We start from the raw sequence: 113,708 nt of genomic DNA, 5'->3' as shown, positions 1-113,708 counted from the left end.
ACTGATGGCCAAGACCATCAAGCAGATGACCGGGATCGGCTTCGACGGCGCCGCGATCATCAACTTCGGCGGTTTCAAGAGCGTCATCGACGCCCTCGGCACCGTCCGGATCTGCGTGAGCCACGAGGTCGCGTCGAAGCACATGTCGCTGGTCGACGGCAAGCCGATGTGGAACGCGGACGCCAAGAAGACCGGCAAGCCCCGCACCAAGGTGGTGCACAAGAAGGGCTGCAAGGAGATGGAGGGCTGGGAGGCGCTCGACTACGCCCGCCAGCGCTACGGGCTGCCGGGCGGCGACTACGACCGCCAGCAGAACCAGCAGCAGCTGATCAAGGCGATGGCGAAGAAGGCCACCGAGAAGGGCGTGCTGACCAACCCGCTCAAGCTGAACCAGCTGATCAAGGCGGCCGGCAAGGCCCTCATCCTGGACACCGGCGGCGTACCGATCGCCGACCTCATCTTCACCCTCAAGGGCGTCACCGGCAACGACCTGGTCACCCTGCGGACCAACGGCGGCACGTTCGCCACCAACGCCAACAACCGGGAGACGCTGAACGAGCTGAGCCAGCAGATGTTCCGGGCGGTCAAGGACGACACGCTCGCCGATTTCGTGGTGTCCAACCCGGAAGTCCTCTCCACCAGAAAGTGAGCGTGACCCGGCGGTAGCTGCGGCGAAAGCGGCCACCTCCGGGCACGCCGGGCCGTAGCCTGACGTGAGGTGGTCTCACGACGGGACTGCGGGGGAGGGCATCACGTTCAGGCGAGCACGGACCAGACACGGGCGGGGACAAACCGCCCGCTGGACCCGGTTCCTGCTCGGTGGCGGACTCGCCCTGATCCTGCTCGCCACGCTCGGGCTGGCGGGGCTGCACTGGCTCACCCACCGGTACGACCGTACGGTGGCCAAGCAGGACCTGCTCGACTCGGCTGCGCGGCAGCGGAGGACCGACCTGTCCCGCGCGCTCAACTACCTGCTGGTCGGCTCGGACCACCGGCCCGGCGCCAACCCCGATGACCAGCGCTCCGACAGCATTCTGATCGTGCACGTGCCGGCCGGCGTGCGGCAGGCGTACCTGATCTCGATTCCGCGCGACCTGCTGGTCACCATCCCGCCGGCGGCCGGCTACGGCGGCGGCCAGGACAAGATCAACGCGGCAATCGAGCACGGCGGTGGCGGTGAGGCCGGGGCGCGGTTGCTCTCCGCCACCCTGACCCGGATCAGCGGGATCCGCTTCGACGGTGCCGCGCTGGTCGACTTCTCCGGCTTCAAGGAGGTCATCGACCTGCTCGGTGGCATCCGCATGTGCGTCGACACCGAGGTCCGGTCGGTCCACACCAAGACCCTGTTCACCCCCGGCTGCCAGCAGATGGACGGCGCCCGGGCCCTGGACTACGTCCGGCAGCGCTACGACCTGCCCGCCGGTGACTACGACCGGCAGCGCCACCAACAGCAGATGCTCCGCGCGGTGCTCGAGAAGGCCGGTGAGGCGCACGTGCGCGACGATCCGGTCAAGCTCGACCGGGTGCTCCGGGCGGTCGGCGGGGCGCTGACCGTGGACACCAACGGCGTGTCGCTGGACGACCTGCTCTTCGCGTTCCGCGGACTGTCGGCGGACGCGCTGCACGGGGTGCAGGTCCCCTCGTATCCGCAGGTCATCGACGAGGTCTCGTACGTGGTGCTGGACAACGGCGGCGGCGGGCTCTTCGACGCGCTGCGGGCCACCCGGATGCCCGAGTGGGCCGTGGCCAATCCCCGCTGGGTCAACCGGCTGTGACCGGGCCGGCGGTCTAGGCTTGGTAGCCGTGTTCGGACCCCGCGTTCCCAGCCTGCCCGCGTCGGCCTTGCCCGACGACACCTACCTGCTCGACGTCCGGGAGGACGACGAGTGGGCCGCCGGCCACGCGCCGGCCGCCCACCACCTGCCGATGACCGAGCTGCCCGGCCGGCTGTCCGAGGTGCCCGACGACCGCGCGGTGGCCGTGATCTGCCGCTCCGGCGGGCGGTCCGCGCAGGTCGTCGCGTACCTGCTGCGCAACGGCTGGGACCAGGTGCGCAACGTCGAGGGCGGGATGGGCGAGTGGGCCGCCGCCGGCCGCCCGGTGGTCACCGACAACGGGCAGCCGGGCCAGGTCATCTGAGGCGCGTCGACCGGCATGAGCACCCCCCTGGTCTTCGCGCACCGCGGCTCCTCGTACGACCTGCCCGAGCACACCCTGGCCGCGTACCTGCGAGCGCTCGACGAGGGCGCCGACGGACTGGAGTGCGACGTCCGGCTGACCCGGGACGGGCACCTGGTGTGCGTGCACGACCGCCGGCTGGACCGGACCAGCAACGGCCACGGGCTGGTCAGCGCGCGTACCCTCGCCGAGCTGGAGACGCTGGACTTCGGTTCGTGGCACCCCGGCGGGGTGGCTGCCGAGGGAGACGAACCGCTCGACGAGTCGCACACCCGGCTGCTCACCCTGGAACGGCTGCTCGAGGCCGTGCTGGCCGCCGGCCGGCCGGTCCGGCTGCTGATCGAGACCAAGCACCCCACCCGGTACGGCCGGGACGTGGAACGCCGCCTGGTCACCATGCTGCGCCGGTACGGCCTCGCCGAACCCCGCCCGGACGATCCGGTCCGGGTCACCGTGATGTCCTTCTCCCCACTCGCCGTACGCCGGATCCGCGACCTCGCGCCCGGCCTACCCACGGTGCTGCTGCTGGAGGTGCTGCCGCGCTGGCTGCGGCTGGGCCGGCTGCCGTTCGGCATCCGGATCGCCGGGCCGGGGGTCGCCCTGGTCCGGGCCCGGCCGCAGCTCGTCCCCGCGCTGCGGGCCGCCGGCAACCAGGTCTACATCTGGACGGTGAATGAGCCGGAAGACCTGGAGCTGGTGCTGGCCGCCGAGGTGGACGGCGTGATCACCGACCGACCCGCCCGGACGTTGGCCCGGCTGGGCCGTTGAGCCCGGTCGATCCGTCCGGCGGTCGGTCCCGCCCCGACCGGGGGTGTCCCCCGACCGGTTCGGCGGGGCAGACTCGGGACATGCCGGAGCGAACCGACTATCGCGCGCTCATCGCCGGCCACACCGGCGTGATCACGATGATCAACTCCGGGGACTCCGGGCTGCCGGTGCTCACCCGCCTGCTCCGGGTGGTCGAGTCCGCCGTGGGCGCTGCCGGCCTGGTGTTCGTCGAGTTCACCCCCGCCGGGGGCCGGGTGATCGCGGCGACCGGCAGCGCCGAGTTCGTCGTCGGCCGTCCCCTGCCACCGAACGACCCGGCCACCGTCTGCCTCCTCTCCGGTCCCGCCGTCCGCGAGGTCCGGGTGGACGCCATCCCGGGCGCGCTCGCCGACGAGGCGGCCGGCCGGGGGCAGCGCCGGATGATCGCGGCGCGGGCCGAGATCGGCGGCCTCAGGGTGGGCAGCCTGCACGCGCTCTTCCCCGAGGGGGAGCAGCTCGACGACTCCCAGCACGCCGTCATCGGGTACGTCGCCGCCTGCATAGCCCACCTGTACGGCGACCAGACCGGCCTACCGGTGCACGGCGACGTCCCGGTGGTGGCGGCTCTCGCCGACGGCCTCGCGGTGGTGGACCAGGGGCACCACGTACGGCTGTGGAACCCGGCCGCCGCGCAGGTGACCGGCCGCCCGGCCACCGAGGCGCTGAACCGCCCGCTGCCCTTCCCGCTGCCCCCGTCCGGACAGGTGCTCGACCACCGGTTGCCGGACGGCCGCTGGCTGCGGCTCACCGCCGCGGAGCTGCCCGGCCCGAACTCGCTGCGGGTGGTCACCTTCCGGGACATCACCGACCAGCAGCGCCGCGACCACGACCGGGACCTCTTCGTCGCGGTGACCAGCCACGAGCTGCGTACCCCGGTCACCGTGATCAAGGGGTACGCGGACACCCTCACCGACCACTGGGAGTCCCTCAGCGACGACGACCGGCGGCACGCCGCACGGATCATCGGGCAGCGGGCCAACGAGCTGGCCCGGTTGGTCGACCGGCTGCTCACCGCCGCCACCGAGAACCGGCCCGGGGAGCCGGCCGCTCCCTTCGACCTCGCCGCCGCGCTCCGGGCGGCGGTCACCGACCTGCCGGCCGACGTCCGGCACCGGATCGTCCTCGACCTGCCGGTCGACCTGCCCAAGGCGCTCGGTGACCGGCACGGCCTGGCCACCGTGCTCACCGAGCTGAGCACCAACGCCGAAAAGTACTCCCGGCCCGGCACCCCCATCGAGGTCACCGCCGCGGCGAACGAGCGGACCGTCTGCTTCCGCGTCGCCGACCGGGGCATCGGCATCCGACCGGAGCACGTGGAACGGGCGTTCGACCGGTTCTGGCAGGGCGAATCCGGTGACCGCCGGCGCTACCCGGGGGCCGGCCTGGGCCTCTATCTCGTCCGTCAGATTGTTGAACAACAGAATGGATGGGTATCCCTTCGACCGAGGACCGGTGGGGGTACGGTCGCAGAAGTGCGGCTGCCACGGGGATGACCAGGGTGCCCGCGGGGCGGAGAGGGACGACGGTGTCGACGGGTTCGGCCGAGCGCTCGTGGTGTGTGGTGGTGCCGCACCACGCGACCGGCGCGCGTCTGGCCCGGCACCGGCTCGCCGACGAACTGGCGGACGTCGTACCTCCGGCCCTGCTGGCCGATCTGGTCGCGGTCCTCGCAGAGCTGGTGGGCAACGCCGTACGCCATGCCGATCCGCTACCTGGCGGGGTGGTCCGGGTGGCCTGGCGGCTGCGCCCGGCGGCCGACGGGCAGCGCGTCCAGCTCCGGGTCACCGACGGCGGTTCCGCCGTGGGCCCACTGATGCGTCCGTCGACCCCGGACTCGGTCGACGGACGCGGGCTGCACATCGTCGCCGGCCTGGCCAGCCGCTGGGGAGTCGAGCGCGACGGCCTCGGCCAGAGCGTCTGGGCCGAGTTCGACCCGATCCGGTCGGTCCGGTCCGACCTGGTCGCCGCCGGCTGAGCGGGCCGGAAGGCGGGTCCTGCCCCCACCACTCCGGTCCGGCATCTAGGCTGTGCTGCCATGAGCGAGCGCAGCGAGCGAATCATCAGGCACGGTGCCGTGGAGCCTCATGCGGACGCCGAGCGGAGCGAGGCGGTCGCATGAGCAAGCGTCGAAAGAGCCAGCAGGCGGTCGCCGAAGTCAGCCCGAAGCGGCAGAAGGTGCGCGACGTCTTCGTGCCCCGACCGTTCGAGGGGCTGGTTGACGAGCCGGAGTGGATCGCGCTGCGCGAGCTGGTTCCGGCCGCCACCGCGCCGCTGAAGCTGACCCCCGAGCTGGCCGAGGAGTACGGCGACCGGCCGGTCGCCCTGGCCACCGTGCTGCCGATGGCCGCCCCGGCCATGACCAAGCCGGACGGGCGGGTCTTCATCGGTCTGCAGCGGCACCAGCAGTCCGGCGACGTCTCCCGGGACCTGGCCGACGCGCTGCTCTGCGCCCTGCGTACCGAGCCGGGCGGCCAGGTGTCGGTGCCGCCGCTGCCCGGCCCGGGGCCCCGCCTGCAGGACATCCTGGTCGACGGCCCGCTCGAGATCACCATGCATGACGGGTTCGGGTTCTGGCTCGACCCGGGCGCGACCGACGACCCGTCCGTGCAGGCGTCACTGGAGCGGGCCAACGCGGCGGTCTACCCGACCGTGAAGCTGGCGGCGGCGCGGGCGGCGTACTGGTGCCAGGTGCCCGAGAAGGCCCACGTGCGCTGGGTGCTGCCGGACGACGAGGACGTGGCGCTCGACGCGCTGTCCCGGCTGAGCGTGGCCGGCACGCTGACCCTCGGCGACAACACCCGCTTCGCCGGCATGTTCCGGGCGCACGGCCGCCTGGTGCCGGTCTGGGACCTGCCGGAGGACACCCCGGCCGCCGACTGGGAGGAGCCGGTGACCGAGTTCGCCAAGCGATACGCCGAGGCGCTCGCGGAGCAGGAGCCGCTGGACGTCGCCGGGCGCCGCGCCCGTCAAGGCCTCCTCGGCCGCCAGCTCACCCTGCGTTGAGGTGTAAGGAGGGGCCCCTTGTTAACAGACGTGTGTTAACAAGGGGCCCCTCCTTTCAGCGGTGCAGCGGTTCGCGGAGCAGTGGGCAGGACATGCAGCGCGGCCCGCCCCGCCCGGAGCCCAGCTCCGAGCCGGCGACGGCGATCACCTCGATGCCGGCCCGTTCCAGCTGGGCGTTGGTCTCCACGTTCCGCTCGTAGCCCACGCAGAGCCGGGGCGCGAGGGCGAGGGTGTTGTTGCCGTCGTCCCACTGCTCCCGTTCGGCGGTGACCGGGTCGAGGCCGGTGTCGATCACCCGGAGCTGGTCGAGGTCCATCGCGTCGGCGGCGGCGCGCAGGAACGGCGCCGGACCGTCGACCCGCGGCTCGTCGCCGTCCACCCCGGCGATGATCGTGTACGCCGACAGTTCGCTGGCGATGTTGGGGTACATCAGCACGGCGTCCACGTCGACCATGGTGCAGACCGTGTCCAGGTGCATCGTGGCCCGCTCCTGGGCGATCGGCACCACCAGGATGGTGTGCGCCAGGCCGGCGCCGAAGACCTGCCGGGCGAGCCGTTCCGCGCCGGCCGGCGTGGTCCGCTCGCCCACTCCCACGGCGAGCACCCCGGGCCCGAGCAACAGCACGTCGCCGCCCTCCAGGTGCTCCAGCTCCGGGTGGTAGACGAACTCCGTACCGGCGAAGCGCGGGTGGTGGCGGTAGATCGTGTCGGTCAGGGTGGTCTCCCGCCGCCGGGCCGGCATGGCCAGGCTGGTCACCCCGACCCGGTCGGAGATCCAGACCGAGGAGTCCCGGGTGAACAGCAGGTTGGGCAGCGGATCGATGACGAAGTCGTGCCGGTCCATCAGGGTCCAGACCAGGCCGCCCGGCCGGTCCCGGCCGACCCGCAGTTCCTCGTGGGCGAGTCCGGCGATGAACACGTCGGCCAGGGCGGCCGGGTCGAGGTACGCGAGGTGGTCGGCGACCCGCCGGCGCAGCGTGTCGCCCAGCCGGGGCGAGCGCAGCACGAGTTCGGTCAGCTCGGCCCGGGCGCCCGGCACGGCGAGCGCCTCGGCCAGCAGGGTGGCCAGGTAGAGCACCTCCACCCCGCGGGAACGCAGGGCCTCGGCGAAGGCGTCATGCTCCTCCTGCGCCCGGCCCACCCATGGGATAGCGTCGAAGAGCAAGGCGTCGTTGTTGCGTGGGGTGAGCCGGGCCAGTTCCGGCCCGGGGCGGTGCAGGAGCACCGTGCCGAGTCGGGCGACCTCGCTGTCCACATAGTGGGTCACCTTCGCAGCGTAGGACAGGCGTCCGCACCATCCGGGAAAAGATGTGTGGATGAATATGGCATTCATCCGCACTCATTCCGGCGCTCCAACTTGCCGACCACCCGGGTGCGCAACGTAGGGTAGTGAGGACATAACTTCGAGAGACCTTTTGCCGGAGGTCGCGATGACTGTCTTTCCCGCTCGCCGAGCTGTGCCGACCCGGGCCTTACCACCGGTCGCGGTGCCTCACCCCCGGGTCGAGTCCACCTCGGTGCTCGAACCCACCCGACCGACTCCGCTGCAGTGGGCCCGCCGCCGCCGGGCCGAGCGGGACGCCCGCCGGTTGGAGGCGGCCGGAGCCCGGGCGCTCGGCCAACTCGACCACCTCGGTCCCGCCTGGCACGTCATCGAGTGGCCCCGGACAGACGTCTCGGACGTCCTGCTCGAGCGCGGCCAGGACGATCGGGCCGGGTTCCTCGCCATCGGGCCGAGCGGGCTCTTCGCGGTCACCATCGCCGACAACGGCCGCGCCCGGGTGCTCGTCGCCGGCGACGTGGTGCAGATCAACGGCAAGCGCCCGCCCTATGTGGCCGAGGCGCGCCGGGACGCCAAGCGGGCCAGCAAGGCCCTCTCCGAGGCGGTCGGCCTGCCGATCCCGGTGACCCCGGTGCTGACCTTCGTCGGCTCCGGGGTCATCAGCGTGTACGGCCTGCCGAAGGACTGCCTCATGGCCACCCACCGGGAGCTGGACCGCCTGCTCGTGGCGGGCGGCAATCGGATCAGCCCGGCCACCGCCGAGAAGCTCTCCCGGGTCGCCCAGACCCCGTCCACCTGGCTCCACGGCACGTACCGTCCAGCAGCCGACTACCGGTGGTATGACGAGGGCCGAACGGCCGCTGACAAGCAGGCCGCACGCCGGTAACGTCTGCGGCGACGTCACGCGGTCCCCGGGCCCGCCTCCGGCGGTTCCGTCGGCCCGCGCCGTCCCCGGCCGCCCCGACACGGACACCCACCGCACCGACACCTGCCCCCACGGCCCGCCAGTGCTCCCTGAGGCACCCTGAGCAGCACCGACGGCCGGTGGTTCAGCACAGGCGCACGGGCGCCGTGCCGACCGGCTAGCGTGGACGAACCGTCGGTGTACATAGGAGGCGCGGTGGCCCACGTCGAACTCTCGCTCTCGGAAGTCTTCGTGCCCATGGCGGGGACACCGGCCGAGCAGGAGTCCGACAACGTCGGGCAGTGGTCCGGCGCGGTCTCCCGAGCCGCCGAGCCGTGCCTGCTGATCGACGCCGGCACCACCGTGGTGGCGATCTCTTTGTCGGGCTGCGAGCTGCTCCACCTCGGCGAGCCGGAGGACGTGATCGGACTGCCGCTGCTGGAGGGCGGCCTGCGCCTGGTCGACTTCACTGCCAAGCCGAGCGAGCTGACCGAGCTGGAGACCGACAAGATCCCGCCGCTGCTCGCCCTGCACTCCGGCCGGCTGGCCCGCGGCCTGCTCCGGGTCCAGGGGCCCGGCACCGGCGGCGGCACCACCGTCGACGCCATCTCCACCCCGGTGCTCGCCGACGGCGACGTGGCCGGCTCCCTGACCTTCTTCTCCCGGGTCTGACCTGCGAAAACGGGCGCTCCGCGGCGCACCGGCGATGCCGGGGCGGCCCCGCCCGCACGTCGCGGACCGGGCACCGGGTGCACAGGTGACCTTCACCTGGCCACGTGATCCTCTTACGATGGGCTCGGCCGCCCGGCCGCAAGGACATCCCTCGATTCCCGAGGATCGGACCCGTGCCACCCACCCCACTTAGCCCCACCGACCGCCGGAGACCGAGCCGCCCGGCGGCACCGCGCCCCCCGCGGGCCGTTCCGGCGGCACTGGTCGCGGTGCTGGCTCTCGCCGGCTGCGGCGTCCCGCCGGAGCTGCAACGGTCGGCCGCCCCAGCCGTCACCGCCACCCCCACGCCCACGGCCACGCCGAGCGCGACGCCGACCGCCCCGGCCACGCGGGGCGCGCCGACCCGTAGCCCCACCACAGCCCCGAGCGCCGCACCCTGTGGGTCCGGGCCGTCCGGGGAACGGGTGATCGCGCTGCTGCGCGGCGCGCGGGTGCTGCCCCGGAACGTCCGGGTCACGGCCCGAACGGGGCCCCTCTGCGCGGAGGACTGGCAGTACACCGTGTTGGCGGTGACCGGGCACGAGGAACTCCAGGTGGTCACGCAGGGCAAGCCGGCCGCCCTGGAACTGGTGACCGCCGGGACCGACGTCTGCTCCGCCGAGGTACGCGCCACCGGCCCGCCCGGCATCCGGACTCTGGCCTGCGACGGCACCCCCGGTGCGTAGGCTGGTCGTCATGCCCGGAACACCGCCGACCCGCTTCGTCTACCTCGGCCCCGAGGGCACCTTCGCCGAACAGGCGCTGCGTACCGTCCCCGCCGCCGAGCGAGGCAACCGGACGCCGGCCCGCAGCGTCGGCGAAGCACTGGACGTCGTACGGGCCGGGGAGGCGGACGCGGCCCTGGTGCCGCTGGAGAACTCGATCGGCGGCGCGGTCGGGGTGACCCTCGACGAGCTGGCCGAGGGCGAGCCGCTGGTGATCACCCGAGAGGTGATCCTGCCGGTGGAGTTCGTGCTGGCGGCCCGTCCGGGCAACTCCCTGGCCGAGGTGCGGAGCGTGGCCGCGCACCCGCAGGCGTCCACCCAGTGCCGGAGCTGGCTGCGCGACCACCTGGCCGACGCGACCGTGGTCGACGTGCTGTCGAACGGCGCAGCCGCGGCCGGCGCGGCGGCGGGCGAGTACGACGCCGCCATCTGCGCCCCGATCGGCGCGGCCCGGCACCGGCTGACCGTGCTCGCCGACAAGATCGCCGACCATCCGGACGCGGTGACCCGGTTCACGCTGCTGTCCCGACCCGCCCCGCCGCCGCCCCCCACCGGCGACGACGTCACGTCGTTGGCGGTCTACATCGCCCACGACCGGGTGGGCGCGCTGCTCTCCGTGCTGATGGAGCTGGCCGTACGCGGGGTGAACCTGACCCGGATCGAGTCCCGCCCGACCGGCGAGGCGCTCGGCCGGTACGTCTTCTTCCTCGACTGCACCGGGCACGTGGCCGACGCCCGGCTAGGCGAGGCGTTGCAGGGGCTGCGCCGGATCTGTGCGGACGTGCGCTTCCTCGGGTCGTACCCCCGGCACCGGTGGAGCCCGGCGGCGAGCGACCGGCCGGTCCCCGCTCCGGCCGGCCTCTCGGACGCCGACTACGCCGACGCGACGGCCTGGCTGGCCCGGCTGCGCACCGGTGAGCTGAGCTGACGGTACGCGGGGCGCCCGGGCCGGACGCCCCGCGCACCGCATGTCACTGCAGCAGGCCGCCGAGCATGCCGCCCTGTTGCTGCTGGGTGCCGCTGCCCTGCCCCGGCCGCTCCTCGGACGGCTGGACCACGACGAAGCCCTGACCGGCGAAGCTCATCGTGAACGCCTCACCGGTGGTCCGGCCAATCAGGGTGCCGAGGCCGAGCTGGTCGGCGCGGTGGTAACCGGTCTGGAGGTTGGCCGACCAGCAGACCGCCGCCTGCGGGTCGACGTACGTCGGGGCATCCACGTTGAGCACCACCGGGGTCCCCTCGGTGGTGACGGCGATCCGGCCGTGGCCGGTGAAGACGCAGTTGAACAGCCCGGAGGAGGCGAAGCCCATGCCGCTGACCATCTTGATCTCATAGGCCAGCGTGGAGTCGAAGGCGAGGACGCTCGAGCCATTGATCGACAGGGCGTCACCGGGCTCCAGGTCGATGATGTGCACGTCCTTGGCGAGGTCGGCGAGGAAGACGTCGCCGCGCCCGCTGACCTTCATCAGCGGGACGCCCTCGCCGGTGAGCCGCTGCTTGAGGTATTTGCCGATGCCGCCCGAGCCGAGCGCCTGGAAGTGCACCTGCCCCTGGTAGGCGACCATGGACCCGACCCGGGCCATCGCCTCGCCGTTCAGCTCGATCTTCAGCATCTTGGAGTTCTGCAGCCGCATGCCCGGCTGCTGGGACTCCTTTTCCAGGTTCTCCGCGGAGAACGGCGCGCTGCGCATGGGTTTCCTCCTGCATCGGGATGTGCCTGCACAGGAGGCTAGGGGACTCCCGCAACGCCGGGGACCGGCCGAGCGGGGCGGCGGACGGGCACCCGTCAGGCCCAGCCGAGGGCGTGCAGCCGCTCGTCGTCGATGCCGAAGTGGTGGGCGATCTCGTGCACCACGGTCACCGCGACCTCGTCGACGACGTCCTCCTCCGTGTCGCAGATCCGCAGGATCGGGCGGCGGTAGATGAGGATCCGGTCCGGCAGGACGCCGGAGTAGTCCCAGCCCCGCTCGGTGAGGGCGTGCCCCTCGTAGAGCCCGAGCAGGTCCTCGCCCGGCGGCGGGTCGTCCTCGACCAGGATGACCACGTTGCTCATCAGCCCGAGCAGTTCCTCGGGCACCTCGTCGAGCGCCTCGCCGACAAGTTCCTCGAACCGTTCCCCGCTCATCTCCACGGCCACGCCGCCCATCCTTCCCGACCCGCCGCCACCCGACCACCCGTGCGGGTTGGACGAGACGGCCGCCCCGCCAGGCGTACGTGGTCGCGTGGCGCGGGTCGGGGCGGGAACGGATCAGGCGAGGCGGGCGGTCAGCGCGATCTGCGCGCCCGGCGAGAGCAGCCGCGAGATGGGGCAGTTCTCCTTGGCCGCCTCGGCCAGCTTGGTGAACTGGGCCTCATCCATGCCCGGGACCTGGCCGACGGTCTCCAGGTCGATCCGGGTCACGGTCATGCCCGCGTCGGTCTTGTCGAAGTGCACCTTTGCGGTGGTCTCCACCGAGGTGTCGGTCGCGCCCGCGTCGGCGAGCTGCTTGGAGAGGGCCATCGAGAAGCAGCCGGCATGCGCGGCCCCGATCAGCTCCTCGGGGTTGGTCCCCTCACCCTCCTCGAAGCGCGACTTGAACGAGTAGTTGCCGGTCAGGCCGCCCTTGCCGGTACGGACCGTGCCGGCGCCCCCGGCGAGGTCGCCCTGCCAATGTGCGGAAGCGGTACGGATAGGCATGTCACCGACGCTAATCGAAACCGGGCGGCCACGCACCGGTCAGCGGCGAGCCGAATAGAAGCTCGGCCTGGCCGGCATGGTCGCGCTCGCCCTGCACGACGCCGGCCAGTTGGTCTCCGATTCGCCGGAAAGCCATGGTTGCGACCCCTTCCGCGAGATACGGTTGCTGCCCGCCGATCGTGGGCCGAGGCACCGACGATCTGGACGGCTGGCGCGACGGCGGCGGGCGAAGGAGGAACCATGACCCGCCCGGGGCTGCCCAAGCTGATCGCCACCGATCTCGACGGAACGCTCGTCCGCAGCGACGAGACCGTCTCGGCGTACACCCACCAGGTGCTCGACCGGGTGCGGGCCGCGGGGATTCCGGTGGTCGGCGCGACCGGCCGCGGACCGCGCCTGACCGAACTGACCCGCAACGACATCCGCGCCGCCGACTTCCTGGTGATGGCCGGCGGGGGACGGGTGGTCGACCAGAGCGACCCGGAGGGGCCACTGGTGCTGCGCGACGAGCGGCTCTCCGGCGAGGTGCTCGCCCGGCTGCTCGCCGACCTGGAAGCCGCGGTCGGCCCGCTGATCGTGATGGTGGAGGCGTCCGACGAGCACGACGCGCCGCTCTGGGGCGACTTCCACGCGAGCTGGCCGTACCAGGACCGGTTCGAGGCGCGCAGCCGCGCGGAGTGCCTCTCCCACGATGTGATCAAGGCGTTCGCCCGGACCGCCGACCACCACGTGGACGCACTACTGGCGGTGGCCCGGCGGCTCGTCCCGCCGGAGCTGGCCACGCTCACCCAGGCCGGCCAGGGCTTCATCGAGATCTGCCCGCCCGGGGTGGACAAGTCCACCGGGCTGAGCGTGGTGGCCGAGCGGCTCGGCGTCGACCCGGCGGAGGTGCTGGTCTTCGGGGACCAGCCGAACGACCTGCCGATGTTCGGGTGGGCCGGCTGGGGGCGGGTGGCGGTCGCCAACGCCCACCCGGAGGTCCGCGCGGCGGCCGACGAGATCACCCTGCGCAACGACGACGACGGAGTCGCGGTCTACCTGGACCGACTACTCTCCCGGTGATGGCAGAGACACCCCGGCTGGTCGCGACCGACATCGACGGCACGCTGCTCCGGGACGACCGGACGCTCAGCCCGCGTACCGCCGGGGTGCTCGCCCGGATCGCCGCGGCGGGCACGCCGGTCGTGCTGGTCACCGGCCGTCCCATCCGCTGGCTCCAACTCGTGTACGACCAGCTCGCCGCGCCGCTGCCGGCGGTCTGCGCCAACGGTGCGGTGGTGTACGACCCGGTCGCCGACGAGGTGCTCCGGGCCGACCCGCTCGCCCCCGAGCTGCTCGCCGAGGTGGCCCGGCGGCTGCGGGCCCAGGTGCCCGGGGTGAGCTTCGCGGTGGAGATCGTGGACAGCCGGCAGATGCGGCACGAGGCGCACTACCCGCTGCGCTGGGACGCCGACACGGACGCGATCCGGGCGGTCGAGTCACCTGAGGAACTGCTGGCGGTCCCGGCGGTGAAGCTGCTGGCCCGCGCCGGCGAGCAGGACCCGGACGTGTTCGTCCGGGTGGTGGCCGGGGCGCTGGAGGGGCTGGCCGAGGCGACCCACTCCTCGTACACCGGGCTCGTGGAGATCTCCGCCGCGGGGGTGACCAAGGCGGCTGGCCTGGCCTGGTACGCCGCCCGGCTCGGGTTCGACGAGCGGGAGGTGCTGGCCTTCGGGGACATGCCGAACGACGTGCCGATGCTGACCTGGGCCGGGCGGGCGGTGGCGGTCGCCAACGCGCACCCGGCCGTGCTGGAGATCGCCGACGAGGTGACCGGGTCGAACACCGAGGACGGCGTGGCGGCGTACCTGGAGCAGATCTTCGGGGTGGGCTGCGACGACTCCAGGTCGCGGCGCGGCGGCAGACGCGCCGAGCTGGAGTCGTCGTAGCGCGGACGCGCCCGCGCCGTCAGAGGTACTGGCCCGGCGCGTGCCCCTCGTTGGTCGGCGGCATGCCCGGCATGCCGGGGGCCATGCCACCGGGGCCGCTCGGCAGCGCGGCCCGGCCGGAGCGCATCTGCTCGAGCTGGACCCGGGCGGCCATCTGCTGGGCGACCAGGGCGGCCTGGATCCCGTGGAACAGCCCTTCCAGCCAGCCGACCAGCTGGGCGTGGGCGATCCGCAGCTCGCTCTCGCTGGGCGCCTTGTCCTCGGTGAAGGGCAGCGAGATCCGCTCCAGCTCCTCGCGCAGTTCGGGCGCGAGCCCCTCCTTCAGCTCGACGATCGACCGCTCGTGGATCTCCCGCATCCGGTGCCGGCTGGCGTCGTCGAGGGGGGCCGCCTTGACCTCCTCCAGCAGCTGCTTGATCATGCTGCCGATCCGCATCACCTTGGCCGGCTGCTCCACCAGGCGGGTCGGGTCCTCGCCCTGCCCCTCCTCGGTCTGCATGGTGCCGACCGGTCGACCGTCCGGCCCGACCACCACCACCGTGCCGGGGATGCCGTCGTTGTCGTGTTCGTCGTTCGGTCCGGCAGCGCGCGCTTCGGTCATGGCCCCATCTTCACCCAGCCGCAGCCGTCCGCGCGCGCCGGGATCGGCTAACGGACCGAAGCGATCCAGCGCTACGGTCGCCGTCATGTCCGCAGACCCACGCGCCGTACTGACCCGACCGGCCCCGCCGCCGGACGTCACGGTCGCCTACGGCGACCACCCGGAGCAGCTTGCCGATCTTCGCCGACCGCCCGCCGGCGGGCCGGCGCGGCGGCTGGTGGTCGTGGTGCACGGCGGCTTCTGGCGCGCCGACTACGACCGCACCCACACCGGCCCGATGGCCGCCGCGCTGGCCGCGCTCGGTCACCCGGTCGCCCAGGTCGAGTACCGGCGTACCGGCCAGCCCGACGGGGGGTGGCCGAACACCCTCACCGATGTGCTGGCCGGGGTCGCCGCGCTGCCCGAGCTGGCCGCTGCCGCGCTGCCCGGGCTGGTGGCGCCCGCCCCGCCGATCTTGATCGGGCACTCGGCGGGTGGGCACCTGGCGCTCCACGTGGCGGCGCACGCCCCGGCTGCGGTCGGCGGAGTGCTCGCGCTGGCGCCGGTCGCGGACCTGGCCGAGGCGTACCGGCTGGACCTGGACGGGGGCGCGGTGGCCGCGCTGCTCGGCGGCGGCCCGGCCGAGGTCCCCGAGCGGTACGCGGCCGCCGATCCATCGGCATCGGTGGCGACACCGGTGCGTACGGTAGTCATTCACGGTGCCCTCGACCGCCAGGTTCCGGTCGCGATGAGTCGCTCCTGGGTGGCCGCCGCCTGCGCCGCCGGCACCCCGGCCACCCTGATCGAGCTGCCCGAGTGCGAGCACTATGGGCTCATTGCCCCCGACTCGGCGGCATGGCCCCGGGTGGTCGGTGCGTTGCGGTCCCTGCACGATGATGTTCCGGGAATTGACGCAGCGTCGCCAAGCAGGTAGAACGCCGAGGGGGCGTGCGTCCCGTCAGCCTTTCGGGGAAGGAAATCGGTGTCGCAGATGAACCGCAGGCGGGCTCTTCAGCTGCTGGCCGCACTCGGTACCACCGGGCTGGCGGCGGGCTGCGGCTCCGACTCGCAGGGCACCACCACCCCGGGCAGCCCGATCAAGATCGGGCTCATCGTGCCGGGGAGCGGCCCGAACAAGGCCATCGGGGACGAGATCACCAACGGGTTCCAGCTCTTCCTCAGCCTCAACGACCAGCAGCTCGGCGGGCACCCGGTGACCCTGGTGACGGCCGAGGAGGGCGACAGCAAGAAAAGCGGCGAGGCCGCCGTCGACCAGCTCCTCAAGGAGGGCGTGCTCGCGCTCACCGGCGTGGTCAGTTCCACCGTCATGTTCGGCATCCGGGACGCCATCGAGCAGGCCCGGGTTCCGCTGGTCGGCTCCAACGCCTCCCCGATCAGCCTGCAGAGTGTCGTCTACATCTGGCGCACGTCGTACGTGCTCAGTGAGCCGGGCGACGCGCTCGGCCAGTACCTGCGGCAGGATCTGGACCCGTCCAGCAAGATCGCCGTGGTCGCGCCGCAGAGTGCGAGCAGCCGGGACGTCATCGAGGGCTTCCGGCGGGGCTACGAGCAGGGCGGTCGCCAGATCAGCGAACCGATCTACACCCCCGACCTGCCCAACCCGGGCAAGGGCACGTACACCACCGCGATCCGCAAGGCACTGCTTCGCAAGCCGGACGCGGTCTTCTGCCACTACACCGGCGCGGCCGCGGTGGCCTTCATCAAGCAGCTCTACGACGAGGGCTACCGGGGTCCGATCTACGCGCCCGGCTTCCTCACCGAGGGCACCGTGTTGAGCCAGCTCGACGACGGGGAGGGGGGCGAGATGCGGAAGCAGATCGAGGGCTCTGGCATCCACACCGCCCTGAACTACTCGGCCGACCTCAACAACAGCGCCAACCGGGTGTTCGCCGCGGCCTACCGGAAGACGCACAACGCCACCCCGACCACCTACGCGATGGCCTCGTACGACGCCGCGCAGGTGCTGGACAAGGCGATCCGGCTGGTCGGGGCGGATCCGACTCCGCAGCAGGTCAACCTGGCGCTCGGCAAGATCGGCCAAGTCGACAGCCCGCGCGGGGCCTGGCAGTTCAACCAGCCGCGTACCCCGCAGCAGAAGTGGTACCTGCGCCAGGTCCAGCTCGACGGCCGGATGCTGTCGAACGTGGTGGTCAGCGAGCTGGCAACCCTGGGCTGATCCCCCTCGTACGCCGAACGGGCGGTTCTCCCCGCGGGAAGGCCGCCCGTTTCCGTGCTCGGTGCCGGGGCGCGCGTCAGTGGCGCAGCTCGGCGATGCAGCACTTCACGCTGCCGCCGCCCTTCTTCAGCTCGGCCAGCTCGACCGGGACCGGGTGGTAGCCGACGGCCTTGAGCTTGCCGGCCAGCCGGGTCGCCTCGCTGTTCAGCACGACGTTGAGCCCGTCGCTGACCAGGTTCAGGCCGAAGGCCAGCGCGTCCTCGTCGTCGGCGATCAGCGCGTCCGGGAAGAGCTGGGCGAGGACCTTCCGGCTGGCCGCCGAGAAGGCGCCCGGGTAGTAGACGATGTTCTCGTCGTCGATCGCGGCGAGCGCCACGTCCAGGTGGTAGAAGCGCGGGTCGATCAGGCGCAGCGAGACCACCGGGCGGCCGAGCGCCTCCTGCGCCTCGGCGTGCGCCGCCAGCTCGGTGCGGAAGCCGTGGCCGGCGAGGATCAGGCCGCCGTGCGCGTCCGGCAGGTACGCGAAGTCGCCCTCGCCCTCGTTGGTCTCGCTCGGCGCGATGAACCGCCAGCCGTTCGCCTCGTAGAAGGCCCGATGCGCGGTGGCCTCGGCGGTCCGCTGCTCGTGCTTGAACTGGGCCCCGTAGACCGTGCCGTCCACCACGAAGGCGCCGTTGGCGGCGAAGACCATGTCGGGCAGCCCGTGCTCGGGGGTGAGCAGGTGCACCTCGTGGCCGAGGCCGACGAGGGCCTCCCGCAGGCGGTCCCACTGCTTGACCGCCAGGTCCGCGTCGACCGGCGCGGTCACGTCCATCCACGGGTTGATCGCGTACTCGACCGCAAAGTGTTCGGGCGAGCACATGACGTATGTCCGCTTTCGCGGGACTCGCTGCTGGTTCACGGTCACCAAGAGTAGGTACGGTACAACTTTGGTAACAGCCACAACCATTGCTTCCCAGAGGCGGAACATTGCAGATCGACGCAGTCGACCAGCGAATCATTGCGTTACTCGTGGCAGATGCCCGCGCCTCGTACGCGGACATCGGCGCCCGGGTGTCACTCTCCGCCCCCGCGGTCAAACGACGCGTCGACCGGCTCCGATCCGCCGGCGTCATCCGGGGCTTCACCGCGGTCGTCGACCCGGCCGCCGTCGGCTGGACCACGGAGGCGTTCGTCGAACTCTTCTGCGCCGGCCGGACCACCCCGGCGCAGATCGGGGCCGCCGTGCGCCGGCACCCGGAGGTGGTCGGCGCGTACACCGTCTCCGGGGAGGCGGACGCGCTGGTGCACCTGCGGGCCGCCGACATCGCCCACCTCGAGGAGGCGCTGGAGCGGCTACGCGCCGAGTCCTTCGTCACCTCGTCCCGCAGCACCATCGTCCTCTCCCGGCTGGTCGAGTCCCCCGGCGTCGGCCCGTCGGCCTCCTGAGAACGGGCCGGGCAGCGTCCGGTCGCCCTTGCTGGCGTGGCACGCTCGGCAGGCCGGGCGGGAACCGGTCCGGGAGGGCCGGCGTCGAAGCGGACATGAGATCGGTAACCGCCGCCGCCGGAGCGACCGGCCTGCTCGCGCTTGCCCTGCTGACCGGTAGCGCCGTCGCCCCGACAGCGTCTACGCCCGTGCCGCCGCCACCCGGCACGCTCCGGCTGATCGCGTACGACTCGTGCGCCGAGGCGCTGGCCGGGCTGCGGGCGGCTGCCACCGCCGTCGTCGGCCCATGGGGCTTCGGGCCGGGCTGGCGGCGTGCCATGGGCGCGAGTGGCGCCGTGCCGGCGCAGGGCGCAGCCGTCGCGGAGCGGGCGGACGTCACCGGCGCCACGCCGGCATACTCCACCACCAACAACCACGAGCCGGGTGCCGACGAGCCGGACCTGGTGAAGACCGACGGACGGCGGATCGTCACGGTCACCGGCGGGGTGCTGCGGGTGGTGGATCCCGCGACCCGGCGGGAGACCGGCCGGCTCGACCTCGCCGGGGCGGACCAGGACCGCTGGTGGCCCGACAACGACCTGCTCCTGCACGGCGACCAGGCGCTGGTGCTGGTCCGGTCGTCGGCGCCGGAGGTAGTCCCGATGACCGGGCGAGCCGAAGGCGACACCCGACCCCAGCCGCGCCCGGTCGACCCCCGACCCCGGCTGCTCCTGGTCGACCTGGCCGGGCCGCCGAGGATCATCGGGACGTACCGGATCGAGGGCAGCCTGCTCGACGCGCGGCTGACCGGGTCGACCGCCCGGGTGGTGGTCCGCTCGGAGCCGCGGCTCTCCTTCCCGTACCACGAGCGGAGCACCGACGCCGAGCAGACCGCGGCCAACCGTGCGGTGATCGCGAAGGCCGGCCTGGACGCCTGGCTGCCCCGGTACGAGTGGACCGCCGGCGACGAGCGGCACACCGGCCGGGTCGGCTGCGACCGGCTGAGCCGGCCGGCGGACTCCACCGGCACCTCGCTGCTGACCGTGCTCAGCTTCGATCTCGCCACCGGCCGGCTCGGCGACGGCGATCCGGTCAGCGTCGCGTCCGACGCCGACCTCGTGTACGGCACGCCGGGCAGCCTCTATCTGGCCGGCAGCGCCGGTCCCGGGCCGCGCACGTGGAATCGGCCGTGGCGGCCGGAGGCCGTGCGGACCGAGATCTACCAGTTCGACACCGGCGGTCCCGGGCGCCCCCGGTACGTCGCGGCCGGCAGCGTCCCCGGCACGCCCATCAACCAGTACGCCCTCTCCGAGTGGCAGGGCCACCTGCGGGTGGCCACGACCCGGGAGAGCGCTCGGGGTACGACCACCGAGTCGGCCGTCCACGTGCTCACCCGACGGGGCGGGCGGCTGGCCGAGACCGGGATGGTCGCCGGCCTGGGCCGGGGCGAGCGGATCTACTCCGTGCGCTACCTCGGCGGCACCGGCTACATGGTCACGTTCCGGCAGACCGACCCGCTCTACGCGCTCGACCTGACCGACCCGGCCGCGCCCCGGGTCACCGGAGAGCTGAAGATCACCGGCTGGTCGGCGTACCTGCACCCGGTGCCGGGGGACCGGCTGCTCGGGGTCGGGCAGGAGGCCGACACCCGGGGCCGGATACAGGGCCTCCAGGTCTCCCTCTTCGACGTCCACGACCCGGCCCGCCCCGCCCGGCTGGCCCGCTACCACGTACCCGGGGCCTTCTCGACGGTCGAGTACGACCCGCACGCCTTCCTGTTCGAGCCGGCGACCGGGCTGGTGGCGCTGCCGCTGGGCACCGGATCGATCCAGCTGCTCACCGTCACCGACCGCGACATCACCGAGGTGGGCACGGTCGGCCACGCGAGCGACCAGCCTCGGCGGTCCCTGCTGGTCGGCGGGGAACTCTGGACCGTCTCGGAGGCGGGGCTGCGGGTCACCGACCCGACCACCGCCCGCAGCCTCGGCTGGTTGCCCCTGACCTGACACCTCCCTCCCCGGCGGGTGGGGCGCTGCCGGCCCCACCCGCCGCCAAGCATCCGCCAGTTGACCTCAACCCGGGTTGAGGTTGTTGGCTGGAGGCCGGCCGTCGGAAGGGGGACGCGTGCGCGCGGTGTGGTTACGGGAGTTCGGCGATCCGGAGGTGCTGGTGCCAGGCCCGGCGCCCGATCCGGTGCCCGGGCCGGGGCAGGTGCTGATCGAGGTGGCACACACCAACCTCACCTTCGTGGAGACCATGTTCCGGGCCACCGGGTTCGGCCCGTTCCCGGCCGCACCGCCGTTGATCCCCGGCAACGGGGTCGGTGGCGTGATCGCCGCCGTCGGCGCCGACGTCGAGCCGGACCTGGTCGGGCGCCGGGTGGTGAGCAGCACCGGTGGCTCGGGCGGGTACGCCGAGCGGGTCGTCGTCGACCGGGGCGCACCGATCGAGGTGCCGGACGGGCTGCCGCTGGACGAGGCGGTCGCGGTGCTCGCCGACGGTCGTACCGCCACCATGCTGGTGCACGCGGCCCGGCTGCGCCGCGGCGAGCGGGTGCTGGTCGAGGCGGCGGCGGGCGGCGTGGGCAGCCTGCTGACGCAGCTCGCCACGGCCGCCGGGGCGCAGGTCGTGGCCGCCGCCGGGGGTGGCCGGAAGGTGGCGGTGCTTCGCGACCGGGGCCTCGACCCGGTGGTGGACTACCGACAGCCGGGCTGGACCGAGCGGGTGCGCGCGGCCACCGGCGGGGTGGACATGGTCTTCGACGGGGTGGGTGGCCAACTCGCCCGCGACGCGTTCGATCTGCTCGACCCGGGCGGGCGGATGCTCAGCTTCGGGCTGGCCAGCGGCGCCTGGGCGGACCTGCCCGGCGACCTCGCGGCGGCGCGCGGAGTGACCCTGCTCCGGCCGTCCGCCGGGCCGGCCGAGCTGCGGGCGTTCACCGAACAGGCGCTCGCCGAGGCGGCGGCCGGGCGGCTACGCCCGATGATCGGGCAGCGCTTCCCGCTGGAACAGGCCGCCGACGCGCATGCCGCCATCGAGTCCCGCGCCACCATCGGCAAGACCCTCCTCGACATCCACTGATTCCCCTCCCCCGCGTGGCCGAGGCGGCGGGGTGGGGTGGGGTGGGGTGGGGGGTGGTCAGAGGTACATGCCGGTGCGGTGTTCCTCGGCGCGGGACGGCTTGTCGCCCTCGCCGAAGAAGCGCTTGCCGCCGAACTCGCCGTGCAGCCGGTCGTCCAGTTCGTCGGCCAAGCCGGTCATCACCTGCACCGCGAGCATCAGGTGGGTCGGCTGGAAGTTGCGGCCGAAGACCGGGATCGAGGCCCAGACCGTGTCGTCCGCGCAGTAGAGGCGGCCGATCGGCATCCGGTTGGTCAACTCGGAGAGCTTGACGTAGAGGCGCTCGGTCGGCTCGACCTCGGTGAGCACCGGGGAGAAGACGTCGACCAGGGGCGGGTTGTCGCGTACCCGGACGAAGACCATCGCCGAGCCGGCCCGGATGTTGATGTCCCCGTCCGAGTCGACCTGCAGCTGGTCGGACTTGGATCGCAGCATGGTGGAAACGACCGTACGCACCCGCTCCTCCAGCACGAGCACGTCGCTGTCGCCGGTCCGGCCGGTTGCCGCCTCGGCCAGCGCCTCGTCGATGTCGGGCGCCACGTCCCGGTCCGGGCCGAACTCACTGCGGGCGGTACCCAGCGGCTCCAGCGGCAGCGGCTCCCCCTCGGCATCCTGCACCAGGTAGACCAGGAAGGCGGGGTGCGGGGCGCCGTAGACATCCCGGAGCGTCCGGGACAGCACGGCCGCCAGCCGGACGCTCTCATCCGCCGCGCAGTCCAGGCCGAACTGGTCGCCGGAGCCCTCCACCACGCCGGGCGGGGACCAGCTAAGCGCGATCATGTCGGCCACCGCGGCCCGGTCCAGCCGGTAGCCCGGCGGCAGCATGGCGTTGCCGACCGCCCGCGCCGACAGCCGCCCCTCCTTGCCGACGTCCACACCGATCGAATAGACGGCGTCCCCGGTGCCGGAGGCGGTGGGGTCGAGGGTCAGCTCCAGGTGCGCACCGGCGGGCAGGGCGCGGAGCCGGTCGGCCAGCGCGCGGGCGAACTCCCGCCAGGCCTCGGTCACCTTGGCCCGGAGGTCGGCCGTGGTCGGCTCGTCCAGCAGGATCGACTCGTACTGCTCCGGCGTCGCGCCGGCGGGCTCGTCAGCCAGCGCCGAGGGGTGGTCTGCCGTCATGATCGCCTCCGTCCGTCACCGTCACCCTACCCACGGGCGGTGGAGGCCGAATCACGCCGGACCGGGATCGGACAGCCGCCCGGAACGGGCAACTCGGTCGGTGCGGTCCCGTCCGGAACCGGCTACTCGGTGCGGTCCCGCCCGGAACGGGCTACTCGGTCGGTGCGGTCCCGTCCAGCTCGACCGGCCAGGAGCCGGCCAGCTCACTCAGCCGGGCGGCCGTCGCGGCCGGGTCGGCCCCCCGCCCCACGGCCACCCCCAACAGGTACGCGGTCACCGGCGCACCCGGACGCAGCACCTGGTGGGCCACGTCCTTCGCCAGGTCCAGCACGACCGGCACCGACACCTCGCCCGGGTCGAGCCCCAGCTCGGCGCAGGCCGCCGTGACCCAGTCGTCCATCACCGTCATCGCGTCCACTCCTCGGCCCGGCGTACGTCCTCGTCAGTGTCGCAGTCGAACCAGGGCGGCGGCCCGGAGCCGGACCAGGACACCTCCCGGACGACCGTGCCGGCCAACAGCCCGCGCACCGGAGCGCCGTCGAGCGTGCCGCCCCGCTCGGCGGCCAGCCGGTCGACGGCGGCCCGCAGCGCGGCGGCTCGCCACACCCCGCAGAGCTGCTGCCGGCGACCGTCCCCGTCGACATAGCAGGCGACGTCGGCGGCGAGTCGTACAGCACCGTCGGCCGGCCGGTGCCGACCGCTCGCCGGGTCGCCGGGAGCAAAGCCACCGCCCGATGCCTGGAGCGCGCGCCGCAGGTCGGCCACCGCCGTCGGGGTCAGCAGCGGCAGATCCGCAGCGAGCAGGGCGACGGTGGTCGTACCGGGGTCGAGCAGGGCCAGCCCGGCCGCGGTGGCGGCTACCGGTCCACCGCCGGGGGGCTGCTCACGGGTCACCCGCACTCCCTCGGGAAGCGGGCCGGCCGGGCCGACCACGATCCGCGGCGCGGCGTCGGCGACCGCGGCCAGCACCCGGTGCAGCATCGGCCGGCCGCCGACCGGGCGCGCCGGCTTGTCCACCCCGCCCATCCGCCGGCCCGCGCCACCCGAGAGCACCAGCGCCGCGTACGTCGTCACCGGGCCACGGTAACCGTGCCGGACGCCCTCCGAGCGGGGTGGGCCGGCGCGAGATGCGGCAGGTTGGGGCATTGCGGGCGTAGGACGCCGTGACATGCCGCAGTTTGAGTGGATCACGCGGCAGCGCGCCTGGCCGGGCGGGAGCGGCGTCGGCGTACGGAGGGCTGGCCTGGCGGGGCAGGATGGCGGGATGGGACGGGCTACTGACCGGCGCGGCGTGCTCCGGATCGACCTCGACGCGGCGGTTGACGGGCGCGCCCGGGTACGGCGGCAGGACACCCTGGCGGTGGAGGAGCCGCTGGAGATCCGGGTCGGTCCGGCCGGCCCGGGCCGGCGAAAGCCGCTGGCGGTGACCATGCGTACCCCCGGCGAAGACCTGGACCTGGCGATCGGGTTCCTGCTCACCGAGGGGCTGATCCGGTCGGCCGACGACGTGCACACCGCGCAGCTCTGCGCCGGTGCGGAAACGCCGAACACCTACAACGTGGTCGACGTGGTGCTGGCCCCGGGCGTACCCGAGCCCGCCACCGACCCGGCTCGCAACTTCTACACGACCAGCTCGTGCGGGGTGTGCGGCAAGGCCAGCATCGACGCCGTACGCACCCGGTCGCGGTTCGCCGTGCGGGACGACGCGCTCAACGTGAGCGCGGAAATGCTGGCCGCCCTGCCGGACCGGCTGCGCGCGGCGCAGCGCGCCTTCGACCGGACCGGCGGCCTGCATGCGGCCGGCCTCTTCACCGCCGACGGTGATCTGGTGGTGCTGCGCGAGGACGTCGGCCGGCACAACGCGGTGGACAAGGTGGTCGGCTGGGCGGTCCGGGAGCGCCGGCTGCCGCTCGCCGGGCACGTGCTGCTGGTCTCCGGCCGGGCGAGTTTCGAGCTGGCCCAGAAGGCGTGGATGGCGGGCGTGCCGCTACTGGCGGCGGTCTCCGCGCCCAGCACCCTCGCCGTCGAGCTGGCCGAGGAGGCCGGGATGACCCTGGTCGGCTTCCTGCGCGGCCGGACGATGAACGCCTACGCGGGCGCGGAGCGGATCAAGGAATAGCTTCCGCCCAGATCCCCTACTCCTCGTCGGCCAGCTCGGGCCGATGCTCGCGGATCCACCGTTCGACGGCGGTGTCAGAGCCTGTCCCCAGAAGTGATCACCTGGCGGGTTCGCGGAGCCAGAGGATCAACGAGAGCGGGAGAAGCTTGGCGATAGCCTGGCGATCATGGCGGACTGGGAGATCCGACCGGCTTCGGTGGCGGACGTCGAGGCGGTGGCCGAGTTGCGGGCCGTGGTGCTGCGGGCGGATCTGGAGCGGCTCGGGCGGTACGACGAGCAGCGGGTGCGGCAGCGACTGCGGGACGGGTTCGCGCCGGCGCACACCTGGGTGATCGAGGTGGGCGGCGCGTTCGCTGGCTGCGTGTCGCTGCGGCCGGCCGAGGACGCCCACTGGCTGGAGCACTTTTACTTGGCCCCGCACCTGCAGGGCAGCGGCATCGGTGCGGCCGTGCTGCGCGGGCTGCTGGAGCAGTGCGACCGCGATGGCACGCCGGTCCGGCTGAACGTGCTGCAGGGCAGTTCGGCCCGGCGGCTGTACGAGCGGCACGGATTCACAGTCGAGACCGAAGATCCGGTGGACGTGTTCATGGTGCGCGAGCCGGCCTTGGCCGTGTGAAGAACTCCCGCCACCTAACGACATCAAAGACGGGTTCTCAGATACGCCGGCGGTGAATGCGACGGCGGGGCCGGCGGCGAACCACCCCGGAGGAATCGACCGCGGGCCAGCCGTCCAGCTCCGACGGGGGCAGCCCGCGGCGGAGCATGTCGTCCAGGAGCAGCGCGAGCGAATAGTCCGGGTGAGCGGCGAGCACCCGTTCCAGGGCCACCGCCGCAAGAGCGCCTTGTCCCGCCCGCCAGGCGGCGAAGGCGAGCAGGCTGCCGGGGGCGGCGATCAGCTCCGGCTCGGCCCGGCGCAGCACGTCCGTCCAGAGGCTGATGTCAGTGTCCCGGCCGTCGGTCCGTTCCCACGCGTGGTCGCGTACCGGGAGTTGGGTGAGAAGCACGGTCAGCCAGGCCGCCCGGTCGTCGCCCAGTCGCTCGCCGCGCCGCTGCCGGCGGAACGCGTCGCGCAACGCCGCCACCCCCGCGGACTGCACCGTCCGTCCGCCGACCAGAACGGTCTCCGCCGATTCCTCGATCAGGTCCATCATTCGCCGGCGCGCCCGCACGGTGGCCCGGCGCATGGCGACCCGGACCGGCCCGTCGAGCGGGGACACCTGCGCCGTCAGCGCGGCCCGGTCGGGCAGGGCCACCTGGCCGGCGAAGACGGCCGCCGCGCTGACCTCGCTGGCCTCCGGGTCGTACGGGGTGCCGTCGAGCGGGCAGCACTCCGGCTCGGTGCAGAGGTAGGACCACCAGCGCCCGTCGGTGACCCGCAGCGCGTCCAGGACGAGGAGCCCGGACGCGTTCAGCGCCTCGCCGACCGCGTCGACCGCCCCGGTCACCCGGGCGGCCGGACCGTAGCCGATCACGGTGGCGGACTCGGTGCCCTGCCGGGCGACGACCTGGGCGAGATGCCGGGCGGCGGGTCGTGGATCGGCACCCGGCTCGGGCAGGTCGCCCCGGGCGGCGAACACGACCCGACGGCCGCGCAGCGCCACCACGACGACGCTCTCGGCGGGATGGAAGCCGAGCAGGTACGGCACGGCGGCGACGAGGTCACCGGGGGAACGGACGGCGAGCCGGGGGCGGTCGGTCGGAGTCATGCCCGCAGCGTGCGGCGGCGGACCGCCGGGCCGACAGGCCCTGTGGACGACACGCGGGTTGTCCACAGATACGGAGAGTATCGGTGCAGGTGAGCGCCGTACGGCAGGTACCGGGACGGCGTACGACACCGCAGAGAGCGGTCGGACCCGCTACCTTGCGGTCATGGACCTGGCGTACCTGCGGGCACACCCGGAGCACCTGCCCACCTTCCTGACCCATCAGCGGATCCGGGAGACGCCGGTCTCCGGCGGGGACATCTGCGCCGCGTCCCGACTCACCCTCGACGACGGGCACTCGGTCTTCGCCAAGAGCTGGCCGGAGCGCGCGGGGCGTCCGGTCCCCGAGGGCTTCTTCGCCACCGAGGCGGCCGGGCTGCGCTGGCTTCGTGAGGCGGGCACGGTCGCCGTACCGGAGGTGATCGTGGCGCTGCCGGAGCTGCTGGCGCTCGACTGGGTCGACCCCGGCGAGCCGACGCCAGAGGCGGCCGAGCGGTTCGGACGCGACCTGGCCGGGCTGCACCGGGCCGGTGCCTCGACGTTCGGCGCCGAGTGGACCGGGTTCATCGGCGCGTTGCCGCAGGACAACACGCCGGCCCCGGGCCCGTGGCCGGAGTGGTTCGCCCGCCGGCGGCTGCTGCCGTACCTGCGGATGTCGGTCGACAACGGCGCGCTCGCGGACGCGGAGGCCGGCCTGGTCGAGGAGCTGATCGACCGGGTCGGTGAGTTCGGCGGTGACGAGCCGCCGTCTCGCGTACACGGCGACCTCTGGCCGGGCAACCTGCTCTGGGGGGCGGACGACCGGGTGTGGCTGGTCGACCCGGCCGCGCACGGCGGCCACCGCGAGACGGACCTGGCCCAGCTCGCGCTCTTCGGCGGCGCGCCGCACCTGGACCGGATTCTCGCCGCCTACCAAGAGAGGTGGCCGCTGGCCGACGGCTGGCGCGAACGGATGCCGCTGCACCAGCTCCACCTGTTGCTGGTGCACACCGCGCTGTTCGGCGCGGCATACCGGGACGCGGTGGGCTCGGCCGCCCGGGCCGTGCTCCGCGGCGCCGGACACGCTACGGTCGACAGGTGACCGCTGCCCCGACGGCCGACGGGGTCCTCATCGACCGGTACGGCCGCGTCGCCCGGGACCTGCGGGTCTCGCTGACTGACAGATGCAACCTGCGCTGCACGTACTGCATGCCGGCCGAGGGGCTGCCCTGGCTGGCCGCGCCGCAGCTGCTCACGGACGACGAGATCGTCCGGCTGATCCGGGTCGCGGTGCACCGGCTCGGCGTCACCGAGGTCCGCTTCACCGGCGGGGAGCCGCTGATCCGCCCCGGCCTGGTCGGCATCGTGTCGGCGGTGGCCGAGCTGGAGCCCCGGCCCCGGATCTCGCTCACCACCAACGGCCTCGGGCTGGCCCGCCTCGCGCCCGCCCTGCGCGCCGCCGGCCTCGACCGGGTGAATGTGTCGCTGGACACCCTGGACCGGGCCCGGTTCACCGAGCTGACCCGGCGGGACCGGCTGGCTGACGTGCTCGCCGGGCTGGCCGGCGCGGCGGCCGCCGGGCTGACCCCGGTGAAGGTCAACGCGGTGCTGATGCGCGGGGTCAACGACGACGAGGGCCCCGCGTTGCTCCGGTTCGCCCTGGCCCACGGCTACGAGCTGCGCTTCATCGAGCAGATGCCGCTGGACGCCCAGCACGGCTGGGACCGCGCCACGATGGTCACCGCCGAGGAGATCCTCGCCGGCCTGCAAGCCGAGTTCGAACTGAGCGAGGACCCGGCCGAGCGGGGCACGGCGCCGGCCGAGACCTGGCTGGTGGCCGGCGGCCCGGCCCGGGTCGGGGTGATCGGCAGTGTGACCCGCCCGTTCTGCGGCGACTGCGACCGGACCCGGCTCACCGCCGACGGCCAGGTCCGTGCGTGCCTGTTCGCCACCGAGGAGTCCGACCTGCGCGGCGCACTGCGCGCCGGGGCGGACGACGCCGAGCTGGCCCGGCGCTGGCGTACCGCGATGTGGGGCAAGCGGGCCGGGCACGGCATCGACGATCCGACGTTCCTGCAACCCGCCCGCCCGATGTCGGCGATCGGAGGCTGATCGGTGCAGCTCACCGTCCGCTACTTCGCCGGTGCGCGGGCCGCCGCCGGCCGCGCCGAGGAGACCGCGTCCGCCGGCCGGTCGCTCGACGAGCTGGTCGACGAGCTGACCGCGCGGCACGGCGAACGGCTGGCCGTCGTGCTGAAGGCGGCCAGCTTCCTGGTCGACGGGATGGCCTGCCACGATCGGCAGGCACCGCTGCCCGCCGGGGTGACGGTCGACGTGCTGCCGCCGTTCGCGGGCGGCTGAGGGAGGTCCTGTGTTGGCGACCATCATCGGCTTCGCCCTGCTCGCGACCGTCCTGATTCACCTGTACGTGTGGAAGCGGCTGGTCCTGGACACCACCACCCCCGGACGCGGGCGGCGGATCGGCGGGTTCGTCGTCCTCCTGCTGGCTCTGCTGGTGCCGGCGACCATGGGCACGAACCGGGCCGGCATACGCATCCTGGCCTGGCCAGGGTTTGTCTGGATCGCCCTGATGTTCTACCTGCTGGTCCTGCTGCTGGCGCTGGAAGTGCCGATGGCGGTAGCGAAGCTGGTGCTGCGCCGGCAGGCACGGCTCGCCGCGCCCCCCACCGCCGTGCCCCCCATCGCCGCGCCGGAACCGGCCCTCGTCGGGGCGGGCGACCCGGTCAGCGGTGGCGAGCCGCCCGCCGAGCCGCCGGTCGCCGCGCCGGTCGAGCCGCCCGCCGAGCCGCCGGTCGGGCCGGCCGGGCCGCCCGACCACGACCCGTCCCGGCGGTTGCTGCTCGCCCGGGGGGCAGCGATCTTCACCGGGCTCACCGCCGCCGGCATCACCGGGTACGGCGTCCGCACCGCAATGGGTCCGCCGCAGCTGGACCGGGTGCGTATCCCGCTGGCCAAGCTGCCCCGCAGCATGGACGGGCTACGGATCGCCACCGTCTCCGACATCCACCTCGGGCCGCTGCGCGGTCGCTCGCACACCCAGCGGATCGTGGCGATGATCAACCGGCTCGACGCCGACCTGGTGGCGGTGGTCGGCGATCTGGTCGACGGCTCGGTGGCCGAGCTGGGCGAGGCGGCGGAACCGTTACGCGACCTGCGCTCCCGGTACGGCAGCTTCTTCGTCACCGGCAACCACGAGTACTACTCGGGCGTCGAGGAGTGGGTCCGCGAGGTGGACCGGCTCGGCCTGCGGGTGCTCCAGAACGAGCGCCAGGAGATCCACGCCCGGGGTGGCGTCCTGGACCTGGCCGGGGTGAACGACGTGACCGCCACCGGCACCGGGCTGGCCGCCCCCGCCGACTTCGCCGCAGCTCTCGGCGACCGGGACCCGAGCCGGCCGGTGGTGCTGCTGGCGCACCAGCCGGTGGCCGTGCACGAGGCGGCGAAGTTCGGCGTGGACCTGCAACTCTCCGGGCACACCCACGGCGGCCAGATGGCGCCGTTCAACCTGCTGGTCGGGCTCCAGCAGCCGGTGGTCTCCGGCCTCGGCGAGGTGGACGGCACCAAGGTCTACGTGACCAACGGCGCGGGCTTCTGGGGCCCGCCGGTCCGGGTCGGCGCGCCGCCGCAGGTGACCCTGGTCGAGCTGCGGGCCCCATAGCGCGGCCGGGTCGCGCAGTCCAGCACCGGATTGCTCAGGTCACGAGTACGCGTGGCGGCGGGCGGTCGGTACGCCGGGCGTGACAGGATGCGGCGTGCCTCCGTTCAGCGCCGCACCCCCCGGTGGCCTTTCGCCGTTCGTCGCGGATCTGCACATCCACTCGAAGTACTCGCGCGCGTGCAGCCGCGATCTGACCCTGCCGAACCTGGCCCGCTGGGCCCGACGCAAGGGCATCGGCGTACTCGGCACCGGCGACTTCACCCATCCCGCCTGGTACGACCACCTGCGCGAGACGCTGCAACCGGCCGAGCCCGGCCTGTACCGGCTCAGCCCCGAGGCGGAGCGGGACATCGCCCGCCAACTGCCGCCCCGGCTGGCCAGCGAGGCGGAGACGGACCCGGTCCGGTTCATGCTCAGCGTGGAGATCTCCACGATCTACAAGCGGGACGACCGGACCCGGAAGGTGCACCACCTCATCTACCTGCCCGACCTGGACGCGGTGGCCCGGTTCAACGCCGCGCTGGGCCGGATCGGCAACCTGGGGTCCGACGGTCGGCCGATCCTCGGCCTGGACTCCCGGGACCTGCTGGAGATCACGCTGGAGGCCAGCCCGGACGGCTACCTGGTGCCGGCGCACATCTGGACGCCCTGGTTCTCGGCACTGGGCTCGAAGTCCGGCTTCGATGCGATCGCCGACTGCTACGCCGACCTGGCCGAACACGTCTTCGCCGTGGAGACCGGTCTCTCCTCCGATCCGGGGATGAACTGGCGGGTGAGCAGTCTGGACCGCTACCAGTTGGTGTCCAACTCGGACGCGCACTCCCTGCCGGCGCTGGCCCGCGAGGCCACGGTGTTCACCTCGGCGCGCGACTACTTCGCCATCCGCGAGGCGCTGCGGACCGGGGACGGGCTGGCCGGCACCATCGAGTTCTTCCCGGAAGAGGGCAAGTACCACGCCGACGGGCACCGGCTCTGCGGCGTCAACTGGTCGCCGGAGCGGACCCGGGCGGCCGGCGGGCGGTGCCCGGAGTGCGGCAAGCCGCTGACGGTGGGCGTACTGAGCCGGGTCGAGGAGCTGGCCGACCGCTCCGCGGGGCATCGGCCGGCGCACGCCCGCGAGGTGACCCACCTGGTGCCGCTGGCCGAGATCCTCGGTGAGATCAACAAGGTGGGCGCCCGCTCGAAGAAGGTCGAGGGGAAGCTCAACGAGCTGATCGCCACGCTCGGCCCGGAGCTGGAGATCCTCACCAGCACCCCGCTGGACGAGATGGGCCGGGTCGGCGGCGAGCTGCTCGCCGAGGGCATCGGGCGGCTGCGCCGGGGCGACGTACGCCGGATCCCCGGCTACGACGGCGAGTACGGCGTGATCACTCTCTTCGACCCGGCCGAGCTGGGCGGCGGCGCGTCCGGCGGGCAGGAGACGCTCTTCGACGTACCCGTGCCCGCGCAGCGGAAGCCCGCGGAGCCGGCGCCGAAGCCGAAGGCCGCCCGCCCGGCGGCGGCCAAGGCGGAGCCGAAGCGGAAGCCGACCTCGCCGCCTCCGCCACCGATCGCGCCGGTGCCCTCCCCGCACGAGCCGTTCGAGCCGATGCTCGCCGGCATGGAGGAGGTCGGCACCGGCCTGCTGGACCGGCTCGACGCGATGCAGCGGGTGGCCGCCTCCGCGCCGGGCGGCCCGCTGCTCATCGTGGCCGGCCCGGGCACCGGCAAGACCCGTACGCTGACCCACCGGATCGCGTACCTCTGCGCGGAGTTGAACGTCTTCCCGGAGCAGTGCCTGGCGATCACCTTCACCCGGCGGGCGGCCGAGGAGCTGCGGCACCGCCTGGACGGGCTACTCGGCCCGGTGGCCGAGGACGTCACGGTCGGCACGTTCCACTCACTGGGCCTGACCATCCTGCGGCAGAACGCCGAGGCCGCCGGGCTGCCGGCGGACTTCCGGATCGCCGACGACGCGGACCGCGCGGCGGCCCGGACCGAGGCCGGTGACGACGACGACCGGTACGCCGCGCTGCTGCGCAAGCGGGACCTGGTCGACCTGGACGAGCTGCTCACCGTGCCGGTCGCGCTGCTGAAGGGCGACAAGAAGCTGGTCCGGGAGTACCGGGAACGCTGGAAGTGGGTCTTCGTCGACGAGTACCAGGACGTCGACGCCGTCCAGTACGAGCTGCTGCGGCTGCTCAGCCCCGCCGACGGCAACCTCTGCGCGATCGGCGACCCCGACCAGGCGATCTACTCGTTCCGGGGCGCGGACGTCGGCTACTTCCTGCGCTTCTCCCAGGACTTCACCGACGCCCGGCTGGTCCGGCTGAACCGCAACTACCGCTCGTCGGCGCCGATCCTGGCCGCCGCCGTGCAGGCCATCGCGCCGTCGTCGCTGGTCCGCGGCCGCCGGCTCGACCCGGCCCGGCTCGACCCGGAGGCCCCGCTGGTCGGTCGCTACGCCGCGGCCTCCGTCGCCGACGAGGCCGACTTCGTGGTACGCACCGTCGACGATCTGGTCGGCGGCCTGTCCCACCGCTCGCTCGACTCGGGCCGGATCGACGGCCGGTCCACCTCGCTGTCGTTCTCCGACATCGCGGTGCTCTACCGCACCGATTCCCAGGCCGCCCCGATCGTGGACGCCCTGGCCCGGGCGAACATCCCGGTGCAGAAGCGCTCGCACGACCGGCTCCGGGACCGCCCGGGGGTGACGGCCATCGCCCGCGAGCTGCGGCACGCCGGGCTCGACGGTTCGCTGGCCGCCCGCGTCCGGCTGGCCGGGCAGATCCTGGCGGACCGCTTCGCCGTGCCGACGCTCGACGGCGCCGGCTCGGTCCGCCCCGAGGACGTGCGTACGGCGGTGGACCTGCTCACCCCGCTGGCCCGGCGCTGCGGCGACGACCTCGGGCTCTTCCTCTCCCAGCTCGCGACCGGGGCGGAGGTGGATGCCCTGGACCCGCGCGCCGAGGCGGTCACCCTGCTCACCCTGCACGCGGCCAAGGGCCTGGAGTTCCCGGTGGTCTTCCTGGTCGGTGCCGAGGACGGGCTGCTGCCGCTGCGCTGGCCGGGGGCGGAGCCGGACGACGACGCGGTCGCCGAGGAGCGGCGGCTCTTCTTCGTCGGGCTCACCCGGGCCCAGGACCGGCTGTACGTCAGCCACGCCGCCCGGCGCAGCCGCCACGGCGCGGAACGCGAGTGCCGCCCGTCCCCGTTCCTCGACGTGATCGACCCGGGGCTCTTCGAACGGTTCGGCGAGGCCGAGCCCCGCCGCCCCAAGGACCGCCAACTCCGCCTCATGTGAAAGAAGGGTCCCCTGTTAACGCCTGATGGGCGGGATCAGGCGAACAGGACCGCCAGCCAGGCACCGACCAGGATGGCCGGGCCGAACGGCAGGGCGGTGTCCCGGCGTACCTTGCGGGCAGCCAGCAGGGCGAGCACCACCACGCCGTTGAGCAGGTGCGGCAGGAGCAGGCCGAGCGCCAGCGTCGGCCAGCCCAGCCAGCCGAGCGGCAGGCCGAGCGCGGCGGCGAGCTTCACGTCGCCGAAGCCGAGCCGGGACCCGGGCAGCAACGCGAGCAGGACGTACCCGCCGAAGGAGACGGCCGCCCCGGCCAGCGCGGGGAACAGTCGGCCAAGGGTGCCGGTGAGCAGCGCGACGGCGACCAGGCCGAGCCCGCCGCACCCGGCGGCGAGAGCCACCAGCGGATCGGGCAGCCGCAGGCAGGCCAGGTCCACCAGCGCGAGCGCCAGTCCGACCGCTGCGACCAGCAAGAACACCAGCAGCGCCGGATCGGCGCCCCGGGCCAGCGCGAGGCCGCCGAACACCACCGCGCCGACGACGGCCGCCGTGAGCCGGCCGACCCGTCGGCCTCCGCCGCCTGGGCGGTCGGTCGAAGCCTCCGCGTCGGATCGGACCACCGGTACCCCGGCCGGAGCCTCGCCTCGCTCCGCACCGGTGAACGGCCGGCGAAGGGGACGGCGGCCCAGCCGGCCAGCGCGCCGAGCGGCGCGGCAGCCATCACCAACCCGGCGGACACGGGCCAGGATGTTACCGGCGGGCCGCCTCCGGGACCGCCCCGTCGATCCGGCCGGTCGCCGGTTTGCGGGGCCGCTCGGTGCTCACCACCACCGCCACCCCGGCGACGATCACCGCCCCGCCGAGCAGCACCTGATGGGTGACCGGCTCCGCGGCGAGCAACGCGCCGAGCGCCACCGCGACCACCGGGTTCACGTACGCGTAGGTGGCGACCATGGAGATCGGGGCGTGGTGCAGCAGCCAGACGTACGCGGTGAAGGCGACCAGCGAGCCGGCCACCATCAGATAGGCCAGTGCCGCCCAGGAACGGCCGGTCACCTCGGCAGGGGAGAAGTCGGTCAGCTCGCCCCGGGCGGCGGCGATCACGGCGAGCGCCACCGCGCCGGCGATCATCTCGTAGACGGTGGCCACGAACGGATCGGCCGGCATCCGGATGCGCCCGGAGAGGAAGGAGCCGACCGACCAGGAGGTGGCCCCCGCGACCACGGTGAGCGCGCCGGCCACCGGCACCGTCCCCGGCCCGTCGGCGGGGAGTACGAGCAGCACGAGGCCGACGAAGCCGAGGGCCACCCCGGCGAAGGTCCACCGCCGGGGCCGGTCGCCGCCGAGCGTACGCAGCAGCACGACCAGCAGCGGGACGGTGGCCACGAGCAGCGCCGCGATGCCGGAGGGCACCGCGGCCCCGGACGGACCGGACTCGGCGAGCACCACCAGGCCGTTGCCGCCGGCGAGCAGCAGCAGGCCGACCAGGGCGGCGGACCCGAGTTGCCGCCGGTCGACGCGGAGCGCCCCCGGTCCCCGGCGGAACCGCAGCACCAGGGCGAGCACACTGGCCGCCGCGGCGAACCGCAGCGCCGCGGAGGTGAGCGGCGGCAGCGACTCGACCGCCACCCGGATGCCCAGATAGGTCGAGCCCCAGAGCACGTAGACCACCACCAGCGCGGTCCAGATCAGCGCGGGACGGGCGGCGGGAGCGTGGGCGACGGCCGGCGTCGCACTGAGAGGGCGTGAGCGCATCGGTGGACCACGCTACGGTGACGACGGCGTCGGCGTCCCCCGTTGGTGGCCGGCCTCTCAGCAACGGCGCACGCAGGAGGACCTTCATGGCGAACTTCGGACCACCGGGCGGCGGCTTACCCGAGCCGTGGAGCGGACGGCGACCGGAGGACGGGTACGCCCCCGACCCGCGCTACGACCACGGGTACGACCGCGACCCGCGCTACGACCATGGGTACGACCCGGGGTACGCCACCCAGCCGGGCGGCTGGGGCGAGCCACCGGCCCAGCGGTACGAGCCGGCCGTTTCCTGGGACGGTGGGCAGCCGGCGGGCCCCGCGCCGTACCCGGGGTACGCGGCGGATCCCGGGTACGGCGGGCAGCCCCCGTACGCCGAGCCGACGCCGCCGAAGCGCGGCAAGGGTCCGCTGGTCGCGGCGCTGGCCGTGCTGGTGTTGCTCGGGCTCGGCGGCGCCGGTGCGTTCTGGTTACTCGGTCGGGACGAGCCGGCCCCGGCGAGCGGGACGGCTGCGTCCGCCTCGGCGACCACCGACCCGAGCGGGCAGGCGAGCGAGCCGGCGGATCCGGTGACCACCGCGCCGGCCCCGGCGTCCTCGACCGATCCGCGCTTCGTGAAGGCGGGCCAGTGCGTACGCAACGAGGGGCCGGCCGACCAGCCGAAGCTGGTGATCAGCGGGTGCGGCGCCAAGTCGTACCAGGTGCTGCGCCGGATCGACGGCGCGACCAGCGGCAAGAAGGACGCCGAGGCGAAGTGCGCCAAGGTCGACGGCTACACCGACTGGTACTTCTTCGACAGCGAGCTGGACACCCTCGACTTCGTCCTCTGTCTGAAGCGGCCCTGACCAGCTAAAGCGGCGCTGACCAGGGGCGCGGCCGGCGGTAGCCAAAACTAGGGCTGTCTAGCATCCACGCTAGACAGCCCTAGTTTTCTGTCGAGCGACAGGACACGCCGATAGCCGCGTCTACGGATGTCTAGCCTCGCAGCTAGACGGCCCGATATTGTGCGATTCGTGGATCCGGTCCGCAACCCGTACGCCCCCGGCGCCGGTCAGCGTCCGCCCGAACTCGCCGGGCGAGGACGCGAGCTGGACGTGTTCGACGTGGTGCTGGAGCGGATCGCCCGAGGCCGCCCGGAACGCAGCCTGATGCTCACCGGCCTGCGCGGGGTCGGCAAGACCGTCCTGCTCAACACCCTCCGCTCACAGGCCATCAACCACCTCTGGGGCACCGGCAAGATCGAGGCCCGGCCGGACCAGTCGCTACGCCGGCCGATCGCCGCCGCGCTGCACATGGCGGTCCGCGAGCTGGCGCCCCGGCACCGCGCCCCGGACCGGATCGACGGTTTCCTCGGCGTACTCAAGGCGTTCGCCCAGCGCACCACGCCCAGCGGCCGCGGCGGGGCGGCCCCGAAGCTGCGCGACCGCTGGCAGCCCGGGATCGACGTGCCGGCCGCCAGCGGCCGGGCCGACTCCGGGGACATCGAGATCGATCTGGTCGAGCTGCTCACCGACGCCGCAGCGGTCGCCACCGACGTCGGCACCGGCGTCGCCGTCTTCATCGACGAGATGCAGGACCTCGGGCCGGAGGACGTCTCCGCGCTCTGCGCCGCCTGCCACGAGCTGTCCCAGCTCGGCGCGCCGCTGATCGTCGTCGGCGCCGGGCTGCCGCACCTGCCGGCCGTACTCAGCGCCGCCAAGTCGTACTCCGAGCGGCTCTTCCGCTACCAGCGCATCGACCGGCTGGACCGGATCGCCGCCGACCAGGCGCTCTGCGCGCCGGCCGAGCGGGAGGAGGTCGAGTACGAGCCGAAGGCCCTCGACCTGCTCTACGAGAAGTCCGGCGGCTACCCCTACTTCGTCCAGGCGTACGGCAAGGCCACCTGGGACCACGCGCCGCGCTCGCCGATCGCCGCCGCCGACGTCCGGGTCGCCGCGCCCGAGGCGGAGGCCGAACTGGCCGTCGGCTTCTTCGGCTCCCGGTTCGAACGGGCCACCCCGGCCGAGCGCGAGTACATGCGGGCCATGGCATCCCTGTCCCTGGTCGAGGGGGAGGAGAGCGGCCGGGACGACATGGACGCGGCGGTGCCGACCGCGGAGATCGCCCGCGCGCTGGGCCGTAAGCCGGCCAGCCTCTCCCCGGCCCGGGACGCGCTGATCAAGAAGGGGCTCATCTATTCCGGCGAGCGGGGCACCGTCGCCTTCACCGTCCCGCACTTCGGCCGTTACCTGCGTACCCAGCCGGCCTGACCGCCGGTGGCGGTGCCGCAGCCGTGCGCCGTCGGCCGGCTCGCGCCGGAGCTGGCCAGCCTCGCCGGGCTCGGAGAGTCAGACCTTCGACCAGGGCGGCGGGAAGACGACCTCGCCCGACGGTGGCGAGACCTCGTCACCGACGGACGGCGGCAGCACCAACGCCTGCCACGGGTCCCCCAGCCCGGACCACGGGCTGGTCAACCCCATCCGGTCGGCCCGGCTGAACCCGAAGCGGCGGTAGAACGTCGGGTCGCCGAGCACCACCACCAGCCGCTCACCCAGCTCGGTGGCGGCGTCCAGGGCCGCCTGCACCACCGCCGTGCCGTGCCCGATCCGCCGCCGGTGTGGCGAGACCGCCACCGGGCCGAGCGCCAGCGCCGGGTACGCGCTGTCGTCGGTAAGCACCCGAACCCGGGTCAGCAACGCGTAGCCGACCACCTCGCCGCCGTACTCGGCGACCATGGCCAGCTCCGGGATCCAGGCGTCGCTGTGCCGGAGCTCGTCGACCAGGCCCACCTCCGGCGGCGTGGCCACGTCGGGGCGGGCGAAGGCGCCGGCCAGCACCCGGGCGACCAGTTCCTCGTCCGCCGGATCCTCGGGTCGCAGTCGCAGCGTCGTCACCCGCGCGACCTTACCGCGCGTACCCCGTCCATCCGCGACGGTCGCTAAAATCGGTACGCCGGCCGGCCGGCCCGGACGTCCACGTCGGCCGATCCCTTTCGAGCGTTGCGGGCGTGGCGACCGCCGCGACGCGGTATGACTGAGCCATGAAGCCCGTGCGTTCTCTCGCCCGCGTCATGTTGAGCAGCATCTTCGTGGTCAGCGGCGCCCGCAACTTCACGCACCCTGATCGGCTGGTCCCCACCGCGAAACCGGTCACCGATCGGGCCGCCCCGCTGATCCAGAGCCTGCATCCCCGGATCCCGACCGACACCGAGGCGCTGATCCGGGCCAACGCGGCCACCCAGGTCGTCGGCGGCCTGATGCTGGCGTCCGGACGGTTCGCCCGGCCCGCCGCACTCATCCTCGCCGGCACCCTGGTGCCGACCACGATCGCCGGCCATTCGTTCTGGAACACGGACGACCCGATGGCGCGGAACCACAACCAGGTCCACTTCCTGAAGAATCTCGGGCTGCTCGGCGGTCTGCTGCTCGCCGCCGCGGACACAGGCGGGAAGCCCGGGCTGCGCTGGCGCGCGGGCCACCGGATCGACCACTCGCGACGCTCGGTGCAGCGCGCGGTCCGGACCGCCCGCCGAGAGGCGAAGATCGCCGTCCGCTCGGCGGCGACCGGCCGCCGAATTCCCGGCTGAGCTGCACCAACCCGGCCACCACCCCCCGCAAGGCCCACCAATCACCTGAACCGCCCGAGACCCGTTAACGCGGTGAACGTCGAAACCGGCGTGGGATCGGACACGGTCGCACAACGCGGGAGGCAACAACGTGAGGCACCGTTCTAGGCTCCGTGCGGGACCTGGACGGGCAGGACGATCTTGGCACGCTGGTGGCCACGCCATCCCGGCGAGCGCCGGTAGACGGACGGACCGCCTCGCTCGGGTCCGCTACCGGGCGCGTGGGATCGATCGCCGAGCAGCCGTACGTGCCGGTGCCATCGCCGCCGTCGCCTACGCCGCGTGGATCGCCATCGGTGCCTTCGGTCGGCCGTACAACTTCTTCGACATGAAGATCTACCACGGCGCCGTGGTGTGGTGGGCGAGCGGCAACGAGCTGTACAACTTCATCGCACCCGCGACGAACCTGGGCTTCACCTATCCGCCCTTCGCCGCGCTGGTCATGCTGCCGATGTCCTGGCTGCCGGTCGAGGCCTCCGGCTGGCTGAACGCGCTGGCCAGCATCGCCGCGCTCGCCGTCGTGCTGGCCGCGCTGCTGCGCCCGATCGTCGACCGGCTGGGCTGGTCGCTCTGGTTCACCGTCGGCATCGCCACGCCGATGGCCCTCGCCATCGAGCCGTCCCGCGAGACCCTCGGCTACGGCCAGGTCAACCTGCTGCTCTTCGCACTGATCATGGCGGACCTGGTCGGCCTGCGCTGGCGGGCGAAGCGAGGCACCCATCACGAGACCGCCGACTCGGCACCGGCCCGGTTCGTCTACAGCGGCGCGTGGGCCGGGGTCGGCATCGGCCTGGCCACCGCGGTCAAGCTCACCCCGGCGCTGTTCATCGCGTACTTGATGATCACCCGGCAGTGGCGCGCGGCGATGGTCGCCGTCGGCACCACCATCAGCGTGACCCTCGGGACCTTCGTGCTGGTCGAGCCGGAGTCGCGGGCGTACTTCACCGGTGTGCTCTGGCAGACCGAACGGGTCGGCGCTGCCGACATGACCGCCAACCAGTCGCTCGCGGGCCTGCTCGCCCGGCTCTACGACTCAATCGAGACACCCGGCCTGCTCTGGTCGGCCTTCGCGGTGCTGGTGCTGGCGCTCGGGCTGTCCCGGGCGGCCAGCGCCCGGGCCGACGGCGACGAGCTGACCGCGTTCACCCTGGTCGGGCTGACCGCCAACGTGATCAGCCCGATCTCCTGGTCGCACCACCTGGTCTGGGTCATCCCGGCGATCATCGTGCTGGCCGACGCCGCGGTACGCCGCCGCGAGGCGAGCCGTGGACTACTGCCCCGGGGCACCGCGGCACCACCCACCGGCGGCGTGCCGGCGCTACGGCCGCCGATCTGGTACCCGACGCTCACCGGCCTGCGGCACGGCGCCGGCGCCCTCACGCTCTACCTGCTCTTCCTGGTCTCGCCGATCTGGCCGTACGAGCACCAGCTCCCCGAGGTGTCCCACTACCAGGACGGGTTGCTCGGCGCGCTGATGGAAAACTCGTTGGCGATCGCCCTGATCGTGCTGGTCGCGGCCCTGCCCTGGCGACCGGGCGCCGAACCGGCGTTCTACCACGACCGGCTGGTCCGCACCGCCCAGCTCACCACCCGCCGACCTTCCGCCTGAGGAGGCGGACGCGGGCGGTCAGGGGCAGTTCACCCACTCCTCGGTGCCGTCTCCGAAGACCTGCCGCTTCCAGATCGGCAGCCGCGCCTTCACCTCGTCCACCAGCCGGGCGCAGGCCGCGAAGGCCGCCGCCCGGTGGGCGGTGCTGACCGCCGCCACCAGGGCCACGTCACCGATCTCCAACCGCCCGATCCGGTGCGACACGGCCACCGCGTACACGTCCGGGTCGGCGGCGATCTCCGCCGCCACCTCGCGCAGCACAGCCTCGGCGGTGGGGTGGCCCTCGTACTCCAGCAGGGTGACCGCGCGGCCGTGGTCGTGGTCGCGGACCACGCCCTGGAACGAGACCACCGCGCCGGCCCGGCGGTCGGCGACCGCCGCCTCGTGCGCGGCCAGGTCGAGCGGCCGGTCGGTCACCGCGCCGATGACGATGGACTCCGCCGAGCTCACTGCGCCTCCTTCGTTCGCGACTGCGGGGCTCGCAACCCCGGCTCACTCCTCGCGCTCACCAAGCCCGCTCCCCGGGGAGCAGGGGCAGCGGTACGAGCGGCACCCGGTCCCCGACCGCGCCGCTGGTGCCCGGGCGGATCACCGCGAAGCCGTCCGCCCCGGCCAGGCCGCGCAGCATCGCCGAGCCGACGTGGCGCACCGGGTGGGCGGTGCCGGCGGCCCGGTCCAGCCGGACCAGGGCGAGATGCGTGTAGTCGCCCCGACCGGGGATCGGCTCGGCGAGGGTGGCCTGCGGCAGCACCGGCATCGGCCGGCCCGCCAGACCGGCGAGCAGGGGCGCGACCAGCGAGACCAGCGCGACGACGGCCGACTGCGGGTTGCCCGGCAGCCCGGCCACGAACCGGACCCGGCCGTCGCCGTCCACCAGCCGGGCCAGCAGCATCGGGAAACCCGGGCGCACCGCCACCGTGTTGACCACGTAGTCGGCGCCGAGCTCCGCCAGCGCCGGGTGCAGGTGGTCGACCGGGCCGTGCATGGTGCCGCCGGTGGTGCAGACCAGATCGGCGTCGGCGAGCGCGCCGCGCAGGGCCGCCACGTGGGCGGGCAAGGTGTCGGCCACCGGGCCGACCACGTCGTCCGGGCGCACCTGGCAGCCGTAGCGGCGCAGCCAGGCGGGCACCGTCGGGCCGAGGGCGTCGCGGACCCGGCCCGCGCCGGGCGGGCCGGACGTCAGCAGCTCGTCGCCGAAGACCAGGAGCGCGGCGCGCGGCGCGCGACGGACCCGCAGCGTGTCGTGCCCGCAGGAGGCGGCCAGGCCGATCAGCGCCGGGTCGACGGGCGTGCCGGCTGGCACAAGCTCCTCCCCGGCGTACGCCTCCTCGCCCGGCTCGCGCCACTCGGGCGTCGGGCGCGGCGTGCCGGCTACCCGGCCGTCCGCGGTCCGGGTCGACTCCTCAATCCGCAGGATCGCCGTGGTGCCCTCCGGGACCATCGCGCCGGTGGCGATCTCGGCGGTGGTGCCGTCGGCGGCCAGCGGGGGCGGGGTGTGCCCGGCGAGCACACGGCCGACCACCTGCCACGGGCCGTCCCCGCGCACCGCCCAGCCGTCCACGCTGGAGGTGGGGAACGCCGGCAGATCGGTACGGGTGGTCAGCGGCTCGGCGAGGGTGTGGCCGTCGGCGTCGCCGAGCGGGCGCTCGACCGCGGGGAGCGCGGCGGCGAGGCCGACCGCGTACACGCGGGAGCGGGCCTCCTCCCACCCGGCTGGCGGTGGCGCGGCGACCTGTGCCGCCGCGGCGGCGGTTTCCGTGCTCATGCCGGCACTCCGCTGCGCTCCGTGCCGTCATGAGGCACCACGGCACTGCGCTGATGATTCGCTCGCTGACGCTCGCTCATCCGGCGAGCCTATCGCCGGGACGGCGGCCGACGGCTCCAGGGCGCTGCGTGGTCAGTGGTCACCGCCACGGAGCTGGTCGACGGCGTGCCGCAGGATCGGCCCGAGCACGGCCAGCCCGTCCTTCGCCCCGCCCCGCGAGCCGGGCAGATTCACCACCAGCATCCGGCCGGCCACCCCGGCCAGCCCCCGGGACAGGGCGGCGGTGGGCACGGTGTCGCGGCTGTACGCCCGGATCGCCTCGGCGATGCCGGGGATCTCGTAGTCGAGCAGGGCCCGGGTCACGTCCGGGGTCCGGTCGGTCGGGGTGATGCCCGTGCCGCCGCTGGTCAGCACCACGTCGACGCCCTCGTCGCGGGCGGCCCGCAGCGCCGCGCCGACGGGCTCGCCGTCCGGCACCACGATCGGCTCGTCGACCTCGCAGCCCAGCTCGCGCAGGCCGGCGACGAGCAGCGGGCCGCTGGTGTCCGCGTACACCCTGGCGGCGGCCCGGTTGGAGGCGACGATCACCCGGGCTCGGATCACGGCCGGTCCTCCGGCCGGACCCACTCGCCCGTCTTGCCGCCCTCCTTGCGGAGCACCCGTACCGCCTCCACGGAGGCCGCCGGGTCGACGGCCTTGACCATGTCGACCAGGGCGAGCCCGGCGACGGCCACGGCGGTGAGCGCCTCCATCTCCACGCCCGTCCGGTCGGCGGTCTTCGCGGTCGCGGTGATCTCGACGGTGTCGGTGGTGAGCCGCAGGTCGACGGTGACGCCGTGCAGGGCGATCGGATGGCAGAGCGGGATCAGGTCGGGGGTCCGCTTCGCGCCCATGATCCCGGCGAGCCGGCCGACCGCGAGCGCGTCGCCCTTGGGCAGGCCGTCGCGGCGCAGCAGCTCCACCACCTCGGGCGTGGTGCGGAGCCGGCCGGCGGCGACCGCGAGCCGGCCGGAGACCGGCTTGGCGGAGACATCGACCATCCGGGCCGCACCGGCCGCGTCGACGTGGGTGAGCTGCGCGGGATCGGTCACGGCCACGAGCCTATCCATTGGGTACGACGTTCCGAGCACGTCGTACCCGTCGCCGGGTCGTGTCCGGCACTGGGTCGTGTCCGTCGCCGGGTCGTGGCCGGCGATGGTCATTGCCGTCGGTGGTCATTGCCGTCGGTGGGGAGGAGCGCCGCGCTCGGGTGCCGTGGCGCGACGCGGCACTCCTCCCTCAGCCACCCGCCGTCGAGTCGCTGGGGGAACCCTGACGGCGGGCGTCTCGTCGACCGGGTCCCGCTCCACGGCTGGACCGCCCCCGTTCGGCCGACACGCGTAGGACGGTAGCGGGCACCGCGATAAGAAATCGATAAGGCGCGTCACGCCTGGTCAGAGGCACCCTCGGCGAGGCGCCGGCGAACCTCGTGCCGCTCGGGGACACCCATCCGCTCGAAGACGGCGAGTGCCCGCCGCCAGTACCGCCGTGCCTCCGCGGGATCGACGGCGACGAGGTGCTCGGCAATTCCGTTGAGCGCCCGACCCTGCTCGTAGGGATGGGCGATGCGGGTGGCGATGTCGAGCGCTTCCCGGTACGTCGCCGCTGATTCCTCGAAGCGCCCCATTGCCCGGAGCGTCATCGCCAGCTCGTTGCGCGCCTCGGCCTGCACGTGGCGTTCGCCAGAGTTGGCGGCGGCCTCGAGAGCCGCATGGTGGTTCCGCATGGCTTCGTCATATCGGCCGAGCTGTCGATACGCCCCGGCGAGGTCGCTGAGTGTCTCCGCCCTGGCGTACTGGTGACCATCGCGATCGCGCAGGGCAAGGGACGCGTGGAGCAGGCGCTCCGCCTGCGTACTCTCGCCAAGGCGATAGCGGACCCCGCCTAGATGACCGAGTGCGTTGGACATATGGAAGTGATCCTGCCTGGCCCGAGCGAGAAAGAGATGCAGGCGATGAATCGCCATGGATTCCTCGTACCGGCCGAGGCATCTGAGCGTGAGACCGAGGTTGGGCAGCACGGGGAGGCTGTCCAGCACGCCGACACGCAGCATCGACATGTTGATCTCCAGGGACTCCCGTAGCCGACCGGTAAGCCAGTAGACGACACTCAGATTCACCCGCGCCCGGTTCGTTCCGTCGACATCGCCGAGGTCTGCCCGGATCGACACCACCGCGTTCAAATGCGCCAACGCCTCGTGGTATGCGCCGGTGCGTACGCACGCCGAGGCGAGGTAGTTGTGCATGAGGGCGACTGCGTGCCGATCGCCCGCCCGATCCGCTGCGGCCAGCCCTTCCCGATGAGTCGCCGAGATATCGTCGAAATAGCCACGCGTGTAGAAGAACCGCCAAGCGGCGCGGGCCAACTGCCACGCCAGTGTCTCGTGGCCCTCCTGCGCGGCCTGCCGGACCAGGGCGTCCAGGTTGAGTCGCTGCTCGTCCAACCACTCCAGGTCGCCGGGCCGTCGGCCGGACAGGAGGTCGGGGCGTAGGGGGCAGGCCAGGCGAAGCTGCTGACTGACCAGCCGCTGCTCGTCAATCGACGCGGAAACCTTCACCACCGAGTGCACGAGGTGGTCCAAGAGGCCTGCCACCGACGCTCTTCGAGTTGTTTCAGAGTCCGTCTGCAGGCTCAACTCAAAAGCGTACTGCCGCATCAGGTCATGGAGGCGGTAGCGTCCGGCGGCGATCTCCTCCACCAGATGACGATCGACGAGTTCGTCCACCAACTCGGCCGCCACGTCCACCGAAACATCCGCGAGGGCACCGATCATCGCCGCGTCGAGATGACTCCCGGCGGCCAGTCCGAACGACCTGAAGACCCGCTTGGCCGGGTCGCTAAGCGGCTCGTACGACTCGGCGAACGCCTCGACCACGGTCCGGTCTTCGGCCTGCAACTGAGGCAGGAAGGCCGGCTTGCCGACGAGCCGGCGAACCATGTCGGACATGCTCCAGGCGGGCCGGTGAGCGAGCCGCGTGCCAGCCAGCCGGATGGCCAGCGGCAGGCAACCACAGATGCGCACCAGGTCCGTCGCGGCCTCAAGATCGGCTCTGATCCGATCCTCGCCGACGAGTGCGGTGAGAAGGCTCAGCGCTTCGGGCTCGGCCAGCACCGGAAGCGACACCGGAAGGCGCGCCGTGAGAGTCAGGAGGCGGCGCCGGCTGGTCACGAAGACGACGCACCCGCCGAAGGTGGGTAGCAGTGGCTCGACCTGACCACTGTCCGCTGCGTTGTCCAGGACGACCACGACTCTGCGGATCGCCAGTTCCCGCTGCCACGTCTCCATCCGGTCCGACAGATCACTGGGTATCCGGCCGGCCGGAACTCCCAACTGCCGGAGCAGGATGACCAGCGCCGCGGCGGGCTGAACCGGCGCCCCCTTTGAGTGCCCATGCAGGTCGACGAACAACTGACCGTCGGGGTAGCGGTTGGCAAGGCGGGCAGCCAGATGTACGGCCAGCGTCGTCTTCCCGCAGCCCGCCATCCCGTCGATCAGCCGGATCGCCGGAGTCGCTTCATCCTCGGCGGCAATCTCGGCGAGCATCCGCTCGACGATCTCGCGGCGACCGACGAAGTCCGGCGCGGCCCGGGGCATCCAGTTGGCGGGTCGGGCTTGGTCGTCGGACCGCCCGGCCGCCTCCAATCCTGCAGATGGAGCCCGCTCCCGAACCGTCCGCCGGGCGCCAACCGCCTGTCGCCGGAGCTGTTCCAGCTCGGCTCCGGGCAGCACGCCCAACTGCTCGGCCAGGGCATTCCTGGTGGCCTGGTAGACGGCGACCGCACCGCTGAGATCGTCGGCCTGGATGAGGGCGCGCATGAGCAGACCCTGGGCGGGCTCCCGTATGGGCTGCTGGGACGCATGGGCGCGGAGGAGGGGGACGGCGAGGTCGGCGCGACCGGCCCGCAGGTGGAGGTCGGCCAGGAACTCGACGGCCAACTGCCGTTCCCGATCCACGTTCTCCCGTCGAGCGAGCAGTGCAGGGCCTAGCGGCAGCCCGACGAGCAGGGGTTCCTGCCAGGCGTCGACCACACGCCCGAGCAACTCGCCTGCCCGTGGCCTGTCACCCGCGTCGGCCAACTTCCGCGCCCGAAGCCACTGCGCCGACAAACGCATGAGGTCGACCCGGCTCTCGTCCAGTGGTAGGCGGTATCCGCCCTGCTCCCGGACGATAGTTACCCGCCCACAAGCGACGGACTCGAGGCTCCGACGCAGATTGGCGGCATAGGTACGGACATTGGGAACGGCGGAGCGTGGCGGATTCTCGGGCCACAACTCGTCCACCATCTGATCGACCGTGACCAACCGGCCGGTGTGCAGGGCGAGCATGGCCAGAACGAGTTGCTGCTTTGGCGTCCCGAGACGCAGGATCCGCCCTTGGATCCGCGCCGTGAGGCCACCGAGGACCTGAATTTCCACGAGGGACGACTCCGGTTTCACTGCACCTCGACCCGATCGCACCGTGCAGTTTACCGACCATTGTCTAAGGCCCGGGGCCCTCGGTGCGGAGGGGGCATCGGTGGCAGCTCCGACTTTCCTATCTACCCGAGTGCCGCGCGAAGGACGCTGGAAGTACGTGGGGCTGATGAATCTGGCAGGCTAGAGGCAGAATTTCACATGCGTCCGTCGCGGTCGGCGACCAGCCGGGCACGCTTGGGATCCAGCCAACTCCGCTCTGCACAACCGGGAGGACAGAACGTCATATAGCGGCACAATGTTGGCTAATATTGCGCATACCGACATTTATGCCTTCTGAACCGACCCACCCCACTCTTAAGCTGCCTTCCAGCTTCTTAAACACCACGAAGGCCGGCGAAAGACAGTCGGAAGGAGGCAGGAAGATGCGCGGTACCGACTGGAACTGAAAGCGGGTTCAGAACGCCGGCGGCGCGGAGTAGGCTCCTGCCACAGCCGGCGCAGCATCTGGGAGCGGCGTGATTCTTTCCCAGCGACGTGAGATCGAGACCGATGGGCGGCTGCGGCTGCTAGTCGGTCTCGTAGTCGTGGTGGCCGCTGTCGTTATGCTCGTGTCACTACCCGCCGCTCTTTTTAAGGACCTCCCGAGGACGGCGTACGACGTCGCCACCCTCGTCATGCTGACCTTCATGATCGTGGTCGGCACCCTCGTCAAGGCACGGATACGGATCCGATCCACGACACAGTCGATCAGTTGGAACGAAACGGCGATCGTCATCGGCGCCGCGATCATGTCTGTCCACTGGGTGGTGCTCTGCACTGCGGTAGGCATCGCCCTCGCCTCACTCCGGTTGTCGCCCATCAAGGTCCTCTTCGGGGTGGGCAAGAACGTTCTGGTCGCCGCTGGCGCCGGCTACGTGCTCGCTCTGGGGAATTGGACGTGGCCACCCCATCAGCCGCTGGGCATGCTGGTGCCGCTCGGCGTCGCCTACCTCGTCGTCGCGCTCGTCGACGACCTGCTGGCCATCCCGGTCATCGCCCTCGCCTCCGGCACCGAGGTGCGACGTCAGTTCCGCGCCAACCTCGACCTGAGAATCGCGGGTTTCGCCGTCCGGTTCGTGGTCACCGTGTGCACCCTGGTCATCCTGTCGGCCGACCCCCGGATGCTGCTCGCCATACCGCCACTGGTGCTCAGCCTGCACCTGGCGTACTCGACCCGCATCCGCGCGCGCACCGAGCAACAGGCCTGGCAGCGGCTGGCCCAGACCACTGACGCGCTCAACGTGGTCGGCCTCGATCAGGTGCTCACCACCGCCGTCACCCGGGCCGCCGAACTCTTCTCCGCCGACGAGGTCGAGATCGAGCTGCGCGCGGGCGATCGCACGGTCCGCGGCGGCACCGGCGGCATCGCATACGACGGTGCGACTCACGAGACCAGCACCGTGGACGGCACGATCATCCCGGCGGCGTTGGAAGGGCATGACCGCTCGGTCAACGTCGGCTGGCTCCGGCTCCGGTTCGCCGGGCCGGTCGAGCTCTCCGAGCGAGAGCAGTACACCCTGCGTACCTTCGCCTCCGCGCTCTGCACCGCGGTCCGCAACGCCCAGGCGTACGCCGAGCTGGCCCGGATCGCCGAGGAAAACGCGTACGCCGCCACCCACGACGCCCTGACCGGGCTCTCCAACCGGCGTCACCTGCTCGACGAGGGCACCGAGCAGTTGACCACCCAGCACGCCGCGGGTGTCACGGCCCTGGTGCTGATCGACCTCAACCACTTCAAAGAGGTCAACGACACCCTCGGGCACGGCGCCGGCGACCGCGTACTGATGCAGGTCGCCGACCGGCTGCGCGGCGCGGCCCGCCCGGACGACCTGGTGGCCCGGCTGGGCGGCGACGAGTTCGCGGTCCTGCTGCGCGGGCTGCCCGCTCCGGCCGTGGCCGCGCACCGGGCCGACACGCTGCTCGCCGCCCTGCACGAGCCGATCGACCTGGACGGCATGCGGATCAGCGTGGAGGCCAGCGGCGGCATCGCCGTCGCGCCGGCCAGCGGCGGGATGCCCGAGCTGCTGCGCCGCGCCGACGTGGCGATGTACCAGGCGAAGCGGTCCGGCCGGCGGACCTCCACGTACGCCCCGACCCGGGACACCGCCGACCTGGGCCGGCTCACCCTCGGCGGCGAACTGTCCCGCGCGGTCGCCGACCACGAGTTCATCGTCAACTTCCAGCCGATCGTCGACCTGGGCAGCGGCGAGGTGATCGGCGCGGAGGCGCTGGCCCGCTGGCACCACCCGACGCACGGCATGATCGACCCGCTGCGCTTCATCGAGGCGGTGGAACGCTCCGGGCTGCTGCCCGCGTTCGCCGAGGCGATCCTCGACCAGGCGCTGATCGCGGCCGGCGGCTGGCGGGCGGCCGGCTTCGACCTGCCGGTCTCGGTGAACGTGTCGCCCCGCAGCCTCCTCGACGCCCGCTTCCCCGGGGCGGTGCTGGCCCGGCTGCGGGCACACGACCTGCCCCCGGACCGGCTGGTGCTGGAGCTGACCGAGACCCTGACGCTGAGCCAGCTCGACGTGGTGGACCGGGTGCTCAGCCGGCTGCGCGACGCCGGCGTACGGCTGGCCCTCGACGACTTCGGCACCGGCTACTCCTCGCTCTCGCTGCTCTCCCGCATTCCCGTACACGAGCTGAAGATCGACCGCAGCTTCGTCACCGCGATGGAGGGTGCGGCCGAGGCCGCCGCCGTGATCCGCTCCACCCTCGACCTGGGCCGCAGCCTCGATCTGATCGTGGTCGCCGAGGGCGTGGAGAACGAACCGCAGCGCCGGGCGCTGTGGGAGCTGGGCTGCTCCGCCGGGCAGGGACACCTCTTCGCCCGTCCGCTGCCGGCCGGCGCGCTGCTCGCCGCCCTCCAGCGCGGGGCAGGCGGGCGACCGGGTGCCCTCGCGCCACCGCTGCACGACGCGGGCGCCGTGATCCGCCTGCCGGGTCGCCGCTCGGGCGGGCGCGCTCGGACGGCCGTCGCCGGCTCCACCGCAGCCCAGATCGCCGATGACGCCAGCCGCCACTGATCCGCGGTACCCCGGCCGCACGATCGTCTCTCAGATCTTGAAGAGTTGCCGTCCACTGTGAACGGATACTGTCCAAGATCTGCAAGCGGGCGGGGCGGGGACGAGGAGCACGACGTGGGCGGATGGGCGTCGCGGCGGCCGTCTGCCAGACTGGCCAGCGTGACCGCCGACCCCGACCGGCCCGCCACCGCCACCCGGCGCTGGACGGCCATCGACTCCGCGGCCGGCGGCCTCGCCCTCGACCTCGGCCTCTACTCCCTCTCGGCCGCCTTCGCCGGGGTCACCGCCGCCACCTCCACCCTGGCCCCGCACCGGGCCTGGGGGGCCCTCGCCACCGCCGGATACGCGCTGGCGGCGCTCGTCGTGGCCGGCCAACTCCTCGCTCGGCGCCGCCACCCCGACCCGACACTCGCCGGGCTCCGCGCCCGCTGGGCGGTGACCGGGTTCGCCTGGGCCACCACGGCGCTCCTGCCCCTCGTGGCACAGAGCGTCCAGCGGGCGGCCGGGCGCACCGACCGGGCACAGGAGGAGGTGGTGGTGGTCGAGCACGCCGGCATCCGGCTCGCCGAACACGGCACCCCCTACCTGGGCCACGACGCGATCGCCGCGCTGCCACCGGCGGAACAGCTGCTCGGCTACACCCCGTACCAGCCCGGGATGGCGTTGTTCGGGCTGCCCCGGGCCGCCGCCGACGGCTGGTGGACCGACGCGCGGATCTGGTTCGCCCTGGTCACCGCCGCGTTGCTGGCCGCCGCGGTGGCCACGCTGCGGACCACACCCGACCCGGCCACGCCCGCCCGGGGCCGCGCCGTGCTCCGGGGCATACAAGCGGCCACCGCGCTGCCCGTGTGCGCCCTCACCCTGGCGACCGGCGGCGACGACCTGCCCGTACTCGCGCTCTGCCTGCTCGCGCTGGCCCTCGCCGCGGCCGACCGACCCGGTCGGGCCGGTCTGGCGGTCGGCGCGGCCGGCGCGCTGAAACTCTTCGCCTGGCCGGTGGCGGTCGTGCTGGTCTGCTGGGCCGCCACCCGCCGGGCCGGCGTCCGCGCCGCCCTCGGGGCGCTCGGGCTGCCGGTTCTCGCGCTGCTCCCCGCGCTGCTGGTCGACCGGGACGCCCTGGTCGAGAACGTGCTGCGCTTCCCGCTCGGGCACGGCCTGGTGACCAGCCCCGCGCAGTCGCCGTTCCCCGGCCACCTCATCGCCACCGCGCTGCCCGCCGGCCGGGTCGTCGCCGCCGCCCTGCTGATCGCGGCGGGGGTGGCGATCGCCGTCCAACTCCTCCGCCGTCCGCCGCGCACCGCCGCGACCACCGCGCTGATCTGCGGGTACGGGCTGCTCGCGGCGATCCTGCTGATGCCGTCGACCCGCTTCGGCTACCTGCTCTACCCGATCGCCCTGCTGGTCTGGGCCCCCGCACTGGCCGCGGCCGGCCTCCGCCTGCCCGGCTTTCGGGCAACTTCCGCCACGCGACCCGCCGCAAGGGCGTAGACCTGAGGACATGACCACCTATCGCGACCGGGCCGAGGCGGGTCGAATGCTCGCCGACCGGCTCACCGACCTCGCCGGGCGGCCCGACGTCATCGTGCTCGGTCTGGTCCGCGGCGGCGTACATGTCGCTCGGGTGATCGCGGAACGGCTCGGCGCGCCGCTGGACGTGCTGGTGGTCCGCAAGCTCGGCGTGCCGTGGGCGCCCGAGGTGGCGTACGGCGCGCTCGGCCCGGGCGGGGTGCAGGTGCTCAACGAGATGGTCGCCGACCGGCTCAGCGACGCCGACAAGGCGGAGGTACGGCAGCGCGAACAGGCCGAACTCGACCGCCGGGAGCGCCGCTACCGGACCGGCCGCCCGCCGCTCGACCTGAACGGGCGTACCGCGGTCATCGCCGACGACGGGCTGGCCACCGGGGCCACCGCCCGCGCCGCCGTGCAGGTCGCCCGCCACCTGGGCGCCGCCCGGGTCGTCGTGGCCGTGCCGGTCGGCTCGGACCAGGCGTACGAGATGCTGGCCGCCGAGGCGGACCAGGTGGTCATTCTGGAGACGCCGCCCGATTTCATGGCGGTCGGGGCGTACTACGACGACTTCCACGAGGTCTCCGACGACGAGGTGACGGACGCGCTGACCGCCACCGCGTGAGCCCACCGGGTACCGTCGATGTCATGCAGCTCACTTGCCCGAAATGTCACGGAGAAATGCGCCAGTACGAGCGCAGCGGAGTGATCATCGACCAGTGCGGCGAGTGCCGCGGCATCTTCCTCGACCGCGGCGAACTCGAGAAGCTGTTCGAGGCCGAGGCGAACTGGAACCGGCAGCAAGCCGCGCCGCAGGCAGCACCGGCCACCGGCGGCTACGCCCCGCCGCCCACCGCCGCCCCGCACCAGCCCGGGTACGGCGCCGTCCCGCCGCCCCCTCCGCCGCCTGGCCAGGGCTACGCGCAGCCCGCGTACGGCCACGGCGGGCACTACGGCTACCACGGCCACTACAAGCGCAAGAAGCGCCAAGGCTTCCTCGGCGAACTCTTCGACTGACCGGTGCGGGCCGGGGCCCACGCCCCGGCCCACCCAGCCGCCCGCCGCGCGAGGTGCCCAGCCGATCGTCCTGTGCGACGCTCACGCTCCACCGCCGCGTTCGAGCGCCCCAGCGGGGTGGTCCGGCTCTGGTGCGACACGGCCCCGGCCGCCGTCCGCGCGGCCGGCGCAGCCGTGCACGGCACCGACCCGCACGGCAGCGTCGCCACCCAGGGCCACGTCATCGCCGTACCGGATCTGCTGGCCACCCTCACCACCGAAGCCGTCGTCCACCACCTCGACCTGGTGGTCGACCTGCCGGACGCACCCCCGCCCGGCGCGGTCGCCCTCGGCGTCGCCGTGGCCACCGTGGACGGCCTGCTGAGCGACGGCGCGGTCCGGCCGAACGGCTAGGACGATCGGGAGTACCTGCTCAAGGCCACCGGCCGGCTGCCGCTCACCGACCGCGATCGGCGGGATCTGGGCGAAGCGGCCGGTCGGTTCCCTCTGCTCGGCTAACCCTCACGCCCGCTCGCCGGCGACGGTTCGCGGGCGGGGCGGGTCAGACGATGGCCATGTCGACGAAGCGGGACAGGTGCAGCTGGGCGGCGACGGTCACGGTGTCGGTCGGGCCATTCCTGTGTTTGGCCACGATGAAGTCCGCCTCTCCGGCCCGCGGCGACTCCTTGTCGTAGTAGTCGTCGCGGTGCAAAAGAAGTACAACGTCGGCATCTTGCTCGATCGACCCGGACTCACGCAAGTCGGACAACTGGGGTCGCTTGTCGGTGCGCTGTTCGGGGCCACGGTTCAGCTGACTCACCGCGATCACCGGGCACTCGACCTCCTTGGCCAACAGCTTGAGGCCACGGGAGAGGTCGGCGACCTCCTGCTGCCGGCTCTCGGTGCGCTTCGGCGAGGTCATCAGCTGCAGGTAGTCGACCACGATCAGCTTGAGGTCGTGCTTCTGCTTGAGTCGCCGCGCCTTTGCCCGGATCTCCATCAGGTTCATGCTCGGCGTGTCGTCGACGAAGAGCGGCGCCTCGCTGATCTCGCCCATGCAGCGGGCCAGCTTGGTCCAGTCGTCGTCGGAGAGCTGGCCGCTGCGCAGCACGTGCAGCGGTACGCGCGCCTCGGCCGAGAGGAGTCGCATGACGATCTCGACCTTGCTCATTTCCAGGGAGAAGATCGCCGACGCCTGGTTGTAGCGAATGGACGCATTTCGGGCAAAGTCCATACTTGCGGTCGATTTTCCCAAACCAGGCCGGCCTGCCACGATGATCAGTTGGCCCGGGTGCAGGCCGTTCAGCAGCCGGTCGAGGTCGCTGAAACCGGTGGGCACGCCGGTCATCACCCCGCCCTGGGCACCCACCGCCTCGATCTCGTCCAGCGTCGGCTGCAGCATGTCGGCCAGGACAGCGAAGTCCTCGCTGACCCGCTTCTCGGTCACCTCGTACACGGCCTGCTGGGCCAGGTCGACGACGTCGTCGACGTCCCGGCTGCCGCCCTGGCTGGTGCCGTACCCAAGCTGGACGATCCTGGTGCCGGCCTCGACCAGCCGACGCAGCACCGCCCGCTCGCCCACGATGCGGGCGTAGTAGGCGGCGTTGGCGGCAGTGGGGACGGCGGCGATCAGCGTGTGCAGGTAGGGGGCTCCCCCGATCCGGGCCAGGTCGCCGGAATCGGCGAGGGCGGCCGCGACGGTGATCGCGTCGGCCGGTTCGCCACGACCGTAGATGTCGAGGATCGCGTCGAAGACGGTGGCGTGCACCGGCCGGTAGAAGTCGTTGGACTTCAGGATCTCCACGACGTCGGCGATGGCGTCCTTGGAGAGCAGCATGCCGCCGAGGACGCACTGCTCGGCGGCCACGTCCTGGGGCGGGGTCTTGTCGAACTGCGTGTCCCGCTGCGCCGGCGCGGGCGGTTCCCCGCCGGTCCGCTCCGTACGCCTGTCGTCGGTGACCGACACGGTCCCCCCTCGCTGCGTCGGATCGAATCCAGCTCTACCGCGGGGCCTGGCAGCCCCGGCGACCCTCCGGTCGATCGGGGGGCCACCGCCGGACGGTCGGGGCACCACGATACGGAACCCGAGGTCAGGCCCTCAACCATGCCGGTGGACGAGCCTCGGGACAACCTGTGGACGCCGGACGGCCGGCATGTGTGCAGGGTGTGCACAGGGGTGTGGACAAGTGTTGGGAATTCCCGACCCAACCGGCCCTGACCTGCGGTTACGCAATCCCCAGCCTGTGGACAGCAAATTTCCGGGGCAAAACCTGGCCCCGACCGCCCCATTGTCCAAAGGGGAGATGCGGAAGGGCCCGCACCGGGAATCCGGTGCGGGCCCTTCCGTCGTGCTGTCGGGTGTCAGCCCTGGACGACGTTCAGGTCGAACTTGGCGGTCACCTCGGGGTGCAGCTTGATGCTGACCGGGTAGTGGCCGATCGACTTGATGTGACCGGGCAGCTCCAGCCGGCGACGGTCCAGAGCCGGGCCGCCGGCCGCCTTGACGGCGTCGACGACCTCGGCCGGGGTGACCGAGCCGAAGAGCCGACCGCCGTCGCCGGCGCGGGCCTTCAGGCTGACCTTCAGGCCCTCGATCTGGGCCTTGACCTCGTTGGCGTGGCCGAGGTCGCGGATCTCCCGGGCCGAGCGGGCCCGCTTGATGACCGTGACCTGCTTCTCCGCGCCCTTGGTCCAGGCGATCGCGAAGCCCTGCGGCAGCAGGAAGTTACGGCCGTAGCCGTCCTTCACCTCGACGATGTCGCCCGGGGCACCGAGGCCGGACACCTCCTGAGTCAGGATGATCTTCATGTCGGTGCCTCCTCTCAGCGGGCCGTAGCCGTGTACGGCAGGAGCGCCATCTCGCGGGCGTTCTTGACCGCACGGGCGATCTGCCGCTGCTGCTGCGAGGTCACGCCGGTCACCCGCCGAGCGCGGATCTTGCCGCGGTCGGAGATGAACTTGCGCAGCAGCGCGGTGTCCTTGTAATCGATGTAGGTGATCCCGTCCTTGTCGAGCGGGTTCACCTTCTTCTTTGGCTTGCGAAGTGCCGCAGCCTTGGCCATTGTTCTTGCTCCTGGTTTGCGATCGCGGGCGCTCGGCGCCATTAGAACGGGGGCTCCTCGTCGAAGTTTCCGCCGCCCGAACCACCGCGCGAGGGAGCCGGGGCAGCCGAGGCCCAGGGGTCGTCGAAGTTGCCTCCGCCGCCACCCTGGCCACCACCGCCACCGAAGCCGCCACCGCCACCCGAGCGGGACATCTTCTGCACCTTCGCCGTGGCGTAGCGCAGCGACGGGCCGATCTCGTCGACCTCCAGCTCGATGACGGTGCGCTTCTCACCCTCGCGAGTCTCGTACGACCGCTGACGCAGCCGGCCGGACACGATCACCCGGGCGCCGCGCTGCAGCGACTCGGCGACGTTCTCGGCGGCCTGCCGCCAGACCGTGCACGAGAGGAACAGCGGCTCGCCGTCCTTCCACTCGCCGGACGCCTTGTCCATGAAGCGGGGCGTCGAGGCGACCCGGAACTTGGCGACCGCCGCCCCGGAGGGGGTGAACCGCAACTCGGGGTCATCGGTCAGGTTGCCGATGACCGTGATGGTGGTGTCTCCTGCCATGACCATCTCCTCGCGCACTCATCTCTGTGCCCTACAGGCTCTCAGAGCCCTCCGACACCGTCGATGAGGCTTGATCCGGACGTGTCGGGACTGATGCTCAGCGCATCTCCGGGCGAATGACCTTGGTGCGCAGCACCGACTCGTTGAGTCGGAGCTGACGGTCCAGCTCGGCCACCGCCTCCGGCGTCGCCTGGAGGTCGACGACGGCGTAGATGCCCTCGGCCTTTTTGTTGATCTCGTACGCGAGGCGCCGGCGGCCCCACACGTCGGTCTTCTCCACCGAGCCACCCGCGGTCCGGATCACGTTCAGGTACGTGTCGAGCGACGGGGCGACGGTGCGCTCCTCGAGGCTGGGGTCGAGGATCACCATGATCTCGTAATGACGCAAGACGTGCTCACCTCCTGTGGGCTAAGCGGCCACGGTCCTTCCGTGGCAGGAGGTCGTGCGTCGTGGCCCGTGACCGGCATCGGGGGAACCCGGCCGGGCGCGGACAACCGGACCAGGATACCCGGTCCGAACGATCATGCCCGGGCCGGTCGTGCGCGGTGCCCGGGCGCGGCGGCAGGGGCCCACCTCCGGCGTCGCGTGCCGGTGGTGGACCCCTGTCCACGGGGCCGCGGGGCGTCCCGTCCGCATTCCTTGGGTGGGACCTGGGGAGGAACGACCACACCGATGAGGTTGGATCGAGGACGCCCCGCGGAGCTTTATCGTGTTATCACCTGCTCTGACCATACAACCGGTCTCGTCACCTGTAGGGGGAATTGGAAGAATTTGCCGGCTGTCGTGCCTGCCGTGCGTGCTTGCCGTGTCCGGGCCCAGCCGGTCGGTGTGACGAGTCGGACGGATCCCGCCCCGTCGTGCCGGGCCGCACGGCGGGGCGTCCCGTTTCCGGGGGTCTTCCGCTGCACCCGGGCGCCTGTGGACCGCGCCCTGGTGGAGCGTCGACCGTCGATCCCACCTCGGACAACGACCGCCTGGCCCACTGGTGACGCCGCCCGTACCCGGTGCGGACGGCCTCGATGCCGGCGTTGGCGCACGCGGTCTCCCCGCTCGTCGGAGGCGCGACGTAGGCTGCCGTGCATGCGAATCGGAGCCCACGTCGATCCGACCGACCCTCTGGCCGAGGCGGCCGCCCGGGACGCCGAGGCCGTGCAGTTCTTCCTCGCCGATCCCCAGGGATGGAAGGCCCCGAAGGCCCGGGAGGACGCGGAGCGGCTGCGCGGTGCTGACGTCGACCTCTACGTGCACGCGCCGTACGTCATCAACGTGGCCACGCTGAACAACCGGATCCGGATCCCCAGCCGCAAGCTGCTCCTCGCCCACGCCACGGCGGCGGCGGCCATCGGGGCCAAGGGGCTGATCGTGCACGGCGGCCACGTCAACGCCGGGGACGACGTCGCCGTCGGCTTCGACAACTGGCGAAAGACCTTCGCGTACGCGGCGGAATCCGGTGGCTTCCCGCTTCCGGTCCTGATCGAGAACACCGCCGGCGGCGACAGCGCCTGCGCCCGCCGCCTCGACGCGCTGGCCCGGCTCTGGGACGCGCTCGGCGACTACGAGGTGGGCTTCTGCCTCGACACCTGCCATGCCCACGCGGGCGGCGAGGAGTTGCTGGGCCTGGTGGACCGGATCAAGGCGATCACCGGCCGGATCGACCTGATCCACGCGAACAACTCCAAGGGCGCCTTCAACTCGGGGCAGGACCGGCACGACAACCTCGACGGCGGCACCATCGACCCGGAGCTGGTGGTGGCGGTCATCCGGGCGGCCGGTGCGCCGGTCATCGTGGAGACGCCGGGCGGCGTCGAGGGTCAGGCGGCGGACATCGCCTTCCTGCGCCGGCAGCTCGACAAGGAGGCGTCGGCGGCATGACGACCGAGCAGTCCGACGCGCACGGGACCACCGGCGGCGCCGACCGGCCCGAGCGGCCCGACGAGGGCGGGGCCGCGACCGCCGGCGCGACCGCCGGAAAGGACACGCCCACCGAGGGTACGCCGCCGACGGATCCCTGGTCCGCCTTCGGTCCCGCCCCGGATCCCGTGCTCACCCGGCCACGCCGGGCGGTCCGCGCGGTGGGCCGCTTCCTGGTGCACGAGTGGACCCTGGCCACGGTCGCCTCGCTGGTGCTGGCCGTCCTGATGACCTGGCCCACCCTGTACTACGCGCGCTACACGCTGCCGCAGGACTACTGGGACCCGAGCCTCCAGTCCTGGCAGATGGCCTGGTCCGGGCACATACTGCTGACCGACCCCGCGCAGCTGTGGCACTCGAACACGTTCTTCCCGGACCGGTGGAGCTTCGCCTTCTCCGACACCCTCCTCGGGTACGCGCCGGCCGGCATGCTCGGTCACGGCCCCCAGGACGCCCTGGTGCGCTACAACATCATGTTCGTGCTGGCGCACGGCCTCGCCACGCTCGGGGCGTACGCACTGGCGCGGCAGCTCGGGGCGGGTCGGATCGGGGCCGCGGTGGCCGGGGTTGCCTACACGTACGCGCCCTGGCTGCTGGCCCAGGCCGGGCACCTGCACGTCATCTCCAACGGCGGTATCCCGCTGGCGCTGGCGATGCTCGCCCGGGGCCACGGCTGGTCCCTCCGGTATGGCTACCGGCCACAGCGCCGGCGCGCAGGCTGGGCGTTCGCCGGCTGGCTGGTGGCGGCGTGGCAGCTCAGCCTGGGCTTCGGGATCGGCCTGCCGTTCGCGTACCTGCTGGCCGCCGTCGTGCTGGTGTCGGCCGTGATCTGGTTCGCCCGGCGCTGGGTGGTGGGGCGGGTGAAGCACCCGTTCGGTGTCTGGCTGTTCCTCGCCGACGCGCTCGGTGGCGTGATTTTCGCCGCGGTGGGCGCACTGCTGGCGGTGACGTATTTCAAGGTCGCGGAGCTGCACCCGAACGCGGCGCGGACGCTCGCCGAGGTCGACATCTACTCGCCGCCGGTCAGCGGGTTCTTCACCGCCCCTGCCGAGTCGCGGATCTGGGGCCCACTGCACGAGGGGGCGCGGGCCGTGCTGCCCTGGCACCCGGAGATGACGCTGCTGCCGGGCTTCGTGCTCTACGCCCTGGCCGCCGGCGGGCTCTTCTTCTCGGTGTGGCGGGTACGCCACCGGATCTTCCTGCTCGCCGGTGTCCTGGTGACGATGGCCCTGGCCATGGGCACCAGGCTCTTCGACGGCCGGTTCACCTACGTGCCGCTCTTCGAGTACCTGCCGGGCTGGAACGGGCTGCGTACGCCGGGTCGGCTGATGCTCTGGACCACGCTGCTGCTCGGCCTCCTCGCCGCCGGCGCGGTCACCGCGTTCTGCGCCCGGGTACGCGAGCTCGCCGCCGAGCGGGTCCCGTCGTGGCCCGGCCCGTGGCTGCGGCTGGCCACCCTGCTGCCGCTGCTCCTGGTCGTCGTGGAGGGGCTGAACACCACCCCGCACCCGGTGGTGCCGCTACAGCCTGCGGTGATGCGCACGGTCGACGGCCCGATGCTGGTGCTGCCCAGCGGCCAGGCGCTGGACGAGCCGGTGATGCTCTGGTCGACCAGCCGGTTCCAGGAGATGGTCAACGGCGGTAGCGGCTTCACCCCGCACAGCCAGGCCCAGGTACGCGATGTCGCCGTCAGCTTCCCCGACCAGCTCAGCGTCGACTACCTGCGCCAGATCGGCGTGAAGACCGTGGTCGTGCTGCCCGGTCGGCTCCGCGGCACCCCGTGGGAGGGGATCCTCGACCGGCCGGCCGACGAACTGGGCATCACCCGGGAGGAGGTCGGCGACGCGGTGGTCTACCGGCTGTGAACCCGGCACCGCCAGGTCGGCCACCCCGGCACCTGTCTCACGACGATGACGGCCTACTCCCCGGACAGCTGCCGGCGATCACCGTGGTGCTCGCCGGCACTGCTGTTCACGCCGGCACTTCCGTCGGCGCGCCGACGCCCGACTCCGATCGCCGTCGCCCGGCCGCCAGCCACGGCACGTCCGGACTTCCGTCGAGTACGCCGCCGTCGGGATCGTCGACGTACGTGGTGCGGACGGCGTCCCGCTCCGGGCGCAGGATGTCCCGGATCACGAAGCCGCAGAGCACCGCCACGGTGACCAGTCGCAGGCTGGCGGCCAGCACGAACACTCCCTCGGGGAAGACCGGCCGGCTGGTGGCCGAGCCGAGCAGTTCCCCGTAGAAGGCGACGAAGTAGCAGATCTCGGCGACCTGCCAGGCCAGGAAGGCCCCCCAGCGCGGCCGGGCGAGCACGGCGAGCGGGAGGAGCCAGAGCACGAACTGCTGGGACCAGACCTTGCTGAAGATCAGGAAGGCGGCGACCACCAGGAAGGCGAGTTGCGCGAGCCGGGGGCGGCGCGGAGCAAGCAGCCCCAGCGCGGCCACCCCGAGGCAGGCCAGCCCGAACAGCAGGTACGACACCCAGTTGAGGGTGGAGATGTGGGCGTTCAGCCACTCGAACGGCCCGAGGTCGCCCGGCCCTGATGGGCTGACCTTGCCGTCGAGGTAGCGACCGATGTACCAAAGGGTGCCCCAGTCGATCGCCCGGGTGCTGTTCAGCTCGAAGAAGCGGTTCCAGCTGTCCCGGTACGGGATCGCCACCGGCAGGTTGACCACGACCAGCGCCACCAGGGCCGTGCCGGTGGCGGTGAGCGCGGCGCGCAGCCGGCCGGCCCGTAGCCCCAGCACCACGATCGGGCCGAGCAGGAACAGCGGCCACATCTTCGCCGCCCCGGCCAGACCGAGCAGGACGCCGGCCGTCGCCGGGCGGCGGCGCGCCCAGGCCAGCAGCCCGAACGCGGCGAGCCCGACGGCGAGCAGGTCCCAGTTGACGGTGGCGGTGACCAGCAGGGCCGGCGCGAGCGCGAACATGGCCGCGTCCCATGGTCGTCGGCGGCGCAGGTTGAGGATGACCGCGACGGTGGCGACGGCGAGCGCGCTGAGCACCAGCGCGTTCAGGTTGTAGAACCACTGGCCCTGGTTGATGCCGGGGTTCTTCACCCCGAGGGCGTGCACCGGCAGGCCGAGCGCGCCCATGAAGTAACCGGTCAGCACCGGGTATTCCACCGGGTGGTCGGCGTAGGGCACCTTGCCCTCGTTGAGCCCTTCGGCGTAGTAGAGCGCCAGCACGTCGGTGTAGCACATCCGGGTGTACTGCACGTTGTTCTGCCAGGCGCCGTTCTGGCAGGGCGACTTCTGCACCCAGTGCAGCGCGAGCATCAGGCAGACCAGCGCCAGCACGATCCGGGCGGCGGTCCAGAACCGGCCCTCCCGGTCCACCGGCCGGTCCAGGGCGACCGCGTGGTCGCCGAGCGGGCCGCCGATCAACTCCGCGGCGCCGCGGACGAAGCCGTCCGAGCGGGACGGGTGGTCGATGGGACCGGTCTCGTCGATACCTGCCGTCGACTGGGTGCTCATGGACAGGCATCCTGCCGCACATAGGCCGCGAGGACGAGCACTTGAGACCCACGAGGTCGGACAAGCGACCGTGGAGCGAGCACTCCTCGGGCGGCGAGGCAGCCCGGTATCGCAAACGGCGGCCGGACCAATGGTCCGGCCGCCGCCGTCAGGCCGTGGCCGTCAGTACGTCTGGCGTGGTGGCATGGTGGGCATGATCCCGCCACCGCGACCGCCGCCGTTGCCCGGTCCCGTCGGGTTGCCCGGGCCTGGGTTTGTCGGGAACGGGAAGCCCGGCCAGGGGTTGTTCCCGTTGCCGTTGCCGTTGCCGTTGCCGTTTCCGTTGTTGTCGCCCTCCGGGCAGAGGATGCCGAGCGGGTCGCAACCCGGCTGCTGGTCGACCGGCGCCGGGTCACCGTTGCCAGCGTCGTCCTTGCCGATATGCGCGGCGGGCGGGAAGTCCATCTTCTCCTTGCCGTTGAGCGCGTCGTTCATGAATCGCTGGAAGATGGCACCGGGCATTCTTGCGCCGAAGATGTCCTTGTTGTCCTTGCCGATGATTGCCTTGCGGGCACCCTTGTTGCCGACCCAGACGGCGGTGGCGAGCTGCGGCGTGTAGCCGATCATCCAGGCGTCGCCGTTGTGTTCACTGCCGTCGCCGAGTTCCCAGGTGCCGGTCTTCTCGGCGGCCTTCCGGCCGTCGGCGAGTCGGCGGTTCACCTGCCCCGGGTACTTCTCCAGCACCGAGTCCACGTCGGCGACGACATCCTTGCGGATCCGCTGCTGCGGGCTCAACTTGGCGCTGCCGACCGGCTTCCACTTGCCAGTGACCAGGCTCTGCTGCTCCACCTTCTTCACGAAGTGGGCCTTGTTGTAGACGCCCTGGTTGGCAAAGGTGGCGAGGCCGTTGGCGTGGTCCAGCACGGTGATGGGGTACTTGCCGAAGCCGACGTTGAAATAGAACGGCTCCGGAGCCACCTCCGACGACTTCTTCTTGGTGAGGTCGTATGTCTCGACCGGGTCAGTGGTCCACATCGTCGAAATGCCCGCACGTTTGGCCATCTCGACGACCTTGTCCGGGCCGATCTTCTCGCTGACGTGCCAGAACGGCACGTTCAGCGAGAGCAGCGTGGACCTCTCCAGCGTGCAGGAGTCGTGGCAGTCCGGATCATCCTTGCCCGCATTGGTGATCTTGTCCTTGAAGCCCTCCGGCTTGAACGCCTTGCCCTTCCAGCGCGACTGGATGGATATGTCGGCATCAAGCGCCGCCGCCAGGGTGTAGATCTTGAAGCTCGAACCCGGGGAGTGGCCGCCGCTGACGACGCCCTTGTCGTAGTTCTTGCCGGCATAGTCGAAGTCGGTGCCGTTGTCTCCGCCGTAGTAGGCGCGCACCTCACCGTTGCTCGGGTCGATCGCCACCACGGCGGCCATCAGGTTGCTCTTCGAACCGTTGAGCTCGGAGCCCTTCCTGGCCCGCTGGGCCGCGTCGAGCGCCGCATCCTGCATCTTGGTGTCGATGGTGGTGGTGATCCGGTAACCGCCCCGGCTCAACGCCTTCGAGCAGAGCGGCTTGTCCTGCGTAACCTCGGCGTCGTTGTCGGTGCAGAGTTTCATCTCGCGAATCTCCTGCGAGATGTAATTGACCACGTTGCCGTAGGGCGTGTCGAGGCCGAAGCCGCCGGCGCTGCCCTTGGCTGGCTTCTTGAGCGTCTTGGTCGGGTACTCGGTGGGATGCGGGGGCGTGTTGGGCGCGTCGAGCCACCCTTCGGCCATCATGCCCTTGATGACGTAGTTCCACCGAGTCAGCGCGTCCGGCTGATTGATCGCCGGGTCGTAGCCCCTGTGGGTTTCGGTCGGCTCGGGCTGCTTGATCAGCGCGGCGAGCACCGCGCCCTCCGCCACGCTCAGCTTCGACACGTCCTTGCCGAAGTACGTCTGCGCCGCCGCCTGGATGCCGTACGCGCCGCGGCCAAAGTAGATCACGTTCAGGTAGTGCTGCATGATCTGGCCCTTGTCGTACTTGTCGTTCAGCTTGGAGGCGAGGATCGCCTCCTTCACCTTCCGCCCGTACGTGTCCTGGTTCAGGTTTTCGAAGGCGTTGCGCGCGTACTGCTGGGTGATGGTGGAGGCACCCTGCTTGTCGCCGCCGGTGAGGTTGTTCCAGGCGGCCCGGGCGATGCCCTTGTAGTCCACGCCGGAGTGGCGGTAGAAGTTCCGGTCCTCCGCCGCGGCCACCGCGTGCTGCACCCACTCCGGGATGTCCTTGATGGTGACGAACTGCCGGTTCTCACCGAGCTTGGCGATGGTCGTCTTGCCGTCCTTCGCCAGGATGGTGGTGGACAACGGCGGCATGGTGTCCTCGGGGAGGACGACGTTCGTCGAGTAGTAGGTGAAGCCGACGACGCCGATGCCGGCGAGCATGATGAAGACGGCGAAGCTGGCGATCAGCATGTTGATCCGCCGGCGCTTCCTCGCCCGGGCCCGCGCGGCCGAGTCGTCACCGCGGCCGCCCCGACCACCGCGGCCGAAACCGCCGGGGCCGAAACCGCCGGGGCCACCCGGGCCACCGGGACCGCCCGGGCCACCGGGACCGCCACCCGCCCTGCCGGGCACACCGGCCCGGGCCACCGAGGCCCGGCCACCGGCGGCCGCCGAGCCGGCGCCCGCCCACCCGGCCGTGCCCATGCCGGCCGCGCCGACCGAGGCGCGCCCGGCCGGAGCACCCGGGGATACCGGCACCCCGGCGCGACCCGCGCCGGCCCGCCCGGTGGCGCCACCCGACGCCGGCGACACCGGACCCGAGCCGACGGACGACCGCCCGGCCGGCGCCCCCGGGGACACCGGAACCGAGGCTCGGCCCGCGCCTGCCCGGCCCACCGAGGCCGAGCCGGAAGCACCGCGCGGTGCCGGAGCCGCACCGCCGGCCGAGGCGCGTCCGCCGGACGCGGAGCCTCGGGGCGTCACGGAGGCGCGGGCCGAGGCACCGCCTTCCGACCCGGATGACCAGCCGTTCCCGTGTGGGCTTCCGCCGTGATCGGGGCCGCCGGGCGGGCCCGGGATCTGGGCCCGCCCACGCGAAGAACTGGGATCGCCGTAGTTCATTCCTCACACCCTGCCGGTCGCGGTGGGACGCGGGGGCGCCACCACCGGGTTGCCGTGAGCTGGACCACGCGACGCTACCCCCCGGGCGTGCCCGGGCGCAGCAGTCAAATCCGACTCAATCGGACCTATCAGACCTAAAAGCTGCCGGCCGCCCCGCCCGTACATCGGGCCGAGCTCGACCGGAACAGCTGAGTTCACCGTTGCGCCTCTCGCCTTCGGCGAGGGGTGGAACCGACGCGAGCGGACGAGCCACTCACCGCCTCCTGCTCCGACCCGTCCTCTGCGCCACCGGCCAGCCCCTCCCGGCCGAGCAGGTACTGCTCGACGAGATGGTTCCACGCACAGCCGGGGCACACCTCCACCACGAAGACCTGGAACTCACGCAGCGTCATCGCCAGGACCGACAACTCGGCCCGGGTACGCGCCTGTCCGGCGGACTGCTTGAGCTCATCACCGTAGATGTAGTGGACATGCACGAGGTTCTCGCTGCGGCAGATCGGGCAGCGTTCCTCGGTGGGCTCGCCGTGGAACCGGGCGGCGTTCTTCAGGTACGGAGAGGCGTCGCAGACGTCGTACCTGCCGACCCGGGCGGCGAGCAGGTCACGCAGCACCGCTCGCTTCTGGAGCGAGTAGTCGACGACCTGGCGCTGCGTACGCATGCGGCAAAGGTTACGCGGTCCGGCCGGACGAGGCGACCGCCGTCACGATCCGTGACGACAGAACCGCATATCCGGAAGGGTTTGCCCTGATCATGGGTCTCCGCTAACGTGCGATGTATCGGTCCGATACATCGCGGCGGTTACGCCTCCGCGCCGGGGGTAAGAAGGGGTGGCCCGTGCTCGAGCTCGCCATCCTCGGCCTCCTGCAGGAGGCTCCGATGCACGGCTACGAGCTGCGCAAGGAGTTGGCCGCCAAGCTCGGCGCCATCCGGGCGGCGATCAGCTACGGCTCGCTCTACCCGACCCTGCGCCGGCTGCAGGCGGCGGGATGGATCACCGAAGCCGCCGAGACACCCGCGACCGCCGAGGAGGTTCCCGCGCTGACCAGCCGACGCGGACGGGTGGTCTACACCATTACCGCGGAGGGCAAGGAACGCTTCGCCCAGCTGTTGGCGCAGGCTGGGCCCGAGACGTACGACGACACGGGCTTCGGCGTGCACTTCGCGTTCTTCGCCCGGACCGACCAGGCCACCCGGCTCCGGATCCTGGAAGGTCGCCGTCGCAGGATCGAGGAACGTCGCGAAGGCCTTCGCGACGTGCTCGGCCGAGCAGCCGAGCGACTCGACGCGTACACCCTGGAGCTGCAGCGCCACGGCCTGGAGGCCTGTGAGCGCGAGGTCCGCTGGCTGGAGGAGCTCATCGCCAACGAGCGCTCCGGCCGAGCCCCGACGGTCCCGCAACCCGGGACGGCCGGCGGCCGACGAGAAAACGACAGCCCGCCTCCGCCTGAAGAGTTCAGGAAAGAGCGGCCGTGATGAAGAAGAAGGAGGCAGACGCTATGGGCTCCGTCCGCGTCGCCATCGTCGGTGTGGGTAACTGCGCCTCGTCCCTCGTACAGGGCGTGGAGTACTACCGGAACGCCGATCCGACCGACCGCGTCCCGGGTCTCATGCACGTCACCTTCGGCGACTATCACGTCTCCGACGTGAAGTTCGTCGCGGCGTTCGACGTGGACGCCAAGAAGGTGGGCATGGACCTCGCCGAGGCGATCGTCGCCAGCGAGAACAACACCATCAAGCTGTGCGACGTGCCGCCGACCGGCGTCACCGTGCAGCGCGGCCCGACCTTCGACGGCCTCGGCCAGTACTACCGCGAGATCATCGAGGAGTCGGACGTCGAGCCGGTCGACGTGGCCCAGGCGCTGCGTGACGCGCAGGTCGACGTGGTCGTCTCCTACCTGCCGGTCGGTTCCGACCAGGCCGACAAGTTCTACGCGCAGGCCGCGATCGACGCCGGCTGCGCGTTCGTGAACGCCCTGCCGGTCTTCATCGCCTCCGACCCGGAGTGGGCCAAGAAGTTCACCGACGCCGGCCTGCCGATCGTCGGCGACGACATCAAGAGCCAGGTGGGCGCCACCATCGTGCACCGCGCCCTGGCCAAGCTCTTCGAGGACCGCGGGGTCGAGCTGCTGCGCACGTACCAGCTCAACTTCGGCGGCAACATGGACTTCATGAACATGCTGGAGCGCAACCGCCTGGTCTCGAAGAAGATCTCGAAGACCCAGTCGGTGACCTCCCAGATCCCGCACGAGATGCAGAAGAGCGACGTGCACATCGGCCCGTCGGACCACGTGCCGTGGCTCGACGACCGCAAGTGGGCGTACATCCGCCTGGAGGGCCGCTCCTTCGGTGACACTCCGCTCAACGCCGAGCTCAAGCTCGAGGTGTGGGACTCGCCGAACTCGGCCGGTGTCATCATCGACGCCGTCCGCGCCGCGAAGATCGCGCTGGACCGGAAGATCGGCGGGCCGATCCTCTCCGCCTCCTCGTACTTCATGAAGTCCCCGCCGCAGCAGTACGCCGACCACGACGCGCACGCCGCCGTCGAGGCGTTCATCAAGGGCGAGATCGAGCGCTGACGGGCTGACCACCAGCACCGGCGAGGGCCGGGTCCGCACGGACCCGGCCCTCGCGCGTTCCCGCCAGCCTCCCGCCGGGGTACGTCAGGACCAGGCGCGCTGGAACGCCACCCGCGCCTCCAACTCCAGCAGAGTCACCTTGCGCGGCAGCCCGCCACCGAAGCCGACCAGCTTGCCACCGGCGCCGACGATCCGGTGACAGGGCACGATCACCGGCACCGGGTTCCGGTTGCAGGCGACCCCGACCGCCCGGGCCCCGCCCGGGTCGCCCACCGCCGTCGCCACCTCGCCGTAGGTTCGCGTCTCCCCGTACGGGATGCGGGTCATCTCCCCCCACACCGCGCGCTCGAACTCCGACCCCCGCGGCGCCACCACCGGCACGGTGAACTCGGTCAACTCACCGGCGAAGTACGCGCGCAACTCGGCCAGCACGCGTACGGCGATCTCGTCGCCGGGCTGCTCGGTCGCCGACTCCACCCGGCCGAAGTGCGCCCCACGGACGGCCTCGCCGTCGGTGGCGACGGAGAACTCCCCGATCGGCGAGTCGAGCACGGTCCAACGCATGCCCCCATTCTGTTCGCCCCGGTCGGGCAAAGTTCTCCCGGCCCCGTGCGCCTGAGGTACGGAGGTGGGCGGTGGCAGAGGTGACCGCTGCCCGCCGCCGACGTTGCCTGGGTCAGCGACGACCGGCTGCTCTACCGGCGGCCGTACGGATCGCGGGACTTCGTGCTCGCCGACCCGTCCGGCCGGGAACTGGTCCGCCAGCCACTGCCGAAACCGATGGTCGATCTTGACCTGACCGTCGCCCCGCACTGAGCGTTCGGACAGCCGACGCCCTTGCGCCGCATCGATATCGTGCAGGTCGTGGCCACCGGAACGCTCATCTTCCTGATCATCGGCGGGGTCGGGGCCGGTGTGCTGGCACTCGCCCTGCTCGGCGCCGAGCTGTTCACCTTCGGCCACCCGGACGTCGACGGTCCGGTGTCGCTGGAGGCGGTCGCCGGGTTCACCGGGGCGTTCGGCTTCGGCGCCGCCATCGTCAACGAGTTACTCGGCGGGCGTACCCCCGGGATGATCGCGGCGGCGGTGGCCGGCGGCGCGCTCGCCGCCGTGCCCACCGGCTGGCTGGCGGCCCGGCTCAGCCGCGCGGCGCGGAACATGCGTACGGACGCCACGCCGACCCGCGACCATCTGGTCGGCGCGGTCGGCCTGGTGGTGACCCCGGTCCCCGCCGACGGCTACGGCGAGGTCCGGGTACGCCTCGCCGGCCAGCCGGTCAAGCTCAACGCCCGCGCCGACCATCCGATCCCGGTCGGCGCCCAGATCTTCGTGATAGAGGCGCTCAGCGAGACCAGCGTGCACGTCGAAACCTACTGATCCCCCAAACAGAGACGGAACTGCCATGCTCCCCCTGCTCGTCGCCATCGGCGGCGCGGTCCTCCTCGCCGTCCTCCTCATCCTGTTCGTGCTCTCCCGGATCAAGGTGGCCGGCCCGAACGAGGCGTTCATCGTCACCGGCCGCAAGGGCCGGACCACCCAGACCGCCGACGGTGGGCGCTCCACCGACATGTCCGGCCAGAAGGTCGTCATGGGGGCATCGGTCTTCGTCATGCCGGTCGTGCAGAAGCTGCAGTCGCTGGACCTGTCCAGCCGGCGGATCCACGTCGAGATCCAGGGCGCTGTGAGCAAGCAGGGCATCCGCGCCAACCTGCAGGGTGTCGCGATCGTCAAGGTCGGCGGCACCGAGGACGCGATCCGCGCCGCCGCCCAACGCTTCCTGCATCAGCAGGACGAGATCGAGGAGTTCACCCGCGAGGTGCTGGCCGGCGCGCTGCGCTCGATCGTCGGCCGGCTCACCATCGAGGAGATCATCCGGGACCGGGCCGCGTTCGCCAGCGCGGTGGCCGAGGAGGCCGAGCACTCGATGACCAACCAGGGCCTGGTGCTGGACACCTTCCAGCTCCAGGACATCCTGGCCGAAGGGTCGTACCTGCAGGACCTGGGTCGACCGGAGGCGGCCCGGGTGCTCAAGGACGCCGCCATCGCCGAGGCCCGCGCCCGGCAGCAGGCCGAACAGGAGCGGCTGCTCGCCGAGGAGGCGATCGCCGAGGCGAACCGGAACCTGTCCCTCAAGCAGGCGGCCATCCAGGCGGAGATCGACGCGGCCAAGGCCAAGTCGGCGGCCGCCGGCCCGCTCGCCCAGGCGGAGCGGGACCAGGCCATCCTCTCCGAGCAGCAGAAGGTGGCCGAGCGGAACGCCGAGCTGAAGCAGCGGCAGCTCGACACCGAGGTGCGCAAGCCGGCCGACGCGGCCCGGTACAAGGTCGAGCAGGAGGCCGAGGCGGCCCGCAACGCGGCGGTGCTCAACGCCGACGCGCAGCGGCAGGCCACCATCGCCGCCGCCCAGGCCGCCGCCGAGCAGGCCCGGCTCACCGGTGAGGGCGAGCGGGCCCGCCGGGCCGCGCTGGCCGAGGCGAACGCGATCGAGGGCGCCAAGGAGGGTGAGGCGGAGCAGCGCCGGCGCTCGGCGATCGCCGAGGCGGTCGAGCGCGAGGGTCAGGCCGAGGCCGCGGCCATTCTGGCCAAGGGGCAGGCCGAGGCCGACGCGATGGCTCGCAAGGCCGAGGCGTTCGCCGCGTACGGCGAGGCAGCGGTGCTGGACCTGCTGGTCAAGGTGCTCCCGGAGGTGGTCGGGGCGGCCAGCGCGCCGATCGGCGCGATCGACAAGATGACCGTCATCTCCACCGACGGCGCGTCGTCCCTGACCAAGTCGGTGGCCGGCAACGTGGCTCAGGGCCTGCAGCTCGGCAGCGACCTCACCGGCATCGACCTGGCTGGACTGCTCGCCAAGCTGGGCGGCGCGCACATCAGCGGCAACGGCAAGGCCGCGGTGGAAGCCACCGCCACCGACGCCTGAGCGGTAAGGAAGGGCCCCCTGTTAACGCCTCGCGTTGTACAGGGGGCCCTTCTTAACACCCGTCAGGAAATGACGCGCTGCTCCCGGGCCCAGCGCAGCAGCTCCGCCTCGGCCTCGTCCCGCTCCAGCGGGCCACGCTCCAGCCGCAGCTCCTTGAGGTGCTGCCAGGCCTTCCCCACCACCGGCCCCGGCGGCACGCCGAGCAGCTCCATGATCGCGTTGCCGTCCAGGTCGGGGCGAACCCGGGCCAGGTCCTCCTCGGCGGCGATCCGCGCGATCCGCTCCTCCAGCGCGTCGTAATCGGTCGCGAGCTGGGCCGCCTTGCGCCGGTTGCGGGTGGTGCAGTCGGAGCGGGTGAGCTTGTGCAGGCGGGACAGCAGGTCACCGGCGTCGGTGACGTACCGGCGCACCGCCGAGTCGGTCCACTCGCCCCGGCCGTACCCGTAGAAACGCAGGTGCAGGCCGACCAGCTTGACCACCTGGGCGGTGACGTCCTTGGGGTAGCGCAGGGCCTTCATCCGGGCCTTGGTCAGCCGCGCGCCGACCACCTCGTGATGGTGGAAGCTGACCCGGCCGTCCGGGCCGACCGCCTTGGTGGCCGGCTTGCCGACGTCGTGCATCAGCGCGGCCATCCGGAGCACGAAGTCGCAGCCGTCCTCCATGGACATCGCGTTGCTGACCACGGTCAGGGTGTGCTCGTAGACGTCCTTGTGCTGGGCGTGCTCGTCGATCTCCAGCTTGAGCCCGGTCAGCTCGGGAAGGAAGCGCTCGGCCAACCCGGTGTCGACCAGCAGCCGCAGCCCGGTGATGGGGTCCGCGCCGCAGAGCAGCTTGGTGAACTCGTCCCGGATCCGCTCGGCGGTGATCCGGTCGAGGTCGGCGGCCATCCGGGTCATCGCCTCGCGGACGTCCGGGTGCACCGTGAACCGCAGTTGGGCGGCGAACCGGGCCGCGCGCAGCATCCGCAGCGGGTCGTCGCCGAAGGACTCCCGCGGCGTGCCCGGGGTACGGATGACCTTGGCGGCCAGGTCGGCCAGGCCACCGTACGGGTCGGTGAACCGGTGCTCGGGGACGCTGACCGCCATCGCGTTGACGGTGAAGTCCCGGCGCTTGAGGTCGTCGACCAGGCAGGTCCCGTATACCACGATCGGGTTCCGGCTGACCTGGTCGTACGCCTCGGCGCGGAAGGTGGTGATCTCCAGCCGGAGCCCGTCGCGCTGGCAGCCGATGGTGCCGAACTCCCGCCCGGTCTCCCAGATCGACTCCGCCCAGCCCCGGACGATTTTGATCGTCTGGTCCGGGTGGGCGTCGGTGCAGAAGTCGAGGTCCTCACCGAGGCGGCCGAGCAGCGCGTCGCGTACCGAGCCGCCCACCAGGTGCAACTCGTGACCGGCCCGGGCGAAGCGCCGGCCCAGTTCGTCGGCGACCGGCGAGACGCGGAGCAGTTCGGCGACGGCGTTGCGCTGCGCTGCGGTCAGCTCGCGACGGTCGGCGGCGTGGGAGGCGAAAGCTTCGGACATGGGATCGCCAGCCTATCGGGCCGGGGTGGGATCTACTGCGCCGGGCGTGGGTAAGCGGTCGAGGTTGACTAAGGTCTTGGGCGTGCGGGCCCGGAGGTCCGGCTCCGACGTACCCCTTGGAGGCTGGAGATGAGCGGCGGGCTCTACCGCAGCGCGAACGCGCACGGCGGCGGCCAGCCGCCGGACGACGGGGCCACCTTCATCTCCGCCGAGCCGCTGAACCAGCCGGGGGCCGAGGCCGTCGCGCCGCCGCAGGAGGTGGTCGCGGAGACCAGCGCGGCGGCGAACAGCGCGGTGATGGCGGCCGGCAGCCTGGTGAGCCGGGGTACGGGCTTCATCCGCAACCTGATGATCGGCGCCGCGCTCGGCAACGCGGTCGGCAACGTGTACACCACCGCACTGTTCCTGCCGAACCAGGTGTACGAGTTCCTCCTGGGCGGCGTGCTCACCAGCGTGCTGATCCCGGTGCTGGTCCGGCGCCGCAAGATCGACCCGGACCGGGGCGAGGCGTACGCGCAGCGGTTGCTCACCCTCGCGGTGCTCACCCTTGCTGCCGCCGCGCTGATCGCGGTGATCCTCGCCCCGGTGATCACCGCGATCTACGCCAGCGGCAAGGACGACACGTACAAGGGACTGGTCAACCACCTGTCCTACCTGATGCTGCCGATGCTCTTCTTCACCGGCTTGAGCGCGCTGATCGCCGCCGTGTTGAACACCCGGGGGCACTTCGCCGCACCCATGTGGGCGCCGATCCTGAACAACCTGGTGGTGATCGGCGTCCTCGGCCTGTACATCGGCGTCTACGGCGCCAAGGCGCTGCAGCCGGGGCAGATGACGCCAGGCCGGATCCTGCTGGTCGGCGGCGGCACCCTGCTCGGCGTCGCGGTGCAGGCCGCCGGCCTGCTGCCGGCGCTGCGCCGGGTCGGCTTCCGGTGGAAGTGGCGGTTCGACTTCCGCGAGCTGGGCCTGCGCGAGCTGGCCCGGCTCGGCGCCTGGATGTTCTGCTACGTCGGGGTCAACCAGCTCGGCCTCTTCGTGGTGGTCAACCTGCTCACCCGGGCCGCCGGTGAGGGCAGCAAGGGCGAGACCAAGGCCGGCCTGCTGATCTACAACAACGTGTTCCTGCTGCTGATGATGGCGCACGGCATCATCGCCGTCTCGATCATCACCGCGCTGATGCCCCGGATGAGCGCCGCCGCCGGCGAGGGCCGGTTCCGCGACGTCACCGCCGACCTGTCCCGCGGCACCCGGATGGTCACCGCCGTACTCGCCCCGGTCGCGGTCTGCTACGCGGTGCTGGCCGGCCCGATCTCGGTCGTGATCTTCCAGTACGGCGCGTTCACCGGCGAGAACGCGGTGGCCACCTCGACCGTGCTGCTGGTGGCGGCGGTCGGCCTGGTGCCCTTCGCGATCAGCCAGCTCTTCACCTTCGCCTTCTACGCGCTGCCGGACACCAAGACCCCGGCACTGGTCAACATCCCGGTGGTGGCGCTGCGGGTGCTCCTGCAGATCGGCCTCTTCCTCGGGTTCTCGGCCACCTTCGCGGCGGCCGGCATGATGCTGGGCAACGCGATCTCGTACCTGGCGGCGGCGGTGATCTCGGCGATCCTGCTGCGTCCAAGGGTGGGCCGGATCGGGCTCGGCGAGATCATGCGGACCATGGGCCGGGTGCTGGTCGCCGCGCTCGGGGCGGCCCTGGTCGGCCTGCTGGTGATCCGGCTGCTTCCCGGCGACCCGGCGCACCTGAGCCGGCTGGCCGCCATCGTCCAGCTGCTGGTCGGCGGTGCCGTGATCGGCGCGACGTACCTCGGGCTGGCCATGGTGCTGCGGATCGGCGAGATCACCGAGGTGGTCGGCATGGTCCGTCGCCGCCTCGGCCGCTGACCCGACCGGCTCCGGTGACGGACGGTGAACGAGGATCACCAGCCTGGGGATACGGCTGTGGATAACTCGGAGTTTCACGGCTGAACGGGCCTCTCGGCCTGTGGACAACCAACCGTAAGGACGAGGGTGGTCGGTCGAACCGGGGGAACCCCCGAGGTCGGAGGCCGCCACACCGGTTGCGCCCCTGCGTCGACTACTTGCCGTCAACCTCTAGATTGGCTGGTGCGTGTGCCGGCGACTACGGCCGGGCCGATCCCGTGCGGTCGGCTGCCGCGGTCACTGGCGTCCCACCGGCTACGGCGGGAAGATGACATGTCGGAGAACCGGGCATCCCGGGTAAGGTCGCTCTCGACGGGTACGGCAGGTGCCGACGCGGGCGCGACACTGGTCTGCCGGTTCCTTGGAAGGCAGAGCGGAAAGCCACATGGCCAGCAGCACGGGTCCATCGATCGACACGATCACCGAGGGAGGACGGGTGACCCAGGTCGGCGAAGGTCAGGAGGCGGAGGAGACTGCCCCTCCGGTCATGACCTTCGGTGCTCCCACGGCCGGTGAACTCCTTGCCGAGCGGTACGAGCTGGTCGAGCACATCAACAACGACAGCGCGGGCCGGCTGGTCTGGCGCGGGGTCGACGTCGTGCTGCGCCGTCCCGTCGCAGTGGTCCTCCGCTACCCGGGTGGCGACTCCGCCACCGAGATGCTCCAGGCCGCCGTCGCGGCGAGCCGGGTGATCCACCCCAACCTGGTCGGCGTCTACGACGCTATCGACGAGGCCGACCGGGCGTACGTCGTCCGCGAGTGGGTGGACGGGCAGTCCCTGCGCGAGCTGGTCACCGTTAACGGGCCGCTCGATCCGGTCCGGTCGACCGCCATCGGCAGCGCCGTCGCGAGCGCCCTGGCCGCGGTGCACGCCACCGGCATGGTCCACGGCAACGTCCACCCCGGCACCGTGATGATCAGTGACGACGGCCGGGTGGTGCTGGCCGACGCGCGAACCGACGGCGACGACAGCCAGGAGAACGACCTCCGGGCGGTCGGCGGGGTGCTCTACTTCGCCCTGACCGGCCACTGGCCGCACGGCGAAGCCCCGCTGCGCGGCGCCACCGCCGGGCACGGTCGCGCCGCGCTCCCCGACGCGGTCCGCGACGCCAGCGGAGCGATCGCCGCACCCCGCCAGGTACGCGCCGGGGTGCCGGCGTACCTCGACGACCTCACCATGGACCTGCTCGACCCGGAGATCGCCCCACCGTCGTCGGACGTGTTGGCAGCCGAGCTGAACCGGCTGGACGTCCCCGCCGACGACTTCCTGGAGCCGACCGGCCCGCTGCGCTTCGCCGCCGACACCGGCGAGGAGCCGTCGCCGCTGGCCGCCGCCGGTGGCCGCAAGGTCGCCCTGGGCATCGCCGGGCTGCTGGCGGTGGCCCTGGTCGGGCTGCTCGTCGGGATCAGCGTGCTCGGCGGCGGCGACGACAAGAAGGGCACGGGGACCGAGCGGGCGGCCAACCCCACCTCCAGCAGTACGCCCTCCGCCGACGAATCGACCCCGGCCGTCGCGCCGGCCCACAAGCTCAACATCCAGGACGTCCGGATCATCGACCCGGACAGCCGCAAGCGCGATGAGCTGGCCGACGCCGAGAAGGTGATCGACGGCGACGACGAGAAGGGCTGGGAGACCCAGACCTACACCCGGGCGAACTTCGGCAACTTCAAGAGCGGCATGGGCGTCTGGATCGACCTGGGCGCCCCGCACACCGTCAAGTCGGTGCAGGCCGTCCTCTCCGCCACCGGCGCCTCCGCCCAGCTCCTCGCCGGCACGCAGGACTTCGCCCCCACCTCGGCCGGCGACAAGGACCTCGTGACGAGCTACAAGCAGACGGCGATCGGGCAGCCGTTCGATGAGCACGACGGCACCAAGATGATCTTCAACGGGTTCGACCCCGAGAAGAAGTACCAGTACCTGCTCTTCTGGATCACCAAGTTGCCGATGAAGGACGGGGGCGGCGGCTACAAGGTGGGCGTCCAGGAAATCACGGTCACCGGCTCGTGAGCCGTCCGCCGCGCCGGCCGCACCGCCGCCCCCGGACGTGGTGACGATGGGTCGCGGCGGGCGTACGATCCGGCCGGCGACCGGGGACGACCTGCCGGCCGGGGCGCCCGACGTCGACCTGCTCCGGGCCCACGTCGACGGCGACCGGGACGCCTTCACCGAGCTGTTCCGCCGGCACCGGGACCGGCTGTGGGCGGTGGCCCTGCGTACGCTGGGCGACCGCGAGGAGGCGGCCGACGCGCTGCAGGACGCCCTGCTGTCGGCGCACCGGGCGGCGGCCCGGTTCCGCGGCGACTCGGCGGTGACCACCTGGCTGCACCGGATCGTGGTGAACGCCTGCCTGGACCGGATCCGGCGGCGCCAGACGCACGCCACGGTGCCGCTGCCGGACGGGGTCCACACCGACGGGGATCCCGGCCGGCACACCGGCGGCGTGGAGCCGGCCGCTCCGGCCCGCGACCATGACACCGCGCTGGTGATCCGGCAGGCCCTCGCCGAACTGCCGGCCGAGCAGCGGGCCGCGCTCATTCTGGTGGACGTGCAGGGCTATCCGGTGGCCGAGGTGGCGCGAATACTCGGCGTGGCCGAGGGGACGGTCAAGAGCCGTTGCGCCCGCGGGCGGGCCCGGCTGGCCGTACGCCTCGGGCACCTGCGCACCGGTTCGGACGAGGTGACGGACGTGCCCCGCGTCACCGGGGGGAACCCCCGGTCGCCGGAGGGCGTCAGATCGACGTCGGGACGGCCCCGGCGGGACGCCAGCCAGGAGGAGACGTGACTTCCCGGGAGTTCAGCGGGGTCGACCACGACCTGCTCGCCGACTACGTCGGTGGGGCGCTGGACGGCACCCCGGAGCAGGCGGCCGTCGCCCGACTGATCGAGGAGGACCCGGCCTGGGACGACGCGTACGTCGCGCTGGCCCGGGCGGTGAACCTGGTCCGCGCCGACCTGGCCGACTGGGCCGACGCCCCCGCGCCGGAGATGCCGCTGACCGTGATGGACCGGATCACCGCGGCGCTCGCCGGTGCCGGGCCGGCCCCGGCCGGCGCCACCCCGTCCGACGCCGAGGAAGAGGCCCGCGCGCCCGGCCCGGACCGGCATGACGTCGTCGGCCGCGATGCGGACTCGCCCGGCCCGGCCGAGGTTCGCGCCGCTCGGGCGCCGGCGCCGAGTGTCGTGCCGAGCCAGCCCCGGCGCGCGGACGGCGCGACGCGGCCCGTCGAACACCCGGCCCGCAACACCGGACCGGGCCGGCGCTCCCGGCGCTGGGTTCGGATCGCCGGACCGGTCGCCCTGGTGGCCGCCTCGGTCACGGCGGTCGGCTTAGGGGTCAGCAACCTGATCGACGCGGGGCGCAGCGACCAGGGCGTGACGACCGACGCTGGCCCGGCCGCCGGCGCGGCCCAGGACGGCTCCGGCCCGCTGGCCGCCGCACCGTTCCGGACCACCGGCCCTCCCCTGCACAGCGGCACCGACTACGGCCAGGAGCAGCTGTCCGGCGGTGCCCGTCCGCTCGCCGCCCCCGCTGTCCCCAGCGAGGGCCGGGCAACCAAAACGTCCCCGCAGCGAATCTCGGAGGCCGGCGACCTGGACCGGCTCGCCCGGCCCGAGGCGCTGAAGTCCTGCCTCCGCGCCATCAGCGCCGAGCACGCCGCCGGACAGCTCACCGTCGAGCTGATCGACTACGCGTCGTTCCAGGGGCGTCCGGCGCTGGTTGTCACCTTCCTCGACGCGGGCGGTGAACGCTGGGCGTGGGTCAGCGGGCCGGAGTGCGGGGTGCCCGGGTCCGACGCGGACACCCGCTTCCGTACGCGGGTAGGGTGAGGTCACGGTCGCCGGGGGTGTCCCGCCCCGTGACGTGACCCACCGGATGACCGGCTCGGGAATCACCGCTCCGTACGATGACGTTCTGCAAGTCAGGTGTCGACGCCGCCGAGCCGTCGGCACTCCGGATCGGCATCGTCCTCGGCGGCAATCGCCGGAGCGGATGACGAATACACACATCGGGAGACGGCAGTGGACGAGGTCCGCAACCTGATCATCATCGGCTCCGGGCCGGCTGGCTACACCGCGGCGGTTTACGCCGCGCGCGCCAACCTCAAGCCGCTCGTCATCGAGGGCGTGCAGTCCGGTGGCGCGCTGATGACCACCACCGAGGTGGAGAACTTCCCCGGTTTCGCGGACGGCATTCTCGGTCCCGAGCTGATGGACAACATGCGCAAGCAGGCCGAGCGGTTCGGTGCCGAGTTCCTGACCGACGACGTGACCCGGGTCGAGCTCAAGGACACCGGCGAGGTCGGCTCGAACGCGGTCAGCACGGTGTGGGTGGGCGAGACCGCGTACCGGGCCAAGGCGGTAATCCTCGCCACCGGCTCCGCGTGGCGTCCGCTGGGCGTGCCCGGCGAGCAGGAATACCTCGGCCACGGCGTGTCGTCCTGCGCCACCTGCGACGGATTCTTCTTCCGCAACCAGCACATCGTGGTGGTCGGCGGCGGCGACTCGGCGATGGAGGAGGCAAGCTTCCTCACCCGGTTCGCCGAGTCGGTGACGATCATCCACCGCCGGGACTCGTTCCGCGCCAGCAAGATCATGGCGGAGCGCGCATTCACCAACGACAAGATCAAGGTCGAGTGGAACACTGTGGTCGACGAGATCCTCGGCGACGACGGCAAGGTCAGCGGCGTCCGGGTCCGCAACGTGCACACCGGCGAGACCAAGGTGCTCGATGTCACCGGGGTCTTCGTGGCAATCGGCCACGACCCGCGCAGCGAGCTCTTCCGCGGCCAGGTGGAACTCGACGACGAGGGGTACGTGCGGGTGCAGGCGCCGAGCACCCGGACCAACATCCCGGGTGTCTTCGCCGCTGGTGACGTGGTCGACCACACCTACCGGCAGGCGATCACGGCGGCCGGTACGGGCTGTGCCGCCGCGCTGGACGCCGAACGCTTCATCGCCACCCTGCAAGGCTGAAGAATTTTCGCAAGGTCCCGGAGGAGGGGTCATAGTGGGAGCAACCAAGTCGGTCACCGACGCGAGCTTCGCGATCGACGTGCTGAAGTCCGACAAGCCGGTCCTGGTGGACTTCTGGGCGGAGTGGTGCGGGCCGTGCCGCAAGGTGTCGCCGCTGCTCGAGGAGATCGCGGGCGAGATGGGTGACCAGGTCACCATCGTCAAGCTCAACATCGACGAGAACCCCGAGACCGCCCGCACCTATCGGGTGATGTCGGTGCCGACCCTCACCGTCTTCAAGAACGGCGAGCCAGTGCAGTCCATTGCCGGCGCCAAGCCCAAGGGCGAGCTGGTCAAGCTCATCGAGTCGGCCCTCTGAGCCGACGGCCGCCCGCCGGAACCCCCGTCGCCCTCTCAGCCTGGGCACGGGGGTTTCCGCATTCCGGGGCGGCGACAACATTCCCGGGCGGCGACGACCTGACCTGAACGAACCCGGAGCCGACTGGCGACCGGCACGGTACGCTCCGTAGGCGCCCCCAGCGAGGGGAGCACCTCCGTCGGAATCTCCGGCCAGCGTCCGTGCAGAGGGGGTCGTCGTGCGTCCCATCCGACCCGGTGACCGGGGACCCGCGGTGGCCGAGATCCGTACCGTGCTCACCGGCCTCGAGCTGCTTCCGTCCGCCGGCCAGCGGGACGAGTTCGACGCCGAGACCGAACGCGCGGTCCGGGCGTTCCAGCAGTCCCGCGGGCTGAGCGTGGACGGGCGGGTCGGCGCGGAAACCTGGCGGGCACTGGACGCGGCCCGCTGGCGGCTCGGCGCCCGCACGCTGTACCACGCCGTACCCGAGCCGCTGATCGGCGAGGACGTCCGGTCGCTCCAGGAACGCCTGCTGGAGATGGGGTACGACGTGGGCCGCGCCGACGCCATCTATGGGATTCGCACCGCGCGGGCGGTCGCGCAGTTCCAGCGGGAGATGGGACTGAGGCCGGACGGCGCCTGCGGTCCGCACACCATGAACGCGCTTCGCCGCCTCGGTCGGAAGGTGGTGGGCGGGCGGCCGCAGTGGCTCCGCGAGTCCGACGCCATCCGCCAGGCCGGGCCGACCCTGGTCGGGCGGACCGTGGTGATCGACCCGGGACACGGCGGCACCGATCCCGGGGAGGTGGTGCCCGACGGCCCGCTGCGCTGGACCGAGGCGGACATCGTGCACGACCTGGCCAGCCGGCTGGAGGGGCGGCTGGCCGCTGCCGGCGTACGGGTGCAGCTCACCCGCGGCCCCTCGCCGGAGACCTGCCTGCCGGACGCCGATCGCGCCCAGCTCGCCAACTCCCTCGGCGCGGACGTCTTCATCTCGCTGCACACCGACGGACACACCAATCCGGCGGCCAACGGGGTGGCCACCTACCACTACGGCACCGACAACGGTGTCACTTCGGCCACCGGCGAGCGGCTGGCCGGCCTGGTCCAGCGGGAGATCGTCGCCCGGACCGGGCTGCGGGACTGCCATACCCATGCGAAGGCGTGGGACCTGCTGCGGCTGACGAAGATGCCGGCGGTCCGGGTCGAGGTGGGCTACCTGACCTCGCCCGAGGACCGGGGCCGGCTGGTCGACCCCCGGTTCCGGGACAAGATCGTCGAGGCGATCGTGGCCGCGGTGCAGCGGATGTACTTCCCGATCGAGCGGGACGTCCCCACCGGCTCCATCGACGTCAGCGAGCTGCGGGCGATCGTCGCCGCCGGCACGGTGGCGGACTGAGGCGCCCGCCTCGCGGCTCGCGGTTCGACGCGCTCGGCTCACGGTTCGAGGCGCTCGGCTCGCGTTCGGTGGACCGAGCCGCTCAGCCCATGGCGCGGGTGGCCGGGGCCGGGCGTACCGGGCGGAGCAGCGTCTCTGGGCTCATCGAGCCGAGCAACTTCTCCAGCGCGTACTCGACGTCGGACTTCCAACTCAGCGCGGTGCGCAGCTCCAGCCGCAGCCGGGGGTAGCGGGGGTGCGGGCGGACCGTCTTGAAGCCCACCGAGAGGAAGAAGTCGGCCGGTGCCAGGCAGGCCCGGGTCGGGTCGTCCTCCGCGTCGTCGCCGAACTTCGCGTCGCCGAATGCCTCGATCGCCTTGATGCCGCGCTTGGTGAGATCCCGGGCCACGCCCTGGACCAGCATCCGGCCCAGGCCGCCACCGGCGAAGGCGGCCACCACGTTGGCGGTCATCAGCAGCGCCGCGTCCGCGGAGACCGGCGAGGTGGGAAACGCCATCGAGCGCGGGACGTACGCCGGCGGGGCGTACATGACGAAACCGGCCGGCATCCCGTCGACGTACGCGAGCTTGCCGCAGGAGCCCCACTCCAGCAGCGTCTGGGAGACCCAGGCCTCCTTCTCCAGCCCAGGATCGCCAGCGGCGCACGCCCGGTCGGCGGAAACTGGATCCAATTCCCAGTAGACGCAGCGCCGGCATCGGCGGGGCAGATCCTCGAGGGTGTCGAGGGTCAGACTGACCAGACGTCGCGACATCAGCGCATCCCCACCCATAGGCTCAGAGCTGAAACCAGCGCGTTTTCACGCCGCCGCATTCCCTGCCCCCCGACGAGCGATCGTACGCTGCCGGCCGCCCGTACGGGAGGGGACGCGCGAACGCCCACCTGTGCCGGTGCGGGTCGGTCCGGGATGTGGGCGTTCACCACACGGCGGCCCGCACATTTGGCCAGGGCGGACTACGATCGGCGAACGGCGTCCCGCGCCGCCATGGTTGCCGGCATTGCGGGTACCACACCGGGCAGCCCCGCCGACACCCGATCGAGGTGATGTCATGACCGGCACGACGCTCGACGACTACACCGACCGGTACGCCCGCCGGGTCCGGGGGATGACGGCCTCCGAGATCCGAGCACTCTTCGCGGTGGCCAGCCGGCCGGAGGTGGTCTCGCTCGCCGGTGGTGCCCCGTACATCGCGGCGCTGCCGCTCGACGCGGTCGGCGAGATGCTCGGGCGGCTCGGCGGCGAGCAGGGCGTCACGACGCTTCAGTACGGCATCGGGCAGGGCACCCTGGAGCTGCGCGAGCGGATCTGCGAGGTGATGGCCCTTTCCGGGATCGACGCGGCATGCGGCGCCTCGCCGGAGGACGTGGTGGTCACCGTCGGCGGCCAGCAGGCGCTCGACCTGGTGGCCCGGCTCTTCCTGGACCCGGGTGACGTGGTGCTCGCCGAGGGCCCGACGTACGTCGGCGCGCTCGGGGTGTTCCAGGCCGCCCAGGCACAGGTGGTGCACGTGCCGATGGACGAGGCGGGACTGATCCCGGAGGCGCTGGAGGCGGCCATCGCCGACCTGGCCCGCGCCGGCCGGCGGGTCAAGTTCCTCTACACCATCCCCACCTACCAGAACCCGACCGGTGTGACCCTGAGCGAGGAACGGCGCGAGCGGGTGCTCGACATCTGCGAGCGGGCCGGCCTGCTGGTGGTGGAGGACGACCCGTACGGCCAGCTCGGCTTCGAGGGGGTGGCGCCCGCGCCGCTGCGGGCCCGCCGCCGCCACGGCGTCTTCTACCTCAGCACCTTCTCCAAGACCTTCGCGCCCGGCCTGCGGGTGGGCTGGATCCTCGCCCCGCACGCCGTACGCGACAAGCTGGTCATCGCCAGCGAGGCGCAGATCCTCTGCCCCAGCGGGTACGCGCAGGCCGCCGTCTCGACGTACCTCGGCACCATGCCGTGGCGCGAGCAGCTCAAGGTCTACCGGGAGATCTACCGGGAGCGCCGGGACGCCATGCTCGGCGCGCTGGCGGACCTGATGCCGGCGGGCACCACCTGGACCACCCCGGGGGGCGGCCTGTTCGTCTGGGCGACTCTGCCCGACGGTCTGGACGCCAAGGCGATGATGCCCCGCGCCATCACCGCCCGGGTCGCCTACGTCCCGGGCACCGGCTTCTACGCCGACGGCACCGGCGCCGGCAACATGCGGCTCAACTTCTCCTTCCCGCCGCCCGAGCGGATCCGGGAGGGCGTCCGCCGGCTGGCCGGCGTGATGGAGCAGGAGATCGCCATGCGCAGGGTCTTCGGCGCGGTCGGCGGCACGGGGCCGCACCGCCGACAGGGTGGCGCGGACGCGCCCGGCCCCGACTTGGCATGATTCCCGCATGGCCGTCAGCCCTGTTGTCCCCACGTCCGTGACCGATCTTGCCGGAATCGACGAGCTGCACGTGCTGGTGCTCGCCGGCGGCCTCTCGTACGAGCGGGACGTCTCGCTCCGGTCCGGCCGGCGGGTGCTCGACGCGCTGCGGGCGGTCGGCGTCGAGGCCGAGCTGCGGGATGCGGACGTGGCCCTGCTGCCCGCCCTGGCCGCCGATCCGCCGGACGCCGTGGTGATCGCCCTGCACGGCGCCACCGGCGAGGACGGCTCGCTGCGCGGGGTGCTGGACCTCTGCGCCGTGCCCTACGTCGGCTGTGATGCCCGCGCCGCCCGGCTCGCCTGGGACAAGCCGTCCGCCAAGGCGGTGCTCCGCGAGGCCGGCATCCCCACGCCCGACTGGGTGGCCCTGCCGCACGACCGCTTCTCCGAGCTGGGCGCGGTGGCCGTGCTGGACCGGATCGTCGACCGGCTCGGCCTGCCGTTGATGGTCAAGCCGGCGCAGGGCGGATCCGGGCTGGGCGCCGCGGTGGTCCGGGACGCCGGGTCGCTGCCGGCCGCGATGGTCGGTTGCTTCGCGTACGACCAGACGGCGCTCGTGGAGCGTTACGTGCCGGGCATGGACGTGGCAGTCTCGGTGATCGACCTCGGCGAGGGCCCGCAGGCCCTGCCCCCGGTCGAGATCGTGCCGCGCAACGGCGTGTACGACTACGCCGCCCGGTACACCGCCGGCCGTACCACCTGGCACGCGCCCGCGCGCCTCGACCTGGAGACGACCGAGCGGGTGGCCGAGGTGGCGCTCGCCGCGCACGGAGCGCTCGGCCTGCGCGATCTCTCCCGGGTCGACCTGATCGTCGACGCGGCCGGGCAACCGCACGTTCTGGAGGTCAACGTCTCCCCGGGGATGACCGAGACCTCGCTGCTGCCACTGGCCGTCCAGGCCGCCGGGCTGGACTTCGGGCGGGTGCTCGGCCTACTGGTCAGCCGAGCCGCCGCCCGTCGTCCCTAGCGCCCCGCCGGGCCCGGGGGGCCTCAGGCCGGCCGCTGCTCGGTCGTCGCGTTGCCCGCCGGCTCCGGGATCTCCTCGGCGGCCTCGATCACCGAGACCGTCTCCTCGCCGACGTCGTACGCGCCCGCGTCCGCCTCGGCCGAGGCGGAGAGACTCGACGGTGCCTGCCACTGGATCCGTGGCGGCTCGGCGAGCGGGCGGCCGCCGAACTCGGCCAGCCACGCCGCAACCAGGGCCAGGTTCTCCCGCCACTGCGCCTCGGAGATCGGGGGCAGGATCGAGTCCCACAGGGGCAGGAACGTGCCCCGCAGTTGGAGTTGCCCGTACGGCCGCGCCAGGAACCACATGTGCAGGTGCGCGGAGCCGTCACCCCAGCGATTGACGTGCACCCGGGCGACGCCGTCCAGCGAGCGGATGGCGCGTTCCAGGCGGACGGTCATCACCCCCAGCTCGGCGGCGAGCAGGTTCGGCAGATCGCCGAGATCGAGATGGGAGCGGGACTCCAGAATCAGCACCATCGGGAGGCCGGTGGGTCGGTCCATCGCCCGGACCCGCCACCGCTCACCGACCCAGATGTACGCCTCGTCTGGGGCGCTGCAGGCGGTGCACTCCCGGTTGCCCTCGCCCCGGCGGGGCGGTTCGACCGGTACCGGATCGTCGAGCTTCTTGACACGGAGGTGGCCCTCGAAAGGGAAGGAGGGCCACTGGGTGAAGTCCGGAACTGAGGGAGGGGGGGTGTCCTGCACGACGCTGACCCTAGCCCAGTTGCCGCCCCCTGTCCCTACTCGATTTTCCGCCCGCAGGGCGCCGGTGTTCGGCCAGATGTCGAGTTATCCACCGCGTTGTCCACAGGCCGATGGAATCACTACCGCAGGGCGCCATCCACAGCTCAGTAAGGGTTTCACCGCGTTGTTTCACGTGAAACGAGGCTGACCTGTGGACAACGATTGTGGATAACCGGGCGGCTGTCGGGGCCGGTTATCCACCGGTCATCTGTCGGGGCGATTGTCCGCCGGTCACCGGCCCTCTCTTCCCAACGATCGGGCCTGTGATCGGCACCGGCCTCCGGCCGGCTTTGTCGTCACCCAGCCGGGAGAGACTCGGACTATGGCTCGTGACGTCGCCCGGTCGGCACCCAATCGGTGGCCCGGTATTTCGGACCAGCCGGGACCGGGCGGTTGCCGCTCGCGCCTCGGGCTGCTTCTCCCACAGCGGAGTTCCGGCCGGTGGGCGCAAAGGCGTGAGTGCGGGTAGGTAGCGGAGTATCAAGACACCGTCGCCCGCCGGCCAGCCGGAGCGTCCGGCCGGCCACGCCAGCGCAACCGGGGGAGCCGGACTAGCTGGCACCCGCTGCGCTGTCAGAGGTGCCGCATGGTCGTACGTGCCGGCCTCCACCCCGCCTCGCCTCCGCTTCCACTCCGCTTCCACTCCGCTTCCACTCCGCTTCCACTCCGCTTCCACTCCGCCTCCGCCTCGCCTCCACCGCCCATTCCGCGCGGCCTCCTTAGCCGGCACCCCCGTTGAAGGGGTCGTGCTGAACAGCGGGCACGGGCGTCTCGGACGCCGCTCGGGATGGCGCCGTGAACAGGGCCGGCGCCGTTTCACGTGAAACGGGCTCGACGGGTGTTCGGGCAGAGAGGCCCTGCGCCAGCAGCACCGGCATCGGGCCGGCGGCGGCTTGGCCCGGGGCTGCGTCACCGCTTCTCGACGGCAACGAGGTGGCGGCATTGCGGTCTCGCTGGTTTCACGTGAAACGGTGGCATCCAGTGCTCGCACGCTGGATTAGCGTGAAGCAGGACCGAACCACGGTGCCGCCTCCCGACCGACGCCTCCCGACCGACGGCACCCGGTGGCGGCAGCCGGTGACGGCAGCCGGTGACGGCAGCCGGTGACGGCGCGCGGTGGTCTCGCTGGAGCGAGCCCGGCCCAAGCAAACCGCTGCGGGCCCATCAACAACTGCTCGGCTGGGCTGCACCCTCGCTCGCGGTCAGCTCCCGACGTGGCCGGGCGGGCACGTTGAGCGGACTCGCCCGGCCCGTCCTCTGGGCGGAGTAAGCCCGAGCAGGCTGGCCTGTTTCACGTGAAACAGGCCAGCAGCCGCGCCGACTCCGAGAGTGGTGCCGGGCGGCTGCGCACGGTGGTCCGCACGCCCCCGGAGTCGGATCCGAGCGCCGGCCACCAGAGCGCGCGTCGTCCTGCGACCACCACGACCTACCCTGGGAGGTCGCGCAGCACGGGGCTCTGCCGACGCCGTCGGGCAACGACTGCGGGGCTGCCGACGATGGGACGCCGACCCGTAGCGGGACGGCTTCGCCCTCACGCCGCGACTCCTGGAGGTACCGCCAGCCCCGGCTGTTGTGGCTCCCGCGGCGGCGAGGTATTGGGGCCCAACCGTCGTCACCGCGAGTTGATCGGGACGCGTTCGTCGAGAAGTGCCGGGGCCGCCCGGACGGAACGATCATCGACTTGCTCCGCCAGGTGCCGGTCACCTCCAGGGTGCCAATCCGATCGGATCCCGAAGACGACTCGACCGCGTAGTCCGCAGGGACCACGCGGTCGAATCCACCCTCCGGCTCACTCCTCGGGCTGGCCCTCCTGGCCCACGCCGATGATGTCGACGATCCGCTCCAGATCGTCAACCGTCGCGAACTCGATCGTGATCTTTCCTTTGTTGCGGCCGATGTCGACCTTCACCCGAGTGTCGAACCGGTCGGAGAGCCGGTCGGCGAGATCCGACAGCCCCGGGGCGTGCGGCTTCTGCCGCCGCTTGGCCGCCGGAGTCTTCGCGGGGCCGTCGGCGAGTGCCAGTGCCACCAGTTCCTCGGTGGCGCGTACGGAGATGCCCTCGGCAACGATCCGCTTGGCGAGCTGCTCCTGAGCCTCGGCGTCCTCGAGGCTGAGCAGCGCCCGGGCGTGACCGGCGGAGAGCACCCCCGCGGCGACCCGGCGCTGGACCTGGGCGGGCAGGTTCATCAGCCGGATGGTGTTGGAGATCTGCGGCCGGCTGCGGCCGATACGGCGAGCCAGTTCCTCGTGGGTGGCTCCGAACTCCTCCAGGAGCTGCTGGTACGCGGCCGCTTCCTCCAGCGGGTTCAGGTTCGCCCGGTGGATGTTCTCCAGCAGCGCGTCCCGGAGCATCGCGTCGTCCTTCGTGTCCCGGACGATCGCGGGAATGCTCTCCCGGCCGACCGCCTGGGCCGCCCGCCAACGCCGCTCACCCATGACGAGTTCGTACTTCTCGCCGTCGAGCTGGCGTACGACGATCGGCTGGAGGAACCCGACCTCCTGGATCGAGACCTTCAGCTCCTCCAGAGCCTCCTCGTCGAAGACCTGCCGGGGCTGCTTCGGATTCGGCACGATGGCGTCGACCGGGATCTCGGCGAAGCGGGCTCCCGGCACCGGGCTCAGCTCCCGCTCGGGCTCCACCCCTGAGACGGCACCCGCCCCAACCACAGCGCCCGTCCCGATCATGGCAGCCGCGCCGGCCACGGGTGGAGTCGGAACCGCCCCCGCACCGCTATCCGGCTCGGCGCCCGCCGGGGCGTTGCCCGGCACCGGCGCGGTCGGAATGAGGGCACCGAGCCCTCGGCCCAGACCGCCACGAGGACGGTTCTTCATGCGATGCCTCCCAGCGACTTCTCCGCACTACGCATTTCGGCTCACCGGCTCCTTGACCCCTCGCTCGGCGATTTCCTGGGCGGCCTCGAAGTAGCTCGTCGCCCCCCGCGAACCGGGATCGTAGGTCATCACCGACTGCCCGTAGCTCGGCGCCTCGGAAACCCGTACGTTCCGGGGGATCACGGCCTGGAGCACCTTGTCTCCGAAGTGGTTCCGGACGTCCTGCTCCACGGCGTCGGCCAGCCGCGTACGCCGGTCATACATGGTCAGCAAGATGGTGGAGACCTCGAGCCGCGGGTTGAGGTGCTGGCGGACCAGGTTGATGTTGTTAATCAGCTGGTTGAGGCCCTCCAGCGCGTAGTACTCGCACTGAATGGGAATGAGCACCTCCTGCGCGGCGACCAACGCGTTGACGGTCAGCAGGCCGAGCGACGGCGGGCAGTCGATGAAGACATAGTCGAACTCCCCCGGGTACGCGGTGATGGCGCGGGCCAGCCGGGACTCCCGGGCGACCACCGACACCAACTCAATCTCGGCACCGGCGAGGTCGATGGTGGCCGGCACGCACCACAGGTTCGGAATGCCTTCGACCACCTGCGCCACCTCTTCCAGGGGCACGCTGTCGATCAGGCAGTCGTACACGTCTGGTACGCCGGTGTGGTGCGGGACGTTCAGCCCGGTGGAGGCGTTGCCCTGTGGGTCGAGGTCGACCACCAGGACCCGGTTGCCGTGCAGGGCGAGCGCCACCGCCAGGTTCACCGTGGTCGTGGTCTTTCCCACGCCACCCTTCTGGTTCGCGACGCACATCACCCGGGTCCGTGCGGGCCGAGGCATGCTCACCTCGCCACTGGGATTCAGGATCTGCACGGCGCGCATTGCCTCCATAGCCAACGGTGGGTCATCCTCTTCGCGCGTCGGGGTTTCACGTGAAACGTACGTGCTGGCGGCGGGTTCGACACCATAGTCGGTGGCCGGTGGCGTGTCGGACGGTACCCCCGCACCGGTCGCCACGTCCGCGGTGGCCTGCTGCGGTACGGCCGGCCCAGGCGGATGCGGCTCGTAACCTCCCGGGCCCGCCCCGTTGCCGTCGATCGGGGCCGAGCGCGGACTGGGGGCGTCGGCCGGTTCGTGTGGACCACGAGCCGCCGGTACATTCGCCGGCACGGAGGAGGTCGGCCGCACGCCGCCCGCGACTGGTGCGTCCCAGTTCCCGTCCGGCGGAGTCGTGGCCGCGCCGCGGGAACCGTCGCCCACAGGCCAGCCCTGGTAGTCGGTTTCACGTGAAACGGGGTCGGCTCCTGGCCTCGTCACCCGTGGATCGTCGTACCTGCCGTCGTCATGCACCTGTCATCCCTGCCCGCTTCGGATGGTCAGCCCGCACCCGTCGATCAGGCCCGCGCTTCCTGCGCGGCGTGTGGCCCGGCGGGAAACGGCCGGGTTCGGGTGCCGCCCGGCACCGCCGCTCCACACTATCGACGTGCGGCCAGCCTACGGCGCACAGGCGCAGCGGGTCCACGTCGGGTTCTGATCAATGGGCTGGCTCGCACGATCTCCCAACGACCGACACCGCCGGAACCGCTGTGATGTCAGCGATCCCGGCCGCGCCCGCCGCGCCGGCGGCCGCCACGCGACCGCTTCGGGCGCTTCTTCCGAACCGGGCCGACCACCCGCTCCCGGACCATCTCGATCACGGTGGCCGGCGGGTCGATGACGCCAACTCCGCACCTGTGCAGCTCCGGCTCGCTCCCACCCAGCCGGGCCACCGCCTCGGCGTGCTCGGCGATCTCCTCAGCGGCCGAGGCGCCCTTGAGCGCCACCAGTCGCCCGCCGGGCACCACGAGGGGGAGGCACCAGGCGGCGAGTCGGTCCAGGGCGGCGACCGCACGCGCGGTCACGATGTCAGCGCTGAGCGGCGCGCTGTCTCCTGTACCGGCTGCCGCCTCCTCCGCCCGCCCCCTGAACACCCGGACCGTGCTGGTCAGGCCGAGCTGCTGCACCGCCTCGACGAGGAAGGCGGTCCGCCGGACGAGCGGCTCGACGAGGGTGACCGTGAGATCGGGCCGGGCGATCGCCAGGACCAGGCCGGGCAGCCCCGCGCCGGAGCCGACGTCGATCACACTCGCGCCCTCGGGGATCCGCTCGGCCATCGCGGCACAGTTGAGCAGGTGCCGCTCCCAGATCCGGGGAGCCTCGCGGGGGCCGATCAGGCCGCGTACCACGCCGTCCGTCGCCAGCAGTTCGGCGTACGCGGCGGCCAGGTCGAGGCGATCGCCGAACAGCGTACGGGCGGCCGCCGCCAGCTCCGGCGGCAGCGTCGCCTGCGCCGGAGTGGTCGGCTCCCCGGATGTCCGCTGTCCGGCCGGCCGGGCAGCATCGTCCACGAGGGACGGACCGGCCTGGTGAACGGCGGCGGTCGAGTCGGCGGCAACAGTCGGATCGACGGCGGCGGTCGGCTCGGCGAACACCGGATCGGCGGCGCCGATGGGAGCGGCAGGGACCGCCTCGCCCGCGGCTCCCGACGGCTCCACGGACCTGGACGGCTCCGTCGATCCCGCCGCCGGTTCACTCGAGAAGGCCGGGGTCACGTCCCCCGCGGGCTCCACCGGGTGCGCCGATTCCGGGTGGGCCGGCTGGCCGGATGGCGTACCGGAACCGCCGGAGAAGTTCGAGTCGGCCGGGGTCGACGGCGTATCGGGGATGGACGGGTCGGCCGCGGAGGTCACGTCACCGTCGGAGAAGACCGGGTCGACGGCCGGGTCGTGCCGGACAGGCGACGGCCCGGGTGGCGTACCACCCGGGCCGGCCACGGCACCCGCCGCTGTCTCGTCGTGGGTCACCCGGTCAGTCCACCGGCTGGACGACGATACGGCGGTTCGGCTCGACGCCCTCAGACTCGCTCTCCACGCCGCTCATCGCGTTCACTACGTCGTGCACGCATTTGCGCTCGAACGCGGACATCGGCTCCAGGCGCACCGGCTCGCCGTACTCCTTGACCTTCTCCACCGCGTTCTTGGCGACGGCGGCCAACTCCTTGCGGCGGGCGGCCCGGTAGCCGCCGACGTCGAGCAGCAGGCGGCTCGGCGAACCGGTCTGCCGGAACACCGCCAGCCGGGCCAGCTCCTGGAGCGCCTCCAGGGTGGCGCCGCGCTGGCCGACCAGGTTCTGCAGGCTGTCACCGACCACCTCGACGACCGGGCGGCCGCCGGAGACCAGCTCGTCGATGTCGCCGTCGTAGTCGAGGATGTCGAGCAGGCCCTCGACGTAGTCGGCGGCGATCTCGCTCTGCCGGAACAAATCGCTGTCGGCCGGGGCCTTCTTCTCCCGGGCCTCCGGCTCGGCCTCGGTCTCCTCCGCCTCCTCGGTGGCGACGGCCGACGCGGTCTCCTCGTCCAGGGACTGGTCGGCACTGGGGATGCTGGTGTCGGTCACGGTCTCATCTCCGTACTCGCTCGGCCGGACCGTCGGGTCCGCTGGTCTCCCGGGGCCGGCGCGGGGTCCGCCGATGCCTCGGGCACGTCTGTACGGGCCAGTTTCGCCCGTGACCGCGCTCCGCGCGGTGGTTCCGGCCGGCGCCGACCGTACGGTGGCAGCTCGGAGGCCGGACGGGCCGCCGCCGGTTCCCCGGCGGCGGCCCGGAGGCTCAGCCCTGTCGCTTGGCGGGCCGGCCGCCACTCTTCTTCGGGTTGACCGGCTTGGCGCCGGGCTTCGGGCCGGCCACCTTCGGGGCGGTCGCCGGGGCCTTCGCAGCCGGCTGGGCGGCCTTGCGGCCGAGCAGGCCGCCGCTCTTCGCCGGCTGGGCGGTGGTCCGCCCCGGGGCACCCGTCTTGACCGGCACCAGCGGCGGGAACTTCCGCAGCACCCACTGCTGCTGACCGAGGGTGAACAGGTTGTTGGTGACCCAGTAGATGATCACACCGATCGGGAAGATCGAGCCGGAGACCAGCAGGGAGACCGGGATGCCGTAGAGCATCAGCCGCTGGACCATGCGCTGCTGCGGGTCCTCCGCCCAGCCGGTCTTCAGGATCATCTGGCGGCTGGTCAGGTACGTCGTGGCGATCATGATGAGCACCAGCACGCCGGCGACGAGCTTGACCGTCGTGGCGTTCGCGCCGAGGCTGGCCAACTCGTCGGCCGTCGAACCGAACCGGCCGGAGATCGGGGCGGTGAAGAGCTTGGCGTGCGAGGCGCTCTCGAACTGGTCGACCGTCCAGCCGTACAGGGTCTTCCCGGGGTTGGTCGGCTTGAGCCGCTTCAGGGTGTGGAACAGGCCGAGGAAGACGGGAATCTGGAGGAACATCGGAAGGCAGCCCATCAGCGGGTTGGCCTTTTCCTTCCGGTAGAGCTCCATCATCTCCTTCTGGAGCGTCTCCCGGTCACCCTTGTGCTTCTCCTGGAGCTCCTTGACCTTGGGCTGGAGCGCCTGCATCGCCCGCTGCGACTTGATCTGCTTGACGAAGACCGGGAAGAGGATGACCCGGATCGTCACAACCAGGAAGACGATGGAGAGGATCCAGGACCAGTTCGTCCCGATCACCGCTCCGGCCGACACGATGGCGTCCCAAGCCGAGTGCCAGGTCAGCAGGATCCACGAGATCGCGTAGTAGATCCAGTCAAGACTCACGTGCAATTCTCAGGCTCCAGTCACGTCGGCGCGGTGGCCCTCGCCCGGCTCTGGCACCGGGTCGTGTCCACCTGGGTGAAAGGGGTGGCAGCGCGACAGCCGCCGGACCGTCAGCCAGGCTCCCCGCAGCGCGCCGTGCCGGGAGATCGCCTCCACGGCGTAGGCACTGCACGACGGGTAGAAACGGCAGCGGGCCGGCAGTGCCGGACTTATCCACCGACGGTACGCGATGATGGGGGCCAACAGCATGCGGGCACCGGTCCTGGGCCGCTCTGCGCCGGTGACCCCGCTCACCGGGACCGCCGCCCCCGGGGGGCCCGCGCGGCGGCGACGGCGGCATCCAGGTCGGCCCCAAGTCGAGCGTACGACGCCTCGGCGGCCTGCGGCAGCGCCCGGACCACCAGGGTGCTGCCGGCGGGCAGCTCGCCGAGGCGCTCGCGGACCAGGTGCCGGAGCCGGCGGCGGACCTTGTTCCGGACCACGGCGTTGCCGACCGCCTTGGACACGACAAAGCCGGCGCGGCTCGGTACGGCGGTCTCCGCACCGCTGGTCCGCGCCGGCTCCGGCGGGTTTGTCGAGGGTTGTCCGGTCTGCTCGGGGAGGGTCAGGTGCACCACGACGGCACCTCGGCCGACGCGCCGGCCACCCCGAACCGCTGCGGCGAAGTCGCTACTGCGCCGCAGTCGCTGCGCGGCGGCCAGCATGACTGCCCACGTCCCCGGACCGGACCGGTCGGCCTCAGGCCGACAGGCGGGTGCGGCCCTTGGCGCGACGGGTCGAGATGATGGCGCGGCCGGCACGGGTGCGCATGCGCAGCCGGAAGCCGTGGGTCTTCGCGCGCCGGCGGTTGTTCGGCTGGTAGGTGCGCTTGCTCACGTCAGGCTCTCCGTTGTCGTACGCCCCACGCGGTGGATCGCCCGGGGTCGTGTGGTGGTCCAGGCCACCTCGCCGGTGACCTCCGATCGGTGCTGCCCGACGACGCGGCACCTCGGCGATGCGGGGCAGCAACCACGGACAGCAAGCACCCATCACCCTAGCAGAGGGCGACAGAGCAGCCGATCCAGCCTACGCAGGGGGGCAATGACCGTCAAACGTCACACCCGGAGGCCCGGCAGTGCGAGAACCCGGCCGAAGGGGCGGTTTTCACTGATGTTGACAACGCCCCCGGTGTCGACGGTTGATGGCGCACGGCCCGCACTGTTAGCGTGCGCGATTGCGGTCAGCGTCGGGTTGGCGTGACCGGCAAAACCGGACAAGGTAGTTAATCGTTCGGCATGGTGAACCCGCTTCAGCGCCTCCGGAACCAAGGGGGGCAGATCCGACCCGCGTCCGGTGGGCGGCACAATCGGTCGGTACACACAGGCTGTGGATAACTTGTGGATGACGACCGGTCAGCCGTCCGGGCGGGCGTAAGTCGAGGCGAGGGGGTGGCACGACGGTGACCGGAACGACCGACCTGGCCGCGGTGTGGACGGCGACGACGGACGAACTCGCCGACGAGATCATCTCGGCACAGCAGCGGGCGTACCTCCGGCTCACCCGGCTGCGGGCCATCGTCGAGGACACCGCCCTGCTCTCGGTGCCGGACGCCTTCACCCGAGATGTGATCGAGTCGCGGCTCCGCCCGGCCATCACCGAGGCCCTGAGCCGGCGGCTCGGCCGGCCGATCCAGGTCGCCGTCACCGTACGCGTCGCCGAGGACGCCGGGGGACGCCCGGCCGGCACCGTCTACCGCAGTGGCCCGGAGCCGGCGGATCGGGACACGCCGCCGGACCTGCTCGCCGGCCTGGGCCAGCCCGATCCGGCCGAGGCACCCGGCTTCCCCGAGCTCGGCTATCCGGCCCGGCCCGAGCCCCCGGCGTACGGCGCGGACCGCCCGCAGCCGCCCGAGGAGTCGGCCCCACGGCAGCGCACCCCCGACGGCGGCCGGCCGCCACTCATCCCGGCCAGCCGTGACGGCCAGGACACCCTCTTCAGCGCCGCCTTCGCCGAGCCGCCGCCCCCGGGCGACGAGCGCCGGACCTTCGACCGGATGGAGTCGCTCCCGGACGCCGGTGGCTACGAGCCCCATTACCGCGACATCCCCGACGCGCCGCCGCTGCGCGGCCTGCCGAGGGACGGGGCCACCGACAGCGGCCCGGGCCGCAGTGGCATGGATCACCGTCCTGGTGGCCCGGTCGACCGGCGGCTGCCCGGCGGGGCGGAGACCGGTGGCAACCGGCTCAACCCGAAGTACATGTTCGAGACGTTCGTCATCGGCTCCTCGAACCGCTTCGCGCACGCGGCGAGCGTCGCGGTGGCCGAGTCGCCGGCGAAGGCGTACAACCCGCTGTTCATCTACGGCAGTTCGGGGCTGGGCAAGACCCACCTGCTGCACGCCATCGGGCACTACGCCACCACGCTGGGCAACGCCCGCTCGGTCCGGTACGTCTCGACCGAGGAGTTCACCAACGACTTCATCAACTCGCTGCGCGACGACAAGACCAGCGCGTTCCAGCGCCGCTACCGGGACGTGGACATCCTCCTGATCGACGACATCCAGTTCCTGGAGAACCGGGAGCGGACCCAGGAGGAGTTCTTCCACACCTTCAACACCCTGCACAACGCCAACAAGCAGATCGTGATCACCTCCGACCGGTCGCCGAAGCAGCTGGCGACGCTGGAGGACCGGCTGCGTACCCGGTTCGAGTGGGGGCTGCTCGCCGACATCCAGCCGCCGGACCTGGAGACCCGGATCGCGATCCTGCAGAAGAAGGCGGCTCAGGAACGGCTGTACGCCCCGCCGGACGTACTGGAGTTCATCGCGTCCCGGGTGTCGAACTCGATCCGCGAGCTGGAGGGCGCGCTGATCCGGGTCACCGCGTTCGCCAGCCTCACCCGCTCGTCGGTGGAGCTGTCGCTGGCCGAGGAGGTGCTGCGGGACTTCATCCCCGACGGCGCCGGCCCGGAGATCACCGCCGACCAGATCATGGTCTCCACCGCCGACTACTTCGGGGTGAGCCTTGAGGACCTGCGCGGTCACTCCCGCTCCCGGGTGCTGGTCAACGCCCGGCAGGTGGCCATGTATCTGTGCCGGGAGCTGACCGACCTGTCGCTGCCCCGGATCGGGCAGGCCTTCGGCGGCCGCGACCACACCACCGTCATGCACGCCGACCGGAAGATCCGCCAGCAGATGGCGGAACGCCGCTCGCTCTACAACCAGATCGCCGAACTGACCAACCGGATCAAGCAGACCTGAGTCGTACGCCGTCGCGGGACGGCGACGCTGGGCCCGGCCGGAGATCCGGCCGGGCTTTTTCGTGCCTGTGCACATCCCGGACGTTGACCCTCGACCCGGTCGAGGGCGCATGATCGGCCTCGTGTTCGTCCACAGCCCGCCCCGGTTGTCCACAGCCCCTGTGTCACAGGCGGTGGACAACCACGCTACGTCCCGACCCGGTTACCCACAGACTGTGGACAACTCCTGGGGAAGAAGCTGTGGACGCTTGGGGACAGCGGCTCGGTTGTCCACCGACGACGGTCTGCCTGTGGGTGGCCTGTTGAAGGTTCTGGGGACAACGTCGATTACCGGCGCCCGGCCTGTCCACAGCGCTGGGGAGAAACCCAGTGGATTAGCCGTGGACAACCGGTGGACAACCGTGGAAAACCTGGGGATCGACGGCGGCTGTGGACCGGGACACGGGTTGTACCCCTGGTTCTCCACAGCAAAACCACCGGTGGATAGCCTGCCTGGCCTGGGCAGACGCGGGTTCTCCACAGTTTGCACAGGTGCGATGAAGACGATGAGTTATCTCTTCTAAACAACAAAAACCAATTATCACCGTTGGACTTCCTGTGGATCGGGCCGGAACGCCTCCGTCGGCGTTCACCCCGGCACCTGGATCCACGGGGTCGGGCGCACAGCCGATGCCCGCGCGCCCTAAGGTGCGATGGGTACCCGCACAGTCGGGCGGGACGGGTGGCAGCGGTCGGCATGAGAGAGTTGTTGCTGACGTCGACGCGGAGGCATTGATGAAGTTCCGAGTGGAGCGCGACGCGCTCGCCGAGGCGGTCGCCTGGACCGCCAAGAGCCTGCCCAACCGACCCTCCGTGCCGGTGCTGGCCGGGGTGATGCTCCGGGCGACCGACGGCAACCTTCAGGTCTCCGGCTTCGACTACGAGGTCTCCAGCCAGGTCACGGTCGAGGTGCAGAGTGACGCCGACGGGGCCGCCCTCGTCTCCGGCCGCCTGCTCGCCGAGATCACCAAGGCACTCCCGGCCAAGCCGGTGGACATCGCCGCCGTCGGCGCCCACCTGGAACTGGTCTGCGGCAGCGCCCGCTTCACTCTGCCGACCATGCCGGTCGAGGACTATCCGACCCTGCCGGAGATGCCGGAGAGCGCGGGCACCGTAGACGCGGCGGCCTTCGCCGCCGCCGTGGCCCAGGTGGCCGTCGCCGCCGGCCGGGACGAGACGCTGCCGATGATGACTGGCGTACGCATCGAACTGTCCGGCCGCACCCTGGCGATGCTCGCCACCGACCGCTACCGGCTCGCGCTGCGCGAGATGGGGTGGAACCCGGACGACCCCGAGATCAGCCTCAACGCGCTGGTGCCGGCCCGGACGCTGCACGACACCGCCAAGGCCCTCGGCCCGCTCGGCGGCCAGGTGACCATGGCGCTCTCCCAGGGCGGCGCCGGCGAAGGCATGATCGGCTTCTCCGGCGGGACCCGGCGGACCACCAGCCGACTGCTCGACGGCGCCAACTACCCGCCGGTCCGTTCGCTCTTCCCCGCCAGTCACAATGCCGAGGCCCGGGTCCCGGTCAGCGCCCTGATCGAGGTGGTCAAGCGCGTCGCCCTGGTCGCCGAGCGGACGACGCCGGTGCTGCTGAGCTTCAGCTCGGACGGCCTGATCGTCGAGGCCGGCGGCACCGAGGAGGCCCGGGCCAGCGAGGCCATGGAGGCCGCTTTCACCGGCGACCCGCTGACCATCGGCTTCAACCCGCAGTACCTGATCGACGGCCTGACCAACCTGGGTGCCCAGCACGCCCTGCTCAAGTTCGTCGACGCCTTCAAGCCCGCGGTGATCTCGCCCGCCGGCGAGGATGGTGAGGTCATCCCGGGATATCGGTACCTGATCATGCCGATCCGCGTGTCCCGCTGATCGCGCCCAGCAAGACCAGACGTACGGAGGTAGGACCAGATGCAGCTCGGCCTGGTAGGACTCGGCCGGATGGGCGGCAACATGCGCGAGCGGTTGCGCGCCGCCGGTCACGAGGTGGTCGGCTACGACCGCAACACGGAGCTGAGCGACGTCGCGAGCCTCTCGGAACTGGCCGAGAAGCTGGAGGCACCCCGTGCGATCTGGGTGATGGTCCCGGCCGGCGTCACCGACGCCACCATCGACGAACTCGCCGGCGTGCTCGGCGAGGGCGACATCATCATCGACGGCGGCAACTCGCGGTTCAGCGACGACGCGCCGCGCGCCGAGCGCCTGAACGAGCAGGGCATCGGCTACATCGATGTCGGCGTCTCGGGTGGCGTCTGGGGCAGGCAGAACGGGTACGCCCTGATGGTCGGCGGCGCGCAGGAGCACGTCGAGCGGCTCATGCCGATCTTCGATGCGCTCAAGCCGGCGGGCGAGTTCGGCTTCGTGCACGCCGGCCCCGTCGGCGCCGGCCACTACGCCAAGATGGTGCACAACGGCATCGAGTACGGCCTGATGCACGCCTACGCCGAGGGCTACGAGCTGCTGGCCAAGTCCGAGTTGGTGACCAACGTGCCGGGCGTGTTCAAGTCCTGGCGCGAGGGCACGGTGGTCCGGTCCTGGCTGCTCGACCTGCTCGACCGCGCGCTGGACGAGGACCCGGAGTTGGCCGAGCTGAGCGGCTACACCGAGGACACCGGCGAGGGGCGCTGGACGGTCGACGAGGCGGTCCGGCTCGCCGTGCCGCTGAACGTCATCACCGCCTCGCTGTTCGCCCGGTTCGCCTCCCGGCAGGACGACTCGCCCGCGATGAAGGCCGTCGCCGCGCTGCGCCAGCAGTTCGGCGGTCACGCCGTCCGCAAGCGCTGACCGGCATTCCGCACCTGTGTACGTCCGCCGGCTCGAACTGGTCGACTTCCGCTCGTACGAGCGGGTCGGCGTCGACCTGGAGCCCGGCCCGAACGTCCTGATCGGCGCCAACGGCGTCGGCAAGACCAACCTGGTCGAGGCGCTGGGCTACGTGGCGACCCTGGACTCGCACCGGGTCGCCACGGACGCCCCGCTGGTCCGGATGGGCGCCTCCTCGGCGGTGATCCGCTGCGCGGTGGTGCACGAGGGTCGAGAGCTCCTCGTCGAGCTGGAGATCGTCCCCGGCAAGGCCAACCGGGCCCGGCTGGGCCGTTCCCCGGCCCGTCGCGCCCGGGACGTGCTCGGTGCGCTGCGGCTGGTGCTGTTCGCCCCGGAGGACCTGGAACTGGTCCGCGGGGACCCGTCCGAGCGCCGCCGCTACCTCGACGAGCTGCTGGTCACCCGCCAGCCCCGGTACGCCGGGGTGCGCGCCGACTACGAGCGGGTGGTCAAGCAGCGCAACGCCCTGCTGCGGACGGCGTACCTGGCCCGCAAGACGGGCGGGTCGCGGGGCGGGGACCTGTCCACCCTCGCGGTCTGGGACACCCACCTGGCGCACCACGGTGCCGAACTGCTCGCCGGCCGGATGGAGCTGGTTGCCGCGCTCGCCCCGCACGTCGCCAAGGCGTACGACGCGGTGGCTGCTGGGCGCGGCGCGGCGGGGATCGCGTACCGGCCTTCGGTGGAGCTGGCCGAGCCGACCGCCGACCGGGCGGTGCTGATCGAGACGCTGCGCGTCGCGCTGACGGAGCACCGGCCCGCGGAGATCGAACGCGGCACCACCCTGGTCGGCCCGCACCGCGACGACCTCGCCCTCACCCTCGGCCCGCTCCCGGCCAAGGGGTACGCCAGCCACGGCGAGTCCTGGTCGTACGCGCTGGCCCTGCGGCTGGCCGCGTACGACCTGCTGCGGGCCGACGGCATCGAGCCGGTGCTGGTCCTCGACGATGTTTTCGCCGAGTTGGACGCCGGCCGTCGGGAGCGGCTGGCCGAGCTGGTTGGGCCAGCCAGCCAGCTGCTGGTGACCTGCGCGGTCGACGACGACGTGCCGGCGACCCTGCGTGGCGCCCGGTACGAGGTGGGCGAGGGGATGGTGCGCCGTGTCGGATGAGGTCCGGTTGCCGCCGGCCCGGCTGGGACCGGGACGCGGTTGGCGTACCCCCGAGGATGGCCGCGGTGCGGCGGCTTCGGCGGATGGTGGGGCTCAGGGTGACGGTGCCCGTCGCGCCGCGAGCGGCCAGGGCGGTACCGGCTCGCCCCACGCGGGCGGGGGCCGTCGGGGCCGCGGTGCCGGGACCGGCCCCGACGCCGCCGGCACGGCCGGGGGCCGGGGCGACGGTGCCGGGACCGGCCCAGACGCCGCCTGCGGGCCCGGGGCGAGTGCCCAGTCTGAGCTGGCCGCCGGCGCGGGCAGGCCCGGGGCGAGTGCCCAGGCCGAGCCGCCCGCCGGGGCGTCCGGGCCGGAGCTGGCCCGGGCGGTGCTGGACGCGGCGAAGGCCCGCCGGCAGGCGGCGGCCACCACCCGGCGGCGCGGCGCGGTACGCGGCGACGGCGAGCGGCGGCTGCGCGGCTACTCCGGTCCCGGGCCGGACCCGCGCGACCCGCAGCCGCTCGGCGCGGTGCTGGACAAACTGGTGAAGGCGCGCGGCTGGCAGCAGCCGGCGGCCGAGGCGACGGTCTTCGGCGCCTGGGAACGGGTGGTCGGGTCCGAGGTGGCGCAGCACAGCCGCCCGGTCAAGCTGGAGAACGGCGAGCTGACCGTGGAGGCGCGCTCGACGGCGTGGGCCACCCAGCTTCGGCTGCTCGCCGGCTCGCTGCTCCAGCAGATCGCCCGCGAGGTGGGCCACAACGTGGTACGCAAGCTGCACATCCACGGTCCGGCCGCGCCGTCCTGGTCGCGCGGCCCGCGCCGGGTCCGCGGCCGCGGACCCCGCGACACCTATGGCTGATCAGCCCGCCCCAGTTGCTGCCTCGTACTGATCAACTCGGTGTGCGGCGAATCGTGGTCTCGTCATCGGTTTTGACCCCAGCATGCCGTACATCGAGTTGGTTGAGCTCAGGCGTCGGCGTAGACCGCGAAGCCGCGGTCGGCGCAGCGCCGGTAGAAGGCGGCCAGGACGCCCAGCTCCGCACAGGTGAAGGTCCACTGCGGCGGATCGCCGTTCTCGTCGCGCAGCTTGTCGAGCCGGCTGTCCAGCCAGCGCAGCTGCTGCTCGGCCAGCCGGCCGTCGCCCAGCAGCGACCGCAGCACCTCGCTGACCGACTCGAAGGTCACCGCCTCGCCGATCGGCCGGTGCCGGACGACGAATTTCTCCAGCCCGTCGGCGATCCAGGAGCACCCGTCGGGGTCGATCACCGGGTCCTCGTCCTCGGCCGCGTTCTCCGTGGCGTAGAGCACATTTTCCAGGCCGAGGATCAGGTCGACCAGCTCGGTGTACGCGGTCGCGCGTACCGTGCCGGTCTTCGCGATCAGCTCGGCGAGCGCCGCGGTGGGGGCGGAGATGCGCGGCATGTCCACGATCTCTCCGAAGTCGACGAACTCGGCCGGCGCGACCGGATCGTAGAAGCGGCCGGTCCGCGGCCAGTGCACCGCGACATTGTCCAGCCCCATCTGGCGTCACCTCTTACCAAGCGCGTTGTCGGACCGATCGGGTCGATCGTCCCGGTTCCGTCCGTCAAGATCAAGACCGCTGCGGCGGCGCCGCAAAGGTACGGCACGGCGGGTCCCGCCGCGACCCCCGGTCGGTTACGTGCCGATACCGATCCGATGACCGACGACTGCTCCGGGTCGTGGGCGTGGCATCAGACACGCCGAGCCGGCGTGGTCGGACGACTGCTCCGGGTCGTGGGCGTGGCATCAGACACGCCGAGCCGGAGTGGTCGGAAGCGCCCTCGATCAGGGGCTGGTGTGTAGGGGGAGTCGCGGACAGCGCAGTTCGGCCGGCTACGGAGTTCTCAGCCGCCGCGCAGGGGTGCCGAGTGGCGGTTTAGTCGGCTGCGCAGAGTAAGATTGACGGCGAGACGAAAAACCCGACACGGAGCTACGGACAGGGGCCGCAGGGCCCTTGATCATTGTGCCGGATCGGGTCGAGCCGATCGCGATCCGCGGGCGACCGCGGCGACCGGCGTACGCGATCCGCGACCTGGCGATCCGGGGACTGGTCCGTGCGCGCCGACGTCGCGTGATGTCCGCCGTACCCGCGCCCCGCGCCCTGGCGCGGCCGGTGCGAGAAAGTGGCCGAGGGTGGCAGCGGAGGACAACAAGAAGTACGGCGCCGAGTCGATCACCGTCCTCGAGGGGTTGGAGGCGGTTCGGAAGCGGCCCGGCATGTACATCGGGTCCACCGGTGAACGCGGTCTGCACCACCTCGTGTGGGAGGTCGTCGACAACGCGGTGGACGAGGCGATGGCCGGATTCTGCGACACCATCGACGTGGTGCTGCTGGCCGACGGTGGCGTACGGGTCACCGACAACGGGCGTGGCTTCCCGGTCGACCTCCACCCGAAGTTGAAGAAGCCCGGTGTCGAGGTCGCGCTGACCGTGCTGCACGCGGGTGGCAAGTTCGACGGCAAGGCGTACGCGGTCTCCGGCGGTCTGCACGGCGTCGGCGTCTCCGTCGTGAACGCCCTCTCCACCAAGATGGCAGTGGAGATCCACAAGGACGGCTTCGTCTGGCGGCAGCAGTACCACCACTCCAAGCCGACCCCGCTGGAGAAGGGCGAGCCGACCGACCAGACCGGCTCGGCGGTCTCCTTCTGGCCCGACCCGGACGTCTTCGAGACCGTCGAGTTCGACTTCCAGACCATCTACCGGCGCCTGCAGGAGATGGCCTTCCTCACCCGTGGCCTCACCATCCACCTGCTCGATGAGCGGGTCGCGGAGAGCGAGGAGGGGAAGCCGCGCGAGGTGACCTTCCGCTACGACGGCGGTATCGCCGACTTCGTCCGGCACCTCAACGCCTCGAAGAACCCGATCCACAAGACGGTGGTCGAGTTCGGCGCCGAGGAGGAGGGCATGTCGGCGGAGATCGCCATGCAGTGGAACGAGTCATACGGCGAGTCGGTCTACACCTTCGCCAACAACATCAACACGCACGAGGGCGGCACCCACGAGGAGGGCTTCCGGGCCGCGTTGACCAGCGTCGTCAACCGGTACGGCGCGGAGAAGAAGCTGCTCAAGGGCGACGAGAGGCTCTCCGGCGAGGACATCCGCGAGGGGCTGGCCGCGATCATCTCGGTCAAGCTGACCAACCCGCAGTTCGAGGGCCAGACGAAGACCAAGCTGGGCAACACCCCGGTGAAGAGCTTCGTGCAGCGGGTCTGCAACGAGTCGCTGGTCGACTGGTTCGACCGGAACCCGGCCGAGGCGAAGATCATCATCACCAAGGCGTCACAGGCGGCCCGGGCCCGGATCGCCGCCCAGCAGGCGCGGAAGCTGGCCCGGCGCAAGTCGCTGCTGGAGTCCGGCTCGATGCCGGGCAAGCTGGCCGACTGCCAGTCCACCGATCCGCGCGAGTCCGAGGTCTTCATCGTCGAGGGTGACTCGGCGGGTGGCTCGGCCAAGCAGGGCCGCGACCCGCGTACGCAGGCGATCCTGCCGATCCGCGGCAAGATCCTGAACGTGGAGAAGGCCCGGATCGACCGGGTGCTGAAGAACAACGAGGTCCAGGCGCTGATCACCGCGCTGGGCACCGGCATCCACGACGACTTCGACATCGAGAAGCTGCGGTACCACAAGATCGTGCTGATGGCCGACGCGGACGTGGACGGCCAGCACATCCAGACGCTGCTGCTCACCCTGCTGTTCCGGTTCATGCGGCCGCTGGTCGAGCTGGGGCACGTCTACCTGGCCGCCCCGCCGCTCTACAAGATCAAGTGGAACAAGAAGGGCGACGATGCCCAGTACGCGTACTCGGACCGGGAGCGGGACGGGCTGATCGCGCTGCGCCAGCAGAAGAAGCCGAACGCCAAGCCGGACGACATCCAGCGGTTCAAGGGTCTCGGCGAGATGAACTACCCCGAGCTGTGGGAGACCACGATGAACCCGGCCACCCGTACGCTGCGCCAGGTGACGCTCGACGACGCCGCAACCGCCGACGAGCTGTTCAGCGTGCTGATGGGTGAGGACGTCGAGGCGCGCCGTTCGTTCATCCAGCGCAACGCCAAGGACGTGCGATTCCTCGACATCTGACGGACCATGTCGGGCCGGGCGGAGATCCACCGGCCGGCCCGACGGTCCACAGAGTTATCCACAGCCCGGACGGTTTCCACAGCCGTTGTCCACAGCACGAACACGACTCTGAGTCTGATAAGGGTTAACAGTGACCGATACTCCCGAGTCCACTCCCAACGAGCCGGAGACCCCGGAGACACCGGCCGCGGTCGTGCAGCACGACCGCATCGAGCCGGTCGGCCTCGAGGTCGAGATGCAGCGCTCGTACCTCGACTACGCGATGAGCGTGATCGTCGGGCGGGCCCTGCCGGACGTCCGGGACGGGCTCAAGCCGGTCCACCGCAAGATCCTCTACGCGATGTTCGACTCCGGCTACCGGCCGGACCGCGGCTACGTGAAGTGCTCCCGGGTCGTCGGCGACGTGATGGGCCAGTTCCACCCGCACGGTGACTCGGCCATCTACGACGCGCTGGTCCGGATGGCGCAGCCCTGGTCGCTGCGCTACCCGCTGGTCGACGGCAACGGCAACTTCGGTTCGCCGGGTAATGATCCGGCTGCGGCCATGAGATACACCGAGTGCAAGCTCGACCCGCTGGCCATGGAGATGCTGCGGGACATCGACGAGGACACCGTCGACCTGCAGGACAACTACGACGGCCGGGCCAAGGAGCCCACGATCCTGCCGTCCCGGATCCCCAACCTGCTGGTCAACGGGTCCGAGGGCATCGCGGTCGGCATGGCCACCAAGATCCCGCCGCACAACCTGCGCGAGATCGGCGCGGCCGTGCAGTGGTGCCTGGAGAACCCGGACGCCGACGAGGCCACCACCCTCGAGGCGCTGCTGGAGATCGTCAAGGGCCCGGACTTCCCGACCCACGGCCTGATCGTCGGCCAGGCCGGCATCCAGGACGCGTACCGGACCGGGCGCGGCTCGATCCGGATGCGGGCCGTGGTCGAGGTCGAGGAGGACAAGCGGGGCCGCCCGGCGCTGGTGGTCAGCGAGCTGCCGTACCAGGTCAACCCGGACAACCTCGCCGAGCGGATCGCCGAGCTGATCAAGGAGGGCAAGCTCGGTGGGATCGCCGACATCCGGGACGAGTCGTCCGGGCGTACCGGCATGCGGATCGTGCTCGTGCTCAAGCGCGACGCGGTCGCCAAGGTGGTGCTGAACAACCTCTACAAGCACACCCAGCTCCAGGAGACCTTCGGCGCCAACATGCTGGCGCTGGTCGACGGCGTGCCGCGCACGCTCAACCTGGCCCAGTTCATCCGCTACTACGTCGAGCACCAGATCGAGGTCATCCGCCGGCGGACCGCGTTCCGGCTGCGCAAGGCGGAGGAGCGGGCGCACATCCTGCGCGGTCTGGCCAAGGCCCTCGACGCGCTCGACGAGGTGATCGCCCTGATCCGGCGTTCGCCCACCGTCGAGGACGCCCGCCAGGGCCTGATTCGGCTGCTGGAGATCGACGAGATCCAGGCGACCGCGATCCTGGACATGCAGCTGCGCCGCCTGGCCGCCCTTGAACGGCAGCGCATCCTCGACGACCTGGCCAAGCTCGAGCTGGAGATCGCCGATCTCAAGGACATCCTCGCCAAGCCGGAGCGGCAGCGGAAGATCGTCTCCGAGGAGCTGGGCGAGATCGTCGCGAAGTGGGGCGACGACCGGCGTACCAAGATCGTGCCGTTCGACGGCGAGGTCTCGATGGAGGACCTCATCGCCCGCGAGGACGTCGTGGTCACCATCACCCGCACCGGGTACGCCAAGCGCACCAAGGTCGACCTCTACCGCTCGCAGCGGCGCGGCGGGAAGGGCGTCAGCGGTGCCACCCTCCGCCAGGACGACATCGTCAGCCACTTCTTCGTATGCTCGACGCACGACTGGATCCTGTTCTTCACCAACAAGGGTCGGGTCTACCGGGCCAAGGCCTACGAGCTTCCGGAAGCCAGTAGGGTGGCCAAGGGCCAGCACGTGGCCAACCTGCTCGCATTCCAAGCGGATGAGCAGATCGCGCAGATCATCGAAATTCCGAACTATCAGGTGGCGCCCTACCTGGTACTGGCGACGAAGAACGGCTTGGTGAAGAAGACGCGGCTCGAGGAGTTCGACTCCAACCGTTCCGGCGGCATCATCGCGATCAACCTGCGCGATGAGGACGAGCTGGTCGGCGCTGCCCTCAGCGGTCCGGGGGACGATCTCCTGCTCGTCTCCAAGAACGCCCAGGCCATCCGCTTCAACGCCACGGACGAGGCGCTGCGCCCGATGGGCCGAGCCACCTCCGGTGTGATCGGCATGCGGTTCAGCGAGGAAGACGTCCTGCTCGCGATGGAGGTCATCCGCAGCGAGGGCATGGAAAACCTGGACGTGCTGGTCGCGACGAACGGGGGCTACGCGAAACGTACCCCGATCGAGGAATACCCGGTGCAGGGCCGGGGAGGTAAAGGCGTGCTGACCGCGAAGATCACTGAGCGACGTGGTGGTCTGGTGGGTGCCGTGGTGATCAGCCCGGAGGACGAGCTGTTCGCGATCACCAGCAACGGTGGCGTCATCCGGACTCCGGTGAAGCCTGTACGCCGTACGCGTGACCGGAACACAATGGGGGTCAAGCTGATGGACCTCCCGGATGGCGTGACTATCGTGGCAATTGCTCGCAATGCCGACGAGCCTGACGAACAGGACTAGTTGATGACGGAGACACAGGCGAAGTCGGGGAACAAGGGGACCTCGGCCAACCCGGCCGACGAGGAGGCCGCGAACGGCGATGCACCAGCGACCGGTCGCGCGGCCGTGGGTCGGGCCACGGTCCCCGCCGATGCGCCTGCCCCGAAGTTCACCCGGGCCCCCGGCATGACCCCGCCGCCGGACAAGCCCGCGGAGGACTCGGGGACGAGCGAGAAGGCCGACCAGGCCAAGGCCGACGCGTCGGCCTCCACCGAGGGCCCGGCCGCCACGGCGGCCACCGCGGCGAAGCCCACCGTGACCCAGCCGATCAAGATGACGGGTACGGCCCGGCCGTCGCCCGGCACTCAGGCGCGCATCGGGGCGGGTCTCGGCACGGCTGCCAAGCCCGGGTCGGACGGCGCCCGGGCCGGCACGACGAGGGGCCGACCCGCCAACGGCGGTGGCCTGCCGCCGGGCATCGCCGGCCCGGCCGCCGTCGGGGCCGCGCGGGTGGGTGAGGCGGTACGCGCAGCGCGTACCTCGGTCAGCTCGGCTGCCTCGCGCGGGCCGCGCCGGGCCCGCCTGAACCTCAAGCGGATCGACCCGTGGTCCGTGATGAAGTTTGCGTTCGCGGTCTCGGTGGTGCTCTTCATCGTGGTGGTCGTCGCCACCTCGGTGCTCTACCTGGCGCTGGACGCGATGGGCGTGTTCAAGGAAGTCAACGCAAGCCTGACCGACCTGGTCAACGCCGGCGGCGCCTCAGGTAGCGGCGGCTTCCAGATCACCGCCAAGGGCGTGATCATGAGCTCCGCGCTGATCGGCCTGGTCAACGTCGTGCTCTTCACCGCGCTCGCCACCCTCGGTGCCTTTGTCTACAACGTTTGCGCCGACCTGGTCGGCGGGGTCGAGCTGACGCTCGCCGAGCGGGACTGACCCGACGACGACCGCCGGGGCATCGCGTAAAGCGGTCGCCCCGGCGGCGCGTATCCGGGTAGGTTTCGTCCCAGGCGCGGGGTGAATGCCGCCACCGACCCCCGATTTGGGCACGGAGACGGCGATGGGTTAACCTTGGCCGTCGCCATGCGGGGCTATAGCTCAGTCGGTTAGAGCGCAGAGCTGATAACTCTGAGGTCGCTGGTTCGATTCCAGCTAGCCCCACCGCACGTCGTCTGACAGTAATCGAGCGTGAGGGGTTGCCCCATGTTCAAGAAGATTCTGATCCTGGCCGGCATCGTCGGCGTGGCCGCTGTCGTGGCCAAGAAGGTGAAGGCCTCGAACGACGAGCGTGCCCTGTGGCACGAGGCGACCACCGCGCCCGACCTGCGCTGAATGGTCGCTCCAACTGCCAGCACCGGGCGGGTCCGCCCGCCTCGGGGCCCTAGCTCAACTGGCAGAGCACTGCCTTTGCAAGGCAGGGGTTAGGGGTTCGAGTCCCCTGGGCTCCACCACGCTTCCGTGCAGGTCACGGGGCATTTTCTCCGCGTGACTCCGACTCGTCGGATCGACGGTCATCGTCGCTCGTCAGCGATTCGTCAGCAGAGGTCGCGAAAGCTCCTCGGATGAGCCGGTGGAAGTCGGCCGGGGTGTGCGTGTAGCGATTGAGTGTCGTAGATGCGTGCTCATGTCCCACAGCCGCCTGAACGATGTTGACCGGCACTCCCCGAGAGACAAGCCACGTCACGTACCCGTGCCGCAGGTCGTGGAAGCGCAACCCGCCGGCCGCCTTGACCGCCACGTGCGCCACCGCCTCGCGGTGCGTCGTGAACTCCGCCGACCACTCCACGCTCTCCCGGTCGCGCCAGGCAGCCCGGAACCGGTGTGGGCCAGTCTCCATTACGGTGCCGAGCAGCCCGGCCCGCACCAACGAGGGCCGCCACACCTGGCGCCGGAAGTTGCTGCGCAACATCGGGTCACCCGCCTGGTTGGTGAACACTCGATCAGCCTCGCCGGGGTCCGTCCGCTCACGGTGGCACAGCAGCTCGGCCCGCAGGAACGGCGGAATCGGGACCCTGCGACGGCTCTGCGCCGTCTTCGGGTACGGCTTGTCCGCCGGGTGCCCGTTCACCTCGATCACCACGCGCTGCACGGTCAGCGTGGCGTCCTGGTCGTCGTCGTCCGGCAAGTCGATATCGGCCCACCGCAGCCCGAGACACTCGCCCCACCGCAGTCCGGCACCGGCCGCCGCCGCGACCACCGGGCGGTGCCACTCCGGAACGCTCGGCAACAGCAGCTCCTGCACCTGGTCGAGCGTGAGCGCGAACTGTCCGCCCGCGCGCTTGCGCTGTGCCGGCAACCGCACCCCCTCGCACGGGTTGAACGCGATCAGGCGGCTACGCACTGCCGCCGCGAGGATGGACGACAGCAGCGAGTGGCACGACGCCACGGTGGCCGGCGACAACTCCCGGCCCATGCGGGTAACCCACTCCTGCACGGCCAGGTAGTCAATCCGGGCGACCGGCCACGCGCCCCACTGCGGCAGCAATCGCGCGTTCAGTCGCGAAGTCCAGCCGGCGAGCGTGGTCGCCTCCACCGATCGAGAGGCCAGCCAGCGTTCCGCGTAGGTGCCGAATCGGGCCTTGCCGGCGGCGGGGTCGACGTACGTGCCCTGACTGACGGTCGCCTCGGTCGTCGCCAGGTACGCGGCAGCTTCCTTGCGAGTGCGGAACGTCTTGGCCTTCTGACGGCCAGACGGGTCGCGCCAGTTCGCGCGGAAGGTGCCGGCGGGCGTTTTGACGATGTGTCCCATCAGCGCCCCCGTCCGTCGGTGCCGGTTTCCCGAACATCATTGGACGGATCAGAGGCGACGCCGTCGAGCCAGACGTGGAAGCGTGCCCGGGGGATCAGCCAGCGGCCACCGAGGCGAGTCGCCGGAATGGTGCCATCACGGACGAGGGCGTAGGTGCTCCCCAGGGAAAGGCCGAGCAGCTTGGCGACCTCGCGGACTGTGTAGGTGACCGGCTCAACGACGCTTGCACCGCTGCGGGGGACGAGCCGGATGACGGGACTCGGGCGGGCGGTGGTGCTCATGGTGGTGACCTCCTCAGGTCTGTCGGGTTAGGCGGCGGCCGGCACTGTGCCGGCCGGGGTGGTGCCGAGTTCGTGGGCGAGTTCTTCGCGGCCGGTGGTTCGTCGTTCTCTGGCCATGGCGGCGGCGGTGTTGGCGAGGAGGGCGTCTCCGGTGGTGTGCCAGCCGACGCCGGCGAAGGTGAGGGTGCCGACGATCAGGGGCGTGGCGTCATCGACCCGGCCGGCGAGTGGGCGGCCGGTGGCCGGGTGCTCGTGGGCCTGGTCGTCATGCCGCCGGTAGGCGATGCGGGTGTCGCGTAGGAGTTGGAAGGTGACCGAGTAGCGGCGGCCTTTGGTGAGGAAGTGGCCGCCGTAGCCGAGCATGTGCGCCCATCGCCGTAGCCGGGCGTAGGGGTTGGCCGTCGCGGGTTTCGTCGGTTCGGTGTCAAGGCTGGCTTGACGGTGGGCGACGCAGGTGGGGCAGGCGGCGTAGCGGGTGTGGGTGCCGCAGTCGGGGCACTCCCAGCGCTGGACGAAGCCGGGTGTGGGCCGTGGTTCGCGGGGCCGCTCGGAGAGCGGGATCGGGGTGCTGGTGGGTCGGCCGATGCGCCAGCAGGCGTCGATGAGGCGGGCGGTGTGGTCGCCGTCGGGGTCGGCGTAGTCGCCGATGGTGTCGGCGTCGAGGCGGGTGGAGGTGTGCCCGGTGGCCTCGGTGCTTTTGGTGGCGTACTTGGCAAGGTAGCCGGCGACCATGCCATCGGTGACCTCACCGCTGCCGTCGGTGGCGATCGGCTCCAGGTCGACCTGCTCTCCCCAGGCGATCGGCCAGCCCTCGGGCCGGTCCGGATGGTGCGGGGTGTGGAACGCGATCTGCCCGGCGGCGTGGCGGAGCGCGTCGACGAGGTCGGCGACCGTGAAGCAAGCCGGCGGTGGGACGACGGCGTCAGGGTCATCGGGGCTGACGCCATCGAGGCGGGCGATGGCGTGGAAGTGCACCGCTCCCCGGGCTTGCAGTTCGGCGACCTTCCCGGGCGACAGCCGCACCGGCGGGACCTTCCGCGTCTTCCCGGAGGCGGTGGCTACCTCAACCTTGGGGATGCCGCGTCGGTGGGCGAGTTTGGCGAGCCAGCGTTCCGCGGCTTGTTTGGTGCGGTGCCAGAGTTCGCCGGAGAACAGGTTCCAGACGACCTGGTGGTCGTGGTCGTAGCAGTCCAGGCACAGCGGCTGACCGAGGGCGGCGTCTCCGGCCTCGTGCCTGGCCCAGCAGACCGACGGGCGGCCGTGGGGGCAGAGGCCGGCGGCCGGGTCGGTGGCACGGCGGGCATGGCACGGCTCGGCCCGGCAGTCGCAGCGCTTCCGGTTGCCGCAGGTGTGCTTGCGGACCACGCGGGCATGGACCGGCCCGAACGACGGGGCGGTGAAGGTGGCGAACACGGCCGGATGCTCGGCGACCGTCTCCGGGACGCCCTTGCCGCCGACGAGGCCGGCGCGCAGGAGTTGGAAGGCGTCGCGTTGGTAGGTCTGGGCGCAGGAGGGGCAGACGGTGGCGCGGCGGTTGCCGCAGGCGGTGTAGATAACCGAGTCCGGCATGCCGTCGGTGTGCCGATCGCCGAGGACACGGCCCGTGGCCGGGTCGACGGTGAGCAGTTGCCCGGCGAGCCGGATGGGGCGGGTGCAGCCGCCGGCGGCGCGGACGTGTTCGATCCAGCCGAAGTAGTCGGGTTGGGTGGCGCGTTCGAAGGCGGAGCCGGCGGCGGTGTAGCCGTACACGATGGTGTCGGCGTTCGAGCCCACCCCCCGGGCCGAAGTCCGGGGGGTGAGGTCCAGCGTCGAGGCCATCAAGCCGCCACCCCGTCGGGGTGGTGGTTGGTGATGGTGCGCTCGCGCACGATGACCCGGCAGGCGCCGCATTGGCGTTTGGTCGGCTCGTGCTGGTGGCAGGGGACGGTGGTGGTCACCTGGCCGCAGCGGATGGTGACCGGTGCCCGGCAGGGTCCGCCGGGGATGACGTCGACGACGGTCCGGCGGGTGTCGTACGGGTGCGGCTCCGGGTTGGCGGGGCAGGTGTGCAGGATGTGCACGATGTCGACGAGGTAGATGGTCATCGGGCACCACCGCCGATGGTGGTGAGGAGCTGCCCGGCGACGGCCGGGGCGACATCGAGCCGGTCGGCCAGCTCGGCCGGCGTGATCGGGGTGCCAGTGGATTGCTCGTGCTGCACGGCCGCGAAGCGAGCCATGGGCAGCAGGCGGGTAGGGACGTCGACCGGCTCCGAGGCCGGCACGGTGACAGGCTCCGGCTCGACAGCCGGCGTGTGGGTGGGCTCGGCGACCAGAACGGGTGCCGGTTGCGGTGCAGGGGTGATGGCGGCGGCCGGCGGTGCCGGCTCGGTGACCTGCTCAGCCACCTGAACCCGGATCGGCGCGGCCGGCTCAACCGGCTGGGTGTCCTCCCGCACGGTGGGTGCGGGGGCGAGGACGAGTTTGACCAGGGCCATGAACGCCAGTGCCGGGACGGCGGACAGGAGCCAGCCGGATGGTCCGGACTTGGCGACCGCGAGTTGTGCGGCGAGGGAGAGGCTGGCGGCGGCGATGAGCAGGAGCATCGGGTAGCCGATGGATGCGCCGGCACGGCGGCGTCGGCGGATGGTCAGCAGGGAGGCGATGGGGACGAGTTCGGAGATGACAGCGTTGGCCCAGCCGAACCACTGCCCGGTCCCGTCCGGGGAATTGGCGAGGGTCCAGTCTTTGACGTGGGTGAAGGAGGCGGCACCGGCGAAGCCGGCGACGGTGAGCAGGATGAGGACCAGGACGACACCCTCGACGCGGGTGCCGGTGGTGGGTTCGTTAGCGGACATCGTCGCCTGCCTCCTGGTAGACGGAGGTGACGGTGCGCTGCTCGGCGAGCAGGCCGACGCAGCCGACGCGGATGGCGTCGCAGGTGGCGCAGTGCTCGCCGTCGGCGGCGGTGCAGGCTGCGCGGTGGGCTTCCTGGATGTGGCGGATGGATTCGGCGTAGTAGCCGGACAGGAACCGCTCGTAGGACAGGGGGCCGCGGTCGGCGAAGTATTCGGCGAGGGCGGTCACGGCGTAGTCGTCCGGGGTCATCCGCTCGTCAGCGGCGAGGTTGGTGATGGCGGTGGTCATCGGGCACCTCCCGGGGTGCAGTCGAGGCAGGAGCCGGTACGGCGAGGGATGTAGTAGGGCTGGATCTGGCCGCAGTGCCGGCAGGTACGCCGGGCGCGCAGGGCTTTGGCGATGGCCTCCCGCTGGGCGGGCGTGGCGATGCGTTTGGGCGCGGCGAGGTCGAGGCGGTAGAGGTAGGCGACGCGCTTGCCGCGCCACCAGACGATCTGCGCGACCGGGTCATGCCCTCCGGGGCGGAGGCCGGCGGCACGCAGTTGCCGACGAGTGGCCAGGCCGTCAGGGGCCATCCGGTAGGGGAAGGTCGGGAAGCCGGTCACAGTGCCGGCCGGGTCATAGGTGATTGCGGTCATGACTGGCCTCCCCAGCGCTGCTGGACGGCCTGCCGGGAGATCCCCAGCCGCTGGCCGATCTCGGCCCAGGAGTAGCCGAAGGCCTGCAGACCGAGGACGGCTTCGCCGATGGCGTCATCGAGGTTGGTGGCCAAGGCGACCAGGTCGCGGAGGGCTTCGACGTCGCCGGTGGCGACGCGGCGGCCGTGGGCGCGGATGATGCGGCGTGCGAAGGCCGCGAACTCGTCGTTCTCGACGACATCCCGCCGCTTCTGACGGGGGACGCAGGGCGTCAAGGTCGGCTTGACAGTGCTCATCGGTTCTCGCCTCCCTCGGTGTGGAGGCGGTCCCACTCGTCAGCGGCCTTCTCAAGGGCCGTGATGACCTGCTCGGCGGTCCGGTCCGGGTCGTCGTTCCAGGAGTAGGGGGAGGTGTGCTCCTCGACGAGGAAGCCGTCTTCGTCGACGAAGCAGATGGGTAGGCAGCCGTCGAGGTAGGTGGTGAGGATGCCGACGGCCTGCCGGAAGGTGACCTGGGTGTCGAGGTCGAGACCGTAGAAGTGGTCGAGGCGGTGGCCGGCGCAGGCGATGCCGATGGCCCCGACGGCGCAGGCCGGCGGGGTGAGGCAGTCGGCGGGGGCGTTGGTGGCGTAGTAGGTGCCCTGGTGCCAGCCGTGCCGGCGCAGGTAGAGGGCAGCCATCCGCAGCAGGTCAGCAGGGGTGACCGGCGCGAGGGTGGGCGGTTGGTGGGTAGCCTTCATGGCAGCCACGTCCTTTCGAAAGGGCTTGGTGGGAGGTCGGCAGGACCAGCTCTGCTGCCAGGCGATGACCTGGTCCTGTCGGCCGATCAGGAGGAGCGGAGCCGCAGGTAGCGGCGGTGTCGGGTGTCGTCCCCGCCCATCTGGTGCGGGGCGGAGACGTAGACGAGCCGACCGGTACTGCGGGCGGCGTCGATCATGGCGGCCAGGTCCTCGGGACTGCCGACGATCCACATCTCGGTGTATTGCGCGGCCCGCTGGTTGTTGGCGCGGGCGTAGGTGCGCTCTCGGGTGGTCATGCCGCCAGCCCCAGGTCGAGGCGGGTGCCGTCGGGGACGGCGGATAAGCGGTTGGGTCGGCGGATCCAGGCGGCGTAATCGGCAATCGCCGCGATCTGACTGTCGGACAGGTAGGCGACCTTGATGCGGCGGGGGATGCCGCCTTCGGCGATGAGGTAGGCCGCGCCCTGGTTGGTGGGCTGGATGTCGGTGGCGGTGTAGCCCTGCTCGGCCCAGCCGTGGCCGAGGACGATGTTCGAGCTGTTCGGGGTGGTGCAGCGGAAGGCGGCCCGGTAGCCGAACAGGTCCCGCAGAGACGTGGGGATGATGTCGAAGCTGGGCCGCTGGGTGGCGGCGACGACGGGGATGCCGGCGGCGCGGCCTCGGGCGACCAGGTCGCGCAGGAGAGCGACGAACTCTTCCTGTTCCTGCTTGCTGCCGACGGTCGCGGAGTAGAAGGCGATTTCGTCGACCAGGACGGTGATGACCGAGAGGCCGTCGGCGGCGGTGACTTTGCGGCGCCCGTGGGCGCGAAGCCAGGCGTAGCGGTTGTTCATCACGACCTGCAGCCGCTTCAGCACGGTCAGGGCGGCGGTGATGTCGGGGCCGATGAACGCATCGGCACAGTCCTCCCACTGCCCGAGTTCGACGAGCTTGCCGTCCAGCAGCACCAGGCGGGAGTCGACGGAGAGGGCGGCGTGGGCGGCGATCGTGTTCAGGAGGCCGGATTTGCCTCCGCCGGGTTCGCCGCCGGCGAGGAGGTTGCGGTAGGCC

At 71.9% G+C, this 113,708-nt stretch carries 108 protein-coding genes, 2 tRNA genes and 1 pseudogene (1 of these 111 running past the window's edge); 60 read left to right on the top strand and 51 right to left on the bottom strand.

Translation table 11 applies throughout. The features are described 5' to 3' along the window. The 7 genes from ACNAW0_RS10315 to ACNAW0_RS10285 form a co-directional block, all read left to right on the top strand. Nucleotides 1-649, top strand: partial view of an LCP family protein gene (locus ACNAW0_RS10315; protein ID WP_416287511.1) — the 3' portion only. Its footprint begins 542 nt before the window's first position; 649 of the gene's 1,191 nt are visible here — the last part of the coding sequence; its start codon lies off the left edge, out of view; its stop codon occupies nucleotides 647-649. A 187-nt stretch (nucleotides 650-836) separates the two neighbouring features. Next, nucleotides 837-1,775 (top strand): LCP family protein, encoded by a 939-nt coding sequence (locus ACNAW0_RS10310; protein WP_416287531.1) that lies wholly within the window; start codon nucleotides 837-839, stop codon nucleotides 1,773-1,775. A 28-nt stretch (nucleotides 1,776-1,803) separates the two neighbouring features. After that, on the top strand, nucleotides 1,804-2,139 hold the full coding sequence (locus ACNAW0_RS10305; RefSeq protein ID WP_416287510.1) for a rhodanese-like domain-containing protein: 336 nt from the start codon (nucleotides 1,804-1,806) through the stop codon (nucleotides 2,137-2,139). Nucleotides 2,140-2,154: 15 nt separating this feature from the next. Further along, nucleotides 2,155-2,946, top strand: a complete 792-nt coding sequence (locus tag ACNAW0_RS10300) for a glycerophosphodiester phosphodiesterase (protein WP_416287509.1) — start codon at nucleotides 2,155-2,157, stop codon at nucleotides 2,944-2,946. Between the two features lie 80 nt (nucleotides 2,947-3,026). Then, nucleotides 3,027-4,478, top strand: a complete 1,452-nt coding sequence (locus ACNAW0_RS10295) for an ATP-binding protein (protein WP_416287507.1) — start codon at nucleotides 3,027-3,029, stop codon at nucleotides 4,476-4,478. 65 nt (nucleotides 4,479-4,543) lie between these two features. Continuing rightward, nucleotides 4,544-4,960: an ATP-binding protein gene (locus tag ACNAW0_RS10290; RefSeq protein ID WP_416287530.1), complete on the top strand. Its 417-nt coding sequence runs from the start codon at nucleotides 4,544-4,546 to the stop codon at nucleotides 4,958-4,960. A gap of 140 nt (nucleotides 4,961-5,100) precedes the next feature. Continuing rightward, nucleotides 5,101-5,988 carry a DUF5926 family protein gene (locus ACNAW0_RS10285; RefSeq protein WP_416287506.1) on the top strand — a complete coding sequence of 296 codons (888 nt, stop codon included), beginning with the start codon at nucleotides 5,101-5,103 and terminating at the stop codon, nucleotides 5,986-5,988. A 55-nt stretch (nucleotides 5,989-6,043) separates the two neighbouring features. On the opposite strand, the gene ACNAW0_RS10280 is transcribed toward ACNAW0_RS10285, so the two are convergent. Beyond that, complete coding sequence (locus ACNAW0_RS10280) at nucleotides 6,044-7,255, bottom strand: arginine deiminase (RefSeq protein ID WP_416287505.1); 1,212 nt, start codon at nucleotides 7,253-7,255, stop codon at nucleotides 6,044-6,046. 163 nt (nucleotides 7,256-7,418) lie between these two features. On the opposite strand from ACNAW0_RS10280, the gene ACNAW0_RS10275 reads away from it, so the two are divergent. The 4 genes from ACNAW0_RS10275 (at nucleotide 7,419) to pheA (ending at nucleotide 10,538) form a co-directional block, all read left to right on the top strand. Then, the gene (locus ACNAW0_RS10275; RefSeq protein ID WP_416287504.1) at nucleotides 7,419-8,156 is read left to right on the top strand and encodes a hypothetical protein; all 738 of its coding nucleotides are present in this window, start codon (nucleotides 7,419-7,421) and stop codon (nucleotides 8,154-8,156) included. A 234-nt stretch (nucleotides 8,157-8,390) separates the two neighbouring features. Beyond that, on the top strand, nucleotides 8,391-8,846 hold the full coding sequence (locus ACNAW0_RS10270) for a hypothetical protein (protein WP_416287503.1): 456 nt from the start codon (nucleotides 8,391-8,393) through the stop codon (nucleotides 8,844-8,846). A 260-nt stretch (nucleotides 8,847-9,106) separates the two neighbouring features. Further along, nucleotides 9,107-9,571 (top strand): hypothetical protein, encoded by a 465-nt coding sequence (locus tag ACNAW0_RS10265; protein ID WP_416287529.1) that lies wholly within the window; start codon nucleotides 9,107-9,109, stop codon nucleotides 9,569-9,571. Between the two features lie 10 nt (nucleotides 9,572-9,581). Further along, on the top strand, nucleotides 9,582-10,538 hold the full coding sequence (gene pheA, locus ACNAW0_RS10260) for a prephenate dehydratase (RefSeq protein ID WP_416287502.1): 957 nt from the start codon (nucleotides 9,582-9,584) through the stop codon (nucleotides 10,536-10,538). A gap of 43 nt (nucleotides 10,539-10,581) precedes the next feature. Here pheA and ACNAW0_RS10255 read toward each other — a convergent pair whose 3' ends face one another. The 4 genes from ACNAW0_RS10255 to ACNAW0_RS10240 all read right to left on the bottom strand — a co-directional run bounded on the left by ACNAW0_RS10255 (nucleotide 10,582) and on the right by ACNAW0_RS10240 (nucleotide 12,423). Beyond that, a complete protein-coding gene (locus ACNAW0_RS10255; protein ID WP_416287501.1) occupies nucleotides 10,582-11,301 on the bottom strand; it encodes an AIM24 family protein in 720 nt (239 codons plus the stop codon). 95 nt (nucleotides 11,302-11,396) lie between these two features. Next, nucleotides 11,397-11,741, bottom strand: coding sequence for a metallopeptidase family protein (locus tag ACNAW0_RS10250; RefSeq protein WP_416287528.1), 345 nt, complete (start codon nucleotides 11,739-11,741; stop codon nucleotides 11,397-11,399). A 117-nt stretch (nucleotides 11,742-11,858) separates the two neighbouring features. Next, a complete protein-coding gene (locus ACNAW0_RS10245) occupies nucleotides 11,859-12,287 on the bottom strand; it encodes an OsmC family protein (RefSeq protein ID WP_416287500.1) in 429 nt (142 codons plus the stop codon). 10 nt (nucleotides 12,288-12,297) lie between these two features. Beyond that, nucleotides 12,298-12,423, bottom strand: a complete 126-nt coding sequence (locus tag ACNAW0_RS10240; RefSeq protein WP_416287499.1) for a hypothetical protein — start codon at nucleotides 12,421-12,423, stop codon at nucleotides 12,298-12,300. Nucleotides 12,424-12,527: 104 nt separating this feature from the next. Between ACNAW0_RS10240 and ACNAW0_RS10235 the strand changes: the two genes are divergently transcribed. Continuing rightward, nucleotides 12,528-13,349 carry an HAD family hydrolase gene (locus ACNAW0_RS10235; RefSeq protein WP_416287498.1) on the top strand — a complete coding sequence of 274 codons (822 nt, stop codon included), beginning with the start codon at nucleotides 12,528-12,530 and terminating at the stop codon, nucleotides 13,347-13,349. Next, nucleotides 13,349-14,215: an HAD family hydrolase gene (locus ACNAW0_RS10230; protein ID WP_416287497.1), complete on the top strand. Its 867-nt coding sequence runs from the start codon at nucleotides 13,349-13,351 to the stop codon at nucleotides 14,213-14,215. The genes ACNAW0_RS10235 and ACNAW0_RS10230 overlap by 1 nt, the downstream gene beginning before the upstream one ends. A 19-nt stretch (nucleotides 14,216-14,234) precedes the next feature. Here the strand turns inward: ACNAW0_RS10230 and ACNAW0_RS10225 are convergent, their stop codons facing one another. Beyond that, a complete protein-coding gene (locus ACNAW0_RS10225) occupies nucleotides 14,235-14,816 on the bottom strand; it encodes a bacterial proteasome activator family protein (protein ID WP_416287496.1) in 582 nt (193 codons plus the stop codon). An 85-nt stretch (nucleotides 14,817-14,901) separates the two neighbouring features. On the opposite strand from ACNAW0_RS10225, the gene ACNAW0_RS10220 reads away from it, so the two are divergent. Together ACNAW0_RS10220 and ACNAW0_RS10215 are read left to right on the top strand one after the other, a co-directional pair. After that, nucleotides 14,902-15,729: an alpha/beta hydrolase family protein gene (locus ACNAW0_RS10220; protein WP_416287495.1), complete on the top strand. Its 828-nt coding sequence runs from the start codon at nucleotides 14,902-14,904 to the stop codon at nucleotides 15,727-15,729. A gap of 48 nt (nucleotides 15,730-15,777) precedes the next feature. Continuing rightward, nucleotides 15,778-16,992 carry an ABC transporter substrate-binding protein gene (locus tag ACNAW0_RS10215; protein WP_416287494.1) on the top strand — a complete coding sequence of 405 codons (1,215 nt, stop codon included), beginning with the start codon at nucleotides 15,778-15,780 and terminating at the stop codon, nucleotides 16,990-16,992. Between the two features lie 76 nt (nucleotides 16,993-17,068). Here ACNAW0_RS10215 and ddaH read toward each other — a convergent pair whose 3' ends face one another. Further along, complete coding sequence (ddaH, locus tag ACNAW0_RS10210; RefSeq protein WP_416287493.1) at nucleotides 17,069-17,902, bottom strand: dimethylargininase; 834 nt, start codon at nucleotides 17,900-17,902, stop codon at nucleotides 17,069-17,071. Between the two features lie 59 nt (nucleotides 17,903-17,961). On the opposite strand from ddaH, the gene ACNAW0_RS10205 reads away from it, so the two are divergent. The 3 genes from ACNAW0_RS10205 (at nucleotide 17,962) to ACNAW0_RS10195 (ending at nucleotide 21,480) form a co-directional block, all read left to right on the top strand. Further along, on the top strand, nucleotides 17,962-18,420 hold the full coding sequence (locus ACNAW0_RS10205; RefSeq protein ID WP_416287492.1) for an Lrp/AsnC family transcriptional regulator: 459 nt from the start codon (nucleotides 17,962-17,964) through the stop codon (nucleotides 18,418-18,420). A gap of 95 nt (nucleotides 18,421-18,515) precedes the next feature. Beyond that, complete coding sequence (locus ACNAW0_RS10200) at nucleotides 18,516-20,405, top strand: beta-propeller domain-containing protein (RefSeq protein ID WP_416287491.1); 1,890 nt, start codon at nucleotides 18,516-18,518, stop codon at nucleotides 20,403-20,405. Between the two features lie 118 nt (nucleotides 20,406-20,523). Further along, a complete protein-coding gene (locus ACNAW0_RS10195; protein WP_416287490.1) occupies nucleotides 20,524-21,480 on the top strand; it encodes a zinc-binding dehydrogenase in 957 nt (318 codons plus the stop codon). 57 nt (nucleotides 21,481-21,537) lie between these two features. Here ACNAW0_RS10195 and ACNAW0_RS10190 read toward each other — a convergent pair whose 3' ends face one another. The 3 genes from ACNAW0_RS10190 to mobA all read right to left on the bottom strand — a co-directional run bounded on the left by ACNAW0_RS10190 (nucleotide 21,538) and on the right by mobA (nucleotide 23,712). Beyond that, complete coding sequence (locus ACNAW0_RS10190) at nucleotides 21,538-22,638, bottom strand: T3SS (YopN, CesT) and YbjN peptide-binding chaperone 1 (RefSeq protein WP_416287489.1); 1,101 nt, start codon at nucleotides 22,636-22,638, stop codon at nucleotides 21,538-21,540. A gap of 151 nt (nucleotides 22,639-22,789) precedes the next feature. Beyond that, a complete protein-coding gene (locus tag ACNAW0_RS10185) occupies nucleotides 22,790-23,047 on the bottom strand; it encodes a DUF6457 domain-containing protein (RefSeq protein WP_416287488.1) in 258 nt (85 codons plus the stop codon). Then, nucleotides 23,044-23,712 (bottom strand): molybdenum cofactor guanylyltransferase, encoded by a 669-nt coding sequence (mobA, locus tag ACNAW0_RS10180; protein ID WP_416287487.1) that lies wholly within the window; start codon nucleotides 23,710-23,712, stop codon nucleotides 23,044-23,046. The genes ACNAW0_RS10185 and mobA overlap by 4 nt, the downstream gene beginning before the upstream one ends. Nucleotides 23,713-23,902: 190 nt before the next feature. Here mobA and fdhD point away from each other — a divergent pair, with 190 nt between their 5' ends. Beyond that, nucleotides 23,903-24,757, top strand: coding sequence for a formate dehydrogenase accessory sulfurtransferase FdhD (gene fdhD / locus ACNAW0_RS10175; protein WP_416287486.1), 855 nt, complete (start codon nucleotides 23,903-23,905; stop codon nucleotides 24,755-24,757). Between the two features lie 166 nt (nucleotides 24,758-24,923). Next, a complete protein-coding gene (locus ACNAW0_RS10170; protein ID WP_416287485.1) occupies nucleotides 24,924-25,373 on the top strand; it encodes a GNAT family N-acetyltransferase in 450 nt (149 codons plus the stop codon). 37 nt (nucleotides 25,374-25,410) lie between these two features. On the opposite strand, the gene ACNAW0_RS10165 is transcribed toward ACNAW0_RS10170, so the two are convergent. Then, a complete protein-coding gene (locus ACNAW0_RS10165) occupies nucleotides 25,411-26,463 on the bottom strand; it encodes a DUF4192 domain-containing protein (RefSeq protein WP_416287484.1) in 1,053 nt (350 codons plus the stop codon). A 163-nt stretch (nucleotides 26,464-26,626) separates the two neighbouring features. Here ACNAW0_RS10165 and ACNAW0_RS10160 point away from each other — a divergent pair, with 163 nt between their 5' ends. From ACNAW0_RS10160 to ACNAW0_RS10140, 5 genes are all read left to right on the top strand, one after another. Next, nucleotides 26,627-27,541 carry a fructosamine kinase family protein gene (locus ACNAW0_RS10160; protein ID WP_416287483.1) on the top strand — a complete coding sequence of 305 codons (915 nt, stop codon included), beginning with the start codon at nucleotides 26,627-26,629 and terminating at the stop codon, nucleotides 27,539-27,541. After that, a complete protein-coding gene (moaA, locus tag ACNAW0_RS10155; protein ID WP_416287482.1) occupies nucleotides 27,538-28,551 on the top strand; it encodes a GTP 3',8-cyclase MoaA in 1,014 nt (337 codons plus the stop codon). The genes ACNAW0_RS10160 and moaA overlap by 4 nt, the downstream gene beginning before the upstream one ends. A gap of 3 nt (nucleotides 28,552-28,554) precedes the next feature. After that, nucleotides 28,555-28,800, top strand: coding sequence for a MoaD/ThiS family protein (locus ACNAW0_RS10150; protein ID WP_416287481.1), 246 nt, complete (start codon nucleotides 28,555-28,557; stop codon nucleotides 28,798-28,800). 13 nt (nucleotides 28,801-28,813) lie between these two features. Beyond that, nucleotides 28,814-30,118 carry a metallophosphoesterase gene (locus ACNAW0_RS10145; RefSeq protein ID WP_416287527.1) on the top strand — a complete coding sequence of 435 codons (1,305 nt, stop codon included), beginning with the start codon at nucleotides 28,814-28,816 and terminating at the stop codon, nucleotides 30,116-30,118. 94 nt (nucleotides 30,119-30,212) lie between these two features. Next, on the top strand, nucleotides 30,213-33,401 hold the full coding sequence (locus ACNAW0_RS10140; protein WP_416287480.1) for a UvrD-helicase domain-containing protein: 3,189 nt from the start codon (nucleotides 30,213-30,215) through the stop codon (nucleotides 33,399-33,401). 35 nt (nucleotides 33,402-33,436) lie between these two features. On the opposite strand, the gene ACNAW0_RS10135 is transcribed toward ACNAW0_RS10140, so the two are convergent. Together ACNAW0_RS10135 and ACNAW0_RS10130 are read right to left on the bottom strand one after the other, a co-directional pair. Then, nucleotides 33,437-34,018 (bottom strand): prepilin peptidase, encoded by a 582-nt coding sequence (locus tag ACNAW0_RS10135; protein ID WP_416287479.1) that lies wholly within the window; start codon nucleotides 34,016-34,018, stop codon nucleotides 33,437-33,439. A gap of 130 nt (nucleotides 34,019-34,148) precedes the next feature. After that, a complete protein-coding gene (locus ACNAW0_RS10130) occupies nucleotides 34,149-35,153 on the bottom strand; it encodes an EamA family transporter (RefSeq protein WP_416287478.1) in 1,005 nt (334 codons plus the stop codon). 86 nt (nucleotides 35,154-35,239) lie between these two features. On the opposite strand from ACNAW0_RS10130, the gene ACNAW0_RS10125 reads away from it, so the two are divergent. Beyond that, nucleotides 35,240-35,995, top strand: a complete 756-nt coding sequence (locus tag ACNAW0_RS10125) for a flagellar basal body protein FliL (RefSeq protein WP_416287477.1) — start codon at nucleotides 35,240-35,242, stop codon at nucleotides 35,993-35,995. Between the two features lie 168 nt (nucleotides 35,996-36,163). Continuing rightward, nucleotides 36,164-37,399 carry an AAA family ATPase gene (locus ACNAW0_RS10120; RefSeq protein WP_416287476.1) on the top strand — a complete coding sequence of 412 codons (1,236 nt, stop codon included), beginning with the start codon at nucleotides 36,164-36,166 and terminating at the stop codon, nucleotides 37,397-37,399. A 78-nt stretch (nucleotides 37,400-37,477) separates the two neighbouring features. Here ACNAW0_RS10120 and ACNAW0_RS10115 read toward each other — a convergent pair whose 3' ends face one another. After that, nucleotides 37,478-38,023 (bottom strand): GNAT family N-acetyltransferase, encoded by a 546-nt coding sequence (locus tag ACNAW0_RS10115; protein WP_416287475.1) that lies wholly within the window; start codon nucleotides 38,021-38,023, stop codon nucleotides 37,478-37,480. 146 nt (nucleotides 38,024-38,169) lie between these two features. Here ACNAW0_RS10115 and ACNAW0_RS10110 point away from each other — a divergent pair, with 146 nt between their 5' ends. Next, entirely contained in the window at nucleotides 38,170-38,715 is a 546-nt protein-coding gene (locus ACNAW0_RS10110) for a DoxX family protein (RefSeq protein WP_416287474.1), read from the top strand. 202 nt (nucleotides 38,716-38,917) lie between these two features. After that, complete coding sequence (locus ACNAW0_RS10105; protein ID WP_416287526.1) at nucleotides 38,918-40,363, top strand: glycosyltransferase 87 family protein; 1,446 nt, start codon at nucleotides 38,918-38,920, stop codon at nucleotides 40,361-40,363. 18 nt (nucleotides 40,364-40,381) lie between these two features. Here ACNAW0_RS10105 and ACNAW0_RS10100 read toward each other — a convergent pair whose 3' ends face one another. The 5 genes from ACNAW0_RS10100 to ACNAW0_RS10080 form a co-directional block, all read right to left on the bottom strand. Then, entirely contained in the window at nucleotides 40,382-40,813 is a 432-nt protein-coding gene (locus ACNAW0_RS10100; RefSeq protein WP_416287473.1) for a molybdenum cofactor biosynthesis protein MoaE, read from the bottom strand. A 55-nt stretch (nucleotides 40,814-40,868) separates the two neighbouring features. After that, nucleotides 40,869-42,128, bottom strand: a complete 1,260-nt coding sequence (locus tag ACNAW0_RS10095; RefSeq protein WP_416287472.1) for a molybdopterin molybdotransferase MoeA — start codon at nucleotides 42,126-42,128, stop codon at nucleotides 40,869-40,871. Nucleotides 42,129-42,260: 132 nt separating this feature from the next. Then, on the bottom strand, nucleotides 42,261-42,731 hold the full coding sequence (locus tag ACNAW0_RS10090; RefSeq protein WP_416287471.1) for a MogA/MoaB family molybdenum cofactor biosynthesis protein: 471 nt from the start codon (nucleotides 42,729-42,731) through the stop codon (nucleotides 42,261-42,263). Continuing rightward, nucleotides 42,728-43,219, bottom strand: coding sequence for a cyclic pyranopterin monophosphate synthase MoaC (moaC, locus tag ACNAW0_RS10085; RefSeq protein ID WP_416287470.1), 492 nt, complete (start codon nucleotides 43,217-43,219; stop codon nucleotides 42,728-42,730). The genes ACNAW0_RS10090 and moaC overlap by 4 nt, the downstream gene beginning before the upstream one ends. A gap of 332 nt (nucleotides 43,220-43,551) precedes the next feature. After that, nucleotides 43,552-46,584 carry an AfsR/SARP family transcriptional regulator gene (locus ACNAW0_RS10080; protein ID WP_416287469.1) on the bottom strand — a complete coding sequence of 1,011 codons (3,033 nt, stop codon included), beginning with the start codon at nucleotides 46,582-46,584 and terminating at the stop codon, nucleotides 43,552-43,554. Between the two features lie 602 nt (nucleotides 46,585-47,186). Here ACNAW0_RS10080 and ACNAW0_RS10075 point away from each other — a divergent pair. The 5 genes from ACNAW0_RS10075 (at nucleotide 47,187) to ACNAW0_RS10055 (ending at nucleotide 52,565) form a co-directional block, all read left to right on the top strand. Then, nucleotides 47,187-49,649, top strand: a complete 2,463-nt coding sequence (locus ACNAW0_RS10075) for a putative bifunctional diguanylate cyclase/phosphodiesterase (protein WP_416287525.1) — start codon at nucleotides 47,187-47,189, stop codon at nucleotides 49,647-49,649. A gap of 159 nt (nucleotides 49,650-49,808) precedes the next feature. Further along, nucleotides 49,809-51,137, top strand: coding sequence for a glycosyltransferase 87 family protein (locus ACNAW0_RS10070; protein ID WP_416287468.1), 1,329 nt, complete (start codon nucleotides 49,809-49,811; stop codon nucleotides 51,135-51,137). 10 nt (nucleotides 51,138-51,147) lie between these two features. Beyond that, nucleotides 51,148-51,780 carry a phosphoribosyltransferase gene (locus ACNAW0_RS10065; protein ID WP_416287467.1) on the top strand — a complete coding sequence of 211 codons (633 nt, stop codon included), beginning with the start codon at nucleotides 51,148-51,150 and terminating at the stop codon, nucleotides 51,778-51,780. Between the two features lie 23 nt (nucleotides 51,781-51,803). Then, entirely contained in the window at nucleotides 51,804-52,172 is a 369-nt protein-coding gene (locus ACNAW0_RS10060; protein ID WP_416287466.1) for a zf-TFIIB domain-containing protein, read from the top strand. 72 nt (nucleotides 52,173-52,244) lie between these two features. Then, a complete protein-coding gene (locus ACNAW0_RS10055) occupies nucleotides 52,245-52,565 on the top strand; it encodes a hypothetical protein (RefSeq protein WP_416287465.1) in 321 nt (106 codons plus the stop codon). 148 nt (nucleotides 52,566-52,713) lie between these two features. Here the strand turns inward: ACNAW0_RS10055 and dnaB are convergent, their stop codons facing one another. The 5 genes from dnaB to rpsF all read right to left on the bottom strand — a co-directional run bounded on the left by dnaB (nucleotide 52,714) and on the right by rpsF (nucleotide 56,152). Further along, the gene (gene dnaB, locus ACNAW0_RS10050; protein ID WP_416287464.1) at nucleotides 52,714-54,117 is read right to left on the bottom strand and encodes a replicative DNA helicase; all 1,404 of its coding nucleotides are present in this window, start codon (nucleotides 54,115-54,117) and stop codon (nucleotides 52,714-52,716) included. Between the two features lie 395 nt (nucleotides 54,118-54,512). Beyond that, nucleotides 54,513-54,959, bottom strand: a complete 447-nt coding sequence (rplI, locus tag ACNAW0_RS10045) for a 50S ribosomal protein L9 (protein WP_416287463.1) — start codon at nucleotides 54,957-54,959, stop codon at nucleotides 54,513-54,515. Nucleotides 54,960-54,973: 14 nt separating this feature from the next. Further along, a complete protein-coding gene (gene rpsR / locus ACNAW0_RS10040; protein ID WP_007073789.1) occupies nucleotides 54,974-55,213 on the bottom strand; it encodes a 30S ribosomal protein S18 in 240 nt (79 codons plus the stop codon). A gap of 41 nt (nucleotides 55,214-55,254) precedes the next feature. Beyond that, a complete protein-coding gene (locus ACNAW0_RS10035) occupies nucleotides 55,255-55,782 on the bottom strand; it encodes a single-stranded DNA-binding protein (protein ID WP_198940427.1) in 528 nt (175 codons plus the stop codon). 79 nt (nucleotides 55,783-55,861) lie between these two features. After that, nucleotides 55,862-56,152 carry a 30S ribosomal protein S6 gene (gene rpsF, locus ACNAW0_RS10030; RefSeq protein WP_013736576.1) on the bottom strand — a complete coding sequence of 97 codons (291 nt, stop codon included), beginning with the start codon at nucleotides 56,150-56,152 and terminating at the stop codon, nucleotides 55,862-55,864. 693 nt (nucleotides 56,153-56,845) lie between these two features. On the opposite strand from rpsF, the gene ACNAW0_RS10025 reads away from it, so the two are divergent. Together ACNAW0_RS10025 and ACNAW0_RS10020 are read left to right on the top strand one after the other, a co-directional pair. Further along, entirely contained in the window at nucleotides 56,846-57,637 is a 792-nt protein-coding gene (locus tag ACNAW0_RS10025) for a deoxyribonuclease IV (protein ID WP_416287462.1), read from the top strand. Beyond that, nucleotides 57,634-59,541, top strand: a complete 1,908-nt coding sequence (locus tag ACNAW0_RS10020) for a hypothetical protein (RefSeq protein ID WP_416287461.1) — start codon at nucleotides 57,634-57,636, stop codon at nucleotides 59,539-59,541. The genes ACNAW0_RS10025 and ACNAW0_RS10020 overlap by 4 nt, the downstream gene beginning before the upstream one ends. Nucleotides 59,542-59,647: 106 nt before the next feature. On the opposite strand, the gene ACNAW0_RS10015 is transcribed toward ACNAW0_RS10020, so the two are convergent. From ACNAW0_RS10015 to ACNAW0_RS10005, 3 genes are all read right to left on the bottom strand, one after another. After that, nucleotides 59,648-61,156, bottom strand: a complete 1,509-nt coding sequence (locus ACNAW0_RS10015; RefSeq protein WP_416287460.1) for a glycosyltransferase family 87 protein — start codon at nucleotides 61,154-61,156, stop codon at nucleotides 59,648-59,650. 162 nt (nucleotides 61,157-61,318) lie between these two features. Next, a complete protein-coding gene (locus tag ACNAW0_RS10010; RefSeq protein ID WP_416287459.1) occupies nucleotides 61,319-64,237 on the bottom strand; it encodes a transglycosylase domain-containing protein in 2,919 nt (972 codons plus the stop codon). Nucleotides 64,238-64,431: 194 nt separating this feature from the next. Next, nucleotides 64,432-64,896: a DUF5318 domain-containing protein gene (locus tag ACNAW0_RS10005; protein WP_416287458.1), complete on the bottom strand. Its 465-nt coding sequence runs from the start codon at nucleotides 64,894-64,896 to the stop codon at nucleotides 64,432-64,434. Nucleotides 64,897-65,072: 176 nt separating this feature from the next. On the opposite strand from ACNAW0_RS10005, the gene ACNAW0_RS10000 reads away from it, so the two are divergent. Together ACNAW0_RS10000 and ACNAW0_RS09995 are read left to right on the top strand one after the other, a co-directional pair. Then, nucleotides 65,073-65,711, top strand: coding sequence for a PadR family transcriptional regulator (locus ACNAW0_RS10000; protein ID WP_416287457.1), 639 nt, complete (start codon nucleotides 65,073-65,075; stop codon nucleotides 65,709-65,711). A 23-nt stretch (nucleotides 65,712-65,734) separates the two neighbouring features. Next, on the top strand, nucleotides 65,735-66,814 hold the full coding sequence (locus ACNAW0_RS09995) for an inositol-3-phosphate synthase (protein ID WP_416287456.1): 1,080 nt from the start codon (nucleotides 65,735-65,737) through the stop codon (nucleotides 66,812-66,814). Nucleotides 66,815-66,898: 84 nt separating this feature from the next. Here the strand turns inward: ACNAW0_RS09995 and ACNAW0_RS09990 are convergent, their stop codons facing one another. Continuing rightward, nucleotides 66,899-67,378: a methylated-DNA--[protein]-cysteine S-methyltransferase gene (locus tag ACNAW0_RS09990; protein WP_416287455.1), complete on the bottom strand. Its 480-nt coding sequence runs from the start codon at nucleotides 67,376-67,378 to the stop codon at nucleotides 66,899-66,901. A 291-nt stretch (nucleotides 67,379-67,669) separates the two neighbouring features. Between ACNAW0_RS09990 and ACNAW0_RS09985 the strand changes: the two genes are divergently transcribed. Further along, entirely contained in the window at nucleotides 67,670-68,191 is a 522-nt protein-coding gene (locus ACNAW0_RS09985) for a hypothetical protein (RefSeq protein WP_416287524.1), read from the top strand. A gap of 25 nt (nucleotides 68,192-68,216) precedes the next feature. Then, nucleotides 68,217-69,731: a flotillin family protein gene (locus ACNAW0_RS09980; protein ID WP_416287454.1), complete on the top strand. Its 1,515-nt coding sequence runs from the start codon at nucleotides 68,217-68,219 to the stop codon at nucleotides 69,729-69,731. A 62-nt stretch (nucleotides 69,732-69,793) separates the two neighbouring features. On the opposite strand, the gene ACNAW0_RS09975 is transcribed toward ACNAW0_RS09980, so the two are convergent. Next, a complete protein-coding gene (locus ACNAW0_RS09975; protein WP_416287453.1) occupies nucleotides 69,794-71,251 on the bottom strand; it encodes a CCA tRNA nucleotidyltransferase in 1,458 nt (485 codons plus the stop codon). Nucleotides 71,252-71,380: 129 nt separating this feature from the next. Here ACNAW0_RS09975 and murJ point away from each other — a divergent pair, with 129 nt between their 5' ends. The 7 genes from murJ (at nucleotide 71,381) to ACNAW0_RS09940 (ending at nucleotide 79,885) form a co-directional block, all read left to right on the top strand. Then, on the top strand, nucleotides 71,381-73,135 hold the full coding sequence (murJ, locus tag ACNAW0_RS09970) for a murein biosynthesis integral membrane protein MurJ (protein ID WP_416287452.1): 1,755 nt from the start codon (nucleotides 71,381-71,383) through the stop codon (nucleotides 73,133-73,135). A gap of 424 nt (nucleotides 73,136-73,559) precedes the next feature. Next, nucleotides 73,560-75,182 (top strand): protein kinase family protein, encoded by a 1,623-nt coding sequence (locus ACNAW0_RS09965; protein WP_416287451.1) that lies wholly within the window; start codon nucleotides 73,560-73,562, stop codon nucleotides 75,180-75,182. Between the two features lie 46 nt (nucleotides 75,183-75,228). Next, nucleotides 75,229-75,957, top strand: coding sequence for an RNA polymerase sigma factor SigM (sigM, locus tag ACNAW0_RS09960; protein WP_416287450.1), 729 nt, complete (start codon nucleotides 75,229-75,231; stop codon nucleotides 75,955-75,957). Then, nucleotides 75,954-77,003, top strand: a complete 1,050-nt coding sequence (locus ACNAW0_RS09955; protein ID WP_416287449.1) for a hypothetical protein — start codon at nucleotides 75,954-75,956, stop codon at nucleotides 77,001-77,003. The genes sigM and ACNAW0_RS09955 overlap by 4 nt, the downstream gene beginning before the upstream one ends. 192 nt (nucleotides 77,004-77,195) lie before the next feature. Next, nucleotides 77,196-78,149, top strand: a complete 954-nt coding sequence (gene trxB / locus ACNAW0_RS09950) for a thioredoxin-disulfide reductase (RefSeq protein WP_416287448.1) — start codon at nucleotides 77,196-77,198, stop codon at nucleotides 78,147-78,149. Between the two features lie 34 nt (nucleotides 78,150-78,183). Continuing rightward, nucleotides 78,184-78,507, top strand: a complete 324-nt coding sequence (trxA, locus tag ACNAW0_RS09945; protein ID WP_416287447.1) for a thioredoxin — start codon at nucleotides 78,184-78,186, stop codon at nucleotides 78,505-78,507. Between the two features lie 217 nt (nucleotides 78,508-78,724). Further along, nucleotides 78,725-79,885, top strand: coding sequence for an N-acetylmuramoyl-L-alanine amidase (locus ACNAW0_RS09940; RefSeq protein WP_416287446.1), 1,161 nt, complete (start codon nucleotides 78,725-78,727; stop codon nucleotides 79,883-79,885). Nucleotides 79,886-79,967: 82 nt separating this feature from the next. Here the strand turns inward: ACNAW0_RS09940 and ACNAW0_RS09935 are convergent, their stop codons facing one another. Then, nucleotides 79,968-80,636 carry a GNAT family N-acetyltransferase gene (locus tag ACNAW0_RS09935; RefSeq protein ID WP_416287445.1) on the bottom strand — a complete coding sequence of 223 codons (669 nt, stop codon included), beginning with the start codon at nucleotides 80,634-80,636 and terminating at the stop codon, nucleotides 79,968-79,970. 295 nt (nucleotides 80,637-80,931) lie between these two features. Here ACNAW0_RS09935 and ACNAW0_RS09930 point away from each other — a divergent pair, with 295 nt between their 5' ends. Next, nucleotides 80,932-82,245 (top strand): PLP-dependent aminotransferase family protein, encoded by a 1,314-nt coding sequence (locus ACNAW0_RS09930; RefSeq protein WP_416287444.1) that lies wholly within the window; start codon nucleotides 80,932-80,934, stop codon nucleotides 82,243-82,245. 7 nt (nucleotides 82,246-82,252) lie between these two features. Next, nucleotides 82,253-83,251 (top strand): D-alanine--D-alanine ligase family protein, encoded by a 999-nt coding sequence (locus tag ACNAW0_RS09925; protein WP_416287443.1) that lies wholly within the window; start codon nucleotides 82,253-82,255, stop codon nucleotides 83,249-83,251. Nucleotides 83,252-83,402: 151 nt separating this feature from the next. Here the strand turns inward: ACNAW0_RS09925 and ACNAW0_RS09920 are convergent. From ACNAW0_RS09920 to rpmH, 9 genes and pseudogenes are all read right to left on the bottom strand, one after another. Then, nucleotides 83,403-83,997: pseudogene (locus tag ACNAW0_RS09920) on the bottom strand (hypothetical protein); the annotation flags it as partial. A 1,828-nt stretch (nucleotides 83,998-85,825) separates the two neighbouring features. Then, the gene (locus tag ACNAW0_RS09915) at nucleotides 85,826-86,869 is read right to left on the bottom strand and encodes a ParB/RepB/Spo0J family partition protein (protein ID WP_416287442.1); all 1,044 of its coding nucleotides are present in this window, start codon (nucleotides 86,867-86,869) and stop codon (nucleotides 85,826-85,828) included. 27 nt (nucleotides 86,870-86,896) lie between these two features. Next, complete coding sequence (locus ACNAW0_RS09910) at nucleotides 86,897-88,213, bottom strand: AAA family ATPase (RefSeq protein WP_416287441.1); 1,317 nt, start codon at nucleotides 88,211-88,213, stop codon at nucleotides 86,897-86,899. A gap of 242 nt (nucleotides 88,214-88,455) precedes the next feature. Next, the gene (gene rsmG / locus ACNAW0_RS09905) at nucleotides 88,456-89,181 is read right to left on the bottom strand and encodes a 16S rRNA (guanine(527)-N(7))-methyltransferase RsmG (protein WP_416287523.1); all 726 of its coding nucleotides are present in this window, start codon (nucleotides 89,179-89,181) and stop codon (nucleotides 88,456-88,458) included. Between the two features lie 529 nt (nucleotides 89,182-89,710). Next, entirely contained in the window at nucleotides 89,711-90,298 is a 588-nt protein-coding gene (locus ACNAW0_RS09900; protein ID WP_416287440.1) for a protein jag, read from the bottom strand. Between the two features lie 211 nt (nucleotides 90,299-90,509). Then, a complete protein-coding gene (gene yidC / locus ACNAW0_RS09895; protein WP_416287439.1) occupies nucleotides 90,510-91,490 on the bottom strand; it encodes a membrane protein insertase YidC in 981 nt (326 codons plus the stop codon). A 9-nt stretch (nucleotides 91,491-91,499) separates the two neighbouring features. Further along, entirely contained in the window at nucleotides 91,500-91,739 is a 240-nt protein-coding gene (gene yidD / locus ACNAW0_RS09890) for a membrane protein insertion efficiency factor YidD (protein WP_416287438.1), read from the bottom strand. Between the two features lie 41 nt (nucleotides 91,740-91,780). Next, complete coding sequence (rnpA, locus tag ACNAW0_RS09885) at nucleotides 91,781-92,194, bottom strand: ribonuclease P protein component (protein ID WP_416287437.1); 414 nt, start codon at nucleotides 92,192-92,194, stop codon at nucleotides 91,781-91,783. Between the two features lie 34 nt (nucleotides 92,195-92,228). Further along, complete coding sequence (gene rpmH, locus ACNAW0_RS09880) at nucleotides 92,229-92,366, bottom strand: 50S ribosomal protein L34 (RefSeq protein WP_074478258.1); 138 nt, start codon at nucleotides 92,364-92,366, stop codon at nucleotides 92,229-92,231. A gap of 562 nt (nucleotides 92,367-92,928) precedes the next feature. Here rpmH and dnaA point away from each other — a divergent pair. The 5 genes from dnaA (at nucleotide 92,929) to ACNAW0_RS09855 (ending at nucleotide 99,535) form a co-directional block, all read left to right on the top strand. Continuing rightward, entirely contained in the window at nucleotides 92,929-94,728 is a 1,800-nt protein-coding gene (gene dnaA, locus ACNAW0_RS09875) for a chromosomal replication initiator protein DnaA (RefSeq protein ID WP_416287436.1), read from the top strand. Nucleotides 94,729-95,501: 773 nt separating this feature from the next. Next, on the top strand, nucleotides 95,502-96,635 hold the full coding sequence (dnaN, locus tag ACNAW0_RS09870; RefSeq protein WP_416287435.1) for a DNA polymerase III subunit beta: 1,134 nt from the start codon (nucleotides 95,502-95,504) through the stop codon (nucleotides 96,633-96,635). A 39-nt stretch (nucleotides 96,636-96,674) separates the two neighbouring features. After that, nucleotides 96,675-97,547 (top strand): phosphogluconate dehydrogenase (NAD(+)-dependent, decarboxylating), encoded by an 873-nt coding sequence (gnd, locus tag ACNAW0_RS09865; RefSeq protein WP_416287434.1) that lies wholly within the window; start codon nucleotides 96,675-96,677, stop codon nucleotides 97,545-97,547. Between the two features lie 16 nt (nucleotides 97,548-97,563). Next, complete coding sequence (recF, locus tag ACNAW0_RS09860) at nucleotides 97,564-98,697, top strand: DNA replication/repair protein RecF (RefSeq protein ID WP_416287433.1); 1,134 nt, start codon at nucleotides 97,564-97,566, stop codon at nucleotides 98,695-98,697. A 283-nt stretch (nucleotides 98,698-98,980) separates the two neighbouring features. After that, nucleotides 98,981-99,535: a DUF721 domain-containing protein gene (locus ACNAW0_RS09855; RefSeq protein ID WP_416287522.1), complete on the top strand. Its 555-nt coding sequence runs from the start codon at nucleotides 98,981-98,983 to the stop codon at nucleotides 99,533-99,535. 107 nt (nucleotides 99,536-99,642) lie between these two features. Here ACNAW0_RS09855 and ACNAW0_RS09850 read toward each other — a convergent pair whose 3' ends face one another. Beyond that, complete coding sequence (locus ACNAW0_RS09850; RefSeq protein WP_416287432.1) at nucleotides 99,643-100,197, bottom strand: hypothetical protein; 555 nt, start codon at nucleotides 100,195-100,197, stop codon at nucleotides 99,643-99,645. A gap of 633 nt (nucleotides 100,198-100,830) precedes the next feature. Between ACNAW0_RS09850 and gyrB the strand changes: the two genes are divergently transcribed. From gyrB to ACNAW0_RS09820, 6 genes are all read left to right on the top strand, one after another. Further along, the gene (gene gyrB / locus ACNAW0_RS09845; RefSeq protein ID WP_416287431.1) at nucleotides 100,831-102,777 is read left to right on the top strand and encodes a DNA topoisomerase (ATP-hydrolyzing) subunit B; all 1,947 of its coding nucleotides are present in this window, start codon (nucleotides 100,831-100,833) and stop codon (nucleotides 102,775-102,777) included. Nucleotides 102,778-102,907: 130 nt separating this feature from the next. Then, nucleotides 102,908-105,439, top strand: a complete 2,532-nt coding sequence (gene gyrA, locus ACNAW0_RS09840) for a DNA gyrase subunit A (protein ID WP_416287430.1) — start codon at nucleotides 102,908-102,910, stop codon at nucleotides 105,437-105,439. A gap of 3 nt (nucleotides 105,440-105,442) precedes the next feature. Beyond that, a complete protein-coding gene (locus tag ACNAW0_RS09835) occupies nucleotides 105,443-106,351 on the top strand; it encodes a DUF3566 domain-containing protein (RefSeq protein WP_416287429.1) in 909 nt (302 codons plus the stop codon). Between the two features lie 151 nt (nucleotides 106,352-106,502). Continuing rightward, nucleotides 106,503-106,576, top strand: a tRNA-Ile gene (locus ACNAW0_RS09830). 42 nt (nucleotides 106,577-106,618) lie between these two features. Beyond that, a complete protein-coding gene (locus ACNAW0_RS09825) occupies nucleotides 106,619-106,747 on the top strand; it encodes a DLW-39 family protein (protein WP_416287428.1) in 129 nt (42 codons plus the stop codon). Nucleotides 106,748-106,790: 43 nt separating this feature from the next. Continuing rightward, nucleotides 106,791-106,866, top strand: a tRNA-Ala gene (locus tag ACNAW0_RS09820). Between the two features lie 14 nt (nucleotides 106,867-106,880). Here ACNAW0_RS09820 and ACNAW0_RS09815 read toward each other — a convergent pair. The 11 genes from ACNAW0_RS09815 to ACNAW0_RS09765 all read right to left on the bottom strand — a co-directional run. After that, entirely contained in the window at nucleotides 106,881-108,164 is a 1,284-nt protein-coding gene (locus ACNAW0_RS09815) for a tyrosine-type recombinase/integrase (RefSeq protein WP_416287427.1), read from the bottom strand. Next, a complete protein-coding gene (locus tag ACNAW0_RS09810; protein WP_416287426.1) occupies nucleotides 108,164-108,445 on the bottom strand; it encodes a helix-turn-helix domain-containing protein in 282 nt (93 codons plus the stop codon). The genes ACNAW0_RS09815 and ACNAW0_RS09810 overlap by 1 nt, the downstream gene beginning before the upstream one ends. A 27-nt stretch (nucleotides 108,446-108,472) precedes the next feature. Further along, complete coding sequence (locus ACNAW0_RS09805) at nucleotides 108,473-110,263, bottom strand: replication initiator (RefSeq protein WP_416287425.1); 1,791 nt, start codon at nucleotides 110,261-110,263, stop codon at nucleotides 108,473-108,475. Next, nucleotides 110,263-110,529, bottom strand: coding sequence for a hypothetical protein (locus ACNAW0_RS09800; RefSeq protein ID WP_416287424.1), 267 nt, complete (start codon nucleotides 110,527-110,529; stop codon nucleotides 110,263-110,265). The genes ACNAW0_RS09805 and ACNAW0_RS09800 overlap by 1 nt, the downstream gene beginning before the upstream one ends. Then, nucleotides 110,526-111,281 (bottom strand): hypothetical protein, encoded by a 756-nt coding sequence (locus ACNAW0_RS09795; protein WP_416287423.1) that lies wholly within the window; start codon nucleotides 111,279-111,281, stop codon nucleotides 110,526-110,528. The genes ACNAW0_RS09800 and ACNAW0_RS09795 overlap by 4 nt, the downstream gene beginning before the upstream one ends. Beyond that, a complete protein-coding gene (locus ACNAW0_RS09790) occupies nucleotides 111,271-111,570 on the bottom strand; it encodes a hypothetical protein (RefSeq protein ID WP_416287422.1) in 300 nt (99 codons plus the stop codon). The genes ACNAW0_RS09795 and ACNAW0_RS09790 overlap by 11 nt, the downstream gene beginning before the upstream one ends. Continuing rightward, nucleotides 111,567-111,920 (bottom strand): RRQRL motif-containing zinc-binding protein, encoded by a 354-nt coding sequence (locus tag ACNAW0_RS09785; RefSeq protein WP_416287421.1) that lies wholly within the window; start codon nucleotides 111,918-111,920, stop codon nucleotides 111,567-111,569. Before ACNAW0_RS09785 ends, ACNAW0_RS09790 begins: the two co-directional genes overlap by 4 nt. Then, nucleotides 111,917-112,216, bottom strand: coding sequence for a hypothetical protein (locus ACNAW0_RS09780; protein ID WP_416287420.1), 300 nt, complete (start codon nucleotides 112,214-112,216; stop codon nucleotides 111,917-111,919). Before ACNAW0_RS09780 ends, ACNAW0_RS09785 begins: the two co-directional genes overlap by 4 nt. Further along, nucleotides 112,213-112,659 (bottom strand): DUF6197 family protein, encoded by a 447-nt coding sequence (locus tag ACNAW0_RS09775; protein WP_416287419.1) that lies wholly within the window; start codon nucleotides 112,657-112,659, stop codon nucleotides 112,213-112,215. Before ACNAW0_RS09775 ends, ACNAW0_RS09780 begins: the two co-directional genes overlap by 4 nt. A gap of 86 nt (nucleotides 112,660-112,745) precedes the next feature. After that, entirely contained in the window at nucleotides 112,746-112,955 is a 210-nt protein-coding gene (locus tag ACNAW0_RS09770) for a hypothetical protein (protein ID WP_416287418.1), read from the bottom strand. Beyond that, nucleotides 112,952-113,708: FtsK/SpoIIIE domain-containing protein (locus ACNAW0_RS09765; protein WP_416287417.1), on the bottom strand; the 757-nt coding region annotated here is incomplete at its 5' end. The genes ACNAW0_RS09770 and ACNAW0_RS09765, both read right to left, overlap by 4 nt.

Origin of the sequence: Micromonospora sp. SL1-18 (assembly GCF_047921505.1) — a bacterium.
Lineage (GTDB): Bacteria > Actinomycetota > Actinomycetes > Mycobacteriales > Micromonosporaceae > Micromonospora.
This window is presented reverse-complemented; position numbering and strand designations above follow the sequence as displayed.

Coding starts and splice junctions, on each gene's coding strand:
- ACNAW0_RS10300 (WP_416287509.1), top strand. CDS start 2,155: ATGAGCACCCCCCTGGTCTTCGCGCACCGCGGCTCCTCGTACGACCTG.
- ACNAW0_RS10295 (WP_416287507.1), top strand. CDS start 3,027: ATGCCGGAGCGAACCGACTATCGCGCGCTCATCGCCGGCCACACCGGC.
- ACNAW0_RS10285 (WP_416287506.1), top strand. CDS start 5,101: ATGAGCAAGCGTCGAAAGAGCCAGCAGGCGGTCGCCGAAGTCAGCCCG.
- ACNAW0_RS10275 (WP_416287504.1), top strand. CDS start 7,419: ATGACTGTCTTTCCCGCTCGCCGAGCTGTGCCGACCCGGGCCTTACCA.
- pheA (WP_416287502.1), top strand. CDS start 9,582: ATGCCCGGAACACCGCCGACCCGCTTCGTCTACCTCGGCCCCGAGGGC.
- ACNAW0_RS10255 (WP_416287501.1), bottom strand. CDS start 11,301: ATGCGCAGCGCGCCGTTCTCCGCGGAGAACCTGGAAAAGGAGTCCCAG.
- ACNAW0_RS10245 (WP_416287500.1), bottom strand. CDS start 12,287: ATGCCTATCCGTACCGCTTCCGCACATTGGCAGGGCGACCTCGCCGGG.
- ACNAW0_RS10240 (WP_416287499.1), bottom strand. CDS start 12,423: ATGGCTTTCCGGCGAATCGGAGACCAACTGGCCGGCGTCGTGCAGGGC.
- ACNAW0_RS10235 (WP_416287498.1), top strand. CDS start 12,528: ATGACCCGCCCGGGGCTGCCCAAGCTGATCGCCACCGATCTCGACGGA.
- ACNAW0_RS10230 (WP_416287497.1), top strand. CDS start 13,349: ATGGCAGAGACACCCCGGCTGGTCGCGACCGACATCGACGGCACGCTG.
- ACNAW0_RS10225 (WP_416287496.1), bottom strand. CDS start 14,816: ATGACCGAAGCGCGCGCTGCCGGACCGAACGACGAACACGACAACGAC.
- ACNAW0_RS10220 (WP_416287495.1), top strand. CDS start 14,902: ATGTCCGCAGACCCACGCGCCGTACTGACCCGACCGGCCCCGCCGCCG.
- ACNAW0_RS10200 (WP_416287491.1), top strand. CDS start 18,516: ATGAGATCGGTAACCGCCGCCGCCGGAGCGACCGGCCTGCTCGCGCTT.
- ACNAW0_RS10190 (WP_416287489.1), bottom strand. CDS start 22,638: ATGACGGCAGACCACCCCTCGGCGCTGGCTGACGAGCCCGCCGGCGCG.
- ACNAW0_RS10185 (WP_416287488.1), bottom strand. CDS start 23,047: ATGACGGTGATGGACGACTGGGTCACGGCGGCCTGCGCCGAGCTGGGG.
- fdhD (WP_416287486.1), top strand. CDS start 23,903: ATGGGACGGGCTACTGACCGGCGCGGCGTGCTCCGGATCGACCTCGAC.
- ACNAW0_RS10170 (WP_416287485.1), top strand. CDS start 24,924: ATGGCGGACTGGGAGATCCGACCGGCTTCGGTGGCGGACGTCGAGGCG.
- ACNAW0_RS10165 (WP_416287484.1), bottom strand. CDS start 26,463: ATGACTCCGACCGACCGCCCCCGGCTCGCCGTCCGTTCCCCCGGTGAC.
- ACNAW0_RS10160 (WP_416287483.1), top strand. CDS start 26,627: ATGGACCTGGCGTACCTGCGGGCACACCCGGAGCACCTGCCCACCTTC.
- ACNAW0_RS10130 (WP_416287478.1), bottom strand. CDS start 35,153: ATGCGCTCACGCCCTCTCAGTGCGACGCCGGCCGTCGCCCACGCTCCC.
- ACNAW0_RS10125 (WP_416287477.1), top strand. CDS start 35,240: ATGGCGAACTTCGGACCACCGGGCGGCGGCTTACCCGAGCCGTGGAGC.
- ACNAW0_RS10110 (WP_416287474.1), top strand. CDS start 38,170: ATGAAGCCCGTGCGTTCTCTCGCCCGCGTCATGTTGAGCAGCATCTTC.
- ACNAW0_RS10095 (WP_416287472.1), bottom strand. CDS start 42,128: ATGAGCACGGAAACCGCCGCCGCGGCGGCACAGGTCGCCGCGCCACCG.
- ACNAW0_RS10075 (WP_416287525.1), top strand. CDS start 47,187: ATGCTCGTGTCACTACCCGCCGCTCTTTTTAAGGACCTCCCGAGGACG.
- ACNAW0_RS10065 (WP_416287467.1), top strand. CDS start 51,148: ATGACCACCTATCGCGACCGGGCCGAGGCGGGTCGAATGCTCGCCGAC.
- ACNAW0_RS10060 (WP_416287466.1), top strand. CDS start 51,804: ATGCAGCTCACTTGCCCGAAATGTCACGGAGAAATGCGCCAGTACGAG.
- rplI (WP_416287463.1), bottom strand. CDS start 54,959: ATGAAGATCATCCTGACTCAGGAGGTGTCCGGCCTCGGTGCCCCGGGC.
- rpsR (WP_007073789.1), bottom strand. CDS start 55,213: ATGGCCAAGGCTGCGGCACTTCGCAAGCCAAAGAAGAAGGTGAACCCG.
- ACNAW0_RS10025 (WP_416287462.1), top strand. CDS start 56,846: ATGCGAATCGGAGCCCACGTCGATCCGACCGACCCTCTGGCCGAGGCG.
- ACNAW0_RS10020 (WP_416287461.1), top strand. CDS start 57,634: ATGACGACCGAGCAGTCCGACGCGCACGGGACCACCGGCGGCGCCGAC.
- ACNAW0_RS10015 (WP_416287460.1), bottom strand. CDS start 61,156: ATGAGCACCCAGTCGACGGCAGGTATCGACGAGACCGGTCCCATCGAC.
- ACNAW0_RS10010 (WP_416287459.1), bottom strand. CDS start 64,237: ATGAACTACGGCGATCCCAGTTCTTCGCGTGGGCGGGCCCAGATCCCG.
- ACNAW0_RS10005 (WP_416287458.1), bottom strand. CDS start 64,896: ATGCGTACGCAGCGCCAGGTCGTCGACTACTCGCTCCAGAAGCGAGCG.
- ACNAW0_RS09995 (WP_416287456.1), top strand. CDS start 65,735: ATGGGCTCCGTCCGCGTCGCCATCGTCGGTGTGGGTAACTGCGCCTCG.
- ACNAW0_RS09990 (WP_416287455.1), bottom strand. CDS start 67,378: ATGCGTTGGACCGTGCTCGACTCGCCGATCGGGGAGTTCTCCGTCGCC.
- ACNAW0_RS09980 (WP_416287454.1), top strand. CDS start 68,217: ATGCTCCCCCTGCTCGTCGCCATCGGCGGCGCGGTCCTCCTCGCCGTC.
- ACNAW0_RS09975 (WP_416287453.1), bottom strand. CDS start 71,251: ATGTCCGAAGCTTTCGCCTCCCACGCCGCCGACCGTCGCGAGCTGACC.
- murJ (WP_416287452.1), top strand. CDS start 71,381: ATGAGCGGCGGGCTCTACCGCAGCGCGAACGCGCACGGCGGCGGCCAG.
- ACNAW0_RS09965 (WP_416287451.1), top strand. CDS start 73,560: ATGGCCAGCAGCACGGGTCCATCGATCGACACGATCACCGAGGGAGGA.
- sigM (WP_416287450.1), top strand. CDS start 75,229: ATGGGTCGCGGCGGGCGTACGATCCGGCCGGCGACCGGGGACGACCTG.
- ACNAW0_RS09935 (WP_416287445.1), bottom strand. CDS start 80,636: ATGTCGCGACGTCTGGTCAGTCTGACCCTCGACACCCTCGAGGATCTG.
- ACNAW0_RS09930 (WP_416287444.1), top strand. CDS start 80,932: ATGACCGGCACGACGCTCGACGACTACACCGACCGGTACGCCCGCCGG.
- ACNAW0_RS09925 (WP_416287443.1), top strand. CDS start 82,253: ATGGCCGTCAGCCCTGTTGTCCCCACGTCCGTGACCGATCTTGCCGGA.
- ACNAW0_RS09915 (WP_416287442.1), bottom strand. CDS start 86,869: ATGAAGAACCGTCCTCGTGGCGGTCTGGGCCGAGGGCTCGGTGCCCTC.
- yidD (WP_416287438.1), bottom strand. CDS start 91,739: ATGCTGTTGGCCCCCATCATCGCGTACCGTCGGTGGATAAGTCCGGCA.
- rnpA (WP_416287437.1), bottom strand. CDS start 92,194: ATGCTGGCCGCCGCGCAGCGACTGCGGCGCAGTAGCGACTTCGCCGCA.
- dnaN (WP_416287435.1), top strand. CDS start 95,502: ATGAAGTTCCGAGTGGAGCGCGACGCGCTCGCCGAGGCGGTCGCCTGG.
- gnd (WP_416287434.1), top strand. CDS start 96,675: ATGCAGCTCGGCCTGGTAGGACTCGGCCGGATGGGCGGCAACATGCGC.
- ACNAW0_RS09850 (WP_416287432.1), bottom strand. CDS start 100,197: ATGGGGCTGGACAATGTCGCGGTGCACTGGCCGCGGACCGGCCGCTTC.
- ACNAW0_RS09835 (WP_416287429.1), top strand. CDS start 105,443: ATGACGGAGACACAGGCGAAGTCGGGGAACAAGGGGACCTCGGCCAAC.
- ACNAW0_RS09825 (WP_416287428.1), top strand. CDS start 106,619: ATGTTCAAGAAGATTCTGATCCTGGCCGGCATCGTCGGCGTGGCCGCT.
- ACNAW0_RS09815 (WP_416287427.1), bottom strand. CDS start 108,164: ATGGGACACATCGTCAAAACGCCCGCCGGCACCTTCCGCGCGAACTGG.
- ACNAW0_RS09810 (WP_416287426.1), bottom strand. CDS start 108,445: ATGAGCACCACCGCCCGCCCGAGTCCCGTCATCCGGCTCGTCCCCCGC.
- ACNAW0_RS09805 (WP_416287425.1), bottom strand. CDS start 110,263: ATGGCCTCGACGCTGGACCTCACCCCCCGGACTTCGGCCCGGGGGGTG.
- ACNAW0_RS09800 (WP_416287424.1), bottom strand. CDS start 110,529: ATGACCATCTACCTCGTCGACATCGTGCACATCCTGCACACCTGCCCC.
- ACNAW0_RS09795 (WP_416287423.1), bottom strand. CDS start 111,281: ATGTCCGCTAACGAACCCACCACCGGCACCCGCGTCGAGGGTGTCGTC.
- ACNAW0_RS09790 (WP_416287422.1), bottom strand. CDS start 111,570: ATGACCACCGCCATCACCAACCTCGCCGCTGACGAGCGGATGACCCCG.
- ACNAW0_RS09785 (WP_416287421.1), bottom strand. CDS start 111,920: ATGACCGCAATCACCTATGACCCGGCCGGCACTGTGACCGGCTTCCCG.
- ACNAW0_RS09780 (WP_416287420.1), bottom strand. CDS start 112,216: ATGAGCACTGTCAAGCCGACCTTGACGCCCTGCGTCCCCCGTCAGAAG.
- ACNAW0_RS09775 (WP_416287419.1), bottom strand. CDS start 112,659: ATGAAGGCTACCCACCAACCGCCCACCCTCGCGCCGGTCACCCCTGCT.
- ACNAW0_RS09770 (WP_416287418.1), bottom strand. CDS start 112,955: ATGACCACCCGAGAGCGCACCTACGCCCGCGCCAACAACCAGCGGGCC.